Consider the following 86,011-nt stretch of genomic DNA (forward strand, 5'->3'; position numbering starts at 1 on the left):
TCTGCCTCTGCCTCTGCCTCGCCAGCAGACGGCTGTGACACCCAGGCCAGACCATATGGTTGTTATCCTGATACAAGCTAGCGCCTGCCAGCAGGATACCCGTGTCAAGCCCCGGCTGGAGGACGGGTCGCACATGATGGACAACAAAAAGGCGACCCTGAGGTCGCCTTTTGCGTGTCTGCATCTATCTTGTCCGATGGCTCAGAGCACCATGGCGGCAATCCAGCCGAAGAGGATGAGCGGGATGTTGTAGTGGATGAAGGTGGGCACCACGCTGTCCCAGATATGGTCGTGCTGGCCGTCGGCGTTGAGGCCGGAGGTGGGGCCGAGCGTCGAATCGGAGGCGGGGGAGCCCGCATCCCCCAGTGCGCCGGCCGTACCGACCAGGGCTATGATGGCCATGGGCGAGAAGCCGAGGTGGATGCACAGCGGCACATAGATGGTGGCTATGATGGGCACGGTGGAGAAAGAGGAGCCTATCCCTATGGTGATCAAGAGGCCAACCAGCAACATCAGGAAGGCGGCGAGGCCCTTCTGATCCCCGATCACCGCGGAGACGGACTGCACCAGGCTCTCCACCCCGTGGGTCGCCTTCATCACGGCGGCGAAGCCGGCGGCCGAAATCATGATGAAGCCGATGAGGGACATCATGCGCACGCCTTGGGTGAAGGCGTCCTGACTCTCGCGAAACTTGATGACCCCTCCGCAGGTGAAGATGACAAAACCGGCCAGCGCCCCCAGCACTATGCTGTTGGTCATCAACTGCAGCCCCAGGGCCACGCCGATGGCCAGCAGGGCCACCCAGATGTGGTTGAGGTTGAGCTCGACGGATTCGGGTTCGGCGGCCAGGATCTTGCCCATGTCATACTGGCGTGGCTTGCGGTAGCTGATGAAGACAGCGATCAAGAGACCGATGAACATGCCCAGTACCGGAATGGCCATCGCCAGTGGCAGCTGGCCGTGCTCGACCGGCACGCCGTTGTCGATCAGGTTCTTGGCCAGGATGTTATTGAGGAAGATGCCGCCAAAACCGACCGGCAACAGCATATAGGTCGCAGTCAGGCCGAAGGTGATGACGCAGGCCACCTGACGGCGGTCGATCTGCATCTGGGCCATGACGTGCAGCAGCGGCGGGATCAGAATAGGAATGAAGGCGATGTGGACCGGGATCAGGTTCTGGGAGGAGATGGAGACCGCCAACACTGAGGTGAGCAGCAGGCTCTTGACCCAGAGGATGCGAGAACTGCTGGCATCCTTGCCCAATTGGCTGATCACCTTGCGGGCCAGCAGGTCGGTGATCCCTGAGCGGGAGATGGCGACCGCAAAGGCCCCCAGCATGGCATAGGAGAGGGCGATTTCGGCGCCGCCACCCAGACCACCGGTAAAGGTGCTGAGGGTCTCCTGCAGTGAGAGTCCACCGATCAGGCCGCCGACGATGGCGCCGATGGAGAGGGAGACCACCACATTGATCCGCAGCAGGCTGAGCACCAGCATCAGCGCAACCGCGATAACAACAGGATTCATTTGATTTCCTTATGGATTGTGTAGCTGTCTGTCATGTAAAAGGCCGTTAGTTTGCGAAAAATGTGACAAATGTCGAGTAAAAAATCAGGCAAAATGCCTATTGGCAGCATTCCCGGCTGACCCGGGGGGCCAAGGTGGGCGTGGGGGTGAAAAACGGCTTTGTATGGCCCTGATTTCGCTATTCTGGTCAAACCAGATTGATCTCGCCAACCTAATAGAAGAAGGCTGCCAGGGCAGCCTTCTTGCTTATTGCTCGTGCCGGTTATTCGCTCGCGTCGTCGGCGGCGGGGGCATCATCCGGATGGGCCGGTGGCCAGCCACCCAGGCTCTTCCAGCGGTTGACGATGTGACAGAACAGCTCGGTGGTGCGTTCTGTGTCATACAGGGCGGAGTGCGCCTCTTTATTATCAAACGGGATGCGGGCGCTCTGACACGCTTTGGCCAGTACGGTTTGTCCCAGTGCCAGACCGGAGAGGGCGGCGGTATCGAAAGTGGCAAACGGGTGGAACGGATTGCGCTTGAGGCCGGCGCGCTCGGCGGCGGCCATCACGAAGCCGTGATCGAAGGTGGCGTTGTGGGCCACTATGATGGCGCGGCCACAGTCGTGCTCCTTCATCCCCTTGCGAATGCCCTTGAAAATCTCGGTCAGCGCTTCTCTCTCGCTGACGGCACCGCGTAGTGGATTGAAAGGATCTATGCCGGTGAACTCCAGCGCCGCCTTCTCCAGGTTGGCGCCTTCGAATGGCTCGACGTGAAAATGAAAGATCTGGTCGGGCAGAAGCCAGCCATCCTCATCCATCTTGAGGGTATAGGCGGCGATTTCCAGCAAGGCGTCGGTTCTGGCATTGAACCCGGCGGTTTCAACATCGATGACGACGGGGTAAAAGCCACGAAAACGGCCCTTGAGGGTGTGAACAGCGTCGGTCATGGTATCTCGGTCGGCGTGAAATGAGGCGGCATTATGGCAAAAAAGCCGGCCCTTGTCCCTCATCCGCAACCATGAGACAGGTGTCTGATTCTATTATCGACACGCGGGCTTATCATTGACCACGTCAGGGAGCGCGATGAAGACGCTGGGAGTGGCGCACAAGATGTTGCCGGTGGTCTGCCAGCCGTTGCTGGCTTTGCGGTTTTACGATGGCGACGCAGGTGCAACCGCTACCTCACCGACGACATACACTCCCCGTGATAACCATACGCGAGGTGTACGAAGCCCATAGTCTGTACTCGGACACCTTACAGCAGAGCAGCGCCGAGCGGGATCTGCTGGCTTGCCAGTTTCAAGTTGATGGCGCGTTCTGCCCCTCACTGAGTGGTTTGCCCTAAAGCTTGTTTTGTCCTTGCCGATACCTAACGTGAGATCGTGTGGAGGGCAGGCAGTTGAACGCTTGGATGTTAGGGTTGGTCAGCATATCCGTGAGTATGCAGTTACAGGCGGGCGTTACCGAGTTTGGTGCCGGCCTGGATCAATCCGTCTGGCGCCTGACCTCGGACACGCAAGTGGAGTGCCGCCTCGAACACCCCATTCCCAACTGGGGTACGGGAGCCTTCGTCAGCCGGGCCAGCCGCCGGATCAATCTGGATTTTGAACTCAAGGGGCTGCGCCAGCAGGCCCGGACCCAGACGGTCAGTCTGGGGATCATGCCACCAGTCTGGCGACCCGGCATCGCCGGACGGGAAGTGAGCCAGCTGCGCTTCTACCAGCAGTTCGATGGCCTGGTGGAGGGGCAGACCGCCTGGACCATGCTGGACGAGCTTGAGGGGGGGCGCATGCCGACCTTCCAGTATCGCGATTGGTATCGCCAGAATCGACCGGTGCGGGTGTCGCTCTCCTCGGTCAACTTCCGGGTCAAGTATCAGGCGTTCGTGGATTGCCTGAACAGCCTGCTGCCATACAGTTTCAATGACATCGCCTTCAGCGTGCTCACCTATGACAAGAACAGCGACGAGCTGTCGCTGGCCTCCAAACGGCGGTTGGCGATGATCGGTGAGTATGTGAAGGTCGACAAGAGTATCGATGTGGTGGTGATCGACGCCTACAGCGACAGCTATGGCGGTCGCTGGCCGAACCAGAAACTCTCCGAGAAGCGGGCCGATGCCATCAAGAAGGTGTTCGTGGATCTGGGTATCGAACCCGGCAAGATCTCGGTAGAGGGGCATGGCGAGAAGCGGCACGTCGCCTCTAACGAAACCGAAGGTGGCCGCGCCAAGAACCGGCGCGTGGTGATCAACATGGGGCGCAATGGCGCCATCTGATGGGCGGTGACCCTTCAATGAAAAAGAGCGCTGTGGCGCTCTTTTTTATGGGGATCTTGTCCTGGCGATGCCTTAGAGGCTGTCACCCAGGCCTGTGCCTGTGTCTTTCTTGGCGATCAGTTCAATTTTGTAACCATCCGGATCTTCCACGAAGGCAATGACGGTTTTGCCGCCCTTGACCGGGCCCGGCTCGCGGGTGATCTTGGCGCCGGCGGCACGCAGCGCATCGCAGGTGCCATAGATATCGTCTGCTTCCAGCGCAATATGGCCGTAGGCCGATCCCAGCTCATATTCGCTCACGCCCCAGTTGTAGGTGAGCTCGATGACGGACTCATCCTTCTCGTCGCCGTAACCGACGAAGGCCAGCGTGTACTTGTATTCGCTGTTCTCGCTCTTGCGCAACAGTTTCATCCCCAGTACTCGGGTGTAGAAGTCGATGGAGCGTTGCAGATCGCCGACGCGTAACATCGTATGCAGGATTCTCATGACTTGGCTCTCCAGATAGGATTTACGTTGTACTGATATTCGATAGAAGAAGGGAGAACCCGGATCGACTGATGTGGCCGCATGGTGTGCAGGACCGTGTGTTCAGCTCTCCGGGTAGACCTTTTCTTTGTACTCGCAAAGGTCCTCGATGATACAGGAACCACAGCGTGGTTTGCGAGCCAGACAGGTGTAACGGCCGTGCAGGATCAGCCAATGGTGCACGTCCAGCTTGAACTCGGCGGGCACCACTTTCAGCAGCTTCTCTTCCACCTGATCCACGTTCTTGCCCACCGCGAAGCCGGTGCGATTCGACACCCGAAAGATGTGGGTATCGACGGCGATGGTAGGCCAGCCAAAGGCGGTGTTGAGCACCACGTTGGCCGTCTTGCGACCGACCCCTGGCAGGGCTTCGAGCGCTTCGCGGTTTTCCGGTACCTCGCCGCCATGACGCTCCAGCAAGATGGCACAGGTTTTGATGACGTTCTCGGCCTTGGTGTTGAACAGGCCAATGGTCTTGATGTACTGCTTCACCCCGTCCACCCCTAGCGCTAGCATGGCGGCCGGGGTATTGGCCACCGGATAGAGCTTGTCGGTGGCCTTGTTGACGCTCACGTCAGTGGCCTGGGCCGACAACAGCACGGCGATCAGCAGCTCGAACGGCGAGTGAAAGTTGAGCTCTGTGGTGGGGTGGGGATTGTCGTCCCGCAGCAGCTCCAGGATCAGCCTGCGTTTCTGGTTGTTCATGGCTCTCTCTTGTCTCAGAGCTGGGTTGCGCGGGTGACCGCAGCCGGCACGTCGGCGTGTGCCTTGTCGGCAGCCTGCTTGCGGCCCAGCCAGTCGTTGATGGCGTTTTTGCCAGCGATCATCAGGCCCAGGCCGATGAAGCCGCCGGGAGGCAGGATCGCCAGCAGCAGGCTGGCGTCGGCGTGGAACAGTTCGATGCGCAAGGACTTGGCCCAATCCCCCAGCAGCAGATCGGCACCGTCGAACAGGGTGCCCATGCCGATGATCTCCCGCAGCCCCCCCAGCACCAGCAGCACCAGCGTAAAGCCCAGCCCCATCATGAAGCCGTCGAGGGTAGCCAGCAGGGGTGGGTTCTTGGAGGCATACGCCTCGGCCCGGCCTATGATGACGCAGTTGGTGACGATCAGGGCGATGAAGATGCCGAGCGCCTGATAGAGGCCATAGGTGTAGGCGTTCATCAACAGTTGCACGCTGGTCACCAGGGCGGCGATGATCATCACATAGACGGGAATGCGGATATCCTTGGGCACCAGGTTGCGCACCAGGGAGATGGTGAGGTTGGAGCTGACCAGCACCGCCATGGTGGCCAATCCCAGCCCCAGCGCATTGGTAAAGGTGGAGGAGACCGCCAGGGTGGGGCAGAGCCCCAGCACCTGCACCAGGGAGGGGTTGTTTTTCCACAGCCCTTGCAGCATCAGCTCCTTGAGCTCTTCACGACGGCCATTGCCCTCGCTGACCGGGCTCAGCCCGTCAATCACATCGACTTGTTCCATGGCTTGTGCTCCGGTGTTATGGGGTGGGGTCACAGGAGGGGGCATCCCGCAGCAATTCAGGGTGCTCCTGTTGTAACAGCAGCAGGTTCTTCACCGCCTTGACCACGGCGCGGGGGGTGATGGTGGCGCCGGTGAAGGCATCGAATTCACCGCCATCCTTCTTCACCGCCCAGCTTGCCTCGTTGTCGTGGTTGAGGAACTTGTCAGAAAAGCTGTTGATCCAGCTCGATTTCTTCAATTCTATCTTGTCACCAAGGCCCGGTGTCTCATTGTGGGCCAGCACCCGTACCGCACTGACGTTACCCTTGGCATCTGTGCCGACGATGAGACGAATGGCCCCACTGTAGCCGTCGGGGGCCACGGTTTCCAGCGCATAGCCGGTGATCTCGCCCCGCAGGGTCGCGGTGTAGAGCGGCATGGCCTGATCGCTGCCCAGATACCTCCTGCTCTGCACCTGCTTGCAACTGGCCACCAGATCATTGTCATAGCTCCCCTCCGGCAACAGGGCCGAGAGGGTGCGCAGCTTCTCCAGCTGCTGCTGATGGGCGATCCGGTCACGGGTCAGCTCGTTGGTCAGCACCACCACGGCGGTGCAGGCCAGGGCAAACAGCGCCAGGGTGACGCCATTTTTGCGCATGCTCTTTAACATTGGATCTTTCCTGAGAGTGGGGTTTGCGCCAGGGTCATGTACGACGTGCTCCATCTCCCCTGAGGCGTGTCAGGTGGTCGTTCGGCGTGGCCACGCAGAGGTGGGTTATCCGCAGAATGTTACTCATTTGCGGCGGGCTCCGTAGACCTTGGGGCGCGTCAGGCTGTCAATCAGCGGTACACAGAGGTTGGCCAGCAGCACGGCGAAGGCGAAGGCGTCCGGGTAGCCGCCAAAGCGACGGATGAGGTAGACCAGCACGCCGATCAGCACGCCGTAGACCAGACGTCCACGAGGGGTGGTGCTGGCGCTCACCGGATCGGTGGCGATGAAGAAGGCCCCCAGCATGGTGGCGCCGCTAAACAGATGGAACATGGGGGTGGCGGTGGCATCCGGCGTCATCAGATAACCCAGGGTTGCCGCCAGCAGCAAGGAGCCCAGAATAGCTCCCGGAATGCGCCAGTTGATGACTTTTTGTTGCAGCAGGAACAGGCCGCCCAACAGGTAGCCGAGGTTGACCCAGCTCCAGCCGATACCGCCCCAGCCCTCGAACACGGCGTGGGTCATCACCTCGCCAGCGGTGAGCCCCTGGGTCAGCCCGGTCTTCAAGGTATCGAGCGGGGTGGCCATGGTGAGGCCATCCACCCCTTGCTTGAGCTGCGCCATGCTGTAGCCGTCCAGGCTGAAGCCGGTGAAGATGACGGACACCGCATCGCCGAAGCCTATCCCATAGGCGGCTATGCCCGACGGCGGCAGCCAGCTGGTCATCTGTACCGGGAAGGAGACCAGCAGCAGCACATAGGCCACCATGGCCGGGTTGAACAGGTTTTGACCCAGCCCGCCGTAGAGGTGCTTGGCGATGATGATGGCAAAGGCGGTACCGAGCACCAGCATCCACCAGGGCAGCAGGGGAGGCAGGGAGAGGCCGATCAGCACGGCGGTCAGCGCCGCGCTGCCATCCATCAGGGCGGGCTTGATGGGACGGCGGCGCAACTTGAGCACCAATGCCTCTGCACCCAGCGCTGTGACCAGCGCCAGCAGGATCTGGATAAGGGAACCCCAGCCGAAGAACCAGATCTGGGCCAGCAGGCCGGGCAGGCAAGCCAGGATCACCAGCAACATCAGGGTTTGGGTCTGTTTGCGGTTATGGGCAAACGGCGCACTCGCGATATTGAACATGGATCAGTGGCTCTTGTCGGTCGATGAAGAAGGGGATGCCTGCAGCGCGGCGTCGGCAGCCAGCTTTCTGGCTTTGGCGCGGGCCACGGCGGCGGCAATGGCCGCTTTCTTGGGATCGGCGTCAGTAACGACCTGTACCTGTGCTGTGGCCTGACGGGTATCCGCGTCAGCGACGACACCTGCGTCAGGCTCGGCGACGTTTTCATCCGCAGCGTGCGCGGCCTTCTTGGCTTTGGCGCGGGCGATGGCGGCGGCAATGGCTGCCTTTTTGGGGTCGACCTCGGCCGGAGCCGGTGCGGGGTCGAGTCCTCGCTCGGGTTCGGTCGCAATCGGCTCGGGCGCGGTGGCGATGTTTTCCTCCACAGCATGCGCGGCTTTCTTGGCCTTGGCGCGCGCGATGGCGGCGGCAATGGCTGCCTTTTTGGGGTCGATCTCGGCCGGAGCCGGTGCGGGGTCGAGTCCCTGCTCGGGTTCGGTCGCAATCGACTCTGGCGCGGCGGCGATGTTTTCCTCCGCAGCGTGCGCGGCCTTCTTGGCCTTGGCGCGAGCGATGGCGGCGGCAATGGCTGCCTTTTTGGGGTCGACCTCGGCGGGAGCCGGTGCTGGGTCGAGTCCCTGCTCGGGTTCGGTTGCAATCGACTCTGGCGCGGTGGCGATGTTTTCCTCCACAGCATGCGCGGCTTTCTTGGCCTTGGCGCGAGCGATGGCGGCGGCAATGGCTGCTTTCTTGGGGTCGACCTCGGCCGGAGCCGGTGCGGGGTCGAGTCCCTGCTCGGGTTCGGTTGCAATCGGCTCGGGCGCGGCTGCGATGTTTTCCTCCGCAGCGTGCGCGGCCTTCTTGGCCTTGGCGCGAGCGATGGCGGCGGCAATGGCTGCTTTCTTGGGATCGACCTCGGCCGGAACCGGTGCGGGGTCGAGTCCCCGCTCGGGTTCGGTCGTAATCGACTCGGGCGCGGCGGCGATGTTTTCATCCGCAGCGTGCGTGGCCTTCTTGGCCTTGGCGCGAGCGATGGCGGCGGCAATGGCTGCCTTTTTGGGATCGGCCTCGGCGCTGGGTGTCGCCTCTGTGACAGGGGTAGCCGCAGCGGCCGATGTATCAGCGGTTGCTTCGTCAGGGGCGGTTTGAGCCGCCCTCTTGGCCTTGGCACGGGCCAAGGCTGCAGCGATGGCCGCTTTTTTCGGATCCGGCGCCTCTGGCGTGGGCGCAACGACGGCGGGCTCATCGCCGCTGGCCGCCTTGGCGGCGCGGCGGGCGAGGGCCTCCTGCTTGCGTGCTTCGCGGGCGGCCATCATGGCGCTGTTGTCGGGCTGCTCAGCCGCTGTGCTGGTGGTCGTCTCCTGCTTGGCCTTGATGCGGGCCAGGGCTGCGGCGACCGGGTCTTCGCCTCCAGCGGCTGTCATGGCCTGGCGGCGCTGGGCTGCCGCCTCGGCGTGACGAGCCTCGCGGGCGGCTTTTTCCCGCTCGAACCGGGCCTGCTTGGCCTCGAAACGCTGTTTGGCACGCTCGGCTTTTTCTGCCTCGGCACGCGCCTCGCGAATATCATCCTTGGCAATCTTGTAGTACTGCACCAGCGGGATCTCGCTCGGGCAGACCCAGGCGCAAGCGCCGCACTCGATACAGTCGAACAGACTGAGCGCTTCTGCCTTGTCGTATTCTTTGGCGCGGCTGTACCAATAGAGTTCCTGGGGCAGCAAAGTGGCCGGGCAGGCATCGGCACAGGCGCTGCAACGGATGCAGGCTTGCTCGGGGCCGGCGGGCGGCAGCTCGGCCCGGGTCGGGGAGAGCAGACAGTTGGTGGCCTTGACCACGGGGACCATGGCGTGGGGCAGGGTGAAACCCATCATGGGGCCCCCCATGATGACCCGTTGGTCCGCCTCGGGTTGCAGCTCGAAACGCTGCAACAGCCAGCGCACTGGTGTGCCCAGCAGTACCCAGGCGTTGCCCGGCTTCTTGAAGGCATCGCCGGTGAGGGTGACGATGCGGGAGATGAGCGGTTCGCCGTCGAGGATGGCGCGCTTGATGGCAAATACGGTGGCCACGTTGAGCACCATGATGCCCATGTCCACCGCCCGGCCTCCCTTGGGTACCTGACGGCCGGTAAGCAGCTCTATGGTCTGCTTGGCACCGCCCGAGGGGTACTTGGTCGGCACCGTCTTGACCAGCACATCCTCATCTGTGGCGTGACGGGTCAGCTCGCCGATGGCGGCGGGTTTGTTGTCTTCCACCCCGATCAGGGTCAGCTTGGGCTTGAGCAGATGCTTGAGCACCCGGATGCCGTCCATGATTTCGTCGGCATACTCCTGCATCAGTCGATCGTCGGTGCTGATATAGGGTTCGCACTCCAGCCCGTTGACGATGAGGATCTCGGTCAGCTGACCGCGACCGTCCAGCTTGCTGTGGGTCGGGAACACGGCGCCGCCGAGGCCCGCAATGCCGGCCTGCTGGATGCGTTCCAGCAGCTCGCCCCGCTCCAGATTCCAGTAGTCGCTGCGGCCCTGCCGCTCACCCCAGGCATCTTCCCCATCCGGGGTGAGCGTGATGCAGAGATCATCGAGGCCGGAGGGGTGCGCTACCGTGTGGTGGCCGATGGCCGTGATGGTGCCCGAGGTGGAGGCGTGCACCGGCACGATGCGCCCCTTGTCGTAGCGGGTCAGCGGCTGACCTTTTTTGACCTTGTCGCCGACCTGTACCAGCAGATCGCCAGACGGACCTGCATGCTGGCGCACCGGAATGATGAGCTGGGGCGGCAGACCCGCGTCCACCACCGGGGTCAGGCTGGATTGGTGCTTGTTCTCGGGAGGGTGAATGCCGCCGTGAAAATCCCACAGAGTGCCGGCTTTGATGCGTTCGAGCAGATGCTGCATGGTTACTCCGCTGTTTATTCCACTATCTTGACCGGAATGGCGACCTTGGCCAGATCCCACTTCCAGTTGTCGACCGTGGTCGGCACCGGGACCATCTCGATACAGTCGGTCGGGCAGGGATCGACACAGAGATCGCAGCCGGTGCACTCGTCGGTGATGACGGTGTGCATCGCCTTGGTGGCACCGACGATGGCATCGACCGGACAGGCCTGGATGCACTTGGTGCAGCCAATGCATTGATCTTCATGGATGAAGGCGACTTTCTTGACCGGGATCGCGGTCTCTGCACTGCCCAGCGGTTGGGGTTCTACCCCCATCAGATCCGCTATCTTGCGCATGGCGGCATCGCCACCGGGCACGCACTTGTTGATCTGATCGCCATTGGCCAGCGCCTCGGCATAAGGTTTGCAGCCAGGGTAGCCGCACTGGCCACACTGGGTCTGTGGCAACAGGGCATCGAGCTGATCGACGATGGGATCGGCTTCTACATGAAACTTGACGGCGGCAAAGCCCAGAATGATGCCGAAGGCCAGGGCCAGTAAAGCCAACACCAGAACGGCAAAGAGTATGTGAGTCATAGCGCTATATCTTGATAAGGCCGGTAAAGCCCATAAAGGCCAGCGACATCAGGCCGGCGGTGATCATGGCAATCGACACCCCGCGAAACGGAGTGGGAACGTCAGCTGCCACCAAGCGTTCACGCATGGCGGCAAACAGTATCAGTACCAGCGAGAAGCCTGCAGCTGCGCCAAACCCGTAGATGATGCTCTGAAGGAAGTTGTGACGCTCGTTGATGCTCAGCAGCGCCACGCCCAGCACGGCGCAGTTGGTGGTGATGAGCGGCAGGAAGATGCCAAGCAGGCGATAGAGGGTCGGGCTGCTCTTGCGGATAACCATCTCGGTGAACTGCACTACGACGGCGATCACAAGAATGAAAGCAAGGGTGCGCAGGTAGGCGATGTTCAGCGGGATCAGGATATAGTGTTCCATCAGATAGGAACTGGCGCTGGCCAGCGTCATCACGAAGGTGGTCGCCAGCCCCATGCCGACGGCGGTCTCCAGCTTGCCGGAGACGCCCATAAAGGGACACAGGCCGAGAAACTTCACCAGCACGAAGTTGTTAATCAGCACAGTACTGACCAATAAAAGCAGGTACTCAGTCATGGGAGATGGGTTATCCGGTTTGAAGGCGGCGGTATTATCTGATTTTAGGTCTCCTTAAACAACCGCAAGGCCGCATGGTTATTATTCAAATGGCCAATTTCATGGAGGAAATGTGCGCCCTTTACCCATTTTTACCCTGACCCTGGCAATGCTGCTCTGGTCCAGCTCCTTTATCGCCCTCAAGCACGTGTTGGGGATCTGGGGCTTCGGTCAGGTGCTGTTCATGCGGATGAGCGTGGCCGCGCTTTGCTGGCTGCTTTGCTACCGCTATCTGGGCAATTTCACCTATCAAAAAGGGGACTGGCGCTGGCTGGCCCTGATGGGGGGACTGGAGCCCTGCCTCTATTTCCTGCTGGAGGTGAATGCCCTGCGCTACACCAGTGCCGGGCAGGCGGGCATGGTTTGTGCCATGTTACCGCTCATCGTGGCCCTGGTTGCCTTTGTGCTGCTCAGGGAGCGGGTCAGTCGCCGCCAGTTGCTCGGGTTTGCCATCGCCATCGTCGGCATCGCCCTGCTGGGGCTGAGCAGCGGAGTGGACGAGTTTGCCCCCAACGCCCTGCTCGGTAATAGCCTGGAGATGGGGGCCATGCTGTGCGCCGCCATCTATGCCGTGGTATTCAAGAAGCTCTCCAGTCGTTACAGCGTGCTGACCCTGACCGCGTTGCAGGCTTTTATCGGTACCCTCTTCTTTGCCCCCTTCGCTTTCCGCGAGCCCTGGCCGACGGCCTGGGCCTGGCAGGACATGGTGGTCATCGTCTTCCTCGGTGCCTTTGTGACGCTCGGGGCCTACTTGCTTTACAACTGGTCGGTGACCCAGGTCAAGGTGACGCTGGCGGCGGCCTATGTGAACCTCATCCCGGTGTTTACCCTGTTGCTGGCTTATCTGCTGCTCGGTGAAACCCTGACGTCGCTGCAGTGGCTTGCCTGTGGCGCCGTTCTGCTGGGTATTGCTGTTGGGCAACTGCCTGCTCGGCGCAAGGTACGCGAGCCTGTTATCGCCGACAGCTGATCTGTCCCCCGCTACCGGGACGCGCTGGTGCTTTTGGCGGCCAGTTGCTGCACTTCGTCCGCCACCACGGCAAAGCCGCGCCCCGGGGCCAGCCCGGTTTTGGCCGTGCGGGGCCGTGAATCTGTTCATTTTCCCCGCAGTTCAACACATCAGAGCACCCTATCACGGCAAGATGAGGTATCTTATGCACCGATTTCATCCATTTAACGGATCCGAGACCCCTATATGATTATCAAACCCAAGGTTCGCGGCTTTATCTGCACCACCACTCACCCGGTTGGCTGTGAGGCCAATGTTCGTCGCCAGATCGCTTACACCCAAGAGCAGGGCATGATTGCCAATGGCCCCAAGCGGGTGCTGGTGATAGGCGCCTCCACCGGTTATGGTCTGGCCTCCCGGATTGCCACTGCCTTTGGTAGCGGCGCTGCCACCATTGGCGTCTTCTTCGAAAAGCCGAGCAGCGAGACCAAGACGGGCTCCGCCGGTTGGTACAACTCAGCCGCCTTCGACAAGGCCGCCAAAGAGGCGGGTTTGTATGCGAAAAGCGTCAACGGCGATGCCTTCTCCAACGAGTGCCGCGCCAAGGTGATCGAGCTCATCAAGGCCGATCTGGGTCAAATTGATCTGGTGGTCTACTCCCTGGCCTCACCAGTGCGCAAGATGCCACAAACCGGTGAAGTCGTGCGTTCTGCCCTCAAACCGATCGGTGAGGTCTATACCACCACCGCCATCGATACCAACAAGGATCAGATCATCACCGCCACCGTCGAGCCGGCGAACGAGGAAGAGATCCAGAACACCATCACCGTCATGGGCGGTCAGGATTGGGAGCTGTGGATGGCTGCCCTGCGTGACGCGGGTGTGCTGGCCGACGGCGCCAAGTCCGTCGCTTACTCCTACATCGGCACCGATCTGACCTGGCCCATCTACTGGCATGGCACTCTGGGCCGCGCCAAGGAAGATCTGGACCGCGCCGCTACCGCCATCCGTGGCGATCTGGCTGCCAAGGGCGGCACCGCCCACGTGGCCGTGCTGAAATCCGTGGTGACTCAGGCCTCTTCCGCCATTCCGGTGATGCCGCTCTATATCTCCATGGCCTTCAAGATCATGAAAGAGAAGGGCATTCACGAGGGCTGCATGGAGCAGGTGGATCGCATGATGCGCACCCGTCTCTATGGGGAGGCGCTGGTACTGGACGAGCAGGCCCGCATCCGTATGGATGACTGGGAACTGCGTGATGACGTGCAGCAGACCTGCCGCGATCTGTGGCCCTCCATCACCAGCGAGAATCTCTCCGACCTGACCGACTACACCGGCTACAAGCAGGAGTTCCTGCGCCTGTTCGGTTTCGGTCTGGCCGAGGTGGATTACGAGGCGGATGTCAACCCGAACGTGACATTCGACGTAGTCGAGCTCTGATCCTGACGCAAGCGAAAACAGGGCCCCCTCTTTGGAAAAAGAGGGGGCTTTTTTTATCAACGCAATGGTGTGGCGGTGGCGTGGTTGCCTCGCACTATGGTCGTGAGAGGGATAGCGCCACATTGGTTGCCATCATCATGGCGCGTAAGATGAAAAAAAGGCTCCAAAGGAGCCTTTTGTTGCAATGAGTTGTGCTTACTGCTTGTAACCCTTGAGGAAGCGGGCGAGGCGGCCAATGGCCTCTTCCAGCTCCTCTTCACGGGGCAGGAACACCAGTCGGAAGTGATCCGGCGCCGGCCAGTTGAAGCCGGTGCCCTGCACCAGCAGCAGTTTCTCTTGCTGCAGCAGGTCGAACACCATTTTCTGGTCATCGCGAATGTCATACACCTTGGGATCCAGGCGCGGGAACATATAAAGCGCCCCCTTGGGCTTGACGCAGGAGACGCCGGGGATCTCGTTGAGCAGCTCCCACGCCTTGTCGCGCTGACGGCGCAAGCGGCCGCCCGGCAGGATCAGCTCGTTGATGCTCTGGTAGCCACCGAGCGCGGTCTGGATGGCGTGCTGCATCGGCACGTTGGCACACAGCCGCATGGAGGCCAGCATCTCCAGCCCCTCGATATACCCCTTGGCACGGCCCTTGGGACCGGTAATGACCATCCAGCCCTGACGGAAGCCGCAGGCACGGTAGGCCTTGGAGAGGCCGTTGAAGGTCACCACCATCACATCGTCACACAGGGTGCAGACGCTGGTATGAGAGATGTCGTCGTAGAGGATCTTGTCATAGATCTCGTCGGCGAAAATGATGAGGTTGTGCTGGCGGGCGATTTCGATCACCTCCAGCAGGAACTCGCTGCCGTAGACGGCGCCGGTCGGGTTGTTGGGGTTGATCAGCACCAGGCCGCGGGTGCGCGGCGTGATACGGGCGCGGATATCGTCGAGATCCGGATACCAGTCGGCGCCTTCGTCGCAGCGATAGTGCACCGCATGACCACCGGAGAGGGTGACGGCGGCAGTCCAGAGCGGATAGTCGGGGGAGGGCACCAGCATCTCGTCGCCGTTGTTGAGCAGCGCCTGCATCGCCATCACGATCAGTTCGCTCGCGCCATTGCCGATGTAGATATCATCGATATCGACCTTTCGCATCCCTTTTTGTTGGTAGTACTGCATCACCGCCTTGCGGGCCGAGAAGAGCCCCTTGGAATCGCAGTAGCCCTGACTCAGCGGCATGTTGAGGATCACATCCTTGATGATCTCTTCCGGCGCATCGAAACCGAACGGGGCCGGGTTGCCGATATTGAGCTTGATAATGCGGTGGCCTTCGTCTTCGAGACGGCGAGCCTCTTTATGCACCGGGCCGCGAATGTCATAGCAGACATCGTCGAGCTTGTGCGACTTGTCGATAGTGAACATGGTGAGTGTGCTTCCTTCCCCGTGGGGACGCGTTGGCGAAAAAGGCGATTTTTAGTATCAAATTTCTTTTCCTCTATTCTTCACAGAATTGAATGCTAGAACAATCTTATTATTAGTAGAATTCCCTGATTTTTAGCCTTCAAACAGGGTTGCTGAAACGTTAAATTCAGCACAATCGTTTGTGTGAGCCGAGGTTCACTAGTGAAAGATGAGGGGCTGATTAACAAAGTTGCCCAACTGTGTTGAAATATTCGCATCCAATGGCACGATTGGCTTGCGATAAAAAGTCGTGGCTTGTCTCCTGTGTGGCGCCTTGGCGCGTCGTTGATGGGCCTATTTTGGTCATCTGTTGAGGTATTTCCATGCACGCACCCGCGCCCGGCCGTTATCGCCACTTCAAGGGAGGGTTTTATCAGGTGCTCACCCTGGCCCTGCACACCGAAACCCGGGAGCCGCTGGTGATCTATCAATCCGAGCAGGATGGGGTCGTCTATGCCCGTCCTGTCGCCCTGTTCATGGAGTGGATCGAGCATCAGGGGCAGGTGGTGAGCCGCTTCACCCCGACCGCGGGCTGAACGGCGGTTTGCACCATCAAAAAAGGCGCCATCAGGCGCCTTTTTCCCATGCGGGGGAGCTTACTGGTAGAGACCCAGGTTCTCTTTGGCATAGGCTTCGAAATCGGTGCAGCCACCAAGGTGCTGCTCGTCCAGGAAGATTTGCGGCACTGTATTGACCGGCTTGCCGGCGCTCTTGGCCAGATCTTCTTTGGTGATGCCTTCGGCGTGGATGTCCACGTAGCGGAATTTGAAGTCATCGCGCTGCTCGGTCAGCTGCTCGGCGACCTGTACGGCACGGACACAGTAGGGGCAACCCGGGCGACCAAAAATCACTGCAAACATATTTATTCTCCGTTCTTTAAGCCGTTTTTGTATGGCCGTTGATATGAGGCCGGCAACAGCATAGCCATGCCTCGTGGCGACTTGAAGCCGAAATTATCGATACCGTGATTCGAGTGGGCCTATTGCCGCATCGCGGGTCGGCGATATGGCGATGGTTGCCCCCCGATCCTCAGCAGCTCACTGCGGCTCGGCAATCTGGATCGGCTGCTGTTGATAGATGCTCTCAAGCACCCCTTTCTCGAACACTGTCCATGGCCAGGCGGCCTTGCTGGCACGGTAGCGCTCATGGGTGGCGGGATCCTGCGACAGGCCGCGCTGGAACATCACGAAGGCTTTGCGCTGGCCGCCTGCGGTATCGATGAAGCCGGCCAGATTGGAGGTGCCGGTGATGGTGCCTGTCTTGGCATGCACCTTGTTTTTCATCATGGGGGCGGTGACACTGCGCCGCCAGGCCAGGGTGCCATCCACCTGAGAGCTGGGCAGCAACTTGATGAGACCGAGTTCGGCATCGTTTTTCTGGATGAAGTTGAGCACTGACAGCATCTGGCGGGCGCTGATGAGGTTGTGGGCCGAGAGACCCGAGCCGTCGGCCAGGGTGGCGTTGCCTAGATCGATACCGTTTTTGGTCAGGATGGCACGCACTGCCATGGTGCCGCTGCGATAGCTGCCCGGCTTGTTGTAGTAGTGACGGCCCACGGTTTTGAGGAAGGTGTCGGCGTAGAGGTTGTCAGATTTTTTCAGCATCTTGGAGAGCATGATGGGCAATGAGACCGAATAGTGGGTGCCCAGCGTCTCGGCACCGATCGGTGCCTTGTGGGTCACTCGCAGCAGCCCCTCGTGCTTGATGCCGGCCCGGTTCATCGCCCAGCGGATGTTGTCCCAGCCCCAGGCTTCCACGTCATGGATGGCGAAACGCAGACCCTGAGGCTCCTTGTTCGGGGTAATACAGCCCTTGAGCTCGTAGAAGTTGCCCTTGGCCATGTCCACTTCCAGCGCGCAGAACTGGCGTGCCATGTCGCCGTAGCTCATCACTTCCACATTGTCGGCGCCGATGCCGATGGCCACGCCGGTGGCCACATTGCCGGTGGCCGGTTTGCCAATCTGGGTAGCGGTGATGGTGCCATAGGCGCAGTTCTTGTCGATGATGACAGACGATACAGGGGCAGCGAAGCAGAGGGTCTGATCCCCCCACGACCAGCCGTTGCCGCGCTCGTAGCCGTTGTAGGCGCCGGTGTTGACGTAGACGTTGCCCTTGATGCGGGTGACGCCGAGCTGTTTGAACAGCGCCAGCAGATCCATTCGGGAGAGGGTGGGGTCGCCGACGAAGTTGATCCAGATGTCGCCTTTGATGGTGTCACCCTGTTTGGCGCCCGGCTGGGCCTGAATGTCGGTGGCAAAGCGAAAATCTGCCCCGAGCTCGAGGCGGGCGGCCAATGCGGTAAGCACCTTCATGGTGGAGGCGGGGGCGATCATCTGATCCGCATGACGGGCAAACTCAACGCCGTTATTGCCCTGCACTATGATGGCGTACTGGCCACCCTGAGGGGGCGTCAGCGGGGCGGCCTGAGCCGCCAGAGAAAAGAGAGCACAAAAACCAATCAACAGCCGCTGCATAAGATCCTCTAACGTGACGAAGGGTGTCGGCAGTGCGATGCCGACCCTGATAATTCAACCTGGTGTTACCCGTCGATGCGGGATCGACGGGGGTAACGCAATTCATGCCGGTCGCCAGTGACTATCACGCCATCGAGTTGGCGGTGCGATAGCGGCCGTCATAATCAAAAATCTTCTCTTTTATCTGCCAAAAACGGCCCGATTTGCGGGCGATGACAAAATCCGGATGACGGAACTGACTTTGCGCGGCCAGCACGCTCGCCAGGGTGGTGAATTCGGGCTCCAGCCCCGGGGCGGGCCAATGATGACGCACAAAGCGCTGTTGAAACAAGCGTTGTGCGCCCGGGGAGTGAAAACCGAAGTATTCACTCAGGGTCAGACCATCCTCATCGTGGTAGGTGACCTCCAGCCGTTCCCCCTGTTTGCCGCGCCCTGCGGTGAGGGTCAGCCCCGCGCAGCGAATGACCATGCAATCCTTGAGATTGAGGGCTTCTTTGAGTTTGTCGTCCGGATCCACCAGCAGCTGATCGCAGCTCTGGCAGCGGCGGGCGGCGATGTCGTTTTCGGCGCCGCAGGCGGGGCAAATTTTTGACCGAAAGCGGTAGTCGCACTCCTCGCGGTTGCCCTCGTCATCTTCAAACAAGCCCTGACAGCGGCGGCCATAGTGCTCAATCACCTTGCCATCCTCATCGGTTTTACCCCAGAAGGTGTTGGCAAAGCCGCAGGCGGGGCATGGCACCTGCACAGGCTCGGTGCCGGCGTGAGGCCTGGGCTCCCCTACCTCGGGGGCAAACAGATTGAAGTTGTTGCCCGCATAGTCGAGCACCAGACAATCGGCCTTGCCCGGCGAGAGGCGCAGGCCGCGGCCGACGATCTGTTGATAGAGCGAGACCGACTCGGTAGGCCGCAGCATGACGATGAGATCCACGTGGGGGGCATCGAAGCCGGTGGTGAGCACGGCCACATTGACCAGAAACTTGAGCTCTCGCGCCTTGAAGGCATGGATCAGGGCGTCGCGCTCCGGGCCCGGCGTCTCGCCGGTGATCAGGGCCGCTTGCTCCCCTTTGGCGCCGAGCAGGCCGTGGACTTCGCTGGCATGCTCGACTGTGGCGGCGAAGATCATCACCCCTTGCCGGTCGGCGGCGTACTCCAGCACCTGGCTCAGGATATGGGGGGTAACCCGCTGCTGGCGTTTGAGCTTGCCATTGAGATCCGCCTCGCTGAACAGGCCGTTCTCCCGCGCCACCAGCTTGCTGAAGTCATAGTGGACGATGGGGGCATCGACGAGACGGGGTGGCGTCAGGTAGCCGTTTTTCACCATGAAGCGCAGGGGCAGCTCGAACACGCAGTCGCCAAACAGTCGCTCGCCGTGACTCTTCACCATGCCGTGGTAGTGGCGCCGGTAGATCCAGCCCAGCCCCAGCCGATAGGGGGTGGCGGTGAGACCCAGAATTTTGAGAGCCGGATTGGCGGCCTTGAGATGCTCGATCACCTGATGGTACTGGCTGTCATCATCGAGCGAAACCCGATGACACTCGTCGATGATCAGCAGCGAGAAAGCGCCGTCGAAGGCCGCCAGATTGCGGGCGACCGACTGCACCGAGCCAAACACCACCTGCGCGCTCGCCTCCTTGCGGGCGAGGCCAGCGGCGAAGATATCGGCCTTGAGCCCCCACGCCTCGTACTTGGCGTGGTTCTGCTCCACCAGCTCCTTGACGTGGGCCAGCACCAGCACTCGACCACGGGCCTTGCGGGCCAGTTCGGCGATCACCAGACTCTTGCCCGCTCCGGTGGGCAGCACTACCACGGCGGGATCCGGGTGCTTGCGAAAGTGGCTGATCACGGCGTTGACGGCGTCGGTTTGATAGGGTCTGAGAACGAACATGGGGAGTGGCGTTTGGGCATGGTGCGGCGCAGGATGGCGCCATTATAGGGATCTTGGCGCCACAAAAACAGCGGGCCGGCATGATGCCGGCCCGCTGGGAGGGATTGTGCTGATTAATGGAAGGGGAAGATGTAGTTCATCCAGCTCGCCATGCGCAGCAGTATTTTCCGCATCACGGAGACATGGTGGAAGTAGTGGGTGTAGACAGCGGCCTGCCCACTGGAGCCTGCAATCACCTGATACTTGGCCCACTCGGGGTCAGTGATGGAGATGACCACCGGCAGCCGACCCGGACGCACTGCGGTGGTCTGATCCAGTAGTCCCAGGTTGGCCTGTACGTTACCGGCGGCAATGGCCGGAACCACTGCCGTCACCTTGCCCTTGAAGATCTTGCCGGGCACGCCATCGATCACCACTTCCGCCTCGTCGCCGACGGCCAGACGCTGCATGCTGTTCTGCCAGAACCAGCCCACATAGGCTGTATCGTTCTGGTGGATGAAGGTCATCACCGGACGGTACATGAAGGGGGTGGCGATCATGCCGGGGCGCAGGGCCAGTTGTACCACATGGCCATCACTCGGGGCATAGACCACGTTTTGGGCCAGCTGATACTTGGCTTCCAGCAGCTGGGCTTGCAGATCGTTCAGGGTGGCTTTCTGCTGGTCAATCTGGGCCACGATATCGTCTACGTTGGCCTGGCTGACATCCAAATCTCGCTGTTTGCCTACATTGCGTTGCATCAGCTCTTTGGCGCGATCCCGATCCAGCTTGGCGGAGCGCAGTCTCGCCTCAATGGACTTGAGGTGCTCGCGGTTGGATTCGACCCGTGCGGTAAGGCTCTCCACTTTCAGGCGAAACGGCTCGTCATCGATGCGAAACAGCACATCCCCTTTTTTCACCGGCTGGTTGGCCTGCACCGGAACCTCAACGACCCGGCCCTTGACCAGCGGCACTATGGGGGTGGAGACATAGTAGTTGCGCGCCATCTCGGAGTAGGGGTGGTTGTAGTTCATCAGCATGATCAGGGTGCCGATGAGCACCACGCCACCCAGTGCTGCGGTGGGGACGGTCCACTTGTTGAGCGGAATGCGGAAAATCTTGAACACGACCACGCACAGTGCTGTGTAGGTCAGGATCAGTAGCAGGTCCATGATTTATCCCTGTTGTTCAGTCTGTTCGATGGTATGGATGCGCGTTTTGAGATCGGTGAGCTCCTGCTTGAGCAGTTGTATCTCGTCCTCATCTTGCTGAAGGCGCTGGTTGAAGCCCCATCCCCGCTCGGGGCGATAGAGGGTGGCCCAGATCCAGAGGAATGGCCAGAGTACATGCAGGGTAAACAGACTGACCCAACCTGCAACGTGAATGGCATCCTGATGGGGGTGCTGGCGGTGTTTGGCTATTTCATAAGGAATATCGTGGATCACGATGACTCCGTAAAAAATGACCAGCCCGACAAAGATGAGCAGGCCAAGGGCAAAATAATCAAGGAACATGGGGGTCTCCAGAGGTTTGATATACAACCAATCATTGGATTCCATTTTTTATAAAGCAATGGGGAATCACACGTTTATCGGTTTTGAGGACGGCATCTTAAGCAACATTGTTGTACTGGAGCTTAAGTGAGTCTGAAGTCGTCAAACAGTATGGTGTGCCATACGTCGCAAGTCCAAAAAAGTCCTATCGATGACAATGACTTACTGGAGAAGTATGACACCACTGGCGTGAAATGAGTAATGAAAAGGGAGCCTAAATGGCTCCCTTTTTTTCAGTGTTTGAATCGGTCAACGTTAGCTGGTGCTGCTCACCAGTGCCGGTCTGAATTTCACCAGGAAGGCCACCGTCGTCACCAGGGTGCAGATGAGGCCTATGATGGTGGAGATGCCCATTTCCAACCCGAAACCTATGGGGGCGTTGGCCAGATAGGTAAACACCACGGCGGTCATAAACATGGCAGGGATGGTGCAGACCCAGTGCAGCTTGCCTTCTTTGGCCAGATAGGCCGCCGCAGTCCACAGCATGATGACGGCCGTGGTCTGGTTGGCCCAGCCAAAGTAGCGCCAGATCACCCCGAACTCGGCCTTGGAGATGATGAAACCAAGGATGAACATGGGGATGGCGATCAGCAGACGCTTGACCAGCGGCCTCTGGGTCATCTTGAGGAAGTCCGCCACGATCAGGCGAGCACTGCGAAACGCGGTATCGCCTGAGGTGATGGGCAGGATCACCACGCCGAGGATGGCGAGGATGCCGCCCACGGTGCCGAGCAGGCTGGTGGAGACTTCATGTACCACAGCCGCCGGGCCGCCGTTGGCCATGGTGGCGTTGAGCGCTTCGGTGCTGTCGTAGAAGGAGAGACCCAGGGTACACCAGATGAGAGCGATGATCCCTTCACCGATCATTGCGCCGTAGAAGATGAAGCGACCGGACTTTTCGTTCTGCATGCAGCGAGCCATCAGCGGTGACTGGGTGGCGTGAAAGCCCGATACCGCGCCACAGGCGATGGTGATGAACAGCAGCGGCCACAGCGGCAACTCGGTCGGGTGCAGGTTGGAGAAGTCCATCCCTGTGTTGTAGAAGCCTTTGCCGGAGACAATCAGACCAATGATAAGGCCGACTGACATGAACACCAGCAGTGCGCCGAAGATGGGGTAGAAACGGCCGATGATCTTGTCGATGGGGACGATGGTCGCCAGGATGTAGTAGGCAAAAATCGCCACAATCCAGTAGACCATATCGGTGGAGGTGAGGTTGGCGAGCAAGCCTGCCGGGCTCAGCACGAACACCACGCCAACCAGCATCAGCAGTACCACGGCAAACAGGTTCATGAAGTGCTTGGCGACGGTGCCCAGATGCTCGCCGACCACGGTCGGTACCGAAGCGCCCTTGGCGCGCACCGACAGCATGCCGGAGAAGTAGTCGTGTACTGCGCCGGCGAAGATGCAGCCAAACACGATCCACAGCATGGCGACCGGGCCGTAGAGGGCACCGAGGATGGGACCGAAGATGGGGCCGACGCCTGCGATGTTGAGCAGTTGTACCAGATAGACTTTTTTGTCCGACATGGGGACATAGTCCACCCCGTCAGCCATGGTGATGGCGGGGGTGGCGCGCTCGGGTTTCGGGCCGAATATCCGCTCGATGAATTTGCCATATATGAAATAGCCGGCGACAAGTAGGCCGACACATAGGAAGAACCAGATCATTACTACGCTCCTGCATTGTTATTTTTTAGTATGCGTCGCGAGTTTAAAACGCTTGCTTCTCTCTGGCAGGCGAAACCTCCCGAGTGGCGCTTTGGCGCGCCGAGTGGTCAGCGGCTGTGATCAGGCGCACATTCCCTGGGTCAGTCCAGCCCCAGTTGATCTTTTAGCTCCTTGAGATAGCGACGGCTGACCGGCACCCGGGCGCCGCTCGGCGTGAGGATCTCTGCCAGCTGGTTATCCAGCAGCCGGATCTCGAAGATGGCCTTGGGGGAGACCAGGTACTGGCGGTGGCAACGCAACAGGAGGCTCTTCTCCTCCAGGGATTTGAGGGTGAGCTGGGTGTGGAACAGCTCCCCCTGACAAGCCACGTGGACGCCGCCGAGATCGGAAAAGGCATACTCCACCTGAGCGATCGGCAGCAGCCGTACCCGATTGTGCAGATAGCCCGGAATGTGTTCGATGGTGGGGGCCAGCCGCTCGACCGGCTGCGGGGAGATATCCTGCTTGAGGCGAGCCAGCGTCTTGGCCAGCCGTGCCGGTTCCACCGGTTTGAGCAGGTAGTCGAAGGCGTTCTCCTCAAATGCCTGAATGGCATACTCGTCGAAGGCGGTGACAAACACGATGCGGGGCAGGGGATCGAGCATGGCTACCAGTTCCATGCCGCTCAGCTTGGGCATCTGGATGTCGAGAAACACCACATCCGGTTTGAGCTGCTGGATCAGTGGCAGCGCCTCGATGGCGTTGGCCGCTTCACCGACTATCTCGATGGCGGGATCGCTGGCAAGGTGCAGTTTCAGCTCCTCGCGGGCGTAATGTTCGTCATCAACAATCAGGGTGCGGATCATGGTTGCTCCTTGGGGATGGTGAACGAAACCCGGGTCCACTGCTCCGGCTCGCACGCAATGGTCACGCCGTAGCGCTCGCCAAAGGCGCTCTTGAGCCGTCGGTCGACGATGGTCATGCCAAGACCGTCACCGGCGGGCCTTTCTTGCCAGGCGCCGGCGTTGTCTTCCACATGGATGGTGACACTGGTGGTATGTTCCTCGGTATAGAGGCGAATGCGCCCCTGTTCCAGCAGCGTCGAGATGCCGTGCTTGATGGCATTTTCGATCAGCGGCTGCAGGGTGAAGCTTGGCAGGCGCAAGGTGGCCAGGTGGAGCGGGATCTCGTTGACCACCGTCAATCGGTCGCCAAAACGGGCTAGCTCGATCTCCAGATAAGACTGGCAGTGCTCCTGCTCCTCCTGCAGGGTGGCCAGCCCGCTCTGGCGCTTGAGGTTCTTGCGAAAGAACAGCGACAGGTGCAGCAGCAGATCCCGCGCCTTGTCGGGATCGCGCCGGGTGATGGCACTGATGGTATTGAGGGTGTTGAACAAAAAATGGGGGTTGATCTGGGCCTGGATAAGTTTCAACTCGGACTGCACCAGCAGCCGCTGATGCTGCTCCAGCCGACCGGCCAGCAGTTGCTGTGACAGCAGGTTGGCAATCCCTTCCCCCAGGGTGTGGTTGATCTTGAGAAACAGCCGCTTCTTCGGTTCATAGAGTTTGATGGTGCCGATCACCCCCTTGTCACCCTGCAGCGGGATCACGAGCACAGAGCCCAGCTGGCAAGCAGGCGAGAGGCTGCAGCGATAGGGCTGGCTGTTGCCATCGGCAAACAGCACCTTGTTGTGCGTGATGGCCTTCATGGTGGTGGCTGACGCGATGGGCGTACCTGGCAGATGGTGATCTTCTCCGATGCCGATAAAAGCGAGGATCTTGTCGGTATCCGTGATGGCGACAGCACCTACGCCGGTCTCCTCCTGAATGATGCGGGCAATCTTGCGGCTCGCCTCCGGGGTAAAGCCCTGGCTCATGATGCCGACCGTGCGATTGGCGATATTGAGCGCTTTGGCGGAGAAGACCCGGGAGAATTTTTCATACATCCGCTGCTGGTCGCGGATCATGCTGATAAAGAGCGCGGCGCCGCAGGAGTTGGCCAGGATCATGGGGGTGGCGATGGTGCGCACCAGCAGCAGAGCCTGCTCGAACGGGGTGGCCACCAGCAGGATGATCAGCATCTGCATGATCTCGGCATAGAGGGTGGTAAAGAAGGCGATACGCGGTTCAAACAGGGCATCTGTCCGCCCGGAGCGCATCAGCCGCCAGTGCACCAGCCCCCCCAGCAAGCCCTCAAGGGTGGTGGAGATGGCGCAGGCGAGATCGGTAAATCCCCCTAGCGTGTAGCGGTGCAGGCCACCGGTCAGCCCTACCAGAAAGCCCACCAGCGGGCCTCCCAGCAGCCCCCCCAATACGGCGCCGACTGCCCGGGTGTTGGCGATGGCATCATCGATATCGAGCCCGACATAGGTGCCGAGGATGCAAAAGCTGGAAAAAATAATGTATATCAGTATCTTGTGAGGAAGTCTGACGGAATAGTTGGCCAGGGGACGCAGCAGCGGACTCTTGGAGAAGAGATAGGCGATCACCAGACTGACGCTCATCTGTTGAAGCAGGGAGAGGACCAACTGCATAAAAAACGTTCCTCAGAGTCCGTGCCGAAAAAAGCGGCAGTCATGAATAAGTGTGATCAGGATCTTGTTCTGTGAGCAAGGTGCGTTCGATTGTGGGCGAAGTTTGCCAGAAACGTGAAATAAAACCATATCAAATCAGCATGTTAAATTGATATTTGTATAATCGCCCCAGGGTTGGTATTGCTGGATGGAGCATGAATGTATCCGCTGGATACGCCACACGGAGGTGGCATGCTCCGCCCGGCCCCCTGGCTGGGCGTTTTTTATCCAGGGTCGGCAGTGACCCCTTTTGAAGGTAATTGGGCAATTATTCAGGTTTGTCCAATGAGTTATCCCCAGCTTCTGGGGATAACTCAGAAGGCAAAATAGTAACAGAAGCGCCGGGTAAGGTTAAAAAACAGCCTTTGTCCCTCATCCAGGTCTTCTTGCTTGATAAATGACTTGATGGTGCGCTCATCCTCCCGCAGATCCAGCATGGCCACCCCTTCCGGTCGCTGCGCTTTGAGGTAGGGCAGTACCTTGGGTTTGAGGGGCATGGTGGGCTCGGTTGAGAGCACCAGCGCCACAGAGTCGTCGGAGAGCTGCACCAGCGAACCGGGGGGATAGACTCCCAACACCTTGATCAGCAGCTTGACCAGGTCCTGATCGAACTTCTTCTGGGACAGCTTGTAGAGCTGGCTGATGGCCTGGCTCGGGGCGGCCGGGGTCGCACTGCTGCGCGGGTGCAGCAGCTCGTCATAGTAGTCCACCAGTCCGATTATCCGTGCCAGTGGCGGGATCTCGCCGCCCTTGATGCCCAGAGGAAAGCCGCTGCCATCGAGCCGCTCGTGGTGCAGATGGGCCACCTGGCGGATCTTGAACTCAAATGCCTGCAACTGGGTCAGCATCTCCAGCCCGTACTGGGGATGCATGTTGAGAAAGTTTTGCTCTGACTTGTTGAGATCCCCTCGTTTCTGGGTGATCTGGCTCGGGATTCTCAGCTCTCCGATATCGTGTACAAGGCCTGCCAGTCCAGTCTCCTCGATCTCGATGGGGTTCATGCCGAGTTCCCGGGCCATCAGCATGGCGATGAAAGCCACGTTCAGGCTGTGCTGCAGCAATATGTCGGTGTGCGGGCTGCGAATGAGATGCAGGCCGAGTGGCCCCTCGTGTTCACTGATACGGGCGGCGGCATTGCGCACTATTTGCGCCGTATTAGCCAGCCCTTCGTCAGGCTTGAGGTTGAGGGCCCCCAGTGCATCGCGCAGCTCGGACATGGATTGGCCAAAGGCTTTGTCGGCGGCGCGCAGGGAGCGGCGGAAAGCTTTCTCGTCGAAGGGAGTGAGGCCCGTGTCTATGACCTCATCGATGATCGACAGATCGGGGCCGGCGGCGGGAATATCGCCGCGCAAGATGGGCTCTATGGGCAGGTCGCTTTTGTCCGGATCCACCATCAACAGATTGAGGTCGAGATGGCGAATGATGTCGAGTTGTTGCTGATCCTTGATCTTGAAGGCATTGAACATAAAAGGGTGACTGGTCCATCCCGTGGGGAGATGGATGTAGTGGCCGATCCGTAACTGCTCTATCGAGGCTTGTATCAGCGACATGTGCTAACTCGAGGTCCATGAATGCTTACCAACAAGCTAGCAAAATTAGAGAGATAGACAAACAAAAAAGCCCGCGCATGTGCGCGGGCTCTCTAGTTCAAGTCCGATTATCAGGCCTTGGATTTTTTCTTGTTGTCCGCCTTGGTCTCAGCCTTGGCTTCCACCTTGGTTGCGACTCGTGCTTCCTCGGTAAAGGGGCGACCGTAGTAGGTGTCCATCAGTATGGCTTTGAGCTCGGTGATCAGCGGGTAGCGCGGGTTGGCACCGGTGCACTGGTCATCGAAGGCTTCCAGCGCCAGCTGGTCAACCTTGGCCAGGAAGTCGGCTTCGTTCACGCCTGCTTCACGGATGGAGGCAGGGATGCCCAGAGTGGCTTTCAGCTCATCCAGCCAGGCCAGCAGCTTCTCGATCTTGGCAGCGGTACGGTCACCGGCTGCGCTCAGACCCAGGTGGTCAGCCACTTCGGCATAACGACGGCGAGCTTGCGGACGGTCGTACTGGGAGAACGCAGTCTGCTTGGTCGGGTTGTCGTTGGCGTTGTAACGGATCACGTTGCTGATCAGCAGGGCGTTGGCCAGGCCGTGCGGAATGTGGAATTCTGCACCCAATTTGTGTGCCATGGAGTGACACACACCCAGGAAGGCGTTGGCAAACGCGATACCGGCGATGGTGGCTGCGTTGTGTACTTTCTCGCGAGCAACCGGATCGTTGGCACCGTTCTGGTAGCTGGACGGCAGGTACTCTTTCAGCAGTTTCAGGGCTTGCAGCGCCTGACCGTCTGAGTACTCGTTGGCCAGTACGGAAACGTAGGCTTCCATGGCGTGAGTGACTGCATCCACACCGCCGAAGGCGCACAGGGATTTGGGCATGTTCATGACCAGGTTGGCATCCACGATGGCCATGTTCGGGGTCAGCTCGTAGTCAGCCAGCGGGTACTTCATGCCGGTGGCGTCGTCGGTCACGACCGCAAACGGGGTGACTTCAGAACCGGTACCGGAAGTGGTGGTGATACAGACCAGTTCGGCCTTCACGCCCATTTTCGGGAACTTGTAGATACGCTTGCGAATGTCCATAAAGCGCATGGCAAGATCTTCAAACGCGGTATCCGGGTGCTCGTACATGACCCACATGATCTTGGCGGCATCCATTGGTGAACCACCACCCAGTGCCAGGATAACGTCCGGCTTGAAGGAGTTGGCCATCTCGGCGCCCTTGCGAACCACCGACAGCGTCGGGTCAGCTTCTACTTCGTAGAATACTTCCACTTCCATGTTCAGCTTCTTGAGCAGACGAACCACGTCGTCGGCATAGCCGTTGTTGAACAGGAAGCGGTCGGTGACAACCATTGCACGCTTTTTGCCTTCCAGATCACCGAGGGCGATCGGCAGGGAGCCACGACGGAAATAGATGGATTTCGGAAGTTTGTGCCACAGCATATTTTCTGCCCGTTTTGCGACTGTCTTCTTGTTGATCAGGTGCTTGGGACCGACGTTCTCGGAGATGGAGTTGCCACTCCAGGAGCCGCAACCCAGGGTCAGGGAAGGAGCAAGAGCAAAGTTGTACAGGTCACCGATACCACCCTGGGTGGAGGGGGTGTTGATCAGGATACGAGCGGTCTTCATCTTGTCGCCGAAGTATCTGATACGGTCCTGGTTGCGATCCTGGTCGGTGTACAGACCAGAGGTGTGACCGATACCACCGATGTTGACCATGGTGCAGGCCATCTCGACGGCTTCTTCGAAGTTCTTGGCGCGGAACATACCCAGGGTCGGGGAGAGCTTCTCATGAGCGAACTCATCTTCAGCGCACAATTCCAGGCCTTCACCGATCAGGATCTTGGTGGTGGCAGGCACAGTCACGCCAGCCATGGCGGCGATCTTGGTGGCCGGCTGGCCGACGATATCTGCGTTCAGCGCGCCGTTGATCAGCAGCACTTTACGTACCTTGTCCGCTTCATCTTTGGACAGGATGTAGCCATCGTGGTTGGAGAAACGCTCTTTCACCTGGTTGTAGATGGAGTCAACGACGATAACAGCTTGCTCGGAAGCACAGACCACACCGTTGTCGAAGGTCTTGGACATCAGAATGGAGGCAACGGCGCGTTTTACATCGGCGGTTTCGTCGATGACGATCGGCACGTTACCGGCACCCACACCGATAGCAGGCTTACCGGAAGAGTAAGCGGCTTTCACCATGCCCGGGCCACCGGTGGCCAGGATCAGGTTGATGTCGTTGTGCTTCATCAGCGCGTTAGAGAGCTCAACGGACGGTTGATCGATCCAGCCGATGATGTCTTTCGGTGCACCAGCGGCCACGGCTGCGTCCAGTACCAGCTTGGCTGCGGTATTGGTGGAGTTCTTGGCACGTGGGTGCGGGGAGAAGATGATGGCGTTGCGGGTCTTCAGGGAGATCAACGATTTGAAGATCGCGGTAGCGGTCGGGTTGGTGGTCGGAACGATACCGCAGATGATACCGACCGGCTCGGCGATGATCATGGTGCCCATCTCGTCATCCTGGCTCAGGATGCCGCAGGTCTTCTCGTCTTTGTATGCGTTGTAGATGTATTCGGAGGCGAAGTGGTTCTTGATAACCTTGTCTTCGATGATCCCCATACCGGACTCTTCCACGGCCATCTGGGCCAGGGGGATACGGGCATTGCTGGCGGCCAGGGCGGCGGCACGGAAAACCTTGTCTACCTGCTCTTGCGAGAAGCTGGCGAATTCACGCTGTGCTTCTTTAACGCGGGCGACCAGTGCATCCAGTTCGGCCAAATTGGTTACTGCCATGTTTATCTCCTGATGATTTGAAAACTGTTTAGTAAGAGCTTGGCAATGCCCGGCAATTATAGTCGCCTTGTCAAGGCGAGAATCACTACAAGGGGGTATTTACATGCCTTACTAAATTGCTTTCTGAGTCGATTATAGAGCGCGGCTGACTCAGAAAAAGTTGATCTGGATCATGTGTAACAAAAGAACAAAAGAAATTTTGTTTCACAATACATGTCTTTTGGATGTTACACGAATGTAGCTTGAGGAGAAAGTGGACTGAATGGCGCGTGAACAAGGCGCTACACACCATCTTTCAAGCAGTTAGCACGATTACGTCCCGGTGTCCTCGGGTCGGGGCCTGGGGCAGTATGGGGGCCGTATTGTGATAGAAACGGCGATCATCCAGGAGCAGATACCCACCAGCGTTTAATTCTTGTTGAAAAAATGGTTGTTCTTTTAATCCATGATCGCGCTGAAGATGGCCGCCACTGACACCCTCATTGCCGCCGGTCAAAAAAGCCGAGCAGGGGATCGACCGTGCCTGCCGGCTGCGAAGCCAGGCGCCATTGCAACTTGATGTCCATATCAATCATTAAAAAATCCTTGTTTGCTGAGAGAAAATGTCGCACCAAAACGGCATGGCCACATAAAACTCGAAGTGATTTTATCAGCGTGTTAAATGGTGACGATGTTTATTAACAAATCAATATGTTGAATTTTGGCTATACATTAGAGGAACTAACTGAAAAGCCACGGAAAGGGTGAGATTATTTGATTGGTGCAGGTTGAGGGCATGGTGTAAATTTACGCTCGGTTTATCGGGGTGGCCCGCGTGGCTTTGCTTACCTTCTGGATGGCGCCTATGGCAGCAATTGACGTCTCTTTATATCTGAAGTTTTTCATCGGTTTGTTCGCGATCATCAATCCGCTGGGATTGCTGCCGGTTTTTGTCAGTCTGACCGGCCATCAAACCCCGGAAGAGCGGATGAAGACCAACACCACCGCCAACATTGCGGTGATGATCATCCTGCTGGTCTCCATGTACATGGGGCAGCTGATCCTGGACGGTTTTGGTATCTCGCTGGCGTCGTTTCGCATCGCCGGCGGGTCGCTCATCACGCTGATCGCCTGGTCCATGCTGCAGGGCAAGCTGGGGGAGGTGAAGCATAACAAGCAGGAGAAAGGGGAGCTGGCTGCGCGGGAATCAGTCGCTGTGGTGCCGCTGGCACTGCCGCTGATGGCGGGTCCGGGTGCCATCTCTTCTTCTATTGTCAACGCCAGCCAGAGTACCTGGTCCCAGATGCTGGGCATGTCGCTGGTGGTGATGGTATTTGCCTTCTGCTCCTGGCTCATCTTCCGCGCCGCCCCCTTGTTGTTCAAGCTGATGGGCAACACCGGCATCAACGTGGTCACCCGGATCATGGGTCTCATCATGATGTCGCTCGGCATCGAGATCATGGTGGCGGGGATCAAGGGGGTCTTCCCCGGATTGATGTGATTCAGGTCTGTTTTGTCTGAGCCGGTCCTCGTGACCGGCTTTTTATTGTTTCTTTTTTGTTGGTCATTTCCTAGAATCGAGCGGGTCTGTATAAAAAGCGTCTGCAACGCCATATTTAAATGCTGAATAATTGGCTGAAAGCTGTTTTTTTAACCATGAAGCCCAGCTTGGTCTGATGATATCTATTGCATTATTAGAATTGTCAGGGAATTATGCTGGCAGCGGGTATTTATCTCGTTGATGGACAAACGCATGGAATGTTCTTGTTGGAGTAGGGAAATGACTCATAAAAAAACAATGATTAACACACTGCTGATGGCTGCCCTGTTTGGTGGCGTCAACGTGGCTCAGGCTGCCGATGTCCCGGCGGGAACCAAGCTGGCTGAAGTCCAGCAACTGGTCAAAGGCAATGGCTCGGAGCCGGCTACCCTCGACCCTCATAAAACCGAAGGAACGGTTGAATCCAATATTTTGCGCGACCTGTTCGAAGGTCTCGTCTCTTCCGGTCCCAAAGGGGAAGTGCTCCCTGCCATGGCCGAGTCCTGGGAAACCAAGGACAACAAACACTTCGTATTCCACCTGCGCAAAGATGCGAAATGGTCCAATGGTGAACCGGTTACTGCCCACGATTTCGAGTTCGCCTTCAAGCGGGCCGTGGATCCCAAGACTGGCTCTCCCTACGCCTGGTACATGGAAATTCCGACCATCCTCAACGCCAGCGAAATCATTGCCGGCAAGAAGCCGTCTGACACCCTGGGCGTGAAGGCGACCGACGATTACACCTTTGAAGTACAGCTTGAAAAAGCGATTCCTTACTTCGTCAGCATGCTCTCTCACACCACCACCTACCCAGTCCCGAAGAAGGTGATCGAGAAGTTTGGTGACAAGTGGACCCAGCCGGAAAATATGGTATCCAACGGCGCCTATAAGCTCAAAGATTGGGTGGTCAACGAGCGTGTCGATATCGAGCGTAATCCCAACTACTGGAATAACAGCAAAACGGTGGTCGACACGGTGAGTTACCTGCCGATCCAGTCTACCAATGCTGAGTTGAACCGCTATCTGGCGGGCGAACTGGATCTCACCTACAACATGCCCATCGAACGCTTCAAGCAGATGAAAAAAGAGAAGCCCGATGAGGTGCAGGTGAGTGGCTATGTGGGGACCTATTACTACACCTTCAACACCAAGAAAAAACCCTATGATGATGTGCGGGTACGCACTGCGCTCACCTATGCCATCGATCGCAATGTGATAGCCGACAAGGTAATGGGCAAGGGAGAGACCCCAGGCTATGCCCTGGTGCCGGACTTCGTTGATGGCTTCAAACCTGTTGCCCCGGCCTGGTCCAAGTTGACCCAGGCGGAGCTCGATGCCAAGGCCAAGGCGCTACTGGCCGATGCCGGTTACGGCCCGGGTAATCCACTCAAGTTTGAACTGCTCTACAACACAGATGACAACCACAAGAAAGTGGCCGTCGCCGTCGCCTCCATGTGGAAAAAGCTGGGGGTAGAGGTCAGCTTGGTGAACCAGGAGTGGAAAACCTATCTGGAGACGCTCAAGCAAGGTCAGTTTGACGTGGCTCGTCGCGGTTGGATCGCCGACTACAATGAAGCCTCCTCCATGCTGGATCTGATGCAGACCACTCACGGTAACAACGATGGCAAGTACTCCAATGCTGCGTTTGACAAGTTGATGGACGAGTCACGCGATCAGGTTGATGCGGATGCGCGCAACAAGCTCTATGTCCAGGGCGAAGAGATCCTGGCCAAGGACATGCCGATTGCCCCTATCTATCAGTACGTGACCTCTCGCATGGTCAAGCCCTATGTGGGCGGCTATCCGGCCAACCCGCTGGATAACCTCTACAGCAAAGACATGTACATCATTGCCCACTGAATAACATAACAAGTCGCATAACAAGCAGGCCCGCCAGACGGCGGGCCTTTATTACAACCGCGACCCTTTGGAAGCTGTACAGGACAGGAATTGTCTATGTTGAAATTCATTTTTAAACGGCTATTGGAAGCGATCCCGACACTGCTGGTCTTGATCACCGTCTCCTTCTTCATGATGCGTTTCGCGCCGGGCAACCCCTTCACCAGCGAACGTGCCCTGCCGCCGGAAGTGTTGGCCAATATCGAGGCCAAGTACGGCTTGGACAAGCCCATTGGCGTGCAATACCTCACCTACCTGGGCAACCTGTTACGGGGCGATCTGGGCCCCTCTTTCAAATACAAGGACTTCAGCGTCAATGATCTGGTGAGCCAGGCGTTGCCTGTTTCCGCCAAGATCGGGAGCGCGGCTTTCGTCTTTGCCGTCTTGCTGGGGGTCACTTTCGGCACCATAGCGGCCTTGAAACAAAACACTATCATCGACTATCTGCTGATGTCGTCGGCCATGGCCGGGGTGGTGATCCCGGGCTTTGTGCTGGCACCCTTGCTGGTGCTCTTCTTCAGCATCTATCTGGGCTGGTTCCCGGCCGGTGGCTGGCAGGGGGGGGGCATCCAGTTTATGGTGCTGCCGGTGTTCGGCATGATGATGTACTACATCTCCGCCATCTCGCGCATCATGCGTGGCAGCATGATCGAGACCATGAACTCCAACTTCATCCGTACCGCCCGTGCCAAGGGCCTGCCGCTGCGTCACATCATACTGAAACACGCGCTGCGTCCGGCCATGCTGCCGGTGGTCTCCTATCTGGGCCCGGCCTTCGTCGGCATCATCACGGGTTCCGTGGTGATTGAGACCATCTTCGGTCTGCCGGGAATTGGTCAGTTGTTTGTCAACGGTGCCCTCAACCGTGATTACTCCATGGTGCTCGGGCTGACCATTCTGGTCGGTGCCCTCACCATCACCTTTAACGCCGTGGTCGATATTCTCTATGCCTTTATCGATCCCAAGATCCGTTACTAAGTCGGGAGTAGATCATGGTTGTCACAACTGAGAAACGCGAAGCCATAGCGGCGTTCGCACAGCAAGTGGAAGTGGTGGAAGGACGCTCCCTGTGGAAGGATGCCCGTCGCCGTTTCCTGCGTAACAAGGCCGCGCTGACCAGCCTCATCATACTGACCATTATCGGTCTGGCAGTGATAGTGGGGCCGCACCTGTCCCAATATACCTTCGACGATCCGGACTGGGGCGCGATGCAGGCGGCACCGGATATGGAAACCGGCCACTGGTTCGGTACCGACAGTCTGGGGCGCGATCTGTTCGTGCGTACCCTGCTGGGGGGCCGCATTTCGCTGATGGTCGGCATCATGGGCGCCATGGTGGCCGTGGTCATCGGCACCCTGTATGGCGCGGCTTCCGGTTTTATCGGCGGTCGGGTCGATAGTCTGATGATGCGCGTACTCGAGATCCTCAACGCCTTCCCTTTCATGTTCTTCGTGATCATGCTGGTGACCTTCTTCGGCCGCAATCTGGCGCTCATCTTCATCGCCATCGGGGCGGTGAGCTGGCTCGACATGGCGCGGATCGTGCGAGGCCAGACCCTGAGTCTCAAGAGCAAGGAGTTTATCGAGGCGGCCCACGTCTGTGGCGTCTCCAAGTGGAAGATCATCACCCGCCACATAGTGCCGAACGTACTCGGTATCGTGGCCGTCTACGCCACCTTGCTGGTACCGGGCATGATCATGTTTGAATCCTTCCTGAGTTTTCTGGGCCTCGGCGTCCAGGAACCCATGACCAGCTGGGGTGCTCTGCTGGATGAAGGCTCCAAGTCGATGGAAGTGGCCATCTGGCAACTCCTGTTCCCCGCCGGTTTCATGGTGGTGACCCTGTTTTGCTTCAACTTCCTCGGGGATGGTCTGCGTGACGCCCTCGATCCGAAAGATCGTTAATCGAACATCGGATCGACAGGAAAGCATCACGAAAGATCGATAAGGAGTTTTTATATGAAGTTACTGGATGTAAAAGATCTGCGGGTCGAGTTCAAGACCCCGGACGGCAATGTGGTGGCGGTCAACGACCTCAACTTCTCCCTGGCGGCTGGCGAGACTCTGGGGATCGTCGGCGAGTCCGGCTCCGGCAAGTCCCAGACCGCATTTGCCATCATGGGGCTGTTGGCCAAGAACGGCATCATCACGGGGTCGGCCAAGTTTCAGGGCGACGAAATCCTCAACCTGCCGGAACACAAGCTCAACAAGATCCGCTCCGAGAAGATCGCCATGATCTTCCAGGATCCCATGACCTCTCTTAATCCCTACATGAAGGTGAAGGATCAGCTGATGGAAGTGCTGATGCTGCACAAGGGGGTGAGCAAGGCCGCAGCGTTCGAAGAGTCGGTACGCATGCTGGATGCGGTGAAGATCCCCGAGTCGCGCAAGCGGATGAACATGTACCCCCACGAGTTCTCCGGCGGTATGCGTCAACGGGTGATGATTGCCATGGCCCTCTTGTGCCGGCCACAGCTGCTCATCGCCGATGAACCGACCACGGCGCTGGACGTGACGGTGCAGGCCCAGATCATGACGCTGATGAACGAGCTAAAGCGCGAGTTCAACACCGCCATCATCATGATCACCCACGACTTGGGTGTGGTGGCGGGCATCTGTGACAAGGTGCTGGTGATGTACGCCGGTCGTACCATGGAGTACGGCCGGGTGAACGATATCTTCTATCGCCCGAGTCATCCCTATACCGAGGGTTTGCTGCGCGCTATTCCCCGCCTCGACACCGAAGGGGAAGAGCTGCCTACCATTCCGGGCAATCCGCCCAACCTGCTGCGTCTGCCCACCGGCTGCCCCTTCCAGGAGCGCTGCCACCGTGTCAGCGGGATTTGCGGCCAGCAGTCACCGATCCTGACCCCGTTCAACGACGGCCGCGAACGGGCCTGCCATTGGGTATCGGATGCCATGATCAAGGGGGCGAATTAAATGGGTGCTGACAAGAAACTGCTGCTGGAAGTGTCTGACCTCAAGGTCCACTTTAGCATCAAGAGTGACAGAGCCTGGCCCTGGGCCAAGCCCTCGGCGTTAAAGGCGGTAGACGGGGTGACTCTGCGCCTGTACGAGGGGGAGACCCTGGGTGTGGTGGGCGAGTCAGGCTGTGGCAAGTCCACCTTCGCCCGTGCCCTGATAGGCCTGGTACCGGCCACCGACGGCAAGGTGGTGTGGCTGGGCAACGATTTGACCAAGCTAGATCAGAAGGCGCTGCGGGAGAAACGCAAGGAGATCCAGATGATCTTCCAGGATCCGCTGGCCTCCCTGAATCCGCGCATGACCATAGGCGACATCATCGCCGAGCCGCTCATCACCTTCTATCCCAACCTCTCCAAAGAGCAGGTGAAGGAGAAGGTGCGCACCATGATGACCAAGGTGGGCCTCTTGCCCAACCTGGTCAATCGCTACCCGCACGAGTTCTCCGGCGGCCAGTGCCAGCGGATCGGGATTGCCCGGGCACTGATCCTGGAACCCAAGATGATCATCTGTGACGAGCCGGTCTCTGCGCTGGATGTCTCCATCCAGGCCCAGGTGGTGAACCTGCTCAAGGCTATCCAGAAGGAGATGGGCTTATCGCTCATCTTCATCGCTCACGACTTGTCGGTGGTCAAACACATCTCGGATCGGGTGCTGGTGATGTATCTGGGCAATGCGGTGGAGCTCGGCACTCGCAAGGAGATCTTCGCAAATCCCTTGCACCCCTATACCAAGGCCCTGATGTCGGCCGTGCCCATTCCGGATCCGGATCTGGAGCGCAGCAAGGTCATCCAGATCCTGGAGGGGGACTTGCCATCTCCCATGAACCCGCCGTCCGGCTGCGTGTTTCGCACCCGCTGCCCGGTGGCTGGCCCCGAGTGTGCCAAGACCCGCCCCATGCTTGAGGGAAACTTCGACCATGCGGTCTCCTGCCTCAAGGCTGATCCGCTTTGATGGTGGTTTGTTGAACGTGTTTTCGGGGCTCCCAGATGGAGCCCCGATTAACTTGGGCAAGAGGGGAAGATCTCCCTTGGCGTTCTCTTTGGCCACTGTTACTCTTTGCCTAACAAGGGGAGTAACTTCTCGCTGGTTTGTCGTCATTACGGTGCACCCATATCCTGCAGTGCACCCGGCAGCCGGGCAGTCGATGAAAATGGGCTGTAAGTGAGACCTTGCCGAGAGGCAAGGCGTATCTGCTCCAAACGCAAGCCCACGCCTCTCGGACGTGGGTTTTGTCATTTTTGGGAGGGATAAAAATGGGTGAATGGTGGATGTGGACCGGTTTCTTCAGCATAGTGCTGGTCCTGTTATGGATTGACATACGCTTTGTCGGTGGTGGCAGGTCACACAAGGTGTCCCTCAAAGAGGCGGGGATCTGGTCTCTCATCTGGATCAGCGTGGCCCTGCTCTTCAACCTGGCCATCTGGTTTTGGCTGGATCACAGTGCTGGCCGTGACATTGCCAACCAGAAGGGATTGGAGTTCCTCACCGGCTACCTCATCGAGAAAGCGTTGGCGGTGGATAACGTCTTCGTCTGGCTGATGCTGTTTAGCTACTTTGCCATTCCGGCCGAGCTGCAGCGCCGGGTGCTGCTGTACGGGGTGTTGGGCGCCATCGTGATGCGGGCCGGCATGGTGTTCGCGGGCAGCTGGCTCATCGAGCAGTTCCACTGGATCCTCTATCTGTTCGGCGCTTTCTTGCTACTGACCGGTGCCAAGATGCTGTGGGCGGCCGACAAGGAGCCAGATCTGGCCAACAACCCGCTGCTGGGCTGGATGCGCCGCCGCTTCAAGGTGACCGAGACGCTGGAGGGGGAGAACTTCTTCGTCTGGCGTGACGGTGTGCGTTATGCCACGCCGCTGCTGCTCATTCTGGTGCTGGTGGAGGTGAGCGATCTCATCTTCGCGGTGGACAGTATCCCGGCCATCTTCGCGGTGACCACGGATCCCTTCATCGTGCTGACCTCCAACATCTTTGCCATCATGGGTCTGCGCGCCATGTACTTCCTGCTGGCTGGTGTGGCTGATCGCTTTGCCCTGCTCAAGTACGGTCTGGCGCTGATCCTGATGTTTATCGGGGTCAAGATGCTGTTGCTGGATATCTTCAAGATCCCGACCGGCATAGCACTCGGTGTCGTCGCGCTGATCCTGCTGGTGTCCATGGGGCTAAGTATCTTTGTGACCCGTAAAAAGAAAAAGGTGGCTTGAAGGCGCTGAACATCATCTCGGAGGGGACAGTTCCAGATCCCCCTGAATGACATAGCACTCGGTGTCGTCGCGCTGATCCTGCTGGTGTCCATGGGGCTAAGTCTCTTTGTGACCCGTAAAAAGGCTGCTTAAGCGCGGCCTTCCATAAGGCACTCACAAAAAGGGCTCCCGCAGGAGCTAATGCAAGTCAGTTAAGAGAATGTGAGTCCAGCCCGCGAGGTATAAGGGCCAAAGAGTGAGGGAGGCATGATGCCTCCCTCTTTTTATTGGATGCCTGTCAGGGCAAAGGTGTCAGCCACATTGACGCGTTAACCCTGGCACAGCTCCTGTTATTCAACCTTTCTAATATTCAGTCACAAAAGTGCTTAAGTGACGGGTGTTACGTATCCGCGGGCCGTTTTTCTATCTTGCTGGCGGGAAAGATCACGCCTTGGCGGTATCCACCTCACCCAGCGGCTCGGTTTCACCCAGGCTGTCTTCGGTCTTGGCCACTACGCTGGCGGCGATGGCATTGCCCAGCACGTTGGTGGCGGAGCGACCCATGTCGAGGAAGTGATCTATGCCGAGCAGCAAGAGGATGCCAGCTTCCGGAATATGGAACTGGTTCAGGGTGGCGGCTATGACCACCAGAGAGGCGCGCGGCACGCCGGCCATCCCCTTGGAGGTGACCATCAACAACAGCAGCATGGTGATCTGTTGAGCCAGGGAGAGCTCTATGCCATAGGCCTGGGCGATGAACATGACCGCGAAGGTGCAGTACATCATGGAGCCGTCCAGGTTGAAGGAGTAACCCATGGGCAGCACGAAGCTGGCGATGCGCTTGTCACAGCCGAACTTCTCCAGTCGATCCAGGGTCTTGGGATAGGCGGCCTCGGAGCTGGCGGTGGAGAAGGCCAGCAGGATGGGCTCGCGGATCATGGCCAGCAGGGTCAGCACGCGGCGGCGAATGAACAGGCTGCCCATGGCGATGAGCAGCAGCCAGAGGCAGGCCAGGGCCAGATAGAACTGGGCCATAAAAGTGCCGTAGGTGGCGAGTATGCCGAGCCCTTCCTTGGCAACCATGGCGGCGATGGCACCGAACACGGCGAACGGCGCGAAGTTCATCACGTAGCCTGTCACCTTCAGCATGATCTCGGCGGCGCTGGCCATCAGCTTGACCACGGGTTTGGCGGCATCGCCCAGAGCGGCGGCGGCCAGTCCGAAGAAGAGGGAGAACACCACTATCTGCAGGATCTCGTTGGTGGCCATGGCCTCCACCACGCTTTTCGGGATGGCGTGGGTGACGAAGTCCTTGAGGGAGATGGCACCGGCGACCACGCCGGAACTGGCAGTATCATCCGGCAGGGAGAGGGAGAGCCCCACACCCGGTTGCATCAGGGTGACCATCACCAGACCCAGGGTCAGGGAGAGCAAGGAGGCCAGCATGAACCAGCCCAGGGTCTTGGCACCGATGCGGCCCACGGTACGGGTATCACCCATCTTGGCGATACCGACGACCAGGGTGGTGAAGACAAGGGGAGCAATGATCATCTTGATCAGTCGCAGGAAGATATCGGTCAGTATGGTGATGTCACTGGCAAAGCCAGCAGCCTGATCCGGGGCAAACATGCGATAGCCCTGACCAGTCAGGATGCCAACCAGCATTGCGATGAGGATGGCAACCGTCAATTTATTCATTTTCATGGGGGGGTCCCAGTTTTGATAAGTGCAACGCGTTGAGGGTGGCAGGGGGGCCACTTCAAGTCCGTTTTTGTGATCCGGGCAGTAGATCCCTGACAGCCGGTGTGCTTGCAGCATGCCTAATCCGGGGGGGTAAATCCAGAGTCTTGTAGCAGAATTTTATGTTGCCATTAGTTGTATGTGATATGGATCTTGCATTTCATCAATATTAATCACTGTTTATTTTGATATTGGCGAGATAACTGGCTTGCATGCCCTGTTCATTTAACGAGCGATGAGACAGGGTGAAGATCAGCAGGGCCGAGGTGGTGTGCTGTACCTGCATCTGCGCCAGAAAGGGGTCCGGCTCGTCCGTATCAAAGCCGAATACCGGATGCGAGGGGCTGACCCTGACCGCATCCCGCGACAGGGTCAGCTCGTTCACCTCCACCCACTCGTAGCCCTGGCTCAGTGCCATCTCACCCGCCCGCTTGAGCACATACTTGCGGGCCGTCTCCCGATCAATCAGCTCGTTACCAACAAACTCCAGCTGCCACTTGTCGGGGCCAAGTTGTGTCTGGGAGAAGCCGGTCTGGCCGTTCCAGAATGATTTTTCGCTGTGATAAGGGGTGGCACAGCCGAGCAGCAGGGCGCTCAGCAGGCAGGCCAGCACCAGATCAGGCAGGCTTGCGCCGTTGGCAAACCGTCGTGCATGACGACGGGAGCAGAAGGAGAGGGGGGGCGGATGTTGCATCATGAGGGCCGTTTGGCGAAACACCTCACCACTACAGCACAAACCGATCCGTGAGACAATCGCCGGTCGGGTCACCGTGGGGATACTGGGGATAAAAGAAAAGGCCTTGTCGTTTGACAAGGCCTTTACCGGGGAATTTGGTCGGTGTGAGAGGATTCGAACCTCCGACCCTCTACACCCCATGCAGATGCGCTACCTGGCTGCGCTACACACCGACGGAGTCAGCTCGGCTGACGGGGGCTGAGTTTATGGAGATGCCCCGATCCTGTCAACAGGGGAAATCCCACTCCGAGACCGTTTGCCTGCTTTACGAGCAATTGGCGTTCAAAGTACCGCCATGGCGGCGACATCGGCCATTGAGGGCCCATGTCAGGGGCCTTTTGCTGCGCAGGTTTCAACCCACCATGAAAGCGGCCGCCCCGGAGGCGGCCGTTTGCATCAGTGATGAAGGGATCAGCGGTTGAAGGTCAGCCGCTTGCCCAGCACCTGATCGGTGACCTGACCGTTTTGCCAGGCGATCTGGCCATTGACCAGGGTCATCTCCACCGTGCTGTGGAAGCGGTAACCGTTGAAGGGGGACCAGCCACACAGGTAGAGCAGGTTGCTGTCGTTGACCACATAGGGCTTGCCCAGATCCAGCAGCACCAAGTCTGCGAAGTAGCCCTCACGAATGTAGCCGCGATCCTGCACCTGGAAGCGCTCGGCTACCGCGTGGGATGTCTTCTTGACGATAGTCTCCAGTGAAAACACGCCGTTGTGGTAGAGCTCCAGCAGCGCCAGCATGGAGTGCTGCACCAGAGGGATACCGGACGGCGCCTTGAAGTAGCTGTTCTGCTTCTCCTCCCAGGTGTGGGGAGCATGGTCGGTGGCGATGATGTCCAGCACGTCGTTGCGCACCGCATCCAGCAGGGCGTGCTGGTCGGCGGCTGTCTTCACCGCCGGGTTGCACTTGATCTGGCTGCCCAGGGTATCGTAATCCGCCTCGTTGAAGAACAGGTGGTGGACGCACACCTCGGCGGTGATGTTCTTGTCTTTGAGTTCGCTAAGGTCATGGCTGGCGGTAAACAGCGACAGCTCCTTGGCGGAGGTGAGGTGCAGCACGTGCAGCTTGGCCCCGTACTTTTTCGCCAGACCCACCGCCATGCTGGAGGACTTGTAGCAGGCCTCGTCATTGCGAATGCGACCGTGCTCGCGCATCGGCACATCCTCGCCCCACTTGGCGCGGGCTTCGTCTTCCAGCACCTTGATGGAGGGGGTGTCCTCGCAGTGAGTGACTATCATCACCGGGCTCTCGCGGAAAATCGCCGCCAGTGTCTCCTGGTTGTCCACCAGCATGTTGCCGGTCGAGGAGCCCATGAACACCTTGACCCCGCAGGATTGCTTGGGATCGAGGCGCTTTATCTCGTCGAGGTTGTCGTTGGTGGCGCCGAGATAGAAGCTGTAGTTGGCGGCGGAGGCGTTGGCGGCTATCTGGTATTTGGCTTCGAGGGCATCGAGGGTAGTGGTCTGGGGATTGACGTTGGGCATCTCCATGAAGCTGGTGGTGCCCCCTGCCACGGCTGCCCGGGATTCACTGGCGATGGTCCCCTTGTGGGTCAGGCCTGGCTCACGGAAATGGACCTGATCATCGATCATCCCGGGGATGAGGTGGCGACCGGTTGCATCTATCACCACGGCATCGGGCGCCTCTATGTGAGGGGCGATCCGGGCGATCCGTTCCCCTTCAATCAATACATCCGAGGCATAGATGCGGCCTTCATTGACCAGGGTGGCATTCTTGATAAGCAATTTGTTCATGGGGGAGTCCGGTTCCTTTGTCAGTGATCGCGGGTCATAATATCGCAAACTGCACTTTCTCTGTAGCAAGGCCTGACTGATGAAGTTATTTGTAAGAGATTTGACCGTGATCGACTCCAGCTACCTGTGTGAACGCCGTGGCATGGTAGGGGAGAGCTGGCTGGTGGATGTCGAGATGAGCGGCGAGCTCAACGAGATGAGCATGCTGCTTGACTTTGGTCGGGTGAAAAAACTGATCAAGTCGATCATCGATGAAGAGGTGGATCACAAGCTGCTGGTACCGGCCGAATGCGCCCTGGTCCATGTGGCCCATCTGGAGGGGGAGGAGAGCACGGTCGATCTGCTGCGCCCTGGCCGCTCTATTCACTTGCGCTGCCCCACTCAGGGGTTTGCCTTCATTCCGGCGCCCCAGATAGACAAGGAGTCCGTCACTCGCTATCTGCTGGCGGTGCTGGCCCGGCGGCTGCCCGGCAACATCAAGGACTTGGCGCTGACCCTGCGCCAGGAGCAGATTGATGGCGCCTTCTACCACTACAGCCACGGCCTGAAAAAGCACGATGGCAACTGCCAGCGCATCGCCCACGGCCATCGTTCTCCCATCGAGATCCATGTGGACGGTGAGCGCGATGGTGAGCTGGAGCTGAACTGGGCCGAGCGTTGGGCCGATATCTACCTTGGCACCGAAGAGGACAAGGTGGCTCTCGGCGAACTGAGCCTGAGCGAGCTGGCCAAAAGCACCCTGAATGATACGGCCAACACGCAGCCGGGTGAGCACTACCTCGGCTTCAAGTACGTGGCCCCTCAGGGATTGTTCCAGCTTGCCATGCCGGCGGGGGAGGTGGAGATGATCGACACCGATACCACCATAGAGCTGCTGGCCTGCTACATAGCCCGTGAAGTGAAAAAAGCGGTGGGTGACAAGTTTGTGAAAATCGTGGCGTATGAAGGGGTGGGCAAGGGCGCCATCGCCTACGCCTGATCCCGCGTTCGTTGTCAGAATAACCAAGGCCCCGCATCTGCGGGGCCTTGTCGTTTCAGGGCAATGGAAAAACAGACTGCCTGATCAGGCGCTGAGTCGGAAGTGTTTGACCAGGCTCTCCTGCTGCTCGGCCAGGGAGTCGAGCTGCTGGCTGGTCTCGGCCACCCGCTCAATCCCCTGATAGTTGAGATCCGAGATATCCGAGATGCGGTTGAGGTTGGTGGCGATGTCGGCGCTGGTGGCCTGCTGCTGCTCGGCGGCGGAGGCGATCTGGCTCGACATGTCACTGATCAGCACCACTATCCCCTGCACCTCCTCCATGGCGTTGTTAGCGTGGGAGCTCTGGCTCACGCAGCTGTCCATCTCGCGGGAGCACTCCTGCATGACGGTGACCGCCTTGGCGACCCCCTGCTGCAGGTTTTCGATCATGGTCTGGATCTCGCTGGTGGACTGGGCGGTGCGTCCCGCCAGGCTGCGTACCTCGTCGGCCACCACCGCAAAGCCGCGGCCCTGCTCGCCGGCCCGGGCCGCCTCGATGGCGGCGTTTAGCGCCAGCAGGTTGGTCTGTTCGGCGACGCCGCGAATGACGTCGAGTATGTTGCCGATCTGGTTGCTCATGGCGCTCACATCGCCGATCACCTTGCCGGTCTGCTGCAACTTGCCCGCCAGCTGATGGGTGGTGGTGATGTTGCCGGCCATCACTTTACGACCTGTCTCTGAGGCTTTCTCCACGTCCTGCACCCGCTCCAGGGTCTGGTTGGCTGCCTGGGCCACTTCACGCACCGAGGCTTCCATCTGGGTCATGGCGGCAGCGACCGAGGCGGTTTCCTGGCGCTGTTTCTCCAGATCCACCCGCACCGATTCGGTGGTGTGGCGGTTGTCGTGGGCGGTGGCGTTGAGCTGGGTCGAGGCCTGGGAGAGCTGGGTCAGCACGTTCCCCATCTGCTGGATCAGCAGGTTGATCTGGCTGCCGAGCTGGCCAAACTCGTTCTTGCTGCGAAAACCGATGCGCTGGGTCATGTCGCCCTGGGTCACCTCGGTCAGCACCCGTAGCAGCTCCTTGAGCGGGCGGCGAATGGCCTTGCCCAGGGTGTAGGCCACCAGAATGGCCACCAGTATAGCGATGGCGATGCTGATCCCCTGGGTGAGTGTGCTCTGGGCCTGCACCTTGCCGGAGGCGCGTATGTTGTTGTTCATCAGCAGCTGGCTCTGGTCGGTGATCCCCTCCAGCTTGCGCTGGATGCTGACGATGAGTTTGCTGGCCTGCTTGCTCTGCTCGCGCATCCGCTCTTGCTGCTGCATCAGCGCCAGGTACTGGGAGAGCACCCCTTCGCTGGCGGTGGTATCGCGCACGAAGCCGTGCACGTAGTGGCCCATGTCATTGTCGAAGTTTTTGAGCTCTCCCTGCAGATCCTGGATGGTGCTGTTGAAGCCTTCTATCTGCATTTTGTTGCGTTTGAGCGCCCCCGCGATGGGGGCGGGTATGGTCTGGTTGAGCGCATCCATGGTGGAGAGTTCGATGGCGGAGAGTTTGGTGGTCAGGGTCTCGGACAGCATCTTGATGAAGTTGTCGTCTATGGTGACCATCATGTCCCCCAGGCTCTTCTTGAACTGGGGCAGACTGACCTGGAACTGCCCCTTGGCCTGGTTCACTTTGTGCAAGCGAATGAGCAAGGCCTGATGTTCGGCAGGCAGGGTGCCGGTCAGTTGCAGATAGTCGCTGACCAGCGTGCTCAGTGCCGCCATCTCGCCCTGCAGTTCAGGGTGAGCCGCCGCCTGCCGACTGAGGGTGGCGAGCGTCTTGTCGACCTGAGCCTTGGCCTGTTGTAGCGCGGCCACCTCGGCCTGGATCTGCTTGGGATCCTGCTCGGTCAGCACGTCGGTGAGCCACTTGTTGGCGCTGAGCAAACTGATCTGGGTCTGACTGCTGGCGATCACCAGTGGCATGGATTGCCGGGTGACCTGATCCAGCGCCTGATTGAGCTCGCGCTGGCTGCGAAAGGTGAGTACCGAGGAGGCCGCCATCACGGCCACCAGAATGGCAAAGCCTAAATAGACCCTCTGCAAGATGGAGAGGTCTGACATTGTTTGTTTCATTATTGTCCCGCTTTATATGCAAAAGTCCCTTGCCTGAATACCCCGTCCATTTGATACCCTGCTACCACCCTGGGCGAGTGACGCCATCTGACGTCTTCCGGCTATCGGTATTTTTAACAATAACTGAAGAAAATGGGACAACGGCTGTGTCAAATGTTGGCTTGTGTCACACTTGACACCCCTTGATGACCACCTCGGGAGCAACTTGAGGTGGGTGTTGAATTTTCTTTTTCATATAAAGGAGTTATCCATGGCGCAAGAAACCATTTTCAGCAAAATCATCCGTAAAGAGATCCCCGCCGACATCCTTTATCAAGACGAGCTGGTGACCGCATTCCGGGACATCCAGCCCAAGGCCAAGACCCATATCCTGATCATTCCCAACGTATTGATCCCCACGGTCAACGACGTGGAAGCCGAACATGAGCTGGCCCTTGGTCGCATGTTCACGGTGGCGCGCAAGCTGGCAAGCGAGGCCGGGATTGCCGAGGATGGCTATCGCCTGATCATGAACTGCAATCGCCACGGCGGGCAGGAGGTCTACCACATCCACATGCATCTGCTGGGGGGTCAATCCCTGGGGCCGCTGCTTAGCCTGTGATGCTTCGGTTTCCCCGTCTGGCCGCTCTTCTGCTGGTCAGTGCCCTGCTGGGGGGCTGCGCCTCCCACTGGCAGGACATATTCGTCTCCTATTCCGATCAGATGGCGCCGCTGCGCAACCAGCTGTTGCTGGGGCACGCCGCCGAGGCGTTGCCAGCGGTGCGCGAATCCACTCAAGGGGACGACAGCTATGTGCTGGACCGGCTCGAGCAGGGCCGCATCGCCTGGCTGGCAGGTCAGGATACGGGCAGCAAGCAGGCGTTCACCGCCGCCGACAGCCGCCTTGAGTGGGAAGACAATCAGGCCCAATACCGGCTGAGCCAGGGGTTGGGTCAGGCGGGTAGCCTGCTTACTAACGATCAGAGCATGGCTTACCTGACGCCGGATTATGAGCGCACCATGCTGCATCACTATCTGGCGCTCAATTACCTGCAACGGGGAGATGCCGACGGCGCCCTGGTGGAGGTACGCCGGGCCAATCAGGTGCAGGAGCGGGCCCTCAAGGCACGGGCGGGGGAGCTGAACAAGGCCAGAGAGAAGCGGGCTGAAGCCACTACAGAGCGCGAGATGCGCCAGATGATGTCGCACGGGGCTCCGGATCTCGACCGGCTGATTGGCCAGGTGAAAAACGGCTTTCAGAACGCCTATACCTTCTATTTCTCTGGCGTGCTGTATGAGGCTGCCGGGGATCTTAACGATGCCTGGGTCGACTATCAGCGTGGCTACCAGATAGCGCCGGACAACCAGAGCCTGCAGGATGCCTTGCTGCGCCTCGCCCGTTTACGGGGCTCCGCGGACGAGATCCGCGAGACCGAGAAGAAAGTGGGTCGCAAGGCGCCGCCGCTTGCCAAGGATCAGGGGCAGCTGGTGGTGCTGTTTGAAGATGGCTTGATCCCGGCGCGGCGCGAACTGTTCCTGCCGCTGCCCATCGCCACCTCTCGCGGTGATTTTCGCACCTTTACCGTTGCCATCCCCTATTACGACAATAGAGCCAGCCAGACAGGTCCCCTTGTCGTCTCGGTTGGCAAGCGAATCGAGCAGACCAGCGAGCTGGTCAGGCTGGAAGCGCTGGCCGCCAAGGATCTGCAGGAGCGGTTGCCGGGCATGCTGACCCGTCAGGCGCTGCGGCTGGTGGCCAAGGAGCAGCTGAGGCACACCGCCGCCAAAGAGGGGGGCGATGTGGGCAATATTCTGGTCGGCATCTTCAATATCCTCTCGGAGCGGGCCGATACCCGCAGCTGGCTGACGTTGCCGGCCCTGGCGTCCAGTTGGCAGGGCATGCTGCCGGCTGGCGAGGTACAGCTCACCCTGGGGGCGGGCAGCGCCCAGCGCCAGGTGCCACTCACCATCCACAAGGGACACACCACCCTGGTCTGGGTACAGCGCCTCGGGGCTGGCTTGACCACCCGCGTTATGCCGTTATAAGGATGGCGTGACAGATACGATAAACCGGCGTGACCTGTGGCCTGCCGGCGAAGGAGATCAAGATGAAAGCATACGGTTTGGCCCTGGCGATGCTGCTGACCGGCTGCGCCACCAATACGTCCGGCGTGGCGCTCTATGGCGCGGCGGGGGCGGCACCCGTGCAGGAACAGCATCAGAACGTCAATGTGACCCTGACCGAACTGAGCCGGCGCGAGCAAAATGGCCTGCTGCAGGTCAATGTGGCTGCGGCCAGTACCCAGCGTGGCGATAACAGGCTGCAATATCTGTTCTATTGGTATGATGAGGCGGGGCAGGAGGTGGCCAGCGATGGGCGCGGCTGGACCCCTATTCAGCTCCACGGCTATCAGAGCCGCACCCTATCAGCCCTGGCGCCGAGCCCGGCCGCCCGGGGATACCGGATTTATGTACGCGAAGTGATTGAGGAATCCTACTGATGAAAATGAATCATGCCCTGCTGATATTGACTGGCGCCCTGCTGCTCGGCGGCTGTTCCAGCACCACTGTCAGCTATGGCGACCCGACCGAAACCGAGACGGTGACAGTGGACTACGGTTCATCGGATCTGCAGGCCATCGCTGACAAGATGGCGGACTCCATGCTCGCCTCGCCGGCCACCAGCGAGATCACCGCCGGCGGTCGTCCGGTGATGTTTATGGACTCCATCCGCAACAAGACCTCGGAGCACATAGATACCGAGGCCATCACCGACACCATCCGCACCAAGTTGTTGCGGTCCGGCAAGTTCCGTTTCGTCGACATGAGCAAGGTGGCGGCGGTCAAGCAGCAGCTTGAGTACCAGCAGGGCAGCGGCATGGTGGATCCCGCCTCCATGGTGCGTCTGGGCAAGCAGACCGGGGCCCGTTACATGATCTATGGCAACCTCGCCAGCATCGTCAAGGACAATGGCAAGGTGAAGAATGTCTACTACCAAATGACCATGAACCTGATGGATCTGCAAAACGGCGAGCTGCTGTGGGCCGATCAGAAGGAGATCCGCAAACAGGCGAAGAAATCCACCTTTGGCTGGTGATCTGGCGGCGCTCGCGCTACTGGCCAGCCTGCCGGCCCCCTGGTGTTCGGGGCGGCTGGAAGCGCTGGCCAGCGGCCTGACCAACTGCAACTATCGACTGCGCCTCCCCTCGGGGCGCAGTCATTTTTTGCGGCTCGGTCATCCGGATCCGACGCGGCTCGGCATCGACAGGGCAACCGAGTGGCAGCTCTATCGGGGGGCCATCGGTCAGGGGTTGGCGTTGCCCTGCCATCACAGCGACCTCGCCAGCGGCCTGATGTTGCTGGATTGGTGCGATGAACCCAACTGGGCCGAGGCGCCCCCGCCATCCGCCGAGCAGCCCCGTTTGCTGGCCGAGGTGCTGGTGCGACTGCACCGGCTGCCGGTGCCCGCCGTGGTGATGGCGGTGCGGGCTCATGCTGCCGGTTATCGCGGCCGCCTGGCCCGGATCCCTGAATGGTTGCCTGCGCTGGAGCGGGGGCTGATCGCCAGCCGTGAGCCGGCCGATTGCTGGCTCCCTTGCCATCATGATCTCAATCCGGCTAATTTGTTGGGGTCGCGCCCCTGGGTCATCGACTGGGAGTATGGCGCCGCCGGCCATCCCGGTTTCGAGGTCGCCAGCATACAGCGCACCCACGGCTGGAACGACGACCAGCGAGAGGCACTGGAACAGCGCTATCTTGAACGGGCAGGGGGGGCGCTGGGAGCAAAGGGCTTTCAGAGTCAGGCCTTCTTGCCCTGGGTCGACTACATAGGGCTGCTGTGGGCGCTGCTGATGGCCGAGCAAGCCCCCGGGCCCGATTATCAGGCGTTGATCGACAGCAATCGTCAACGGCTGGAGTAGTGCCGGTGGCGGGGTTGTCAGGGGCGGCTCGACACGCATCGCCCACGTTTCAGTGGCTGGCCCTGACAGGATCAGATCGAGATGAATCATTAACTCGTCAACCGTTGGAGTAGTGCATGGTGACCTCCTTTTCCTGGCGTCAGCCCCGCAGCTGGAGTCTGTTGTTGCTCTGCCTGCTGTTGCTGGGCTGTTCCACCCGGGTGGTCTATTACTGGCTGGACGTGGCCATCGTCTGGCAGCTGGATGACTACTTCTCGCTGGATCGCAGCCAGAAGCGGCTGCTGGGCAACGAGGTCAAGGGGCTGATGGCCTGGCACCGTCAGTATGAGGTGCCCCGTTACGCCGATGATCTGGACGCGCTGGCCAAGGCGGTGGTGAGCCCCATGAGCCCGGCCCAGGTCTCTCTTCATCTGGAGGCGGCCCAGCAGAGCCTGACTCGCACCCTGGAGAACACGGTTCCCCGCGCCGTCCGGCTGGCCCGTACCCTGACCGAGGAGCAGGTGGCCCTGTTCATGAAGGACAGGCTCAGCCGGCAGACCGAGCGGGAGCAGGATTTTGCCCGCCAGCCCAAGGCCGAGCGGCTCAGGGAGTTCACCGACAGGATGAACAAGCGGCTGGTGTTCTGGATTGGGGAGGTGAAGCCGGCCCAGGCGCCGCTGGTGGCACAGTGGGTGGCGTGGCAGTACGAGTTGCAGGCCCCCTGGCTGGAGTTCCAGAGCGCCTGGACCAAGGAGCTGGACAGGCTGATGCAGCAGCGCCAGAGCCCGGACTTCGGCGCCCAGCTCACCGCCCTGTTGCAGCAGGGGGATGGACTCATGGATGGCCGTTTCACCGGCTACACGGATCAGTCCCGCCAGCGCACCGTCAACTGGCTGAGCGCCCTGAGCCAGTCGCTGGACATCTCCCAGCGCGCCCATCTCTACACCCTGCTCAAGGGCTATGCCCGCGATTTCAGGCAGATGTCGCAGGGGTGAGTCTTGTTTTCGGCAGGGCGCCGTGCGAGGTTTGATGGCCCTGCCGCCCTTGTCCTTGTTGGGCGCCTGTGGTAGTTTGCCCTTTCTATTATTCGGGAATTAACTTTTTGAGCCTGTTGGACAAAGTGAAACTGGCGTTGATGACACTGCTCATCTCGCTCACTCTGTTGCTCTCTACCGTCTCGGTGGAGGGGCTCAAGGCATCCGCGCCTCAGGCCGCTTCCCAGCATGGCCAGCTGATGAATGATGTCGGCACAGGCGATCAGCCCGATACCGCGCGGGTGATCCACAGCGCCAGCGACAGCGACGACGGTGTCGTCAAGTTTGTCGGCTCCTACCAGAATCATCTGCTGCGGCTCGAACACTCCCTGCGCAGTGATCACCAGCCCGGCAGCGTCGTCTACGAGCTGATCATGAGCTGGTCGCAGCAGGCTATCCTGCTGCTGCTCTGTGGCCTGCTGCTCTACGCGGCCCTCTTCTACCCCAAAAACAGCTTCCGCGACTGCTTTGCCACCATTCACCGGCACAGGTTGCAACGTCAACACCTGCAATACCGCTTCTCCCAGAGTTACCTCGCCTGATCCCGATGGGGTCCGGCCTTGCTGCACTGCCTCATCGTCTCCTGTAAAGCCTGCTCACCGCGCGTGAACGGGCCCTGATCTCATTTATGTTTTCTTGCGTACCGCCCCCGCCATGGGTGGCGAGCGCGCCGCCTTCTACTGACAGAGGCTTTTGCCATGAGCAAAAAGAGTCGTACCACCCTGAATCGCATGAGCATGTGGCAGTATGCCCTGCTGCTGCTCATGCTGGTTACCTTTGCGTTTTACTCCCTGCCCACCTTCTTCGGTGAGCAGCCTTCCCTCGGCCTGCACGGCCAGACCAGCCTGACCGAGGCGCAGCGCACCCTGCTGGCCGACAACCGGATAGTGCCGGTCAAACAGGTGCAACAGAAAGAGCGGGTCGAGCTGGTGTTCAACAGCCAGTCCGAACAGCAAAGGGCCAAGCAGCTGCTGGAGCAGCAGGGCTATGACAGCGCGGCCCTGACCCTGGAGTTCTACTCCAATGCCCCGACCTGGATCAGCCAGCTCGGCGCTTCCCCCATCAAGCTCGGGCTGGACTTGCGCGGCGGCTCCCAGCTGCTGATCGGGGTCGATCTCAGCTTCGTGGTGGACAACCAGACCAGAAACCTGGTGGACACGCTGCGCACCCAGTTTCGCGAGGCGCGCCTGCGGGGCGCCAACGTGGCCCGGGTGAGCGAAGGGGAGGTGAGAGTCACACTGCCCGAGGTGGCCGATCAGGCACCCTGGCTCAACATCATCAAGGATTCCGCCGGCACCCGACAGGATCAGTGGATCCTCAATCGCAGCGGCAACGAGCTGCGACTGGTGATGAGCGAGACCGAGCGCGCCCTGCTGGCCAACAACGCCGTGACCCAGAACCTGTCGATCCTGAAAAAACGGATCAACGAGCTTGGCATCGTCGAGGCCTCGGTCCAGCGTCAGGGCCAGGATGGCATCCGCATCGAGCTGCCAGGGGTGCACAATCCCAAGCAAGCCAAGGAAGTGATAGGCGCCACTGCGTCGCTGGCCTTCTACGAGGCCCAGGCCGACAGCCGCTTTTTCATGGCGGATCGCAGCGGTCAGGCGGTCGGTCTGGCCCGCAAGCCGGTGCTGACTGGTGAGCACATCGTCGATGCGCGCGCCAATATGGGCGAGATGGGCCAACCCCAGGTCAATATCGTGCTCGACAGCCTGGGTGGCAGCAAGATGAACCAGTTCAGCCGCCAGCACGTGGGCAAACCGATGGCCACCGTCTTCACCGAATACAAGACCAACGCCCAGGGCCAGCTGCGTGCCCAGAGCGAGGTGATCAACGTCGCCACCATCCAGACCGCCCTTGGCAACCAGTTCCGCATCACAGGCATTGGCAGTTTGCCTGAGGCGCAAGAGCTGGCCATGCTGCTGCGGGCCGGTGCCCTCACTGCGCCGCTCAAGATCCTGGAAGAGCGCTCAATCGGCCCAACTCTCGGCTTGCAGAACATAGAGGCGGGCTTCACCGCGCTGGCGTTCGGCATGGCGGGCATGATGCTGTTCATGATGGCCTGGTATCGCAAGTTCGGCTGGGTCGCTATCACGGCGCTCATCGCCAACCTGCTGATGCAGGTGGGCATGCTGGCCGTGCTGCCGGGGGCCGTGCTGACCCTGCCAGGGATCGCCGGTCTGGTACTCACGGTCGGCATGGCGGTGGATACCCATGTGCTGATCTTTGAGCGGATCAAAGACCGCCTGCGGGAGGGGGGGAGCCTTGCCAACGCCATCGACTTTGGCTATCGCTCGGCGTTTCGCACCATCTTCGATGCCAACATCACCACCCTGATCTGCGCCGTGGTGCTCTACTCCATCGGCTCGGGCCCGCTGCAGGGCTTCTCCATCACCCTGATCCTGGGTCTCATCTCCAGCATGGTGACCGGCATCTGGGGCACCCGCGCCATCATCAACCCCCTGTGGGGCAAGTGCAGCGACAAGCTGCTGAGGGTGTGATCGTGACCCCTGCATTCACTTTGTGCCATCGCGTCGCGCGTTCGAGCCTGCTCCGCGCCTGCGCCACGCGCTTCCGGTTGGGAAGCCCGAGTCAGCTGTTGTTGAGGATAAAACTATGTTGAGAATGATCGTTGCCATGGGGTTGACCCGCTGGCGTTACATCGGGTTGTGGATTTCCGTGCTGCTGACAGTGGCGAGCATAGCCGTGCTGGCCATCAACGGGTTGTCGCTCGGGCTCGACTTCACTGGCGGCATATTGCTGGAATTTCGCATCCAGACCCTGAAAGAGGCTCATGAACTGAACGCCCTGCTGAGCGCCCCGCTGGCAGGGGCGGTCGAGCTGAGCGGCGCCGGTATCCCGGGGGAGTGGCTCATCAAGCTGCCGCCCCACGAGCTGCCCTGGCCGGCCGAAGAGCTGGCACTCATGCTGGGTCAACAGCTCAACTTGCCGGTGGAGCTGCTGCGCACCACCATCGTCGGCCCTCAGGTGGGCGCCGAGCTATTCCAGCAGGGGATGCTGGCGGTGCTGGTGGCGTCGCTCGCCATCTCCGCCTACCTGGCGGTGCGCTTCGAGTGGCGTCAGGCCATCGGCATCCTGGTGTCGGTGCTGCACGACGGTCTGGTGGCCCTGGGGCTGCTGGCACTGTTCCACATCGAGTTTGACCTCAACGTGATCGCCGGCCTGATGGCGGTGATCGGCTATTCGCTCAACGACAGCATCGTTATTTCGGACCGGTTGCGGGACATCTTGAGCTCACGCACCAAGCTCTCCATCCACGACTGCTCGGACGTGGCGATCAAGGCGACGTTCAGCCGCACCATGATCACCTCGGGCACCACCCTCTTTACCGTGGGCGCCTTGCTGTTGTTCGGGGGCGACGCCCTCTACGGCTTCGCCTTCACCCTGTTCGCCGGCATCCTGGTGGGGACCCTCTCTTCCATCACGGTCGCCTCCACGGTGCAGGAGCTGCTGGGTCTTTCGCCCCAGGCCTACCAGAAGAAAGAGGAGGAGTTGGCAGAAGCGGCGTGATGCCCCTTGTTCACTCCCTGCATGCAAAACGGGCCCATCGGGCCCGTTTTTTATCTCTGCGGGTAGCCTAGAAGCCGGAGCCCGGTTGCTGCAAAAATTCAGCCTCCTCCGCAGTGCTGGTGCGACCCAGGATGGCGTTGCGGTGAGGGAAGCGGCCAAAGCGCTCGATGATCACCTGATGACGGCGGGCAAAGTCGGCAAACCCTTCGAAGGTGGCCTGCGCCTGTGTGTTGACCTGCTCTGCTGCCAGTGCTTCGAACAGGGTCACGCTGCGGACTTGCTGCTCTCGCGATTCGGCGTGCTCCAGCGGCAGATAGAAGAAGACCCGGGCCAGCGGGGAGAGCGCCTTGTCTGCCCCCAGCGACAAGCCTTTGAGGCAGAGATCCCGGGCCCCGGCATCTTGGGCAAAGGCGCCTGGGGTGGCGCGATGGATGTTGCGTGGCAGTTGATCCAGCAGCAGGATCAGCGCCAGCCGGCCGACGGGCACCTCGGCCCAGTGGGCCAGAGTGCCAGTGGCGGCAGCCTCGGCCAGTGCCCCAAAGCGGCGGGTGATCAGTGCATCGGTTGCGCTGCTTTTTCCCCACCAGAGGGGGGCTTGCCGTTGGGCGCGGGTGGCGTCGTCGGTGTCATCGCCAAACCAGAAATCGAGTAGAGATTGCCAGGGTTGCATGGGAACTCCTTGAGCCGGGATGACTCGGGGTGAAGCAGGGTCCATTGACCCTGGTGTGGTTGCGGCCTTACGGGCGACTTCTCGTTACACTGTGCCATCTTTTGCCTGAAATAAGGACCCCCCTCTGGTCGGTCCTCGCGTGTGGCGTCTGCCCTGCTCGATGATAAGGCCTTCGTACCGGCCACTGTGTCTCCTGTTTGCTGACTTGGATGGGGGCTGGGCAAATGCCGACCGCCTTCGTACTATCGTCAGTGGCACTCGCCCGCAGAGGCGATGCCACCCGACCTGGATGCAAACAAACAAGGACAGTTATGAACCCACCCGTTTGGCTGGATGATCACATCTATGCCGCCCCCGATTGCCCGGCAATCGACGCCGATTTCCAGCGTGCCCGCGAGGCCCTGAACAGCCTGCAACGCTTGCTGGATGAACTGCCCAAGACCACCGACATCAATGCCTTGCGCCACTTGCTGCGGGCCATCAGATCCTGCTGGACTGATGTGCGTCGGCTGGAATGGAACAGCCAGACCTATGCCTATAACCGGCTCAGCCGAGATGGTCGCGACGAGGCGGCCAAGGTGCTGCTCTCCCGGGGTCAGCAGTTGCAGGCGACTCTGGCCCAGCTCAGCAAACCGGTGACCCTGTTCTGGGCAAGCGCTCCCGAGGGGCAGGTGCGGGCCCTGTTGCAGGATCCCGAGCTGTTCGAGCTGGCCTACCTCATCCGTCATGATCGCCGCCTGCAGGATCAACGGCTCTCCTTGGAGAGCGAGCAGCTGATCGAGGGGCTCTCGGTGGATGGGCTGCAAGGCTGGGGCGATCTCTACGACAGTCTGGTGGGCCGACTCAGGCCCGTGGTGGAGGGCGAACCCATGGGACTGGCCCAGGCGGACAACTTGCTGGCTCACCCGGATCGGGCGCGCCGTGCCAGCGCCTGGCACGGCATCCAGGCCGCCTGGCAGGCAGAGCAGGAGACGGTGGCCGCCATCCTCAACGCCATCAACGGCTGGCGTAACGAACTCGCCGCCCAGCGTGGCAAGGTGCACAGGCTCGATGCGCTGGATGTCTCCTGTCATCAGAGCCATATCGAGCGTACCACCCTGGATACCCTGATGGCCGAGGCTGACGCCCACAAAGCGCTGGGACGGCGAGCCTTGCGCGCCATGGCCAGCGCCCAGCAGATCATCGATTTTGCCCCCTGGGATCTCTATGCTCCGGCGCCCGCCGCGCCCTCAGCCGCGCTCAGCTTCGAGCAGGCGCTGACCCTGGTGGCCGATGCCTTCGCCGGGTTTGACCCCGAAATGGGGGCCTTTGCCCGCATGATGGCCAAGCAGGGCTGGATTGATGCGGCTCCCAGCGCAAACCGGCGCAGCGGTGCCTACAGTACCGAATATGCCGATCCTCCCGAGCCTCGGGTGTTTCTCACCTTCGAGGGCACCATGGACAACCTCATCACCCTGGCCCACGAGCTTGGGCACGCCTGGCACAGCTGGCTGTTGCGGGACCTGCCGCTGGAGCAGCGCGACTACCCCAAGACGCTGGCCGAGACCGCCTCTCTGTTTGCCGAGGCCCTGGTGCGTGATGCCCTGTTGGCCGCCACCGACAACATGGAGCAGCGCAGGGCCATCGCCTGGCTGGACGGGGAGCGCGCCGCCAGCCTGCTGCTCGACGTTCCGGCCCGCTTCACCTTCGAGCGAGCGCTGGTGGCGGCGCGGGAGCAGGGCTATGTGGGGGCAAGCCAGCTGCGGCAGATGATGAAATCCGCGCAGCAGCAGTGCTATGGTGACACCCTCAGCCAGTACGACGAGCTGTTCTGGGCCAGCAAGGGCCACTTCTCCATCGCCGATATCGGGTTTTACAACTACCCCTACCTGTTCGGCTATCTGTTCAGCCTGGGGCTTTATGCCCAGAAGGAGCGGGCCGGGGGCGAGTTTGCCCACGCCTATCGCGCGCTGCTCATCGACACGGGCCGCATGAGCGCCGAGGATCTGGTGGAGAAACACCTGGGAGTCGACATTCGCGAACCCGCTTTCTGGCAGGAGAGCCTGCGCTATGTGGAGGAGGCGGTCGAGCGCCTCGAACGACTGGTGTGACGGGCTGGCTCCTCTGATCGCATTGGCTGACCAGACTGGCCGTTCGGGGTCGCCCCGGCGGCCTCTGTTTCTTTCGTGGCGGGCCTGCAGCGGCCTGGCCACGCGCATTTCACCCCGGGCAGCCTCTGCCCCCAGATATTGATGACGAGCGTTTGATGCAGCAACGAATTTACCCACAACAGTGGCACAACCAGCATATCTATCCCGCCCTCGATTGCCCCGAGCTGGACGCTGACATGAGCCTGGCCCGTGCCAACCTCGCCGAGCTGGCCGGTTTTATCGACGGTCTTGCCCCGATGCTGGAGAGCACCGATGCCTTGCCCGATTTTTTACGGGAAGTGCGCCTGCGGACTCGGGACATTCACAACATTGGCTGGAACGTGGCGATTCTGGCCGCATGCCGCGGCAGTCAGGATGCGCGGGATCCGCAGGCCAAGCAGCTGGCGTCCCGTGCCCGCGCCCTCAACGCCGATCTGTTCAAGACCCTGGCACCGGTGGAAGACTTGATGCTGGCACTGCCCGAGCCCGAGTTTGAGCGGCTGATGCAGGACCCCTTGCTGGGGGAGGAGGCGTACCGGCTGCGCCATGAGCGCCGGCTGCAGGATCAGCGCCTGCCGGTGGAGGCGGAGCAGCTGGTGATTGGGCTTGGCACCGATGGGCTGCACGCTTGGGGCAACCTCTACAACGATCTGGTGGGCAAGATCCGCCTCGTGATTGACGGCCGCGAGATGGGGCTGGCCGAGGCGAGCAACCTGCTTTCCAGCCCGGTGCGGGCCCTGCGCCGCGAGGCTTTTGACGCCATCAGTGCCGGCTGGGAAGGGGAGCAGGAGACGGTGGCGGCCATCCTCAATGCCCTCAATGGCTGGCGGCTGGAGCTGGCGCGCCAGCGCGGCAAGCAGCGTGTGCTCGATGCGCTGGATCTCTCCTGCCATCAGAGCCATATCGAGCGCACCACCCTGGATACGCTCATGGCCGAGACGTATCACGCCCGGGGTCTGGGCCAGCGGGCGCTGGGGCTGATGGCCCGGCAGCTTGGCATCACAGATCCGGGGCCGGAGGACTTGTTTGCACCGCCCCCGGCCGCCAGCAGCCGCGCCATCCCGTTCGAGGAGGCGATCGCAATCATCGAGGGGGCTTTTGCCCGCTTTGATCCCGAGATGGGGGAGTTTGCCCGCATGATGGCCGAGAAGGGGTGGATTGATGCAGCGCCCACGCCAAATCGCCGCACCGGCGCCTACTGCACCAAGTTTGCCGATCCGGTGGAGCCGCGGGTCTTTGTCACCTATGCCGGCACCATGGACAACGTCATCACGCTTGCTCACGAGCTGGGTCACGCCTGGCACAACTGGGTCATTCGCGATCTGCCGATGAGCCAGCGTCGTTACCCCATGACGCTGGCGGAGACCGCCTCCATCTTCGCCGAAACCCTGGTGCGCAGCGCCCTGTTTGAAAAGGCCCAAAGCCCGGAAGAGCAGCGGGCCATCGCCTGGGCGGAAGCCGATGGCGCTGCCACCTTCCTGGTCAACATTCCGGCCCGCTTCGATTTCGAGCAGGCGCTGGTGGCGGAGCGGGCGCAGGGCTATGTGTCGGCAGAGCGACTCAAGGCGCTGACCGACGAGGCGTGGGGCCGCTGGTATGAGGGGAGCCTGACCCACTATCACCCCATGTTCTGGGCGGCCAAGGCGCACTTCTCTATCGCCGGGTTCGGCTTTTACAACTACCCCTATCTGTTCGGTTATCTGTTCAGCCTCGGGGTCTATCAGCAGTTGATGAGCCGCAAGGCGGCGGGGGAAACGAATGTGGCCGAGGCCTATCGCGCCCTGTTGCGCGATACCGGCCGTATGAGCGCCGAAGATCTGGTGGCAAAACATCTGGGTCAGGATATCCGTGAAGCCGCGTTCTGGCAGGGCAGCATGGCGCTGGTGGCGGCGGCGGTGGATCGCTTCGAGCAGACCTGCGGTTAAGGGGACTCAGGCAGGTGAACGTGCCGCCGGGCAGTCTATCTGCCCGGCGGCTTTTTTTATGGTTGGGGGTCGACTGGCCGTACCGGGCCCACCAGCAGGGGTCTGGGCTGGTGGCTGAGATCCGGCTGGTAGCCGTTGAAGAAGAGATTCAGCAGCACCGAGCTCAGGGTCGCCAGCAGGATACCGCTGTGCAGCAGCGGCTGCAGCACGGCGGGAAAGTGCTGAAAGAAGTGGCCGGAGACGGTGGGGATCATGCCGACCCCTAAGCTGATGGCGACGATATAGAGGTTGTGACGATTGCAGTTGTAATCGGCCCGCGCCAGGATGCGAATGCCGGTGGCCAGCACCATGCCGAACATGACGATGCCGGCGCCACCGAGCACAAAGGGGGGAATGGAGGCGACCATCAGTGACATCTTGGGGATCAGGCCAAAGGCGAGCAGTATCCCCCCCGACATGACGCAGACCCAGCGACTCGACACCCCGGTCACGCTGACCAGCCCGATATTCTGGGAAAACGAGGTGTGGGGAAAACTATTGAAGATGCCGCCGATGACGGTGCCTATGCCGTCTACCCGCAGCCCTCGCACTATGTCGCCCCGAGTGGCCGGGTGGCCGACTATGTCGCCGAGGGCCAGAAACATCCCCATGGATTCGATGAAGGTGATGAGCATGATGACGGTGAGGGTCGCGATGGAGATGGGATCGAAGGTGGGCCAGCCAAATGCGAACGGCACTATGGGGGCAAACCAGGCCGCCTCATTGAGGCCGGTCAGGTTCACCTCGCCCATGCCGATGGCGATGACAAAGCCGAACAGTATGCCGAGCAGCACAGAGATGTTGCTGAAAAAGCCTTTGGTGAAGCGGGTCACCAGCAAGATGAAGGCGAGCACCAGGAAGCTGGTGCCTATGTAGCGCAGGCTGCCGTACTCGGGATTGTCCTTGCCCCCCGCCATCCAGTCGATCCCCACCTGCATGATGCTGATCCCGATGGAGGTGATGACCACACCTGTCACCACGGTCGGAAAGAGTGGCATCAGGCGGCCGACCAGGGGAACCAGCAGGGTGGAGATGATCCCGGCGGCGATGGTGGCACCGAAGATGCCGGTCAGCCCCAGATCCGGGTTGGCACCGATGGCCAGCATGGGCATGACGGCGGCGAAGGTGACCGACATGATGACGGGCAGCCTGATCCCGGCAAACCGGCCTATCCCCAGACACTGCAGCAGGGTGACGATACCGCAGCAGAACAGATCAGAGCTGATGAGGTAGGAGATCTGTGCCTTGGGCAGCCCCAGGCTGCCGCCGATCACCAGCGGCACCGCCACGGCACCGGCGTACATCACCAGCACATGTTGCAAACCCAGGGTAAAGAGCTGGCCAGGGGGGAGCATGCGTTCCACTTCATCGACGGGGCGGCAGGTGGTCGTCCCGGGGGGATTGGTCTGGTTCATGAATACATCACTCCTTGCGGCCCGAGCGGTACGGCCGGGCAAGATGGGGCTGGCCCCCCCGCTCAGGGATTATGGGCTGGACGGGGATGCGAGCGCAGACCTTGTGCGCGGGCAGGCAGGATCGGCGTGGATGGCCACCCCGGGTGCGCACCCATGGACGTTGGTACTGCACAAAACGTGCGCATTGGCTTAGCGGTGGCACGTTGGCTGGCGGTTTTGTGGACGGGATCACAGGGTGGGAAGGTTGTGGGTGGGTTATCGTTGGCCGGCCTGCGGGGCGGGCTCTCACATTGGTAGCTGGCGTATCATTTCTGCCTTGCGGGCTCTCACTTTGATACGCGTGCGGGGGTAAAGGCATCCTGGTTCTGGTTTCATCCGCAACCGCAGGCGTGATCCAAAGCAAGAAAGTGGGATGTTTTGGTGGCGCAGAGCCCTGCCGCTGGGGTAGTTTCGATAGAACCGACACAGTTTATGAGGTCTTGTCCATGATCATCTATCTTCATGGTTTTGATGCCACCAGCCCCGGTAATCATGAAAAAGTGCTGCAGTTGCAGTTTATCGATGATGATGTGCGTTTTGTGCACTACAGCACGGTTCACCCCCGTCATGACATGAGCCATCTGCTCAAGGAAGTGAAGAAGCAGCTCGACATGAGCACAGACCCCAAGCCCCTCATCTGCGGGGTGGGGCTGGGAGGCTACTGGAGCGAGCGGATCGGCTTCTTGTGCGGCATCAAGCAGGTGATTTTCAATCCCAATCTGCACCCCGAGATCACCATGCAGGGCAAGATAGACAGACCGGAAGAGTACGAGGATATAGGCACCAAATGTGTGTCTGAATTTCGTAGTAAAAATTCAGGAAATTGCCTCTGCATCCTTTCCGTTCAGGATGAAATCCGCGATAATGGCGAAATTGAGCGTGAATTGAAGAATTATTACAACATCCTGTGGGATGAGCGAGAGACTCACAAGTTCAAGAACATCTCTCATCACCTGCAACAGATGAAGGCTTTCAAGGAAGCCTGATTGCTCGTCACGTCATGGATTCAACTATCAAGGGAGCCGATGGCTCCCTTCGCTTTAATGGAACCGAGGTAATTAACCATGACCAATATTGTTGTCGTCGGCGGCGGGGCTGGCGGTTTGGAGCTGGCCACCAGTCTGGGTCGCAAGCTGGGCAAGAAGAACAAGGCCAGGATCACCCTGGTCGACCGTAACCGTACCCATCTGTGGAAACCCCTGCTGCACGAAGTGGCCACCGGCTCCATGGACGCGGGTATCGATGCCCTGAGCTACCAGTCCCATGCCAAAAACCACGGTTTCGATTTCCAGTTGGGCACCCTCACCGACATCAAGCGCGATGAAAAGCGCATCGTGCTGGCGAAGATAGTCGACGAGAACGGCGACATAGTGGTGCATGAGCAGGAAGTGCCGTATGACATCCTGGTGATGGCGATCGGTTCCGTGTCCAACGACTTCAACACCAAGGGCATCAAGGATCACTGCATCTTCCTGGACAGTCCCTCCCAGGCACACCGCTTCCACAACAGCATGATGAACCGCTTCCTGCAGTTCGCCACCGAATACCAGCCCGGTGACAAGGTGAAGATCGCCATCGTCGGCGGTGGTGCCACCGGGGTCGAGCTCTCCGCCGAGCTCTACAACGCGGTGGAGCAGCTCTATGCCTACGGTTTCAAGCACCTCACCACCGACAACCTGAAGGTGACCCTGGTGGAAGCGGGCCCCCGCATACTGCCGGCGCTGCCGGAGCGCATCAGCGGCGCCGCCCATCAGGAGTTGGTGAAGCTGGGGGTGGACGTGCGTACCGCCACCATGATCACCGAAGCCACCGCCGAAGGGTTGCACACCAAGGACGGCGAACTCATCGAAGCGGATCTGATGGTGTGGGCTGCCGGCATCAAGGCACCGGATTTCATGAAGGATATCGCCGGGCTCGAGACCAACCGCATCAACCAGCTGGTGGTGAAAGAGACCCTGCAGACCAGCCGTGACGAGAACATCTTCGTCATCGGTGACTGCGCCGCCTGCCCGCAGCCAAATAGCAAGTTCGTGCCGCCACGCGCCCAGTCCGCACACCAGATGGCGACCCGTGCGTGCAAGAACATCCTGGCCAAGCTGGCGGGTGGCGAGATGAAGCCCTACCTCTATCATGATCACGGTTCGCTGGTCTCTTTGAGTCGCTTCTCCACCGTGGGCAGCCTGATGGGCAACCTGATGCGTGGCTCCATGATGGTGGAAGGCCACATAGCCCGCATGGTGTACATCTCGCTCTATCGGATGCACCAGGTTGCCCTGCACGGCTACGTCAAGACTGGCCTCATCATGCTGGTGGGCCGCATCAACCGGGTGCTGCGCCCGACGCTGAAACTGCACTAAGCCGCAGTCGGAACAGCCGGTGCTGAACGCACAAAAAAGGAGAGGCCAGGCCTCTCCTTTCTTTTTATGTGATTCGTACGTCAGGAGGCATCATTGATCAGCGTTTTCACCTCCATCAGTGCAGCAGTGAAGAAGAGTCGCGCTACTTCAGGATCCCTCTGGCCAGCATCGTGGGCCACGTTGGCTATGTCGCCACCGAGGATGGTAATGGTGTTGCCGACCTTGGTCAGGCGATCTATCAGTGTGCTGAAGTTCTGAGAGAAGGCGTTGGTTTGTCCGAGGAAGCCTTGCTGGCGCTGGATCTGCCCCGTTATCTGGCTGACTTGTCCTTCCAGACTGTTCACCTTGCTCTGGGCTTGCGACAAGGTCACCGCCATGGCGATCAGGCCGGGTAGCCCCAGTAGCCCAAGGCCCAGCAGGTAAAGTTTCTTCTTGTTCAGCTCATCCAGCTCTTGGCGGGCTCCCGCCAGGCTTGACTGCAGCCCGGCGATGGTGGCCTGCAGCTCGACGCCAATCCGCTGCAGGTCCAGGTTGTCCTGTAGGATACGGCTATTGGCGGCTTGGCTTGCCCCCAAGGTGTGGGCCATCAAAGACTGGATCGGCGTTATCTCATCCTGCACCAGATTAATGAAGTCCTGCAGGGACTGGGGCGTGAGGCCGTTGGGGTTGGCCAGCTGCTGCTCCAGCTGTCCCTCAAGGCGTTGACCGAAGACCAGCACCTGTTGCTGCATCGTCAGCACCTCGGGTAGCAGATTGGCAATGACCTCGGTCACATTGTGCTGAATGTTGATGGCGCCCTGGGGGAGCCCGCTAAAGGACTGTATGGTGGCTTCTGCCTGCTGCATGTTGGCAATAGCCTGGGATAAGATTCCGTTGCTCATGGTGTCTTCTCGATAGGGAGAGGGCGGTGGTCCGCCCTCTGGGCATCAGGCGGCCAGGCGGCCGACGAAATCGGCTATGGTGGCGGTCCTGGGTACTTGTATGGGGCTGACACCGGCCATCTGTGCTTTGATGGTGTTCACGTCGGTGAGCACTGTCTTCACTGTGGTGTCGGCGGCGGTCAACCAGAGCTGGCGGATGTCGTCGCCGCTGGTGATGCCCTTGTCCAGATCAGTGATCAGGCTGCCGAGATCCGAGGTCAGGGAGTCCCAGGCATTGCTCATCTGGGTCGCGGCAGAGACAGCGTTTTGTGCCTGCACCTGGAGCCCTTGATAACCATTGCCGATCTGGGTGGCGATCAGTACCTCGCTGTTGAGGCTGCTGCGCTTCTGGTACAGATCCTGGCGGGCGCCCAACGAGTTGTGCAGCACGATGGAGCCTGCCGTAATACCGGCGGCACCTGCAACCATCATGGCGACGCCACCGATGACCACAGGCGTCGAGGTGCCAGCGGTGACGAAGTCGGCCACTGCGCCTATGGCGGTGACGAAGGCTCCGCCAATCACTAACAACCCCCCAACCACGATGCCGGCGATGGCGCCGTCGATGGCTGCGTTGACCTTGTCGATGTCACCGTTGAGCTGAGCCAGCACCCCGTTGTCACCCTGTACCTTGCTGTTGAGGTTCACCACTATGCCCTGGAAGTTGCGAGAGTCGATGATCAGCTGGTTGTTAAGATCCAGGATAATGAGACGAGTATCGGAAGAGATCTTATGGTACTCGGTGGCTTGTTCCTTGATAACGTTCAACTGCCTGAGCCACTGGGCCTTGGTGGAACCGGGGGGGAGCACGGTCGGGATGGCATTTTGCAGGGCGTAGTAGTTGGAGATGTTACTGATGTTGGTGATGATCTGTGGCTGGATCTGGTTGAGGTACAGGTCCGCATGCCCTTTGGCGACGTCCAGTCCCTGGTTGATCTGGGTCTGATTCTCCTTGAGATTCGGGAACTGGCTGAAGTCCACTGGCACTTGTTGCTTGACGCTGTTGCAATAGGTCTGGATCTGCAGCGCTTGCCCGGCCTGACCGGCCATGCTCTGGTCCATGGAGATGGTTGCATTCATCATGTATATCGTCCTTTTATGGTGGGATTAAGCGTCGGGCAGGACGCCGTTGCCGGCGTAGGCGGCCTTGATGTCACTCACCTGATCGGAGAGCTGTTGCCAGGATTGGGTATTCAGCGCCAGGGTGCGCCTGAGCAGACGTACATCGCCGCTGTTGTTGAGGTCGGCCACCACGGGTACGGCGCTCTGATAGGCGTCGGCCACCTTTTGCCAGCCCAGGGGCAGGCCAGTGATCGCCCGGGCTACCGTCTCGTAGGTGCTGACAAACAGCTGGTTTTGGGCCTGCACCGACTTTGCGACCGTCAGTATGGCGTTGGTCTCGGCCAGCGCCTGGTAGGCCAGTGCCAGTTTCTGGGTATTGGCCTTGAGCTCCTTGGCTGCCAGGCTGGCACCGGCTATGCCGGATGACAGGGCCTGGATACCGGAGATCATGTATTGGGTCTGCTGGTCTGACCCCTTGGCCGAGCTTTGACTCGCGGCAGGCTTGCCGGCGGGGGTTTCCTCCAGCGCCAACGAGGTCACGATAGCGCGGCCCAGTTGGCCTACGCCGTCACCGGCCTTGCCACCTTCGTCGACAATGGCCTGAATGTTTGCCGCTATGGCCTGGTTCAGTGCGTCGATGGCCTTGGCCTGGCGCTGGGCGTCGGCGATCAGATCCTGCTCGAGCCGAGTGATCACCCCAAGGAAGTTGTCCATCAGGGGACGCAGCGAACCCCAGGCGATCTGGAATCGGGTATTGAGCGCCTGGGCCGTGAGCCGGTAACTCTGGGCCTGATCGGCCAGCGAGGTCAGCTGTTCTGCCAACCGGGCTCGCCCGGCCAGCACAGCCGCATCGTCATCCTGGCCGAGCAGCCGGTTGAACGCCGCGACAAGGGCGTAGAAATTCGAGCCATGGCTCATCAGATTGATAAAGCCAGGCAGGTTATCTTGTTGGTAGTAGCGCGCCTGGTTGAGCATCTGCGCCTGGTAGGCCTCAATCTTGACGGCCAAAGATGAGTCGAGCTCACTCCTGGCCAGGGACTGCTGCATCAGCAGCAGATTGGCATAGCTCTGGTTGAGTAGGGCCGGTGAGGCCGCAGACAGGTAGGCTGCCAGCAGGCCTTGATCCCCCAGATCCAGTGTGGTGATCGTGGTCATGGCGTGGCCTCCGTACCGGCTTCGGCGAGGTGGCTTGCGTGGAAACGTACCCGCGTTGAGGGGCTGGGGTGAGGTGGTCGGGTGTCGAGCTGCATCATGATGCTGTCCTCGTGACGAAGTGGGTCAGTCTCCGGCGTAGGGCCGGGACAGACTCACCCTATGGAAAGGCGAAATGGGTCACAACTGACACTTGTATCACTTGAAGTTTGAGCCAAATCGGCTAATGAGCGCCTTTTGGTGCTTGTTGTGCCGGTTGCTCGGCGTTGTCGTCCGTTGGCTGATGCCTGCAGGATCCAACCAGTCGACTCTCTGCAGATCCTGCCCCTCCCAACACCAGCCGCCATGATCCAACAGACACGTATCGAGTCTGTTTGCTTGCCTGGAAACTATCGCTGTTTTAGGCTCTCCCCCCAGTACAATCGATAAGGAAACCAAGATGGTCCTCTCAACCACCCCCACTTTGGAAGGCAAGACCATTCGTGAATATCGCGGCATCGTCGTTGGCGAAGCCATCCTCGGCGCCAACATCTTCAAGGATCTGTTTGCCGGGATCCGCGACATCATAGGCGGCCGCTCCGGTGCTTACGAAAAAGAGCTGGCCCGTGCCCGCGAGATTGCCTTCGATGAGCTGAAAGAACGTGCCCGCGCACTGGGGGCCAATGCGGTGGTCGGCATCGATATCGACTACGAGGTGGTGGGGCAAAACGGCAGCATGCTGATGGTCAGCATCAGCGGTACCGCCGTGTTGGTCTGATCCCGTGAGAAAACTGAAAAACCGGCAACCAGCTGTCGGTTTTTCAGTTTTTGCGCCCCGGTGTCGGTGGATGGCGACCGATCCGCTACCTGCTCTTGATGGTCAGCCTCCATACGCAGTGCGGCTCTAAACCGACGAGCGAGTAGATCGTTCAGCACCCCCATGCTTGGGCTTGAGCCCGTGATCATCCACCGGTTGGAGCTGACCAGTACGTTGACGCTGTCATCTTTTCCTGGTGACGGCAGGGTCATGGAGTGGCTATTATGAGTCCTCTTTTGTGGGCGCCATGCCCTGGATGGCCATATTCGGAACAGGATTTCTTGCGATGACGTTACTCAAGCCGCCAGGGCTTAAACCTGGCGATACCATAGGTTTTTTCTCCCCCTCCAGCGCGGCCACGGCCTGGGCGCCACATCGCTTTGCTCGCGCAAGGGCTTTTCTGGAAGCGCAGGGCTTCAGGCTCAAGGCGGGCAGCCTGACCGGCCAGCAGGATCACTGGCGATCCGGCTCCATCGCTGCGCGGGCCGAAGAGCTCAATGCCCTTATTCGCGACCCCGAGGTGCGCTGCATCATGTCGGTGATTGGCGGCAGCAATTCCAACTCCCTGTTGCCCTATCTCGATTTTGATGCGCTCAAACGGGATCCCAAGATCATCATCGGCTACTCGGACGTGACGGCCCTGCTGCTCGGCATTTATGCCAAAACCGGCCTCGTTACCTTTTATGGCCCGGCGCTGGTGGCCTCGTTCGGTGAATTGTCACCGCTGGTGGATGAGACCCTGGCCGGGTTTAGCCAGATCTGCCTGGCTGGTGGGGGCGCCGTGCCTCATACCTTGCCGACCCCTGCCTATTGGACCGACGAGCGGCTCGATTGGGAAAACCAGACGCGGGCCAAGCAGTGTCAGCCTAACCGGCAGATCTCGGTGGGGGCTGGTCGGGTGCGGGGACGGTTGGTGGGTGGCAACCTCAATACCATGGCGGGGATCTGGGACTCCCCCTATATGCCAGCCATCGCGCGCGGGGATATTCTGCTGCTGGAAGACAGCCTCTTGACAGCGGATACGGTGGAGCGCTCCTTTGCCCATCTCAAGCTGTGCGGGGTGTTTGACCGCATCGGCGCCCTGGTTCTCGGCAAGCACGAGCTGTTCGATCATCAGGGCAGTGGCAAGCGGCCGCTCGATATCCTGCTGGAGGTCGTGGGGGAGCCGGCCTTTCCTATCCTGGCGGAGTTTGACTGCGCCCACACCCACCCCATGCTGACCCTGCCTCTTGGCATCGAGGCTGAGCTGGATCTCGATGCCCAGACGCTCACCTTGTGCGAACCTTGGCTTGGCGAGTGAGTCATCCCGTCAACCGTAGTATGCAAAGAGGCCGCAACAGCGGCCTCTTTGCCGTTCTCAGGTTCGGGATCAGGGCAGGGCATCGGGCCGGAAGCTGGCGCGGATCTGCGGCACCAGACTTGATGGGTCGAATCCCTTCTCTTCACCCAGCACAGGATGGAGCAGGGCCAGCTCCGGGATCGGGGTCAAGTCTCCCGCCAGCAGCTGGCGGGTGGCCTGGCCCATCTGGTAGAGCTGGCGCACAGGGGCAAACTGCTGCGCGAGTGAGATACCACCATCATTGCGGGTAAAGGCCATCATGGGGATCTGGTAAGTGGCATCGCGAGGCGGTTTGTCACCATGAATCCCCTTGCCTGCCGACATCAGGAACGGCTGGTGATCGCCAAAGGCTACCACCAGATACCGCTTGCCGGACTGGTCCAGAGTCTTGAGCAGCCGCTCCAGCGAGGCCATGGCATCCACCACGCCCGTGTAGTAGGTGTTGAGCAGCTGGCGCTCTGCCGCGCTCTGATCAGGGCAGGCCTTGTCGAGTTGTTGGGCCTGATAGCGATCCCCGTCGAAGGGGCCATGGCCCTGCATGGTGACCGCATAGGCAAACAATGGCTGGTTATCCTGTTCGCTGCGCTTGAGCAGGTGATCGATCAGGGCATCATCCGAGATATAGAGCCCTTTATGTTCGAGCGTGGTGAAGTGGCTATCGAACCAGCGCTCCTCGTAACCAAGGGCCGGGATCGCCTTGGCGCGGCCCCAGAACTTCTCCACATAGGGGTGGGCAAACAGGGTCTTGTAGCCACTTTGCTTGGCACTTTGCGCAAGGCCGGGCACCTGCTCGGAGAGGTAGTAGTAGGGCACGACCCCTTGCCTGAGCAGTCCCACCGGCAGGCCCGTGTTCATCTCGAATTCGGCCAGCACCGTCATGCCGCCCGTGGTGGGAGAGTGGATGGTCTTGTGCCACTGCTGCACGCTGGCGGGCAGGCTCAGGGTAGGGGGTGGGGCGCAGATCTTGCCCTGCCAACCGAGCCAGAGCGACTCGTACTGCAGCACTATCACCAGATCGAAGCGGGGGGGTTGCACCTCGCTCGCATGGCTGAGCTGGGGAGTGAACTCGTTGATCTGCAAGGGGTAGCGAAACACGCTGCCGTTTTGCAGCATCTCGTCCACCAGATTGAACAGGTAGAGGCCAGGGCCGGCCCGTATGATGTCCCTGTGATAGTTGACCGCCCTGTCCACGTAGCGAATGTTGGCTCCCAGCAGCTTGTTGCCGGTCTGGGTAGCGAATACACACAGAGCAAAGAAGGCGGCGGTGGCGGCGGCGGTGCGCAGGATCCAGCGTGACAGGGCGAAACGCCAGCAGAGAAACAGCAGCAGGCTGGCGCCCAGCACTGGCAACACGGGATGTTGCCCCAACAGGATACGCAGCAGCGCCAGCAGGTTGCCGAGATCGTCCCCGCCCAGCGGCACCCCGTAGATGGCAATTTTCATGAAGTTGGCGAGCAAACCGATTCCGGAAAGTGCGGTAAAGACCAGCCCCATGTAAAGATTGAAACCCGCCAGTGCACACAGGCTCCAGCCCAGCACCATGCTGCCCCAGGCGAGGTAGTAGTGCTCGGGCCTGAAACCGGACCAGAGCAGAAATTCCCCCAGTTTGAACACCACGAAGCCGTGCAGTAGCACGAAGGTGAGGTTGCCGAGCAGCAGGCTGCCGATGATCCGCCAGCGCAAGCTGCGTCTGAGGCGGGGCAGCACGGTTCTGAGCACGGCGGCGCTCAGGGCCAGCACCAGCACCATACTGGTGAAGAGGTAGCTGAGGTTGAAGCCCTGCTCCGGCAGGGTCTGCAGGATCTGGCTGAAGTCTGCGCTCTCGGGGCGATCCGCCAGCAGCAGGCCGATCCGCAGCTGATAGCGGCTGGAAAGGGCATCGTCTGGCGCCCTTAGTGTGCTGTTGAGATCTAGGGTACAGCGGGTTTCGCGGCACACCTGCCGCTTGTATACCGCTTGATTCAGTTGATCGATCCGCTCCCCCCGTTCGTTGAGCAACTCCACCCGAACCCTGTCCCCTTCCTGCAGCGGCCCCTGCAACTGCCACTGGCTGCGTACCACCAGGTAGAGGCCTCGGCTGTCGCTCTTGTAGAGCAGGGCGTGACGGGTGAGGGTGGCGATCGGCTGATCGGCAGGCCCCAGTACCAGCGGCTGGGCCCGACCTAGCCAGCTGCCGGGATTAATCAGCGGCAGTATCAGGGTCAGCAGCAGCAGCGCGGCCAGCACGCCAAGCAGCAGAGAGGGCAGGCTGGGTACCCTGGCTGACAAGCGTGCTGAAGGGGGGACTTTCATATGAGCTCATCCTTTGAGCGAGTGATGACGGCAACTGGCTGCTGCATTTAATTTGACCCGATGGTGGGGGGCTTGTTCCTTGTTGTCAATTTAATGACAAGACAATGAATATGTCGTGACCATGAAGCCATGCAAACTGTGATCCGGATCGGACGGTCACACTCATTCTGTGATGAAAGCGTCATCATGACGCTTTGCCTCTGGTCTGTGCCTGCCTTACTGCTTAGTCTCTCAATAATGATGGAGGTGCATGTATGAATCCCAAGGTAGCGGCACGTCAGGCAAGATTGCTCCGCATGTTGGAGAGCAAGGAGGAGATCCGGATTGGGCGCGAGCGGGATTGCCCCTTGCCACTGGCGCAGCTGGTGAGGCTCAAGGCGGATCATCCCACCGTGCTCAAGGTGTATCGTCATGGCCTCACCGCCGAGGTGTTTCACCTCAAGGTGGAGGGACATCACTGGTGCCTGAAACGGCGCCGGCACGACTCCCTGGTGGCCAACGTCGATGGCAAGACCGCCTTCCTGACCGAGCTGGAGCGGCGACGCGAGATAGAGGCCCTGCGCGAGCTGCACCCCACCATTCTCTCCAATGTGGTCTGTACCTGCTTCGGTTCGGCCCGGGCCGGGTTGCTTATCTCCCCCTGGCTGCGGGGCGTGCCTGTGCATGATCTCAACGAGCGCAATCTGGCCCAGATGCTGGCGGTGCAGGCCGAGCTTGCCCACTGGGGCTGGTTTGACTGGGATCCGAGCCCGGGCAACCTGCTCGACGATGGCCAGCAGATCACAGTGTTCGACTTTGGCTACATGTGGCCGTTCGATCCCCATCATGAATTCAACTCAAACGGTCTCGCCGATCCCCAGTTTCATGTGCCCGAGCGGCTGGAGACCCGCACTCTCTCGGGCCTCTGGCTTGACGAGCCGGACCCTCTGCCGCAATTTCGCTACTGGCGCGGCCTCTGCCTGAGTTGGGTGCAGCGCGAGCTGCAATACCTGACACGGGAGGGCGCCAGCGCCCCCGTGCTGGCCCGCTTGCAGGGCTTGCAGGGGGAGTGGAGCTCGGCACTGGCCAGCGACGCGGCGCTCGCCGCCAACTGGTGGCGCGACATGTATCGCAGCCACAGGCTCGACATCCAGGATGATCTCAGCGGCAAGAGCTGCGGCCCGCTCACCCTGCGTCGGCTCGACTGGCTGGAGCGGGCGGTGACCGAGCACTTCGCCGAGCTGGTGGACAACTTGGGGCCGGACGAAGCCGGGCTCGACCAGGCGGCGCTGCTGGCCCGGCTTGCTGGCCTGCGCGAGGAGATCTGCGCCTGTCTGCTGCCGGTGCCCACCCTGGTGGTCTAAGCGGGCACGGGTATCTAGGTCGATGACACTCGTAGCAACGTAATGAGGGGCACCCTGGGTGCCCCTCATTTATGCAGTGTCAAATCCCGGCTGGCTCAGTCGAGCAGCTCCTGGTGGAGGCGGTTGACGATGTGGCCAGCCTCCTCTTCCTTGACCAGGAAGCAGAGGTTATGGGTGCTGGCGCCGTAACAGATCATACGGATATTGTGCTCGCGGATGGCGTCAAAGACCTGGCTGCCCACCCCGGCCGCCTCGCTCATGCGGTTGCCGATGAGTGCCACCAGGGCCAGCCCGGTTTCGACCTTTACCTTGCACAGCTGACCCAGCTCGGCCAGCACCTTGTCACTGAGCATGGGTTCGCCGTTGCTCTGGCTGCCGGTGTGATCCAGGGTGAGCGACACGTTCACCTCCGACGTGGTGATGAGATCCACCGAGATGCGGTGACGGGCCAGGATGCCAAACACCTCGGCCAGGAAGCCATAGGCGTGGAACATGTTGAGGCTGTGCAGGGTGACCAGCACCTGCTGGCGGCGCAGGGCCACGGCGCGAAACAGCGGGCTGGTGCGGGTGCTGGCACGGATCCAGGTGCCGCCGGCCGCCGGATCCTTGGCCGAGCCGACAAACACGGGTATGTCCTGGCGTACCGCAGGCTGCAGGGTGGCCGGGTGCAGTACCTTGGCGCCGAAGGTGGCCATCTCGGCCGCCTCGACGAAGCTTATTTCGGGGATGGGGCGGGCGCGGGTGACGAGGCGCGGATCCGTGGTGTAGATACCGGGCACGTCGGTCCAGATCTCTATGCTGCTCGCATCCAGCGCTTCGGCAAGCAGTGCTGCGCTGTAATCGGAACCGCCCCGACCCAAGGTGGTGGTGCGACCGTCGGCATCCGAGCCGATGAAGCCCTGGGTGATGATGAGGCTGTCGCCGAGCAGGGGGGCCAACGCCTGCTGGCAGAGGACGCGGGTGGCGGCGAGATCCACGGTCGCCTTGCCAAAGCGGCTGTCGGTGCGCATCAGCTGACGTACATCCTGCCAGTGAGCCTTGACGCCGCGCTGGCGCAGCAGCTCGTGAAAGAGGCGGGTGGACATCTGCTCGCCGCAGGCGATGAGGCGATCGGCCAGCTCGGCATCCGTATGCTGACTGGCCTGGCGCGCCATGGTGCGGATCTCGCTGAGGGTGGCATGGATCAGGGTACTCACATCGCTTGGGTCGCCCAGCGCCGTCAGTATGGCCTGCTGGATCTCGGCCAGTTTAGCCAGCTGAGCCTCCTGGCCAGCCTCGTCCAGATCGCCCTGGGCAAGTGCCACCAGCAGGTTGGTGACACCGGCGCTGGCGCTCAGGACCACCACCCGGGTGGCCGGATTGGCCAGCACCACGTCGGCGCAATGGTTCATGGCTGCGGCATTGGCGACACTGGTTCCGCCAAACTTGGCGACATTGATCGGGCTCATTGCTTACTCCTGTCTTAATTGAAAAATCTGGATCCATCGGGCAAAAAGAGAGGAGGAGGCTGAAAATGGCAGGAATCAGAGAAGCTATCCCGGCCAGAAGCACTCCACCTGCAGAGCCCATCCCGTACCAGCCCCTTGTGGGGCTCGGTGGGGGATGACCACTACCGATGACAGCCCGGGGGATTCAGCCCCCGCAGCCGACGTTGAGGTATCCAGTTGCCTCACTCGTCTCGGCGCTGCTCCCCCTGACCCAAGTTCATCGGACGCTGGTGTCCTTCCTCGGGCTGCCTGGGCAGCGCTCCTCTTCTGGCTCCACCGCAGGCGGTGGAGTACAATTAGAAATACCCTGCGCTGGATTGCACTGTCAATCGAGATTGTGAAAAAGTTAACAATCGGCGACAACCCGACACAAGATCAATAACTTACGAAATGGTCTTTGACAAAACTTTAGAGCGGCGCTGCCAGTTGTAGAAGTGCTGCCGTTCCACTGGCAGGTCTTCCACCTCCAGTGGATCGAAGCCCCGTTCCCGGAACCAGTGAATGGAGCGGGTGGTGAGCACGAACAAACGGCGAATGCCGAGCCGCTTGGCCCGCTCGGCCACCTTGGCTACCAGCTGATCCCCCCGGTTTGAGTTGCGATACTCGGGGTGAATGGCGACGCAGGCCATCTCCGCCATCGCCTCTTCCATGAAGCAGTAGAGCGCCGCGCAGCCGATGATGAGGCCGTCGCGCTCTATGATGGTGAACTTGTCGATCTCCATCTCCAGCTGCTCGCGGGAGCGGCGCACCAGGATCCCTTCTTCCTCCAGCGGGCGGATGAGATCGAGAATGCCGCCGATATCTTCTATGGTGGCGGCGCGGGCCCGCTCGGCACTTTCTCGCACAATCTGGGTACCAAGGCCGTCGCGGCTGAACAGCTCCTGCAGCATGGCGCCGTCATCCTGATAGCTCACCAGATGGGAGCGGGGCACGCCGCCACGGCAGGAGGCAATGGCCGCGCGCAGGTAGCGGGCGGTACCGGACATCTCTTCCCCTGCTTGCTCCAGCTCCACCAGCAGCTCTTCGGCCTGCTCGGGGAAGAGCTCGGAGATGGCCTCGCCATGTCTGTCCATCACCCCTTGAGTGCTGCTGAAACAGATGAGCTTGTCTGCTTTCAGATCCACCGCCACCCGGCGGGCGACCTCTTCCGAGCTCAGGTTGAAGCTCTCGCCGGTGACCGAGCAGCCGATGGGGGAGATGAGCACCAGGCTCTTCTTATCCAGCTGGCGGGTGATCCCCTCCACGTCGATGCGGCGTACCCGACCGCTGTGGCAAAAATCGATGCCATCATCTACCCCCAGCGGCTGGGCGGTGACGAAGTTGCCGCTCACCACGCTGATGCGCGCCCCCTGCATGGGGGTGTTGGCCAGCCCCATGGAGAGCTGGGCGGTGATGTCGTACTGCAGGCCGCCACACACCTGTTTGATGATGGTGAAGCTGGCATCATCCGTGACCCGGATCCGTCTGTGGTACTGGGCCTCGATACCGGCGCGAGCCAGCGCCTCATCATTTTGCGGGCGTGAGCCAAACACCAGCACCAGGCGAATACCCAAGGTCTGTAGCAGGGCGATATCGCTGACGATATTGGCAAAATTGGGGTGGCAGATGGCTTCCCCGCCCATCATCAGCACGAAGGTGGCACCTCTGTGCACGTTGACATAGGGGGTAGACTGCCGAAAGGCATAGACCAGGCTGGGTTCACGTTCACGCACTTGAGGCTTCTTCCATAAAAAAACAGCAATGGGCTCAATATATGAAAATAAATTCACAAATCAAGACTAAATATTGATTTTTACGTTTTTTGCCACCATTTGGGCTGACAGGGGATGAGGGACCTCATCGGGCGATTGCCGGGTGCTGAAGGATGCCGCTACCCCAGCGTGGCTGCGGCCTTGGTTGATCCCGGCTCATAACCTGTTATCTTCGAGACTCCTTTTCGTCAGCTGTGCAATCGCACAGGTTTTTATACAAGGACAGGGTTCATGGAACAGATTATTTCACCGGCAGACGCGCTGCCGGGACGCCGCGAGACGATGGTGATTGGCCAGCAACATGCGGTCAATGGCCACCTGACCCAGGGCCCCTGGCCTGAAGAGATGGCGGTAGCCTGGTTTGGCATGGGCTGTTTCTGGGGGGTGGAGCGCCTGTTTTGGCAACAGCCCGGGGTTTACTCCACCGCAGCCGGTTATCAGGGCGGTGTTACCCAGAATCCGACCTACAAAGAGGTGTGCAGCGGGCTGACCGGCCATGCCGAGACGGTGCAGGTGGTATTTGATCCCAAGGTGATCAGCTACGGCGATCTGCTCAAGCTGTTCTGGGAGCAGCATGATCCGGCCCAGGGTATGCGCCAGGGCGGTGACATCGGCACCCAGTACCGGTCGGTGATCTTCTATGCCGACGAGAGCCAGCAGGTCATCGCCCAGCAGAGCATGGCGGCCTATCAACAGGCCATGATGGCCAGTGGTGACAGCCGCGCCATCAGTACCCGCATCTTGCCGCTGGCGCCCTTTTATTACGCAGAGGATTACCATCAGCAATATCTGGAGAAGAACCCGGAAGGGTATTGCGGACTGGGTGGCATAGGTGTCTGTTTGCCGCCGAGCCTGACTCGCTAAGAGGCTGTGCCGCGTTCGACAACGCCCTGTTTACCATATGAAAAAGAGCTGCATTTGCGGCTTTTTTTGGCGGTCAGGTAGCGCTGAACAAGCTGAGTGTCAGCGCAGTGAAAAAAATCGTAAAAAAATGGGTCATGGCCGGGAACTAAAGCGGAGCGACCTTGCCTAACTGGGTAGCTTCCAAGGATGGAAGCCAAGACCAGACACATTTCTTGCCTCGATATTCATTAAAAGTCATTGAAAAGCTTGATGAGTTGAAATGATAGCAAGCAGGGCTGCCCGTTGAAGGCGGCCCTTTTCATTTAGGCTGTTGGCGGGGATATTCGGCGCTCGAGTGTGCGCCACGGCGACAAGCTGTCTCGACGGGCTAGCTGATGGCGCCGTCAAACAGGTTCTTGATGAGATCGATGAACTCTTCGAGAAAGGCTTGTTGGGGCGGGGTCGGGGCGCGCAGCCAGACGGCGGAGAGCACCTCTTCCAGATCGGCGACCACGGCATCGGCTTCTTGCATGATCATGAAGCGCAACTTGGGATCGAGCTGCGGGTTCTGTTCGCAGATGGCCATCAGGTTGCCAGCGACCCGGCTGCTCACCAGATCTTCGATGGTCTGTTCACCACTGCTCTGTTGCTGGGCTTCAAACAGCCCCAGACTCTCCACCAGATACTCAATCAGGGCGATATAGCCTTCGCTTTCTACAACCATGGCGGCTTAAATCCTCAACAATACGGAAAAACTGTGCGTATTTTAGTGGCTGGACCTAGCTTGGCAAGCGCCAGTGCAGACGATAGCGGATAAAACCGACCCCGCCGCGCTCCACGCTTTCCAATCCGGTCAGCTGAAAGCCATACCGTAAAAATAGTCCATAGCTGAAGGCACTGGCCTCCGTCGTCAGGGTCTTGATGCCGAGCCGACCGGCCTGGTTGAGGGCAGTGTCGAGCAAGCGGCCACCGAGCCCCTGCCGTTGATGGTCGGCGCTCACATAGAGCAGGCTCAGGTGACCATCGTCGCTGAGGGTGACAAAGCCGAGTACGGCGCCCCCTTGCTCCAGCACCCAGCCGTGGTGATCACGCAACTGGCTGGCAAGGCCCGGATGATGGGCGCCGAGGGCCCATTGCTCCACCTGCGCCTCGCTGTAGTGTTCGGGGCCGCGTTGGCGCACCGACTGCTCGAACAGGATGATAAGGGCGGGGATATGCTGCTCGCTCAGCGGGACCAGATTGGGCTGCTTTGGCATGGGGTGGCTCACAGACATCATAGTGTCGGGGCTTGCGGCCGCTTGGCCCTGGGCAGGCCAGCGACCACCCGCTCATAGGAGTGGTGCACCCAGCCTTGCCACAGATCGCAGGCCAGGGTGTCGCTCAGGGTCACCGTGTTCCAGTGCTGCTTGTTCATGTGCCAGCCGGGTGTGACCTCGGGGTGGATCTCCCGCAGCAGCAGGGCAAGGTCGGGCTCGCATTTGAGGTTGATGGTGAGCGGCGCTGCTTGCCAATCCACCAGTGCGAACATCTTGCTGGCGATGCGGTAGACCAGGATCTCCGGGCCAAACGGCGTGTCTTCGGTGGCGCCCGGCAGGGTCAGCAGAAAGGCTCTCAAACTCGTCAACTCCATGCTCAGGTTCCTCGCCAGTTGCCATGCAAACGTATTAGTCGGGTGAGAATATCTGTTAAGATGCGCGCCTACTATACCCCAATGCCGTCGATGAGGGAGTCGCAAGATGCTGTATCACAAGACGTTCGAGCTTGGCCCCGACAGGGATTGGGTGGTATTCGTGCACGGTGCCGGTGGCAGCTCCTCCATCTGGTTCAAGCAGCTGCGCGCCTATCGCGAGCACTTCAACGTGCTGCTGCTGGACCTGCGCGGCCACGGGCAGTCTCACCGGTTGCAGCAGGTGGTCAAGGGTCACTACAGCTTTCGAGCCGTGACTGAGGACATAGTACGCCTGCTCGATCATCTCAATATCCGCTGCGCCCACTTTGTCGGCATTTCGCTGGGCACCATCCTTATTCGCCATCTGGCGGAGCTCTGCCCGGAGCGGGTCAAGAGCATGGTGCTGGGCGGCGCCATACTGCGACTTGATATTCGCTCCCGGGTATTGGTGCAGCTTGGCCGGGTCGGCCAGCACATCCTGCCCTACATGTGGCTCTACCGGCTGTTCGCCTTTATCATCATGCCGCGCCAGCACCATCAGGAGTCGCGCAACCTGTTCGTGCGCGAGGCGCGTAAATTGTGCCAGAAGGAGTTCAAACGCTGGTTCCGCCTCGCCACCGAGGTCAATCCGCTGATGCGTTACTTCAAGGAGCGCACCCTGCCGATCCCGACCCTCTATGTGATGGGGGAGGAGGATCACATGTTCCTGGCACCGGTGCGCGAGCAGGTGGCCCGCGATGCCAGCGCCTCGCTGGCGGTGATCGAACAGTGCGGCCATGTCTGCAATGTGGAGCAGCCGGAGCTGTTCAATCGCACCACGCTGGACTTTATCGCCCGCCAGACCTCATCCACTCACCCGAAGTAATGGGCGATGTCGAGGTAGCGCTGGCGGATGTGCTCGATCAATAGCCTTATCTTGCGCGGCGGCTGACGGGTAAAGGGGTAGACGGCGTAGATGCCGAGTTTCTTGCCCACCTGATCGGGAAAAAGGTCCACCAGCTCGCCGTTCATCAGATCGTGATAGACCAGGCAGCGCGGCACATAGACGATGCCGCGCCCCCCCAGTGCCGCCTTGCGCAGGGCCCCGGCGTTGTCGGTGCAAAAGCTGCCCGACACCGACAAGAGATAGTTGCCGTTCTCCCCCCTGAAGGCCCACTCCGAGGCGCCCGTGCTCTGGTAGGCGTAGCGCAGGCAGTTGTGTGCCAGCAGATCGGAGGGCACGCGCGGTGCTCCGAAGCGGCGCACGTAGCCGGGGGAGGCGCAGATCACCCACTGGGAATCGAGGATGTGACGGGCGATAAGACTCGAGTCATCCAGATAGCCGGTGCGAATGACCAGGTCAAACCCCTCTTCCACCAGATTGACGAAGCGATTCTCCAGCGACATCTCCACCGTGAGCCCAGGGTGCTGCTGGCAAAAGTCGGCCACCGCGTCTGCCAGCAGCAGCTCCCCCGAAATGGTGGGCACCGACATGCGCACATGGCCGCTCACCTTTTCACCAAACCCCGCCACGGCGTCGAAAGCGTCCAGTGCGGCGGCCTTCACATTTTTGGCACCCTGATAAAGCTCCTTGCCCGCCTCGCTCAGGGTGAGGCTGCGGGTGGTGCGATAGAGCAGCTGCACCCCGAGATCGTCCTCCAGGCGCCCAATTCGTTTGCTAACCACTGAATTTGTAAGGGAATTTTGTTCAGCCACCTTGCTGAAGGAGCCGGCTTCCACCACCTGGGCGAAGAGAATGAGGTCGTCGCTACGGGCCATATTGATCAACTTTTGGAATTAATGTTGTTCATTATTTCCATATATCGCGAAAAGGGAAGAGAGTAAGGTCACGTCCGCTTAACAAAAAGACAACAAGGTGCACCTCTGCACCACTCGGACAAGGACGCAATGATGACAGACACCCTGCTGGCCCTGATGGCCTTCTCGCCGATCCTGGTGGCCGCCGTGCTGCTGGTCGGCCTCAACTGGCCCGCCAAACGCGCCATGCCCATCGCCTTTCTGTTGACCGTCTTGATCGCCCTGTGGGGCTGGCAGATGAGCCCGACCCGGGTGATCGCCTCTACCCTGCAGGGGTTGTTGATCACGCTGACCGTGCTCTGGATCGTGTTCGGCGCCATCCTGATGCTCAACACCCTCAAACACACAGGCGCCATCACGGCGATCCGCAGCGGCTTTACCAACATCTCGCCGGATAGGCGTATCCAGGCCATCATCATCGCCTGGTGCTTCGGCGCCTTTATCGAAGGGGCCTCGGGCTTTGGTACGCCAGCCGCTATCGCCGCTCCCCTGCTGGTGGCCATCGGTTTTCCGGCGCTCGCCGCCGTGCTGCTCGGCATGATGATCCAGTCCACGCCGGTATCATTCGGTGCTGTGGGTACCCCCATTCTGGTAGGGATCAACAAGGGGCTCGACAGCCAGACTATCGGCCAGACCCTGAGTGCAGGCGGCAGCAGCTGGGAGGTTTACCTGCAGCAGATCACCACCAACGTGGCCCTCATTCACGCCACCGTCGGCACCCTGATGCCGGTGCTGATGGTGATGATGCTGACCCGTTTCTTTGGCCGTCACCGCAGCTGGACCGAGGGGCTCGCCATATTGCCGTTCGCCCTCTTCGCCGGGCTGGCCTTCACCGTGCCCTATGCCCTGACCGGTATGCTGCTTGGTCCCGAGTTCCCGTCCCTCATCGGCGGTCTGGTGGGGTTGGCGCTGGTGGTAACGGCGGCGCGGGCCGGCTTTCTGGTGCCCAAAACCGGGTGGGATTTCGCCCCTGAAAACGAGTGGCCGACCGAGTGGCTGGGCTCCCTCAAGCTCGATCTGAAAACGGCTGCCGCCCGCCCCATGTCGCTGCTGCTGGCCTGGATGCCCTATGTGGCGCTGGCACTCCTGCTGGTGGCAAGCCGGGTCAGCCCCGGGTTCAAGGCAAGCCTCTTGTCGGTGAGCCTTGCCTTCACAGACCTGCTGGGGGAGCCGGGAGTGAGCGCCTCCATTGAACCGCTTTACCTGCCGGGGGGCCTGCTGGTGCTCTGCGCCCTGCTGGCCACCCTGCTGCAATCGCGCTCCCTTGTCCCCTTTGGCCGGGCACTGGGGGAGTCCAGCCGTACCCTGATCGGGGCCGGCTTCGTGCTCATCTTCACCGTGCCCATGGTGCGCCTCTTCATCAACTCCGGCGTGAACGGGGCGGATCTCGCCAGCATGCCGGTGACCACGGCGAATTTTGCCGCAGGGTTGGTGGGGGAGTTCTTCCCGGCCCTGAGCGCCACCATAGGGGCGCTCGGGGCCTTTATCGCCGGCTCCAACACTGTGTCGAACATGATGTTCAGCCAGTTCCAGTTTGAAGTGGCCCAGACCCTCGGCGTATCGACCGCCGCTATGCTGGCGCTGCAGGCGGTGGGGGCGGCGGCCGGCAACATGATTGCCATTCACAACGTGGTGGCGGCGTCGGCCACCGTGGGGCTGCTCGGCCGTGAGGGGGCGACGTTGCGCAAGACAGCGCTACCCACGCTCTACTACCTGCTGGCCACCGGCCTGATCGGGCTGGCGCTCATGTACAGCTTCCACATCTCGGACGCACTGCTGCAATTGAAGTAAGGAGAGCAAGTGATGAAGGTAATGCGGGTCTATCCGGCCAAGCCGGCCGATGTCTATCTCTATGCCACCTGTCTGGTGGATCTGTTCGACCCGGTGGCGGGGCTCGATGCCATCGCCCTGCTCGAGCGGGAGGGGATAAGGGTGCACTTTGTCGAGAAACAGACCTGCTGCGGACAGCCGGCCTACACCTCCGGCCATGAAGAGGAGGCGCGCAAGGTGGCGCAAAGCCAGATGGCGCTCTTCCCCGAGCCTTGGCCGGTGGTGGTGCTCTCTGGCTCCTGTGGCGGCATGATGCACCATCACTATGGTCGTCTCTTTCCCGGCAACCCCGAGGTTGCGGCCTTCTGCGAGCGGGTGTTCGAACTCACCGAGTTTCTGGCCCAGATCTGCCGGGTGCGCTGGCACGGAGTGGGGGAGGCGAGCATCGTCATGCACACCTCCTGCTCGGCCAGGCGCGAGATGCAGGTGCACAGTCGAGCCCGAGCCCTGCTGGGCCAGCTTGAGGGCGTCACCCTGCATGAGCAGGCCTACGAGAGTGAATGCTGCGGTTTTGGCGGTACCTTCTCGGTGCGCCACCCCCACATCAGCCAGGCCATGGTGGAGGACAAGACCCGCCACCTGCTGGCGACCGGTGCCGACACCCTGGTGAGCGCCGACTGGGGGTGCCTGCTCAATATCAAGGGATCCCTGGCCTATCAGGGCAAGAGACTTCCCGCCATGCACCTGGCCAGTTTCCTGCTCGCCCACAGCGAGCCTGTGGCAGAAAAAAAGGAGGCCCACCATGAGTGAGCACGCCAAGTATTCGCCGCGCCGCTTCCATCCCCAGGCCGAGGCTGCCCTGGCCGACCCCGTGCTGCGCCAGAACTTTCGCGGCGCCATGGATTATCTGCGCGGCAAGCGTCGTGATGCCTTTGCCGACCCGGCCGAGGAGGCGGCGGTGCGTGATGCCGCCGAGCAAATTCGCCAGCGCTGCCTCTCGCGCCTGCCGGAGCTTTTGGAGCAGCTCGAAGCCAACTGCGAGCGCAACGGCATCCGGGTGCACTGGGCCCAGACGCCCGACGAAGCCAACGCCATCATCCTCGGCATCGCCCAGCAACACGGGGTGAGATCCATCGTCAAGGGCAAGTCCATGGTGAGCGAGGAGGTGGGGTTCAATCACGAGATGGCGCGCCACGGCATCCGCTGCCTCGAGAGCGACATGGGGGAGTTCATCGTCCAGCTCGACGGCGATACCCCGTCCCACATCATCATGCCCGCCATCCACAAGAACAAGCAGGAGGTGAGCGACACCTTCGCCCACAACCTCGAAGACTTCACCCCCACCACGGACGTGGACGCACTGATCCAGACCGGGCGGCGGGCCCTTCGCGAGGAGTTTCGCCGCGCCGGCATGGGGCTGTCGGGGGTCAACTTCGCGGTGGCGGAGACCGGCAGCCTCTGTCTGGTGGAGAATGAGGGCAACGGGCGCATGTGCACCACTGTGCCAAACGTGCACGTGGCCATCACCGGCATCGAGAAGGTGGTGGAGTTCCTCTCCGACGTGCCTCCCCTTTACAGCGCCCTGACCCGTTCGGCCACCGGTCAGGCGATCTCCACCTACTTCAATGTCATCAGCGGCCCGCGCCGGGAAGGGGAGCTGGACGGCCCGGACGAGGTGCACCTGGTGCTGCTCGACAACGGCCGCAGCCAGGCCTATCGGGACGAGGAGCTGCGCAAGACCTTGCAGTGCATCCGCTGCGGCGCCTGCATGAACCACTGCCCGGTCTACACCCGCATCGGCGGCCACGCCTACGGCACCATCTACCCGGGCCCCATCGGCAAGATCATCTCCCCCCATCTGCTGGGGCTCGAAAGCACCAGCGATCTGGTGACGGCGTCGAGCCTGTGCGGCGCCTGCGGCGAAGTGTGCCCGGTGCGCATTCCCATTCCCGACATGCTGCAGCGCCTGCGCCGGGAGGCCAAGCACGAGGCGGCGCCGGGTCGCGAGCCGCTGGCAGGGCAGGGGGCTGCTGGCAGTCGTCTGGAATCCCTCGCCATGCAGGGTTTTGCTTTTGCCGCCACCCACCCACGGATCTATCACGCCGCGACCGGTGTCGCCGGTCGGCTGCGGGCTCTTGTGCCAACACACCTGGGTCCCTGGACCCAGTGCCGCGAGGCCCCCAAGCCCGCCCCCCGAAGCCTGCACGCCCTGCTGCGCCGGAAAAAAAAGGAGTCTTGATATGTCGAGCAAAGAGGCCATATTGCACCGCCTGCGCGGCGCGGCCACCCCCATTGCGCCTGCACCGCATGCCTGGCAGCCCTGGTGCGGTGAGGATGATCAGACGCGGCGCGCACGTTTCCTTAGCGGGATCACCGCCGCCCACGCCGAGATCCTGACCGTACAGGAGGCGAACCTTGCCCGCGAACTGACCGCCTGGCTGGATGGGGAAGGGATCTCGCGGCTCGCCTGCGGCCAGGGTGGCCGCTGGCAAGATGAGGTGGCGGTGGCTTGCGCCGGGCGCTCGGTATTGACGCCCGCTGGCGAGTTCGCCAGCTGGAAGGACTCGCTGTTCGACACCCGTCAGGCCGGCATCACCCACTGTGCGGGCGCCATCGCCGATACCGGCACCCTGGTGTTGATACCTGATGGCGGCGAGCCGCGCACCCTCTCCCTGGTGCCCCCCTGTCATATTGCGCTGCTGGCGGCGTCCACCATTGCCGACAACCTGGCCGGGTTGGTGGCGGTGGGGGGCTGGCAACAGGCCATGCCCACCAATTTGCTGCTGGTTTCCGGCCCCTCCAAGACCGCCGACATCCAGCAGACCCTGGCCTACGGTGCCCACGGCCCGAGCCGTCTGTTGGTAGTGCTGGTGGAGGATTGTTGATGCGCTGGAACGAGTTTGATGCCGCCCTGCTTGCGCGTATTCCACCGGCGCGGCTGGTGAGCGACCCTGATCTGCGCCTCGCCCACGGTACGGACGCGAGCTTTTACCGGCTGGTGCCCGAGCGCATCGTGCGCCTCGACTCTTTGGATGAGGTGCGCTTCGTGCTGGCGCTGTGCCGCGAGTTGAACCTGCCGTGCACCTTTCGCGCCGCTGGCACCAGCCTATCGGGCCAGGCCCTGAGCGATTCGGTGCTCATTACCCTGACCGACAGCTGGCGCGGCCACCGTATTTTGGACGGGGGGGCGCGCATCGCCCTGCAACCCGGGGTGATCGGCGCCGATGCCAACCGCTATCTGGCCCCCCTGGGGCGCAAGATAGGGCCGGATCCGGCGTCGATTAACGCCTGCAAGCTGGGGGGCATCGCCGCCAACAACGCCAGCGGCATGTGCTGCGGCACCGCCCACAACAGCTACCACACATTGCACGCCATGACCCTGTTGCTGGCCGATGGCACTGTATTGGATAGCGGCAACCCGCACAGCCGCGCCGCCTTTGCGCAGTCCCGTCCCGATCTGCTGGCGGGGCTCTCTTCGCTGCGCACCGATGTGCTGGCAAACACGGAACTCACCGCCAAAATTCGCCATAAATACCGGCTCAAGAACACCACGGGCTACGCCATCAATGCCCTCATTGACCATGCAGACCCGGTCGATATCCTCACCCACCTGATGATTGGCTCGGAGGGGACCCTCGGCTTTATCGCCGAAGTGGTGCTCGACACAGTGCCGGAACACCCCCACAAGGCCTCGGCCCTGCTGGTGTTCAGGGATGCCGAGCAGGCGTGTCTGGCCACCTCGCACCTCAAAAGCGCGCCTGTGGCGGCGGTGGAGCTGATGGATGGGCGTTCCCTGCGCTCGGTGGCGGGCAAGCTCGGTCTGCCGGACTTTATTGAACGGCTGGACCTGGTCGCCTGCGCCCTGTTGATCGAGGTGCATGGGGAGAGCAAGGAGGCGCTGGTCGATCGCTGCGAGCAGGTGATGGGCATGGCTGCCGAGTTCGTTCAGGTGGCCTCTGTGCCTTTTACCAGCGAGAGCACCGGGCTCTGGGCCATTCGCAAGGGGCTCTTCCCGGCAGTGGGGGCGGTGCGCACCACAGGCACCACCGTCATCATCGAGGATGTCGCCTTTCCCGTCGAGCGTCTGGCCGAGGGGGTGGCGGGGCTGCAAGCCCTGTTCGATGAGTTTGCGTATCATGAGGCCATCATCTTCGGCCACGCGCTGGAGGGGAACCTGCACTTCGTCTTTACCCAGGGGTTTGATGATCCGGCGCAAGTGGCGCGCTACGGCGCCTTTATGGATGCGGTGGCCGAACTGGTCGCGGTGCGCTTTGGCGGGTCGCTCAAAGCCGAGCACGGCACCGGCCGCAACATGGCCCCTTATGTGGAGCTGGAGTGGGGGCCGGAGGGGATGGCGCTGATGCGCCGCATCAAGGCACTGCTCGACCCCGATGGCCTGCTCAATCCCGGTGTCATCATCAACGACGACCCCAAAGCCCACCTTGCCCACCTCAAACCCATGCCGGCGAGCGATGCCATCGTGGATCCGTGCATCGAGTGCGGTTTTTGCGAGGCGGTCTGCCCCTCGCGCACCCTGTCGCTCTCGCCGCGCCAACGCATCGTGCTCTATCGGGAGTTGTCGCGCCGCGAACGCAGCGGTGAGCCCTCCCGCGAGCTGGCCCGGCTGTTTGACTATCAGGGCATTGACACCTGCGCCGCCACCGGGCTCTGTGCAGACCGCTGCCCGGTCGGCATCAACACCGGCAGCCTTATCAAGAAGCTGCGCCGCGAAAAGTATCAGCGCTTTGTGCCCATCGCCCGCTGGAGCGCCGATCACTTCGCTGGCGTCACCCGCACCGCCCGCAGCGCGCTGGGGCTCAAAGGCATTGCCGGCAAGCGGTTGGGAGAGAAAGCGCTGGCGGGGTTGGTGAACGGGGTGCGCCGCGTCAGCGGCCAGCGTCCCCCCGCCAGGCTGCCG

73 protein-coding genes, 1 tRNA gene and 1 riboswitch are annotated in these 86,011 nt (G+C 60.5%); of the genes, 35 read left to right on the forward strand and 39 right to left on the reverse strand.

Annotated features, from left to right (window positions below; genetic code table 11):
- Positions 1 to 201: 201 nt before the first annotated feature.
- Together BN1129_RS11700 and rnt are read right to left on the reverse strand one after the other, a co-directional pair.
- Positions 202 to 1,524 carry a Na+/H+ antiporter family protein gene (locus tag BN1129_RS11700; RefSeq protein ID WP_042036704.1) on the reverse strand — a complete coding sequence of 441 codons (1,323 nt, stop codon included), beginning with the start codon at positions 1,522 to 1,524 and terminating at the stop codon, positions 202 to 204.
- 262 nt (positions 1,525 to 1,786) lie between these two features.
- Positions 1,787 to 2,452 carry a ribonuclease T gene (rnt, locus tag BN1129_RS11705; RefSeq protein ID WP_042036706.1) on the reverse strand — a complete coding sequence of 222 codons (666 nt, stop codon included), beginning with the start codon at positions 2,450 to 2,452 and terminating at the stop codon, positions 1,787 to 1,789.
- 452 nt (positions 2,453 to 2,904) lie between these two features.
- Here rnt and BN1129_RS11710 point away from each other — a divergent pair, with 452 nt between their 5' ends.
- On the forward strand, positions 2,905 to 3,780 hold the full coding sequence (locus BN1129_RS11710) for a flagellar protein MotY (RefSeq protein ID WP_181364610.1): 876 nt from the start codon (positions 2,905 to 2,907) through the stop codon (positions 3,778 to 3,780).
- A gap of 72 nt (positions 3,781 to 3,852) precedes the next feature.
- On the opposite strand, the gene gloA is transcribed toward BN1129_RS11710, so the two are convergent.
- The 8 genes from gloA to rsxA all read right to left on the reverse strand — a co-directional run bounded on the left by gloA (position 3,853) and on the right by rsxA (position 11,637).
- Complete coding sequence (gloA, locus tag BN1129_RS11715; RefSeq protein WP_042036707.1) at positions 3,853 to 4,266, reverse strand: lactoylglutathione lyase; 414 nt, start codon at positions 4,264 to 4,266, stop codon at positions 3,853 to 3,855.
- Positions 4,267 to 4,368: 102 nt separating this feature from the next.
- Positions 4,369 to 5,010: an endonuclease III gene (nth, locus tag BN1129_RS11720; protein WP_042036710.1), complete on the reverse strand. Its 642-nt coding sequence runs from the start codon at positions 5,008 to 5,010 to the stop codon at positions 4,369 to 4,371.
- Between the two features lie 14 nt (positions 5,011 to 5,024).
- A complete protein-coding gene (locus BN1129_RS11725; protein WP_042036711.1) occupies positions 5,025 to 5,783 on the reverse strand; it encodes an electron transport complex subunit E in 759 nt (252 codons plus the stop codon).
- 16 nt (positions 5,784 to 5,799) lie between these two features.
- On the reverse strand, positions 5,800 to 6,432 hold the full coding sequence (rsxG, locus tag BN1129_RS11730) for an electron transport complex subunit RsxG (RefSeq protein WP_042036712.1): 633 nt from the start codon (positions 6,430 to 6,432) through the stop codon (positions 5,800 to 5,802).
- 123 nt (positions 6,433 to 6,555) lie between these two features.
- Entirely contained in the window at positions 6,556 to 7,608 is a 1,053-nt protein-coding gene (rsxD, locus tag BN1129_RS11735) for an electron transport complex subunit RsxD (protein ID WP_042036714.1), read from the reverse strand.
- Between the two features lie 3 nt (positions 7,609 to 7,611).
- A complete protein-coding gene (gene rsxC / locus BN1129_RS11740) occupies positions 7,612 to 10,473 on the reverse strand; it encodes an electron transport complex subunit RsxC (RefSeq protein ID WP_042036717.1) in 2,862 nt (953 codons plus the stop codon).
- Positions 10,474 to 10,487: 14 nt separating this feature from the next.
- The gene (gene rsxB, locus BN1129_RS11745; protein ID WP_042036721.1) at positions 10,488 to 11,051 is read right to left on the reverse strand and encodes an electron transport complex subunit RsxB; all 564 of its coding nucleotides are present in this window, start codon (positions 11,049 to 11,051) and stop codon (positions 10,488 to 10,490) included.
- Between the two features lie 4 nt (positions 11,052 to 11,055).
- Complete coding sequence (gene rsxA / locus BN1129_RS11750) at positions 11,056 to 11,637, reverse strand: electron transport complex subunit RsxA (RefSeq protein ID WP_042036724.1); 582 nt, start codon at positions 11,635 to 11,637, stop codon at positions 11,056 to 11,058.
- A 112-nt stretch (positions 11,638 to 11,749) separates the two neighbouring features.
- Here rsxA and BN1129_RS11755 point away from each other — a divergent pair, with 112 nt between their 5' ends.
- Together BN1129_RS11755 and fabV are read left to right on the forward strand one after the other, a co-directional pair.
- Positions 11,750 to 12,646 (forward strand): DMT family transporter, encoded by an 897-nt coding sequence (locus BN1129_RS11755; RefSeq protein WP_042036726.1) that lies wholly within the window; start codon positions 11,750 to 11,752, stop codon positions 12,644 to 12,646.
- 225 nt (positions 12,647 to 12,871) lie between these two features.
- Positions 12,872 to 14,065, forward strand: a complete 1,194-nt coding sequence (gene fabV / locus BN1129_RS11760) for an enoyl-ACP reductase FabV (RefSeq protein WP_042036728.1) — start codon at positions 12,872 to 12,874, stop codon at positions 14,063 to 14,065.
- 195 nt (positions 14,066 to 14,260) lie between these two features.
- Here fabV and BN1129_RS11765 read toward each other — a convergent pair whose 3' ends face one another.
- Positions 14,261 to 15,475 carry a pyridoxal phosphate-dependent aminotransferase gene (locus BN1129_RS11765; RefSeq protein ID WP_029300366.1) on the reverse strand — a complete coding sequence of 405 codons (1,215 nt, stop codon included), beginning with the start codon at positions 15,473 to 15,475 and terminating at the stop codon, positions 14,261 to 14,263.
- Between the two features lie 362 nt (positions 15,476 to 15,837).
- Between BN1129_RS11765 and BN1129_RS11770 the strand changes: the two genes are divergently transcribed.
- Positions 15,838 to 16,050 (forward strand): DUF1653 domain-containing protein, encoded by a 213-nt coding sequence (locus BN1129_RS11770; RefSeq protein ID WP_042036731.1) that lies wholly within the window; start codon positions 15,838 to 15,840, stop codon positions 16,048 to 16,050.
- 60 nt (positions 16,051 to 16,110) lie between these two features.
- On the opposite strand, the gene BN1129_RS11775 is transcribed toward BN1129_RS11770, so the two are convergent.
- The 11 genes from BN1129_RS11775 to BN1129_RS22540 all read right to left on the reverse strand — a co-directional run bounded on the left by BN1129_RS11775 (position 16,111) and on the right by BN1129_RS22540 (position 30,459).
- Complete coding sequence (locus BN1129_RS11775) at positions 16,111 to 16,374, reverse strand: GrxA family glutaredoxin (RefSeq protein WP_042036732.1); 264 nt, start codon at positions 16,372 to 16,374, stop codon at positions 16,111 to 16,113.
- A 177-nt stretch (positions 16,375 to 16,551) separates the two neighbouring features.
- Positions 16,552 to 17,988: a D-alanyl-D-alanine carboxypeptidase/D-alanyl-D-alanine endopeptidase gene (gene dacB, locus BN1129_RS11780; protein ID WP_042036733.1), complete on the reverse strand. Its 1,437-nt coding sequence runs from the start codon at positions 17,986 to 17,988 to the stop codon at positions 16,552 to 16,554.
- Between the two features lie 124 nt (positions 17,989 to 18,112).
- Positions 18,113 to 19,873, reverse strand: a complete 1,761-nt coding sequence (gene radD / locus BN1129_RS11785) for a DNA repair helicase RadD (protein ID WP_042036736.1) — start codon at positions 19,871 to 19,873, stop codon at positions 18,113 to 18,115.
- Positions 19,874 to 19,986: 113 nt separating this feature from the next.
- A complete protein-coding gene (locus BN1129_RS11790) occupies positions 19,987 to 21,024 on the reverse strand; it encodes an HlyD family secretion protein (RefSeq protein ID WP_042036737.1) in 1,038 nt (345 codons plus the stop codon).
- Positions 21,025 to 21,027: 3 nt separating this feature from the next.
- Positions 21,028 to 21,366, reverse strand: a complete 339-nt coding sequence (locus BN1129_RS11795; RefSeq protein ID WP_042036741.1) for a DUF3302 domain-containing protein — start codon at positions 21,364 to 21,366, stop codon at positions 21,028 to 21,030.
- Positions 21,367 to 21,660: 294 nt separating this feature from the next.
- Positions 21,661 to 23,076: a carbon starvation CstA family protein gene (locus BN1129_RS11800; RefSeq protein WP_042036743.1), complete on the reverse strand. Its 1,416-nt coding sequence runs from the start codon at positions 23,074 to 23,076 to the stop codon at positions 21,661 to 21,663.
- 140 nt (positions 23,077 to 23,216) lie between these two features.
- Entirely contained in the window at positions 23,217 to 23,921 is a 705-nt protein-coding gene (gene btsR, locus BN1129_RS11805) for a two-component system response regulator BtsR (RefSeq protein ID WP_042036744.1), read from the reverse strand.
- Entirely contained in the window at positions 23,918 to 25,588 is a 1,671-nt protein-coding gene (locus tag BN1129_RS11810) for a sensor histidine kinase (RefSeq protein ID WP_042036745.1), read from the reverse strand. Before BN1129_RS11810 ends, btsR begins: the two co-directional genes overlap by 4 nt.
- A 353-nt stretch (positions 25,589 to 25,941) precedes the next feature.
- Positions 25,942 to 27,177, reverse strand: coding sequence for an HD-GYP domain-containing protein (locus BN1129_RS11815; protein ID WP_042036746.1), 1,236 nt, complete (start codon positions 27,175 to 27,177; stop codon positions 25,942 to 25,944).
- 110 nt (positions 27,178 to 27,287) lie between these two features.
- Complete coding sequence (gene adhE, locus BN1129_RS11820) at positions 27,288 to 29,963, reverse strand: bifunctional acetaldehyde-CoA/alcohol dehydrogenase (protein WP_042036748.1); 2,676 nt, start codon at positions 29,961 to 29,963, stop codon at positions 27,288 to 27,290.
- A 295-nt stretch (positions 29,964 to 30,258) separates the two neighbouring features.
- Positions 30,259 to 30,459 carry a 2OG-Fe dioxygenase family protein gene (locus tag BN1129_RS22540; protein WP_244463054.1) on the reverse strand — a complete coding sequence of 67 codons (201 nt, stop codon included), beginning with the start codon at positions 30,457 to 30,459 and terminating at the stop codon, positions 30,259 to 30,261.
- 348 nt (positions 30,460 to 30,807) lie between these two features.
- Here BN1129_RS22540 and BN1129_RS11825 point away from each other — a divergent pair, with 348 nt between their 5' ends.
- From BN1129_RS11825 to BN1129_RS11855, 7 genes are all read left to right on the forward strand, one after another.
- The gene (locus tag BN1129_RS11825; protein WP_042036749.1) at positions 30,808 to 31,443 is read left to right on the forward strand and encodes a YchE family NAAT transporter; all 636 of its coding nucleotides are present in this window, start codon (positions 30,808 to 30,810) and stop codon (positions 31,441 to 31,443) included.
- Between the two features lie 279 nt (positions 31,444 to 31,722).
- Positions 31,723 to 33,342 carry an ABC transporter substrate-binding protein gene (locus tag BN1129_RS11830; RefSeq protein ID WP_042036750.1) on the forward strand — a complete coding sequence of 540 codons (1,620 nt, stop codon included), beginning with the start codon at positions 31,723 to 31,725 and terminating at the stop codon, positions 33,340 to 33,342.
- 96 nt (positions 33,343 to 33,438) lie between these two features.
- Positions 33,439 to 34,359: an oligopeptide ABC transporter permease OppB gene (gene oppB, locus BN1129_RS11835; RefSeq protein WP_042036751.1), complete on the forward strand. Its 921-nt coding sequence runs from the start codon at positions 33,439 to 33,441 to the stop codon at positions 34,357 to 34,359.
- Positions 34,360 to 34,373: 14 nt separating this feature from the next.
- Positions 34,374 to 35,285: an oligopeptide ABC transporter permease OppC gene (gene oppC, locus BN1129_RS11840; RefSeq protein WP_042036753.1), complete on the forward strand. Its 912-nt coding sequence runs from the start codon at positions 34,374 to 34,376 to the stop codon at positions 35,283 to 35,285.
- A gap of 54 nt (positions 35,286 to 35,339) precedes the next feature.
- Positions 35,340 to 36,320 carry an ABC transporter ATP-binding protein gene (gene oppD / locus BN1129_RS11845; RefSeq protein WP_042036754.1) on the forward strand — a complete coding sequence of 327 codons (981 nt, stop codon included), beginning with the start codon at positions 35,340 to 35,342 and terminating at the stop codon, positions 36,318 to 36,320.
- Positions 36,321 to 37,316 (forward strand): murein tripeptide/oligopeptide ABC transporter ATP binding protein OppF, encoded by a 996-nt coding sequence (gene oppF, locus BN1129_RS11850; RefSeq protein WP_042036756.1) that lies wholly within the window; start codon positions 36,321 to 36,323, stop codon positions 37,314 to 37,316.
- Positions 37,317 to 37,618: 302 nt separating this feature from the next.
- Positions 37,619 to 38,569, forward strand: a complete 951-nt coding sequence (locus BN1129_RS11855; RefSeq protein ID WP_042036758.1) for a TerC family protein — start codon at positions 37,619 to 37,621, stop codon at positions 38,567 to 38,569.
- Positions 38,570 to 38,992: 423 nt separating this feature from the next.
- Here the strand turns inward: BN1129_RS11855 and BN1129_RS11860 are convergent, their stop codons facing one another.
- The 4 genes from BN1129_RS11860 to BN1129_RS11875 form a co-directional block, all read right to left on the reverse strand.
- Positions 38,993 to 40,252, reverse strand: a complete 1,260-nt coding sequence (locus BN1129_RS11860) for a dicarboxylate/amino acid:cation symporter (protein ID WP_042036811.1) — start codon at positions 40,250 to 40,252, stop codon at positions 38,993 to 38,995.
- Between the two features lie 205 nt (positions 40,253 to 40,457).
- The gene (locus tag BN1129_RS11865) at positions 40,458 to 40,889 is read right to left on the reverse strand and encodes a CC0125/CC1285 family lipoprotein (RefSeq protein ID WP_209418508.1); all 432 of its coding nucleotides are present in this window, start codon (positions 40,887 to 40,889) and stop codon (positions 40,458 to 40,460) included.
- Between the two features lie 231 nt (positions 40,890 to 41,120).
- Positions 41,121 to 41,197: transfer RNA gene (locus BN1129_RS11870), tRNA-Pro, on the reverse strand.
- 238 nt (positions 41,198 to 41,435) lie between these two features.
- Positions 41,436 to 42,779 carry a dihydroorotase gene (locus BN1129_RS11875; protein ID WP_042036761.1) on the reverse strand — a complete coding sequence of 448 codons (1,344 nt, stop codon included), beginning with the start codon at positions 42,777 to 42,779 and terminating at the stop codon, positions 41,436 to 41,438.
- A gap of 79 nt (positions 42,780 to 42,858) precedes the next feature.
- Between BN1129_RS11875 and BN1129_RS11880 the strand changes: the two genes are divergently transcribed.
- On the forward strand, positions 42,859 to 43,758 hold the full coding sequence (locus tag BN1129_RS11880; RefSeq protein ID WP_042036763.1) for a 6-carboxytetrahydropterin synthase: 900 nt from the start codon (positions 42,859 to 42,861) through the stop codon (positions 43,756 to 43,758).
- Between the two features lie 84 nt (positions 43,759 to 43,842).
- On the opposite strand, the gene BN1129_RS11885 is transcribed toward BN1129_RS11880, so the two are convergent.
- Positions 43,843 to 45,855: a methyl-accepting chemotaxis protein gene (locus BN1129_RS11885; RefSeq protein ID WP_042036764.1), complete on the reverse strand. Its 2,013-nt coding sequence runs from the start codon at positions 45,853 to 45,855 to the stop codon at positions 43,843 to 43,845.
- A 250-nt stretch (positions 45,856 to 46,105) separates the two neighbouring features.
- Between BN1129_RS11885 and hinT the strand changes: the two genes are divergently transcribed.
- The 9 genes from hinT (at position 46,106) to secF (ending at position 54,298) form a co-directional block, all read left to right on the forward strand.
- Positions 46,106 to 46,456, forward strand: coding sequence for a purine nucleoside phosphoramidase (gene hinT / locus BN1129_RS11890; protein WP_042036766.1), 351 nt, complete (start codon positions 46,106 to 46,108; stop codon positions 46,454 to 46,456).
- The gene (locus tag BN1129_RS11895) at positions 46,456 to 47,880 is read left to right on the forward strand and encodes a COG3014 family protein (RefSeq protein ID WP_042036767.1); all 1,425 of its coding nucleotides are present in this window, start codon (positions 46,456 to 46,458) and stop codon (positions 47,878 to 47,880) included. Before hinT ends, BN1129_RS11895 begins: the two co-directional genes overlap by 1 nt.
- 62 nt (positions 47,881 to 47,942) lie before the next feature.
- Positions 47,943 to 48,335, forward strand: a complete 393-nt coding sequence (locus BN1129_RS11900; RefSeq protein ID WP_042036812.1) for a YcfL family putative periplasmic lipoprotein — start codon at positions 47,943 to 47,945, stop codon at positions 48,333 to 48,335.
- The gene (gene lpoB / locus BN1129_RS11905; RefSeq protein WP_042036769.1) at positions 48,335 to 48,931 is read left to right on the forward strand and encodes a penicillin-binding protein activator LpoB; all 597 of its coding nucleotides are present in this window, start codon (positions 48,335 to 48,337) and stop codon (positions 48,929 to 48,931) included. Before BN1129_RS11900 ends, lpoB begins: the two co-directional genes overlap by 1 nt.
- Entirely contained in the window at positions 48,921 to 49,754 is an 834-nt protein-coding gene (locus BN1129_RS11910) for a phosphotransferase (RefSeq protein WP_042036771.1), read from the forward strand. Before lpoB ends, BN1129_RS11910 begins: the two co-directional genes overlap by 11 nt.
- Before the next feature lie 116 nt (positions 49,755 to 49,870).
- The gene (locus tag BN1129_RS11915) at positions 49,871 to 50,728 is read left to right on the forward strand and encodes a DUF6279 family lipoprotein (protein WP_042036773.1); all 858 of its coding nucleotides are present in this window, start codon (positions 49,871 to 49,873) and stop codon (positions 50,726 to 50,728) included.
- A gap of 107 nt (positions 50,729 to 50,835) precedes the next feature.
- The gene (locus BN1129_RS11920; RefSeq protein ID WP_042036774.1) at positions 50,836 to 51,309 is read left to right on the forward strand and encodes a hypothetical protein; all 474 of its coding nucleotides are present in this window, start codon (positions 50,836 to 50,838) and stop codon (positions 51,307 to 51,309) included.
- Between the two features lie 156 nt (positions 51,310 to 51,465).
- Positions 51,466 to 53,268 carry a protein translocase subunit SecD gene (secD, locus tag BN1129_RS11925; RefSeq protein ID WP_042036775.1) on the forward strand — a complete coding sequence of 601 codons (1,803 nt, stop codon included), beginning with the start codon at positions 51,466 to 51,468 and terminating at the stop codon, positions 53,266 to 53,268.
- A 115-nt stretch (positions 53,269 to 53,383) separates the two neighbouring features.
- Positions 53,384 to 54,298 carry a protein translocase subunit SecF gene (gene secF, locus BN1129_RS11930; RefSeq protein ID WP_181364867.1) on the forward strand — a complete coding sequence of 305 codons (915 nt, stop codon included), beginning with the start codon at positions 53,384 to 53,386 and terminating at the stop codon, positions 54,296 to 54,298.
- A gap of 67 nt (positions 54,299 to 54,365) precedes the next feature.
- Here secF and BN1129_RS11935 read toward each other — a convergent pair whose 3' ends face one another.
- Positions 54,366 to 54,968, reverse strand: coding sequence for a DUF924 family protein (locus BN1129_RS11935; RefSeq protein WP_042036777.1), 603 nt, complete (start codon positions 54,966 to 54,968; stop codon positions 54,366 to 54,368).
- Between the two features lie 311 nt (positions 54,969 to 55,279).
- On the opposite strand from BN1129_RS11935, the gene BN1129_RS11940 reads away from it, so the two are divergent.
- Entirely contained in the window at positions 55,280 to 57,058 is a 1,779-nt protein-coding gene (locus BN1129_RS11940) for a M3 family oligoendopeptidase (protein WP_042036778.1), read from the forward strand.
- A gap of 155 nt (positions 57,059 to 57,213) precedes the next feature.
- Positions 57,214 to 59,022 carry a M3 family oligoendopeptidase gene (locus BN1129_RS11945; protein WP_042036779.1) on the forward strand — a complete coding sequence of 603 codons (1,809 nt, stop codon included), beginning with the start codon at positions 57,214 to 57,216 and terminating at the stop codon, positions 59,020 to 59,022.
- Between the two features lie 56 nt (positions 59,023 to 59,078).
- Here the strand turns inward: BN1129_RS11945 and BN1129_RS11950 are convergent, their stop codons facing one another.
- The gene (locus BN1129_RS11950; RefSeq protein ID WP_042036780.1) at positions 59,079 to 60,476 is read right to left on the reverse strand and encodes a nucleobase:cation symporter-2 family protein; all 1,398 of its coding nucleotides are present in this window, start codon (positions 60,474 to 60,476) and stop codon (positions 59,079 to 59,081) included.
- Between the two features lie 485 nt (positions 60,477 to 60,961).
- Here BN1129_RS11950 and ycfP point away from each other — a divergent pair, with 485 nt between their 5' ends.
- On the forward strand, positions 60,962 to 61,501 hold the full coding sequence (gene ycfP, locus BN1129_RS11955) for an alpha/beta hydrolase YcfP (RefSeq protein ID WP_042036781.1): 540 nt from the start codon (positions 60,962 to 60,964) through the stop codon (positions 61,499 to 61,501).
- 78 nt (positions 61,502 to 61,579) lie between these two features.
- A complete protein-coding gene (locus BN1129_RS11960; RefSeq protein ID WP_042036783.1) occupies positions 61,580 to 62,872 on the forward strand; it encodes an NAD(P)/FAD-dependent oxidoreductase in 1,293 nt (430 codons plus the stop codon).
- Between the two features lie 80 nt (positions 62,873 to 62,952).
- Here the strand turns inward: BN1129_RS11960 and BN1129_RS11965 are convergent, their stop codons facing one another.
- The 3 genes from BN1129_RS11965 to BN1129_RS11975 are packed head-to-tail and all read right to left on the reverse strand — an operon-like array spanning position 62,953 to position 66,009.
- A complete protein-coding gene (locus BN1129_RS11965; protein WP_042036785.1) occupies positions 62,953 to 63,753 on the reverse strand; it encodes a hypothetical protein in 801 nt (266 codons plus the stop codon).
- Between the two features lie 45 nt (positions 63,754 to 63,798).
- Positions 63,799 to 64,875 (reverse strand): HBL/NHE enterotoxin family protein, encoded by a 1,077-nt coding sequence (locus BN1129_RS11970; protein WP_042036787.1) that lies wholly within the window; start codon positions 64,873 to 64,875, stop codon positions 63,799 to 63,801.
- 24 nt (positions 64,876 to 64,899) lie between these two features.
- Positions 64,900 to 66,009: an HBL/NHE enterotoxin family protein gene (locus BN1129_RS11975; protein WP_042036788.1), complete on the reverse strand. Its 1,110-nt coding sequence runs from the start codon at positions 66,007 to 66,009 to the stop codon at positions 64,900 to 64,902.
- 436 nt (positions 66,010 to 66,445) lie between these two features.
- On the opposite strand from BN1129_RS11975, the gene BN1129_RS11980 reads away from it, so the two are divergent.
- Positions 66,446 to 66,763: a heavy metal-binding domain-containing protein gene (locus BN1129_RS11980; RefSeq protein WP_042036789.1), complete on the forward strand. Its 318-nt coding sequence runs from the start codon at positions 66,446 to 66,448 to the stop codon at positions 66,761 to 66,763.
- 325 nt (positions 66,764 to 67,088) lie between these two features.
- Positions 67,089 to 68,102: a S66 family peptidase gene (locus BN1129_RS11985; RefSeq protein ID WP_042036790.1), complete on the forward strand. Its 1,014-nt coding sequence runs from the start codon at positions 67,089 to 67,091 to the stop codon at positions 68,100 to 68,102.
- 69 nt (positions 68,103 to 68,171) lie between these two features.
- Here the strand turns inward: BN1129_RS11985 and BN1129_RS11990 are convergent, their stop codons facing one another.
- The gene (locus BN1129_RS11990; protein WP_042036791.1) at positions 68,172 to 70,433 is read right to left on the reverse strand and encodes an LTA synthase family protein; all 2,262 of its coding nucleotides are present in this window, start codon (positions 70,431 to 70,433) and stop codon (positions 68,172 to 68,174) included.
- 254 nt (positions 70,434 to 70,687) lie between these two features.
- On the opposite strand from BN1129_RS11990, the gene BN1129_RS11995 reads away from it, so the two are divergent.
- On the forward strand, positions 70,688 to 71,776 hold the full coding sequence (locus tag BN1129_RS11995) for a protein kinase family protein (RefSeq protein WP_042036793.1): 1,089 nt from the start codon (positions 70,688 to 70,690) through the stop codon (positions 71,774 to 71,776).
- A 95-nt stretch (positions 71,777 to 71,871) separates the two neighbouring features.
- On the opposite strand, the gene lysC is transcribed toward BN1129_RS11995, so the two are convergent.
- Both lysC and argA read right to left on the reverse strand, forming a co-directional pair.
- Positions 71,872 to 73,224, reverse strand: coding sequence for a lysine-sensitive aspartokinase 3 (gene lysC, locus BN1129_RS12000; protein ID WP_042036794.1), 1,353 nt, complete (start codon positions 73,222 to 73,224; stop codon positions 71,872 to 71,874).
- Positions 73,225 to 73,313: 89 nt separating this feature from the next.
- Positions 73,314 to 73,538, reverse strand: a riboswitch (Lysine riboswitch).
- 108 nt (positions 73,539 to 73,646) lie between these two features.
- On the reverse strand, positions 73,647 to 74,975 hold the full coding sequence (gene argA / locus BN1129_RS12005) for an amino-acid N-acetyltransferase (protein ID WP_042036795.1): 1,329 nt from the start codon (positions 74,973 to 74,975) through the stop codon (positions 73,647 to 73,649).
- 270 nt (positions 74,976 to 75,245) lie between these two features.
- Between argA and msrA the strand changes: the two genes are divergently transcribed.
- The gene (gene msrA / locus BN1129_RS12010; RefSeq protein ID WP_042036796.1) at positions 75,246 to 75,878 is read left to right on the forward strand and encodes a peptide-methionine (S)-S-oxide reductase MsrA; all 633 of its coding nucleotides are present in this window, start codon (positions 75,246 to 75,248) and stop codon (positions 75,876 to 75,878) included.
- 367 nt (positions 75,879 to 76,245) lie between these two features.
- On the opposite strand, the gene BN1129_RS12015 is transcribed toward msrA, so the two are convergent.
- From BN1129_RS12015 to BN1129_RS12025, 3 genes are read right to left on the reverse strand one after another with little or no spacing between them, the layout of a single operon-like run.
- Entirely contained in the window at positions 76,246 to 76,581 is a 336-nt protein-coding gene (locus BN1129_RS12015) for a DUF3802 family protein (RefSeq protein ID WP_042036798.1), read from the reverse strand.
- 55 nt (positions 76,582 to 76,636) lie between these two features.
- Complete coding sequence (locus BN1129_RS12020; protein ID WP_157013367.1) at positions 76,637 to 77,113, reverse strand: GNAT family N-acetyltransferase; 477 nt, start codon at positions 77,111 to 77,113, stop codon at positions 76,637 to 76,639.
- 17 nt (positions 77,114 to 77,130) lie between these two features.
- Positions 77,131 to 77,487: an MmcQ/YjbR family DNA-binding protein gene (locus BN1129_RS12025; protein ID WP_042036799.1), complete on the reverse strand. Its 357-nt coding sequence runs from the start codon at positions 77,485 to 77,487 to the stop codon at positions 77,131 to 77,133.
- A gap of 106 nt (positions 77,488 to 77,593) precedes the next feature.
- Between BN1129_RS12025 and BN1129_RS12030 the strand changes: the two genes are divergently transcribed.
- A complete protein-coding gene (locus BN1129_RS12030; RefSeq protein WP_042036800.1) occupies positions 77,594 to 78,391 on the forward strand; it encodes an alpha/beta fold hydrolase in 798 nt (265 codons plus the stop codon).
- On the opposite strand, the gene BN1129_RS12035 is transcribed toward BN1129_RS12030, so the two are convergent.
- Positions 78,379 to 79,284: a LysR family transcriptional regulator gene (locus BN1129_RS12035; protein WP_042036801.1), complete on the reverse strand. Its 906-nt coding sequence runs from the start codon at positions 79,282 to 79,284 to the stop codon at positions 78,379 to 78,381. The two genes, BN1129_RS12030 and BN1129_RS12035, sit on opposite strands and share 13 nt — an antisense overlap.
- A 132-nt stretch (positions 79,285 to 79,416) precedes the next feature.
- Here BN1129_RS12035 and BN1129_RS12040 point away from each other — a divergent pair, with 132 nt between their 5' ends.
- From BN1129_RS12040 to BN1129_RS12060, 5 genes are all read left to right on the forward strand, one after another.
- Positions 79,417 to 81,114 carry an L-lactate permease gene (locus BN1129_RS12040; RefSeq protein ID WP_042036802.1) on the forward strand — a complete coding sequence of 566 codons (1,698 nt, stop codon included), beginning with the start codon at positions 79,417 to 79,419 and terminating at the stop codon, positions 81,112 to 81,114.
- 12 nt (positions 81,115 to 81,126) lie between these two features.
- The gene (locus tag BN1129_RS12045) at positions 81,127 to 81,903 is read left to right on the forward strand and encodes a (Fe-S)-binding protein (RefSeq protein WP_084204639.1); all 777 of its coding nucleotides are present in this window, start codon (positions 81,127 to 81,129) and stop codon (positions 81,901 to 81,903) included.
- A complete protein-coding gene (locus BN1129_RS12050) occupies positions 81,896 to 83,332 on the forward strand; it encodes a LutB/LldF family L-lactate oxidation iron-sulfur protein (protein WP_042036803.1) in 1,437 nt (478 codons plus the stop codon). Before BN1129_RS12045 ends, BN1129_RS12050 begins: the two co-directional genes overlap by 8 nt.
- 1 nt (position 83,333) lies before the next feature.
- Positions 83,334 to 83,978, forward strand: a complete 645-nt coding sequence (locus BN1129_RS12055) for a LutC/YkgG family protein (protein WP_042036804.1) — start codon at positions 83,334 to 83,336, stop codon at positions 83,976 to 83,978.
- Positions 83,978 to 86,011 (forward strand): FAD-binding and (Fe-S)-binding domain-containing protein (locus BN1129_RS12060; protein WP_042036806.1); only part of this gene is annotated, 2,034 nt, incomplete at its 3' end. The genes BN1129_RS12055 and BN1129_RS12060, both read left to right, overlap by 1 nt.

It is taken from the genome of Aeromonas popoffii, assembly GCF_000820025.1.
Lineage (GTDB): Bacteria > Pseudomonadota > Gammaproteobacteria > Enterobacterales > Aeromonadaceae > Aeromonas > Aeromonas popoffii.

Excerpts from the sequence above, each read along its gene's own strand:
- BN1129_RS11700 (WP_042036704.1), bottom strand. The coding sequence starts at position 1,524 with ATGAATCCTGTTGTTATCGCGGTTGCGCTGATGCTGGTGCTCAGCCTG.
- rnt (WP_042036706.1), bottom strand. The coding sequence starts at position 2,452 with ATGACCGACGCTGTTCACACCCTCAAGGGCCGTTTTCGTGGCTTTTAC.
- gloA (WP_042036707.1), bottom strand. The coding sequence starts at position 4,266 with ATGAGAATCCTGCATACGATGTTACGCGTCGGCGATCTGCAACGCTCC.
- nth (WP_042036710.1), bottom strand. The coding sequence starts at position 5,010 with ATGAACAACCAGAAACGCAGGCTGATCCTGGAGCTGCTGCGGGACGAC.
- BN1129_RS11725 (WP_042036711.1), bottom strand. The coding sequence starts at position 5,783 with ATGGAACAAGTCGATGTGATTGACGGGCTGAGCCCGGTCAGCGAGGGC.
- rsxG (WP_042036712.1), bottom strand. The coding sequence starts at position 6,432 with ATGTTAAAGAGCATGCGCAAAAATGGCGTCACCCTGGCGCTGTTTGCC.
- rsxD (WP_042036714.1), bottom strand. The coding sequence starts at position 7,608 with ATGTTCAATATCGCGAGTGCGCCGTTTGCCCATAACCGCAAACAGACC.
- rsxC (WP_042036717.1), bottom strand. The coding sequence starts at position 10,473 with ATGCAGCATCTGCTCGAACGCATCAAAGCCGGCACTCTGTGGGATTTT.
- rsxB (WP_042036721.1), bottom strand. The coding sequence starts at position 11,051 with ATGACTCACATACTCTTTGCCGTTCTGGTGTTGGCTTTACTGGCCCTG.
- rsxA (WP_042036724.1), bottom strand. The coding sequence starts at position 11,637 with ATGACTGAGTACCTGCTTTTATTGGTCAGTACTGTGCTGATTAACAAC.
- fabV (WP_042036728.1), top strand. The coding sequence starts at position 12,872 with ATGATTATCAAACCCAAGGTTCGCGGCTTTATCTGCACCACCACTCAC.
- BN1129_RS11765 (WP_029300366.1), bottom strand. The coding sequence starts at position 15,475 with ATGTTCACTATCGACAAGTCGCACAAGCTCGACGATGTCTGCTATGAC.
- BN1129_RS11770 (WP_042036731.1), top strand. The coding sequence starts at position 15,838 with ATGCACGCACCCGCGCCCGGCCGTTATCGCCACTTCAAGGGAGGGTTT.
- BN1129_RS11775 (WP_042036732.1), bottom strand. The coding sequence starts at position 16,374 with ATGTTTGCAGTGATTTTTGGTCGCCCGGGTTGCCCCTACTGTGTCCGT.
- dacB (WP_042036733.1), bottom strand. The coding sequence starts at position 17,988 with ATGCAGCGGCTGTTGATTGGTTTTTGTGCTCTCTTTTCTCTGGCGGCT.
- radD (WP_042036736.1), bottom strand. The coding sequence starts at position 19,873 with ATGTTCGTTCTCAGACCCTATCAAACCGACGCCGTCAACGCCGTGATC.
- BN1129_RS11790 (WP_042036737.1), bottom strand. The coding sequence starts at position 21,024 with ATGGACCTGCTACTGATCCTGACCTACACAGCACTGTGCGTGGTCGTG.
- BN1129_RS11795 (WP_042036741.1), bottom strand. The coding sequence starts at position 21,366 with ATGTTCCTTGATTATTTTGCCCTTGGCCTGCTCATCTTTGTCGGGCTG.
- BN1129_RS11800 (WP_042036743.1), bottom strand. The coding sequence starts at position 23,076 with ATGATCTGGTTCTTCCTATGTGTCGGCCTACTTGTCGCCGGCTATTTC.
- btsR (WP_042036744.1), bottom strand. The coding sequence starts at position 23,921 with ATGATCCGCACCCTGATTGTTGATGACGAACATTACGCCCGCGAGGAG.
- BN1129_RS11810 (WP_042036745.1), bottom strand. The coding sequence starts at position 25,588 with ATGCAGTTGGTCCTCTCCCTGCTTCAACAGATGAGCGTCAGTCTGGTG.
- BN1129_RS11815 (WP_042036746.1), bottom strand. The coding sequence starts at position 27,177 with ATGTCGCTGATACAAGCCTCGATAGAGCAGTTACGGATCGGCCACTAC.
- adhE (WP_042036748.1), bottom strand. The coding sequence starts at position 29,963 with ATGGCAGTAACCAATTTGGCCGAACTGGATGCACTGGTCGCCCGCGTT.
- BN1129_RS11825 (WP_042036749.1), top strand. The coding sequence starts at position 30,808 with ATGGCAGCAATTGACGTCTCTTTATATCTGAAGTTTTTCATCGGTTTG.
- BN1129_RS11830 (WP_042036750.1), top strand. The coding sequence starts at position 31,723 with ATGACTCATAAAAAAACAATGATTAACACACTGCTGATGGCTGCCCTG.
- oppB (WP_042036751.1), top strand. The coding sequence starts at position 33,439 with ATGTTGAAATTCATTTTTAAACGGCTATTGGAAGCGATCCCGACACTG.
- oppC (WP_042036753.1), top strand. The coding sequence starts at position 34,374 with ATGGTTGTCACAACTGAGAAACGCGAAGCCATAGCGGCGTTCGCACAG.
- oppD (WP_042036754.1), top strand. The coding sequence starts at position 35,340 with ATGAAGTTACTGGATGTAAAAGATCTGCGGGTCGAGTTCAAGACCCCG.
- oppF (WP_042036756.1), top strand. The coding sequence starts at position 36,321 with ATGGGTGCTGACAAGAAACTGCTGCTGGAAGTGTCTGACCTCAAGGTC.
- BN1129_RS11855 (WP_042036758.1), top strand. The coding sequence starts at position 37,619 with ATGGGTGAATGGTGGATGTGGACCGGTTTCTTCAGCATAGTGCTGGTC.
- BN1129_RS11860 (WP_042036811.1), bottom strand. The coding sequence starts at position 40,252 with ATGAAAATGAATAAATTGACGGTTGCCATCCTCATCGCAATGCTGGTT.
- BN1129_RS11875 (WP_042036761.1), bottom strand. The coding sequence starts at position 42,779 with ATGAACAAATTGCTTATCAAGAATGCCACCCTGGTCAATGAAGGCCGC.
- BN1129_RS11880 (WP_042036763.1), top strand. The coding sequence starts at position 42,859 with ATGAAGTTATTTGTAAGAGATTTGACCGTGATCGACTCCAGCTACCTG.
- BN1129_RS11885 (WP_042036764.1), bottom strand. The coding sequence starts at position 45,855 with ATGAAACAAACAATGTCAGACCTCTCCATCTTGCAGAGGGTCTATTTA.
- hinT (WP_042036766.1), top strand. The coding sequence starts at position 46,106 with ATGGCGCAAGAAACCATTTTCAGCAAAATCATCCGTAAAGAGATCCCC.
- BN1129_RS11895 (WP_042036767.1), top strand. The coding sequence starts at position 46,456 with ATGCTTCGGTTTCCCCGTCTGGCCGCTCTTCTGCTGGTCAGTGCCCTG.
- BN1129_RS11900 (WP_042036812.1), top strand. The coding sequence starts at position 47,943 with ATGAAAGCATACGGTTTGGCCCTGGCGATGCTGCTGACCGGCTGCGCC.
- lpoB (WP_042036769.1), top strand. The coding sequence starts at position 48,335 with ATGAAAATGAATCATGCCCTGCTGATATTGACTGGCGCCCTGCTGCTC.
- BN1129_RS11915 (WP_042036773.1), top strand. The coding sequence starts at position 49,871 with ATGGTGACCTCCTTTTCCTGGCGTCAGCCCCGCAGCTGGAGTCTGTTG.
- secD (WP_042036775.1), top strand. The coding sequence starts at position 51,466 with ATGAGCAAAAAGAGTCGTACCACCCTGAATCGCATGAGCATGTGGCAG.
- secF (WP_181364867.1), top strand. The coding sequence starts at position 53,384 with ATGTTGAGAATGATCGTTGCCATGGGGTTGACCCGCTGGCGTTACATC.
- BN1129_RS11935 (WP_042036777.1), bottom strand. The coding sequence starts at position 54,968 with ATGCAACCCTGGCAATCTCTACTCGATTTCTGGTTTGGCGATGACACC.
- BN1129_RS11940 (WP_042036778.1), top strand. The coding sequence starts at position 55,280 with ATGAACCCACCCGTTTGGCTGGATGATCACATCTATGCCGCCCCCGAT.
- BN1129_RS11945 (WP_042036779.1), top strand. The coding sequence starts at position 57,214 with ATGCAGCAACGAATTTACCCACAACAGTGGCACAACCAGCATATCTAT.
- BN1129_RS11950 (WP_042036780.1), bottom strand. The coding sequence starts at position 60,476 with ATGAACCAGACCAATCCCCCCGGGACGACCACCTGCCGCCCCGTCGAT.
- ycfP (WP_042036781.1), top strand. The coding sequence starts at position 60,962 with ATGATCATCTATCTTCATGGTTTTGATGCCACCAGCCCCGGTAATCAT.
- BN1129_RS11960 (WP_042036783.1), top strand. The coding sequence starts at position 61,580 with ATGACCAATATTGTTGTCGTCGGCGGCGGGGCTGGCGGTTTGGAGCTG.
- BN1129_RS11965 (WP_042036785.1), bottom strand. The coding sequence starts at position 63,753 with ATGAGCAACGGAATCTTATCCCAGGCTATTGCCAACATGCAGCAGGCA.
- BN1129_RS11970 (WP_042036787.1), bottom strand. The coding sequence starts at position 64,875 with ATGATGAATGCAACCATCTCCATGGACCAGAGCATGGCCGGTCAGGCC.
- BN1129_RS11975 (WP_042036788.1), bottom strand. The coding sequence starts at position 66,009 with ATGACCACGATCACCACACTGGATCTGGGGGATCAAGGCCTGCTGGCA.
- BN1129_RS11980 (WP_042036789.1), top strand. The coding sequence starts at position 66,446 with ATGGTCCTCTCAACCACCCCCACTTTGGAAGGCAAGACCATTCGTGAA.
- BN1129_RS11985 (WP_042036790.1), top strand. The coding sequence starts at position 67,089 with ATGACGTTACTCAAGCCGCCAGGGCTTAAACCTGGCGATACCATAGGT.
- BN1129_RS11990 (WP_042036791.1), bottom strand. The coding sequence starts at position 70,433 with ATGAAAGTCCCCCCTTCAGCACGCTTGTCAGCCAGGGTACCCAGCCTG.
- BN1129_RS11995 (WP_042036793.1), top strand. The coding sequence starts at position 70,688 with ATGAATCCCAAGGTAGCGGCACGTCAGGCAAGATTGCTCCGCATGTTG.
- lysC (WP_042036794.1), bottom strand. The coding sequence starts at position 73,224 with ATGAGCCCGATCAATGTCGCCAAGTTTGGCGGAACCAGTGTCGCCAAT.
- msrA (WP_042036796.1), top strand. The coding sequence starts at position 75,246 with ATGGAACAGATTATTTCACCGGCAGACGCGCTGCCGGGACGCCGCGAG.
- BN1129_RS12015 (WP_042036798.1), bottom strand. The coding sequence starts at position 76,581 with ATGGTTGTAGAAAGCGAAGGCTATATCGCCCTGATTGAGTATCTGGTG.
- BN1129_RS12020 (WP_157013367.1), bottom strand. The coding sequence starts at position 77,113 with ATGCCAAAGCAGCCCAATCTGGTCCCGCTGAGCGAGCAGCATATCCCC.
- BN1129_RS12025 (WP_042036799.1), bottom strand. The coding sequence starts at position 77,487 with ATGGAGTTGACGAGTTTGAGAGCCTTTCTGCTGACCCTGCCGGGCGCC.
- BN1129_RS12030 (WP_042036800.1), top strand. The coding sequence starts at position 77,594 with ATGCTGTATCACAAGACGTTCGAGCTTGGCCCCGACAGGGATTGGGTG.
- BN1129_RS12035 (WP_042036801.1), bottom strand. The coding sequence starts at position 79,284 with ATGGCCCGTAGCGACGACCTCATTCTCTTCGCCCAGGTGGTGGAAGCC.
- BN1129_RS12040 (WP_042036802.1), top strand. The coding sequence starts at position 79,417 with ATGACAGACACCCTGCTGGCCCTGATGGCCTTCTCGCCGATCCTGGTG.
- BN1129_RS12045 (WP_084204639.1), top strand. The coding sequence starts at position 81,127 with ATGAAGGTAATGCGGGTCTATCCGGCCAAGCCGGCCGATGTCTATCTC.
- BN1129_RS12050 (WP_042036803.1), top strand. The coding sequence starts at position 81,896 with ATGAGTGAGCACGCCAAGTATTCGCCGCGCCGCTTCCATCCCCAGGCC.
- BN1129_RS12055 (WP_042036804.1), top strand. The coding sequence starts at position 83,334 with ATGTCGAGCAAAGAGGCCATATTGCACCGCCTGCGCGGCGCGGCCACC.